109 protein-coding genes, 1 pseudogene and 1 riboswitch (2 of these 111 cut by a window edge) are annotated in these 115343 nt (G+C 44.3%); of the genes and pseudogenes, 94 read left to right on the top strand and 16 right to left on the bottom strand.

Annotated features, from left to right (window positions below; genetic code table 11):
- The 6 genes from PBF_RS05260 to PBF_RS05230 all read left to right on the top strand — a co-directional run.
- On the top strand, positions 1–216 hold the 3' end of the coding sequence (locus tag PBF_RS05260) for a UDP-N-acetylglucosamine 1-carboxyvinyltransferase (protein WP_035327994.1). 1071 nt of this gene lie to the left of the window's left edge; 216 of the gene's 1287 nt are visible here — the last part of the coding sequence; its start codon lies beyond the left edge, outside the window; it ends in the stop codon at positions 214–216.
- 166 nt (positions 217–382) lie between these two features.
- Entirely contained in the window at positions 383–1345 is a 963-nt protein-coding gene (gene glpX, locus PBF_RS05255; protein WP_035327992.1) for a class II fructose-bisphosphatase, read from the top strand.
- Between the two features lie 348 nt (positions 1346–1693).
- Positions 1694–2959 carry a transcription termination factor Rho gene (gene rho / locus PBF_RS05250; protein WP_035327990.1) on the top strand — a complete coding sequence of 422 codons (1266 nt, stop codon included), beginning with the start codon at positions 1694–1696 and terminating at the stop codon, positions 2957–2959.
- 448 nt (positions 2960–3407) lie between these two features.
- A complete protein-coding gene (gene rpmE, locus PBF_RS05240; protein ID WP_009332279.1) occupies positions 3408–3620 on the top strand; it encodes a 50S ribosomal protein L31 in 213 nt (70 codons plus the stop codon).
- 191 nt (positions 3621–3811) lie between these two features.
- Positions 3812–4432, top strand: a complete 621-nt coding sequence (locus tag PBF_RS05235) for a thymidine kinase (protein ID WP_035327985.1) — start codon at positions 3812–3814, stop codon at positions 4430–4432.
- A 342-nt stretch (positions 4433–4774) separates the two neighbouring features.
- Positions 4775–5215 carry a hypothetical protein gene (locus PBF_RS05230; RefSeq protein ID WP_035327983.1) on the top strand — a complete coding sequence of 147 codons (441 nt, stop codon included), beginning with the start codon at positions 4775–4777 and terminating at the stop codon, positions 5213–5215.
- A gap of 26 nt (positions 5216–5241) precedes the next feature.
- Here PBF_RS05230 and PBF_RS05225 read toward each other — a convergent pair whose 3' ends face one another.
- Together PBF_RS05225 and PBF_RS05220 are read right to left on the bottom strand one after the other, a co-directional pair.
- Positions 5242–6204 carry a DMT family transporter gene (locus tag PBF_RS05225; RefSeq protein WP_035327982.1) on the bottom strand — a complete coding sequence of 321 codons (963 nt, stop codon included), beginning with the start codon at positions 6202–6204 and terminating at the stop codon, positions 5242–5244.
- 11 nt (positions 6205–6215) lie between these two features.
- Positions 6216–6869 carry a GntR family transcriptional regulator gene (locus PBF_RS05220; protein WP_035327980.1) on the bottom strand — a complete coding sequence of 218 codons (654 nt, stop codon included), beginning with the start codon at positions 6867–6869 and terminating at the stop codon, positions 6216–6218.
- Positions 6870–7073: 204 nt separating this feature from the next.
- Here PBF_RS05220 and prfA point away from each other — a divergent pair, with 204 nt between their 5' ends.
- The 30 genes from prfA (at position 7074) to ftsZ (ending at position 34357) form a co-directional block, all read left to right on the top strand.
- Positions 7074–8147, top strand: coding sequence for a peptide chain release factor 1 (gene prfA, locus PBF_RS05215; RefSeq protein WP_035327978.1), 1074 nt, complete (start codon positions 7074–7076; stop codon positions 8145–8147).
- A 7-nt stretch (positions 8148–8154) separates the two neighbouring features.
- Positions 8155–9009 carry a peptide chain release factor N(5)-glutamine methyltransferase gene (gene prmC / locus PBF_RS05210; RefSeq protein WP_035328388.1) on the top strand — a complete coding sequence of 285 codons (855 nt, stop codon included), beginning with the start codon at positions 8155–8157 and terminating at the stop codon, positions 9007–9009.
- Positions 9010–9125: 116 nt separating this feature from the next.
- Positions 9126–9800 carry a stage II sporulation protein R gene (gene spoIIR, locus PBF_RS05205; RefSeq protein WP_235192208.1) on the top strand — a complete coding sequence of 225 codons (675 nt, stop codon included), beginning with the start codon at positions 9126–9128 and terminating at the stop codon, positions 9798–9800.
- A 303-nt stretch (positions 9801–10103) separates the two neighbouring features.
- Positions 10104–10484, top strand: a complete 381-nt coding sequence (locus PBF_RS05200; protein WP_035327974.1) for a KGG domain-containing protein — start codon at positions 10104–10106, stop codon at positions 10482–10484.
- 224 nt (positions 10485–10708) lie between these two features.
- On the top strand, positions 10709–11155 hold the full coding sequence (locus tag PBF_RS05195; RefSeq protein ID WP_035327972.1) for a hypothetical protein: 447 nt from the start codon (positions 10709–10711) through the stop codon (positions 11153–11155).
- 176 nt (positions 11156–11331) lie between these two features.
- On the top strand, positions 11332–12375 hold the full coding sequence (locus PBF_RS05190; protein ID WP_035327970.1) for an L-threonylcarbamoyladenylate synthase: 1044 nt from the start codon (positions 11332–11334) through the stop codon (positions 12373–12375).
- A gap of 274 nt (positions 12376–12649) precedes the next feature.
- Complete coding sequence (locus tag PBF_RS05185; RefSeq protein WP_035327968.1) at positions 12650–13201, top strand: manganese efflux pump MntP family protein; 552 nt, start codon at positions 12650–12652, stop codon at positions 13199–13201.
- A gap of 213 nt (positions 13202–13414) precedes the next feature.
- Complete coding sequence (locus PBF_RS05180) at positions 13415–13855, top strand: low molecular weight protein arginine phosphatase (protein WP_035327964.1); 441 nt, start codon at positions 13415–13417, stop codon at positions 13853–13855.
- A 16-nt stretch (positions 13856–13871) separates the two neighbouring features.
- Positions 13872–15167 carry a methyl-accepting chemotaxis protein gene (locus PBF_RS05175; protein ID WP_035327962.1) on the top strand — a complete coding sequence of 432 codons (1296 nt, stop codon included), beginning with the start codon at positions 13872–13874 and terminating at the stop codon, positions 15165–15167.
- Positions 15168–15270: 103 nt separating this feature from the next.
- Positions 15271–15711, top strand: a complete 441-nt coding sequence (gene rpiB / locus PBF_RS05170; RefSeq protein WP_035327960.1) for a ribose 5-phosphate isomerase B — start codon at positions 15271–15273, stop codon at positions 15709–15711.
- A gap of 23 nt (positions 15712–15734) precedes the next feature.
- Positions 15735–16301: a TIGR01440 family protein gene (locus tag PBF_RS05165; RefSeq protein ID WP_035327958.1), complete on the top strand. Its 567-nt coding sequence runs from the start codon at positions 15735–15737 to the stop codon at positions 16299–16301.
- A 158-nt stretch (positions 16302–16459) separates the two neighbouring features.
- Positions 16460–16993 carry a sigma-70 family RNA polymerase sigma factor gene (locus tag PBF_RS05160; RefSeq protein ID WP_051488815.1) on the top strand — a complete coding sequence of 178 codons (534 nt, stop codon included), beginning with the start codon at positions 16460–16462 and terminating at the stop codon, positions 16991–16993.
- On the top strand, positions 16986–17981 hold the full coding sequence (locus PBF_RS05155) for an anti-sigma factor (protein WP_035327956.1): 996 nt from the start codon (positions 16986–16988) through the stop codon (positions 17979–17981). The genes PBF_RS05160 and PBF_RS05155 overlap by 8 nt, the downstream gene beginning before the upstream one ends.
- Positions 17982–18158: 177 nt before the next feature.
- Positions 18159–19400 carry a serine hydroxymethyltransferase gene (gene glyA, locus PBF_RS05150; RefSeq protein WP_035327954.1) on the top strand — a complete coding sequence of 414 codons (1242 nt, stop codon included), beginning with the start codon at positions 18159–18161 and terminating at the stop codon, positions 19398–19400.
- Positions 19401–19628: 228 nt separating this feature from the next.
- Positions 19629–20258: a uracil phosphoribosyltransferase gene (upp, locus tag PBF_RS05145; RefSeq protein ID WP_035327952.1), complete on the top strand. Its 630-nt coding sequence runs from the start codon at positions 19629–19631 to the stop codon at positions 20256–20258.
- 84 nt (positions 20259–20342) lie between these two features.
- Positions 20343–21494 (top strand): non-hydrolyzing UDP-N-acetylglucosamine 2-epimerase, encoded by a 1152-nt coding sequence (gene wecB, locus PBF_RS05140; protein ID WP_035327950.1) that lies wholly within the window; start codon positions 20343–20345, stop codon positions 21492–21494.
- 488 nt (positions 21495–21982) lie between these two features.
- Complete coding sequence (locus tag PBF_RS05135) at positions 21983–22579, top strand: hypothetical protein (RefSeq protein WP_035327949.1); 597 nt, start codon at positions 21983–21985, stop codon at positions 22577–22579.
- Between the two features lie 88 nt (positions 22580–22667).
- Positions 22668–22907, top strand: a complete 240-nt coding sequence (locus tag PBF_RS05130; protein ID WP_035327948.1) for a hypothetical protein — start codon at positions 22668–22670, stop codon at positions 22905–22907.
- 77 nt (positions 22908–22984) lie between these two features.
- On the top strand, positions 22985–25252 hold the full coding sequence (locus PBF_RS05125) for a S8 family serine peptidase (protein WP_035327943.1): 2268 nt from the start codon (positions 22985–22987) through the stop codon (positions 25250–25252).
- A 303-nt stretch (positions 25253–25555) separates the two neighbouring features.
- Positions 25556–25777, top strand: a complete 222-nt coding sequence (locus PBF_RS05120) for an AtpZ/AtpI family protein (protein WP_035327940.1) — start codon at positions 25556–25558, stop codon at positions 25775–25777.
- A gap of 5 nt (positions 25778–25782) precedes the next feature.
- The gene (locus PBF_RS05115; protein ID WP_035327938.1) at positions 25783–26157 is read left to right on the top strand and encodes an ATP synthase subunit I; all 375 of its coding nucleotides are present in this window, start codon (positions 25783–25785) and stop codon (positions 26155–26157) included.
- Between the two features lie 21 nt (positions 26158–26178).
- The gene (gene atpB / locus PBF_RS05110; protein ID WP_035327937.1) at positions 26179–26892 is read left to right on the top strand and encodes a F0F1 ATP synthase subunit A; all 714 of its coding nucleotides are present in this window, start codon (positions 26179–26181) and stop codon (positions 26890–26892) included.
- 75 nt (positions 26893–26967) lie between these two features.
- Positions 26968–27180, top strand: coding sequence for a F0F1 ATP synthase subunit C (gene atpE, locus PBF_RS05105; RefSeq protein WP_009332220.1), 213 nt, complete (start codon positions 26968–26970; stop codon positions 27178–27180).
- 148 nt (positions 27181–27328) lie between these two features.
- A complete protein-coding gene (locus PBF_RS05100; protein WP_035327934.1) occupies positions 27329–27850 on the top strand; it encodes a F0F1 ATP synthase subunit B in 522 nt (173 codons plus the stop codon).
- Positions 27847–28383, top strand: a complete 537-nt coding sequence (locus PBF_RS05095) for a F0F1 ATP synthase subunit delta (protein WP_035327929.1) — start codon at positions 27847–27849, stop codon at positions 28381–28383. The genes PBF_RS05100 and PBF_RS05095 overlap by 4 nt, the downstream gene beginning before the upstream one ends.
- 24 nt (positions 28384–28407) lie before the next feature.
- Positions 28408–29916, top strand: coding sequence for a F0F1 ATP synthase subunit alpha (gene atpA, locus PBF_RS05090; protein ID WP_035327926.1), 1509 nt, complete (start codon positions 28408–28410; stop codon positions 29914–29916).
- A 92-nt stretch (positions 29917–30008) separates the two neighbouring features.
- The gene (locus PBF_RS05085) at positions 30009–30866 is read left to right on the top strand and encodes a F0F1 ATP synthase subunit gamma (protein ID WP_035327924.1); all 858 of its coding nucleotides are present in this window, start codon (positions 30009–30011) and stop codon (positions 30864–30866) included.
- Between the two features lie 259 nt (positions 30867–31125).
- A complete protein-coding gene (atpD, locus tag PBF_RS05080; RefSeq protein WP_035327923.1) occupies positions 31126–32547 on the top strand; it encodes a F0F1 ATP synthase subunit beta in 1422 nt (473 codons plus the stop codon).
- 22 nt (positions 32548–32569) lie between these two features.
- The gene (locus PBF_RS05075) at positions 32570–32977 is read left to right on the top strand and encodes a F0F1 ATP synthase subunit epsilon (RefSeq protein WP_035327916.1); all 408 of its coding nucleotides are present in this window, start codon (positions 32570–32572) and stop codon (positions 32975–32977) included.
- A 213-nt stretch (positions 32978–33190) separates the two neighbouring features.
- Positions 33191–34357 carry a cell division protein FtsZ gene (gene ftsZ / locus PBF_RS05070; protein WP_035327913.1) on the top strand — a complete coding sequence of 389 codons (1167 nt, stop codon included), beginning with the start codon at positions 33191–33193 and terminating at the stop codon, positions 34355–34357.
- A gap of 210 nt (positions 34358–34567) precedes the next feature.
- Here ftsZ and PBF_RS05065 read toward each other — a convergent pair whose 3' ends face one another.
- Positions 34568–34753 (bottom strand): hypothetical protein, encoded by a 186-nt coding sequence (locus PBF_RS05065; RefSeq protein ID WP_035327905.1) that lies wholly within the window; start codon positions 34751–34753, stop codon positions 34568–34570.
- Between the two features lie 221 nt (positions 34754–34974).
- On the opposite strand from PBF_RS05065, the gene PBF_RS05060 reads away from it, so the two are divergent.
- Positions 34975–35211: a hypothetical protein gene (locus PBF_RS05060; RefSeq protein WP_035327904.1), complete on the top strand. Its 237-nt coding sequence runs from the start codon at positions 34975–34977 to the stop codon at positions 35209–35211.
- 51 nt (positions 35212–35262) lie between these two features.
- Here PBF_RS05060 and PBF_RS05055 read toward each other — a convergent pair whose 3' ends face one another.
- A complete protein-coding gene (locus PBF_RS05055; RefSeq protein WP_035327899.1) occupies positions 35263–35985 on the bottom strand; it encodes a 3D domain-containing protein in 723 nt (240 codons plus the stop codon).
- A gap of 530 nt (positions 35986–36515) precedes the next feature.
- Here PBF_RS05055 and PBF_RS05050 point away from each other — a divergent pair.
- From PBF_RS05050 to PBF_RS04955, 20 genes are all read left to right on the top strand, one after another.
- On the top strand, positions 36516–36890 hold the full coding sequence (locus PBF_RS05050) for an NADH-quinone oxidoreductase subunit A (protein ID WP_035327896.1): 375 nt from the start codon (positions 36516–36518) through the stop codon (positions 36888–36890).
- A complete protein-coding gene (locus PBF_RS05045) occupies positions 36881–37393 on the top strand; it encodes a NuoB/complex I 20 kDa subunit family protein (protein ID WP_035327895.1) in 513 nt (170 codons plus the stop codon). The genes PBF_RS05050 and PBF_RS05045 overlap by 10 nt, the downstream gene beginning before the upstream one ends.
- 3 nt (positions 37394–37396) lie before the next feature.
- A complete protein-coding gene (locus PBF_RS05040; protein WP_035327893.1) occupies positions 37397–38788 on the top strand; it encodes an NADH-quinone oxidoreductase subunit C in 1392 nt (463 codons plus the stop codon).
- A gap of 3 nt (positions 38789–38791) precedes the next feature.
- Positions 38792–39892: an NADH-quinone oxidoreductase subunit D gene (locus tag PBF_RS05035; RefSeq protein WP_035327892.1), complete on the top strand. Its 1101-nt coding sequence runs from the start codon at positions 38792–38794 to the stop codon at positions 39890–39892.
- On the top strand, positions 39892–40899 hold the full coding sequence (nuoH, locus tag PBF_RS05030; RefSeq protein ID WP_035327889.1) for an NADH-quinone oxidoreductase subunit NuoH: 1008 nt from the start codon (positions 39892–39894) through the stop codon (positions 40897–40899). Before PBF_RS05035 ends, nuoH begins: the two co-directional genes overlap by 1 nt.
- A gap of 290 nt (positions 40900–41189) precedes the next feature.
- Positions 41190–41609 (top strand): NADH-quinone oxidoreductase subunit NuoI, encoded by a 420-nt coding sequence (gene nuoI / locus PBF_RS05025; RefSeq protein ID WP_035327886.1) that lies wholly within the window; start codon positions 41190–41192, stop codon positions 41607–41609.
- Positions 41606–42127 (top strand): NADH-quinone oxidoreductase subunit J, encoded by a 522-nt coding sequence (locus tag PBF_RS05020; RefSeq protein WP_035327884.1) that lies wholly within the window; start codon positions 41606–41608, stop codon positions 42125–42127. The genes nuoI and PBF_RS05020 overlap by 4 nt, the downstream gene beginning before the upstream one ends.
- A complete protein-coding gene (nuoK, locus tag PBF_RS05015) occupies positions 42124–42438 on the top strand; it encodes an NADH-quinone oxidoreductase subunit NuoK (protein WP_035327883.1) in 315 nt (104 codons plus the stop codon). The genes PBF_RS05020 and nuoK overlap by 4 nt, the downstream gene beginning before the upstream one ends.
- 149 nt (positions 42439–42587) lie before the next feature.
- On the top strand, positions 42588–44456 hold the full coding sequence (gene nuoL / locus PBF_RS05010) for an NADH-quinone oxidoreductase subunit L (RefSeq protein WP_035327882.1): 1869 nt from the start codon (positions 42588–42590) through the stop codon (positions 44454–44456).
- Positions 44453–45970, top strand: a complete 1518-nt coding sequence (locus tag PBF_RS05005; protein WP_035327881.1) for an NADH-quinone oxidoreductase subunit M — start codon at positions 44453–44455, stop codon at positions 45968–45970. The genes nuoL and PBF_RS05005 overlap by 4 nt, the downstream gene beginning before the upstream one ends.
- 6 nt (positions 45971–45976) lie before the next feature.
- The gene (nuoN, locus tag PBF_RS05000) at positions 45977–47491 is read left to right on the top strand and encodes an NADH-quinone oxidoreductase subunit NuoN (RefSeq protein ID WP_035327880.1); all 1515 of its coding nucleotides are present in this window, start codon (positions 45977–45979) and stop codon (positions 47489–47491) included.
- 282 nt (positions 47492–47773) lie between these two features.
- Positions 47774–48025: a DUF1146 family protein gene (locus PBF_RS04995; protein WP_035327878.1), complete on the top strand. Its 252-nt coding sequence runs from the start codon at positions 47774–47776 to the stop codon at positions 48023–48025.
- 553 nt (positions 48026–48578) lie between these two features.
- Complete coding sequence (locus PBF_RS04990; protein WP_035327875.1) at positions 48579–49319, top strand: YwmB family TATA-box binding protein; 741 nt, start codon at positions 48579–48581, stop codon at positions 49317–49319.
- A 33-nt stretch (positions 49320–49352) separates the two neighbouring features.
- Positions 49353–50663, top strand: coding sequence for a UDP-N-acetylglucosamine 1-carboxyvinyltransferase (gene murA, locus PBF_RS04985; RefSeq protein WP_035327874.1), 1311 nt, complete (start codon positions 49353–49355; stop codon positions 50661–50663).
- A 394-nt stretch (positions 50664–51057) separates the two neighbouring features.
- The gene (locus PBF_RS04980; protein ID WP_035327872.1) at positions 51058–52644 is read left to right on the top strand and encodes a sensor histidine kinase; all 1587 of its coding nucleotides are present in this window, start codon (positions 51058–51060) and stop codon (positions 52642–52644) included.
- A gap of 23 nt (positions 52645–52667) precedes the next feature.
- Positions 52668–53354 (top strand): response regulator, encoded by a 687-nt coding sequence (locus PBF_RS04975; RefSeq protein ID WP_035327869.1) that lies wholly within the window; start codon positions 52668–52670, stop codon positions 53352–53354.
- A 180-nt stretch (positions 53355–53534) separates the two neighbouring features.
- Complete coding sequence (locus tag PBF_RS04970; protein WP_035327866.1) at positions 53535–54512, top strand: tripartite tricarboxylate transporter substrate binding protein; 978 nt, start codon at positions 53535–53537, stop codon at positions 54510–54512.
- A gap of 13 nt (positions 54513–54525) precedes the next feature.
- The gene (locus tag PBF_RS04965) at positions 54526–54975 is read left to right on the top strand and encodes a tripartite tricarboxylate transporter TctB family protein (protein ID WP_035328383.1); all 450 of its coding nucleotides are present in this window, start codon (positions 54526–54528) and stop codon (positions 54973–54975) included.
- A 22-nt stretch (positions 54976–54997) separates the two neighbouring features.
- Positions 54998–56503 carry a tripartite tricarboxylate transporter permease gene (locus PBF_RS04960; RefSeq protein ID WP_035327864.1) on the top strand — a complete coding sequence of 502 codons (1506 nt, stop codon included), beginning with the start codon at positions 54998–55000 and terminating at the stop codon, positions 56501–56503.
- 66 nt (positions 56504–56569) lie between these two features.
- Positions 56570–57937 carry an SLC13 family permease gene (locus PBF_RS04955; protein WP_035327863.1) on the top strand — a complete coding sequence of 456 codons (1368 nt, stop codon included), beginning with the start codon at positions 56570–56572 and terminating at the stop codon, positions 57935–57937.
- Between the two features lie 51 nt (positions 57938–57988).
- Here the strand turns inward: PBF_RS04955 and tcuA are convergent, their stop codons facing one another.
- Positions 57989–59488, bottom strand: a complete 1500-nt coding sequence (tcuA, locus tag PBF_RS04950) for an FAD-dependent tricarballylate dehydrogenase TcuA (RefSeq protein ID WP_035327861.1) — start codon at positions 59486–59488, stop codon at positions 57989–57991.
- Between the two features lie 123 nt (positions 59489–59611).
- On the opposite strand from tcuA, the gene PBF_RS04945 reads away from it, so the two are divergent.
- Together PBF_RS04945 and spoIID are read left to right on the top strand one after the other, a co-directional pair.
- Positions 59612–60469 (top strand): LysR family transcriptional regulator, encoded by an 858-nt coding sequence (locus tag PBF_RS04945; RefSeq protein WP_035327858.1) that lies wholly within the window; start codon positions 59612–59614, stop codon positions 60467–60469.
- A gap of 105 nt (positions 60470–60574) precedes the next feature.
- Positions 60575–61606, top strand: coding sequence for a stage II sporulation protein D (gene spoIID, locus PBF_RS04940; protein WP_035327855.1), 1032 nt, complete (start codon positions 60575–60577; stop codon positions 61604–61606).
- A 252-nt stretch (positions 61607–61858) separates the two neighbouring features.
- Here the strand turns inward: spoIID and PBF_RS04930 are convergent, their stop codons facing one another.
- Positions 61859–62275, bottom strand: coding sequence for a VanZ family protein (locus PBF_RS04930; protein WP_035328380.1), 417 nt, complete (start codon positions 62273–62275; stop codon positions 61859–61861).
- 144 nt (positions 62276–62419) lie between these two features.
- Between PBF_RS04930 and PBF_RS04925 the strand changes: the two genes are divergently transcribed.
- The 7 genes from PBF_RS04925 to PBF_RS04895 all read left to right on the top strand — a co-directional run bounded on the left by PBF_RS04925 (position 62420) and on the right by PBF_RS04895 (position 69405).
- On the top strand, positions 62420–63391 hold the full coding sequence (locus tag PBF_RS04925; RefSeq protein WP_035327846.1) for a M23 family metallopeptidase: 972 nt from the start codon (positions 62420–62422) through the stop codon (positions 63389–63391).
- A 143-nt stretch (positions 63392–63534) separates the two neighbouring features.
- Positions 63535–64140, top strand: a complete 606-nt coding sequence (locus PBF_RS04920) for a pyroglutamyl-peptidase I (RefSeq protein ID WP_035327844.1) — start codon at positions 63535–63537, stop codon at positions 64138–64140.
- Positions 64141–64449: 309 nt separating this feature from the next.
- Complete coding sequence (locus PBF_RS04915) at positions 64450–64632, top strand: hypothetical protein (protein ID WP_035327835.1); 183 nt, start codon at positions 64450–64452, stop codon at positions 64630–64632.
- 132 nt (positions 64633–64764) lie between these two features.
- The gene (locus tag PBF_RS04910; RefSeq protein WP_035328377.1) at positions 64765–65067 is read left to right on the top strand and encodes a DUF4212 domain-containing protein; all 303 of its coding nucleotides are present in this window, start codon (positions 64765–64767) and stop codon (positions 65065–65067) included.
- Positions 65068–65162: 95 nt separating this feature from the next.
- Positions 65163–66833: a sodium:solute symporter family protein gene (locus PBF_RS04905; RefSeq protein WP_035327832.1), complete on the top strand. Its 1671-nt coding sequence runs from the start codon at positions 65163–65165 to the stop codon at positions 66831–66833.
- Positions 66811–68721: a DUF294 nucleotidyltransferase-like domain-containing protein gene (locus PBF_RS04900; protein WP_235192200.1), complete on the top strand. Its 1911-nt coding sequence runs from the start codon at positions 66811–66813 to the stop codon at positions 68719–68721. Before PBF_RS04905 ends, PBF_RS04900 begins: the two co-directional genes overlap by 23 nt.
- 18 nt (positions 68722–68739) lie before the next feature.
- Complete coding sequence (locus PBF_RS04895) at positions 68740–69405, top strand: 3'-5' exonuclease (RefSeq protein WP_035327829.1); 666 nt, start codon at positions 68740–68742, stop codon at positions 69403–69405.
- A 90-nt stretch (positions 69406–69495) separates the two neighbouring features.
- Here PBF_RS04895 and PBF_RS04890 read toward each other — a convergent pair whose 3' ends face one another.
- Complete coding sequence (locus PBF_RS04890; RefSeq protein ID WP_035327823.1) at positions 69496–70134, bottom strand: LysM peptidoglycan-binding domain-containing protein; 639 nt, start codon at positions 70132–70134, stop codon at positions 69496–69498.
- Positions 70135–70824: 690 nt separating this feature from the next.
- Here PBF_RS04890 and spoIIID point away from each other — a divergent pair.
- The 7 genes from spoIIID (at position 70825) to PBF_RS04855 (ending at position 75821) form a co-directional block, all read left to right on the top strand.
- Positions 70825–71097 (top strand): sporulation transcriptional regulator SpoIIID, encoded by a 273-nt coding sequence (spoIIID, locus tag PBF_RS04885; protein WP_009332173.1) that lies wholly within the window; start codon positions 70825–70827, stop codon positions 71095–71097.
- A 518-nt stretch (positions 71098–71615) separates the two neighbouring features.
- Positions 71616–72617 carry a rod shape-determining protein gene (locus PBF_RS04880; protein WP_035327819.1) on the top strand — a complete coding sequence of 334 codons (1002 nt, stop codon included), beginning with the start codon at positions 71616–71618 and terminating at the stop codon, positions 72615–72617.
- Positions 72618–72825: 208 nt separating this feature from the next.
- A complete protein-coding gene (locus tag PBF_RS04875) occupies positions 72826–73665 on the top strand; it encodes a flagellar hook-basal body protein (RefSeq protein WP_035327816.1) in 840 nt (279 codons plus the stop codon).
- A gap of 34 nt (positions 73666–73699) precedes the next feature.
- Positions 73700–74527 (top strand): flagellar hook-basal body protein, encoded by an 828-nt coding sequence (locus PBF_RS04870; RefSeq protein WP_035327813.1) that lies wholly within the window; start codon positions 73700–73702, stop codon positions 74525–74527.
- A gap of 17 nt (positions 74528–74544) precedes the next feature.
- A complete protein-coding gene (locus PBF_RS04865) occupies positions 74545–74814 on the top strand; it encodes a DNA-directed RNA polymerase subunit beta (RefSeq protein WP_035327810.1) in 270 nt (89 codons plus the stop codon).
- A 124-nt stretch (positions 74815–74938) separates the two neighbouring features.
- Positions 74939–75367, top strand: a complete 429-nt coding sequence (fabZ, locus tag PBF_RS04860) for a 3-hydroxyacyl-ACP dehydratase FabZ (RefSeq protein WP_035327807.1) — start codon at positions 74939–74941, stop codon at positions 75365–75367.
- A gap of 136 nt (positions 75368–75503) precedes the next feature.
- Entirely contained in the window at positions 75504–75821 is a 318-nt protein-coding gene (locus tag PBF_RS04855; RefSeq protein ID WP_035327803.1) for a hypothetical protein, read from the top strand.
- Positions 75822–75842: 21 nt separating this feature from the next.
- Here the strand turns inward: PBF_RS04855 and PBF_RS04850 are convergent, their stop codons facing one another.
- Complete coding sequence (locus tag PBF_RS04850; RefSeq protein ID WP_035327800.1) at positions 75843–76301, bottom strand: YwpF-like family protein; 459 nt, start codon at positions 76299–76301, stop codon at positions 75843–75845.
- 266 nt (positions 76302–76567) lie between these two features.
- On the opposite strand from PBF_RS04850, the gene ssb reads away from it, so the two are divergent.
- Entirely contained in the window at positions 76568–76936 is a 369-nt protein-coding gene (gene ssb, locus PBF_RS04845; RefSeq protein WP_035327797.1) for a single-stranded DNA-binding protein, read from the top strand.
- Between the two features lie 5 nt (positions 76937–76941).
- Positions 76942–77133 (top strand): hypothetical protein, encoded by a 192-nt coding sequence (locus tag PBF_RS04840; protein WP_235192207.1) that lies wholly within the window; start codon positions 76942–76944, stop codon positions 77131–77133.
- Between the two features lie 144 nt (positions 77134–77277).
- On the opposite strand, the gene PBF_RS24865 is transcribed toward PBF_RS04840, so the two are convergent.
- A complete protein-coding gene (locus tag PBF_RS24865; RefSeq protein ID WP_051488814.1) occupies positions 77278–77676 on the bottom strand; it encodes a helix-turn-helix domain-containing protein in 399 nt (132 codons plus the stop codon).
- A 209-nt stretch (positions 77677–77885) separates the two neighbouring features.
- On the opposite strand from PBF_RS24865, the gene PBF_RS04830 reads away from it, so the two are divergent.
- On the top strand, positions 77886–78272 hold the full coding sequence (locus tag PBF_RS04830) for a hypothetical protein (protein WP_035327791.1): 387 nt from the start codon (positions 77886–77888) through the stop codon (positions 78270–78272).
- Positions 78273–78279: 7 nt separating this feature from the next.
- Here PBF_RS04830 and PBF_RS04825 read toward each other — a convergent pair whose 3' ends face one another.
- Positions 78280–81099 (bottom strand): DEAD/DEAH box helicase, encoded by a 2820-nt coding sequence (locus PBF_RS04825; RefSeq protein WP_035327788.1) that lies wholly within the window; start codon positions 81097–81099, stop codon positions 78280–78282.
- Positions 81092–82708: an SWIM zinc finger family protein gene (locus tag PBF_RS04820; RefSeq protein WP_035327786.1), complete on the bottom strand. Its 1617-nt coding sequence runs from the start codon at positions 82706–82708 to the stop codon at positions 81092–81094. Before PBF_RS04820 ends, PBF_RS04825 begins: the two co-directional genes overlap by 8 nt.
- 259 nt (positions 82709–82967) lie before the next feature.
- On the opposite strand from PBF_RS04820, the gene PBF_RS04815 reads away from it, so the two are divergent.
- On the top strand, positions 82968–84179 hold the full coding sequence (locus PBF_RS04815) for an MFS transporter (protein ID WP_035327783.1): 1212 nt from the start codon (positions 82968–82970) through the stop codon (positions 84177–84179).
- 313 nt (positions 84180–84492) lie between these two features.
- Here the strand turns inward: PBF_RS04815 and PBF_RS04810 are convergent, their stop codons facing one another.
- Positions 84493–86019 (bottom strand): peptide chain release factor 2, encoded by a 1527-nt coding sequence (locus PBF_RS04810; protein ID WP_035327780.1) that lies wholly within the window; start codon positions 86017–86019, stop codon positions 84493–84495.
- Between the two features lie 162 nt (positions 86020–86181).
- Positions 86182–86265, top strand: a riboswitch (cyclic di-GMP riboswitch).
- Positions 86266–86325: 60 nt separating this feature from the next.
- Here PBF_RS04810 and PBF_RS04805 point away from each other — a divergent pair.
- The 5 genes and pseudogenes from PBF_RS04805 (at position 86326) to PBF_RS04790 (ending at position 90373) form a co-directional block, all read left to right on the top strand.
- Entirely contained in the window at positions 86326–87255 is a 930-nt protein-coding gene (locus PBF_RS04805; RefSeq protein ID WP_035327778.1) for a methyl-accepting chemotaxis protein, read from the top strand.
- A gap of 51 nt (positions 87256–87306) precedes the next feature.
- A pseudogene (locus tag PBF_RS24860) lies at positions 87307–87563 on the top strand (ATP-binding protein).
- On the top strand, positions 87532–87858 hold the full coding sequence (locus PBF_RS27180; protein WP_051488812.1) for a hypothetical protein: 327 nt from the start codon (positions 87532–87534) through the stop codon (positions 87856–87858). Before PBF_RS24860 ends, PBF_RS27180 begins: the two are co-directional and overlap by 32 nt.
- A gap of 486 nt (positions 87859–88344) precedes the next feature.
- Positions 88345–88914, top strand: coding sequence for a LysM peptidoglycan-binding domain-containing protein (locus PBF_RS04795; RefSeq protein ID WP_035327776.1), 570 nt, complete (start codon positions 88345–88347; stop codon positions 88912–88914).
- 154 nt (positions 88915–89068) lie between these two features.
- The gene (locus tag PBF_RS04790; RefSeq protein WP_051488811.1) at positions 89069–90373 is read left to right on the top strand and encodes a PD-(D/E)XK nuclease family protein; all 1305 of its coding nucleotides are present in this window, start codon (positions 89069–89071) and stop codon (positions 90371–90373) included.
- 235 nt (positions 90374–90608) lie between these two features.
- Here PBF_RS04790 and PBF_RS04785 read toward each other — a convergent pair whose 3' ends face one another.
- A complete protein-coding gene (locus tag PBF_RS04785; protein ID WP_051488810.1) occupies positions 90609–92729 on the bottom strand; it encodes an EAL domain-containing protein in 2121 nt (706 codons plus the stop codon).
- A 315-nt stretch (positions 92730–93044) separates the two neighbouring features.
- Between PBF_RS04785 and PBF_RS04780 the strand changes: the two genes are divergently transcribed.
- The 3 genes from PBF_RS04780 (at position 93045) to PBF_RS04770 (ending at position 98497) form a co-directional block, all read left to right on the top strand.
- Entirely contained in the window at positions 93045–95825 is a 2781-nt protein-coding gene (locus tag PBF_RS04780) for a DUF6359 domain-containing protein (protein ID WP_035327774.1), read from the top strand.
- Positions 95826–95896: 71 nt separating this feature from the next.
- Positions 95897–97879, top strand: a complete 1983-nt coding sequence (locus tag PBF_RS04775) for a bifunctional metallophosphatase/5'-nucleotidase (RefSeq protein ID WP_035327771.1) — start codon at positions 95897–95899, stop codon at positions 97877–97879.
- 120 nt (positions 97880–97999) lie between these two features.
- Positions 98000–98497 (top strand): hypothetical protein, encoded by a 498-nt coding sequence (locus PBF_RS04770; protein ID WP_035327769.1) that lies wholly within the window; start codon positions 98000–98002, stop codon positions 98495–98497.
- Between the two features lie 334 nt (positions 98498–98831).
- On the opposite strand, the gene PBF_RS04765 is transcribed toward PBF_RS04770, so the two are convergent.
- A complete protein-coding gene (locus PBF_RS04765) occupies positions 98832–100946 on the bottom strand; it encodes an SA1320 family protein (RefSeq protein WP_035327766.1) in 2115 nt (704 codons plus the stop codon).
- Between the two features lie 15 nt (positions 100947–100961).
- Complete coding sequence (locus tag PBF_RS04760; protein WP_035327764.1) at positions 100962–101903, bottom strand: DUF1672 family protein; 942 nt, start codon at positions 101901–101903, stop codon at positions 100962–100964.
- Between the two features lie 311 nt (positions 101904–102214).
- On the opposite strand from PBF_RS04760, the gene PBF_RS04755 reads away from it, so the two are divergent.
- The 7 genes from PBF_RS04755 to PBF_RS04725 all read left to right on the top strand — a co-directional run bounded on the left by PBF_RS04755 (position 102215) and on the right by PBF_RS04725 (position 112557).
- On the top strand, positions 102215–103510 hold the full coding sequence (locus PBF_RS04755) for an amidohydrolase (RefSeq protein WP_035327761.1): 1296 nt from the start codon (positions 102215–102217) through the stop codon (positions 103508–103510).
- 15 nt (positions 103511–103525) lie between these two features.
- A complete protein-coding gene (locus tag PBF_RS04750; RefSeq protein ID WP_035327758.1) occupies positions 103526–104947 on the top strand; it encodes a M20 family metallopeptidase in 1422 nt (473 codons plus the stop codon).
- A 263-nt stretch (positions 104948–105210) separates the two neighbouring features.
- Entirely contained in the window at positions 105211–106758 is a 1548-nt protein-coding gene (locus PBF_RS04745; RefSeq protein ID WP_035328366.1) for an AbgT family transporter, read from the top strand.
- Between the two features lie 20 nt (positions 106759–106778).
- Positions 106779–108053, top strand: coding sequence for a M20 family metallo-hydrolase (locus PBF_RS04740; RefSeq protein ID WP_035327755.1), 1275 nt, complete (start codon positions 106779–106781; stop codon positions 108051–108053).
- A 56-nt stretch (positions 108054–108109) separates the two neighbouring features.
- A complete protein-coding gene (locus PBF_RS04735; RefSeq protein ID WP_035327753.1) occupies positions 108110–109348 on the top strand; it encodes a M20 family metallo-hydrolase in 1239 nt (412 codons plus the stop codon).
- Positions 109349–109369: 21 nt separating this feature from the next.
- Positions 109370–110680 (top strand): hypothetical protein, encoded by a 1311-nt coding sequence (locus PBF_RS04730; protein ID WP_035327750.1) that lies wholly within the window; start codon positions 109370–109372, stop codon positions 110678–110680.
- Between the two features lie 176 nt (positions 110681–110856).
- A complete protein-coding gene (locus tag PBF_RS04725; RefSeq protein ID WP_035327747.1) occupies positions 110857–112557 on the top strand; it encodes a methyl-accepting chemotaxis protein in 1701 nt (566 codons plus the stop codon).
- A gap of 48 nt (positions 112558–112605) precedes the next feature.
- Here PBF_RS04725 and PBF_RS04720 read toward each other — a convergent pair whose 3' ends face one another.
- A complete protein-coding gene (locus tag PBF_RS04720; RefSeq protein WP_035327744.1) occupies positions 112606–113649 on the bottom strand; it encodes a C40 family peptidase in 1044 nt (347 codons plus the stop codon).
- A 304-nt stretch (positions 113650–113953) separates the two neighbouring features.
- On the opposite strand from PBF_RS04720, the gene PBF_RS04715 reads away from it, so the two are divergent.
- Both PBF_RS04715 and PBF_RS04710 read left to right on the top strand, forming a co-directional pair.
- Entirely contained in the window at positions 113954–114844 is an 891-nt protein-coding gene (locus tag PBF_RS04715; protein WP_035327741.1) for an acyl-ACP desaturase, read from the top strand.
- 476 nt (positions 114845–115320) lie between these two features.
- Positions 115321–115343 carry the beginning of an STAS/SEC14 domain-containing protein gene (locus tag PBF_RS04710; protein WP_035327739.1) on the top strand. The gene runs 334 nt beyond the window's last position, so 23 of the gene's 357 nt are visible here — the first part of the coding sequence; its start codon is at positions 115321–115323; its stop codon lies beyond the right edge, outside the window.

Raw genomic sequence — 115343 nt, 5'->3', positions numbered from 1 at the left:
CAGCTTCAGGGTGCTAAAGTTAAGGCGAGCGATTTGCGCGCCGGCGCAGCACTGGTAATTGCCGGCTTAATGGCAGAGGGAGTTACCGAAGTCACAGGCTTAGAGCATATCGACAGAGGCTACAGCCATCTGGTTGAAAAGCTGAATGGACTTGGTGCCACAATCTGGCGCGAAGAAATGAGCAAAGAAGAAATGGAACAGATGAAGAACGCATAAATAGAACACCTTTGAATCTTGACAGCTGACTGATCATTACTTGATGAAAAATCAAAGTAAGATCAGTAGACAAATATAAAGTAAGGCGGGCATTTGCGGTGCCGGGGTAAGAAGCCGGTCCGCATTTGCCATGCTGCCAGCCTTAGAATCCGGGGAGGAAAAATCGATGGAAAGAAGTTTGTCAATGGAATTAGTTCGCGTAACAGAAGGTGCCGCTTTAGCATCAGCACGCTGGATGGGGCGCGGATTAAAAGATGAAGCGGATGATGCCGCTACTTCTGCAATGAGAGATGTATTCGATACGGTGCCAATGAAGGGAACAGTCGTTATCGGGGAAGGCGAAATGGATGAAGCGCCAATGCTTTATATCGGGGAAAAGCTTGGAACAGGCTATGGTCCGCGTGTAGATGTCGCTGTCGATCCGCTTGAAGGCACGAACATCGTAGCATCCGGCGGCTGGAATGCATTAGCTGTTCTTGCGGTAGCTGATCACGGAAATCTTCTGCATGCTCCGGATATGTACATGGACAAAATTGCAGTCGGTCCTGAAGCGGTTGGACAAATTGATATTAACGCTTCTGTTCTGGATAATTTGAAAGCGGTGGCAAAAGCCAAAAACAAGGATATTCAGGATGTTGTGGCGACAGTGCTTAACCGTGAGCGCCATGAACACATCATCAGCCAGCTTCGCGAAGCAGGTGCCAGAATAAAATTAATCAATGATGGCGACGTGGCTGGAGCCATTAATACTGCCTTTGATGAAACGGGTGTCGATATTCTGTTCGGATCCGGCGGAGCACCAGAAGGCGTGCTGGCAGCTGTTGCCCTCAAGTGCCTTGGCGGGGAAATTCAGGGGAAACTTCTTCCGCAAAATGACGCAGAGGCTGAGCGCTGCCTGAAGATGGGCCTTGATATTAATAAAGTCCTGCTTATGGAAGACCTGGTAAAAGGCGATGACGCGATCTTTGCTGCAACAGGCGTAACTGATGGGGAGCTTTTGAAAGGCGTACAGTTTAAAGGCTCATATGGTTCAACCCATTCAATTGTTATGCGTGCCAAATCAGGAACGGTCCGCTTTGTAGAAGGGCGCCATAGCCTGAAGAAAAAGCCTAATCTTGTTATAAAATAAATATATAAACAGATAGAAAATGAGTGCTGGCCGCATTGCGCCAGCCTGCTCATTTTCATTTCCTTCCTGCTATATTTTCCATATCAAATTTTGTTATTGATTAATTTTCATATTAAGGGGTAAAATAGAGATTGTTTTTCATGGAATAGGATACCTCAAAATTTTAACCGAAAACGGACAGCAAACCGTTCCATTCCTCGAAACCTTTAATTAAGAACATAATGATAGATTCTTCAGCTATTTTCAGTGCCTCAAAGTATCTTTCCCTTTCCTTTCATATAAAGTCCAATAATTTGAACAGCTGCATATGGAGGAAATGATTGAAAATTTCAAAAGTGTGGTGTAAAAATGGGTTTAAACATTTCAAGTTTAGAAAATATGAAGCTTAAAGAGCTTTATGAACTTGCCCGTGAATATAAAGTTTCTTATTACAGCAAGTTATCGAAAAAAGAATTAATTTTTGCCATCCTGAAAGCAAGAGCAGAACAGGAAGGCTACTTCTTCATGGAAGGTGTCCTGGAGATCATTCAGTCAGAAGGATTCGGTTTCCTTCGTCCAATCAACTATTCACCAAGCTCTGAGGATATTTATATTTCCGCTTCCCAGATCCGCCGTTTCGATTTGAGAAACGGAGATAAAGTTTCAGGGAAAGTCCGTCCTCCAAAAGAAAATGAGCGTTATTTCGGCCTTCTGCAGGTTGAAGCCGTGAATGGCGATGATCCGGAATCAGCAAAAGAGCGCGTTCACTTTCCTGGTCTGACTCCTTTATATCCAAACCGCCATATGAAATTGGAGACAGGTACAAGACAGCTGTCTACAAGAATTATGGACCTGCTTGCACCGGTTGGATTCGGGCAGCGCGGTCTGATTGTCGCGCCTCCAAAAGCAGGTAAAACCATGCTGTTAAAAGAAATAGCCAACAGCATCACAACCAACCACCCGGAAGCAGAACTGATCGTGCTATTGATTGACGAGCGCCCGGAAGAGGTAACAGACATCGAGCGTTCAGTTGCAGGCGATGTGGTCAGCTCTACGTTTGATGAAGTGCCGGAAAACCATATTAAAGTGGCCGAGCTCGTTCTTGAACGTGCTATGCGCCTTGTTGAGCATAAGCGTGATGTTGTCATTTTAATGGACAGTATTACAAGGCTGGCAAGAGCATATAACCTGGTTATTCCTCCAAGCGGCAGAACCCTTTCCGGCGGTATTGATCCGGCGGCATTCCACCGTCCAAAGCGTTTCTTCGGTGCAGCCCGGAACATTGAAGAGGGCGGAAGCTTAACGATTCTGGCAACGGCACTCGTTGACACGGGTTCGCGCATGGATGATGTTATTTACGAAGAATTCAAGGGGACAGGCAATATGGAGCTGCACCTTGACCGTGCACTGGCTGAAAGAAGAATCTTCCCGGCCATCGACATCCGCCGCTCCGGCACGCGTAAAGAGGAACTTCTTATTCAGAAGGATCACCTGGACAAGCTTTGGGCAATCCGCAAGTCCATGTCAGATTCACCGGACTTCGCCGAAAAACTGCTTCGCAAGCTAAGACAGACAAAATCCAACGAAGAATTTTTCGCTAACCTTGCAGAAGAAATGAAGGCTAAGCGTTCGTAATCACATTTGGATGCAATTGTCGTTTTTTAGGAATGCTGTTTTTGTTAAATTTGGTTTCTGCAGTAATCTAAATTACTCTATTGAGTTGGTTGGAGCGGAGGGCGCTTGATCCTCGAAAATGCTAACGCATTTCCTTCGTGCGGTGTTCATTCGAGGAAGCTTATTCAATGTCCTGCGGGAGGAGAGGGAGCGGGAGACCCCGCAGGCGAAGCCGAGGAGCTCTGTTCCTCCCCGCGGAAAGCAAGTGCCCGCAGCGGAAATCAACGGGCACCAATAAGAAGCAAAAACATTATTTTGGAAATTTCAGGATGCAGAATTCGCTTATTGCAAAAAACACATGGACTTGTTATAATGATGACAGTGTGTTTTTGAAGTTTACGGCAATTCATGATTGCCCGTAATATATAACTCTGTTTCGAATGATTCAGGGCGGAAGGAGATGAAAAGAATGAAATCAGGAATTCATCCTAACTATAAAAAAGCAATGGTGAAATGTGCTTGCGGTAACGAGTTCGAAACCGGTTCTGTTCAAGAAGAGATCCGCGTTGAAACTTGCTCTGAGTGCCATCCATTCTATACTGGACGTCAAAAATTCGCTGAAGCCGGCGGACGTGTTGACCGTTTCAATAAGAAATACGGCATTAAGTCAGAACAAAAATAATAAACAACAAAAACAGGCAAGTTAACTTTCTTGCCTGTTTTTTATTGCAAAATAAGCGGTTATGAAGAATTATTTTTAGGGACCTTTTTGTTTTGAAAGTGCGAGTGCACATTAACAGCTCGACCCCTTTCTTCATAAATTAGTAAAAACAAGCCATTCTATTAGTTAGAACGAGGAAGGAGAGGCCGTTCATGTACGTTATGAATCATCACGGATGGGTGGAAGTCATTTGCGGCAGCATGTTCTCCGGCAAATCAGAAGAACTGATTCGCCGTGTGCGCAGAGCTCAGTTCGCCAAACAGCAAATCGCTGTATTCAAACCGCAGATTGATAACCGATATAGTGATGAAGCTGTCGTTTCACATAATGGAACTTCGGTCATAGCTAAACCCCTGACCCAGTCTACCGATATTTTTAAATACATTACACCTGAAACTGATTTGATTGCTATCGATGAAGTGCAATTTTTTGATGATGAAATTGTCAAAGTCATTCAGCACCTGGCTGACAGCGGACATCGTGTCATCGCTGCCGGACTTGACCAGGATTTCCGCGGGGAGCCGTTTGGCCAAATGCCTGCCATCATGGCGATAGCAGAATTGGTAACAAAGCTTCAAGCCGTCTGTGCCGTCTGCGGATCACCTGCAAGCCGTACACAGCGCCTGATCAATGGAAATCCAGCTTCATATGATGACCCGGTCATTTTAGTTGGCGCCTCAGAAGCATATGAACCGCGTTGCCGCCATCATCATGAAGTCCCCAAATCACCCAATGTTTTGGAAAAACAGAAGACAACCGAGTTTTTATCATAAATTCATACTTAACGATCTCTCTGCCCTGGTGTGTTCCGGGCAGTTTTTTTATTTTGCAAAAAGCGAAAAACCCGGGAATGAGTCCGAACCTGGATCAACTTCAGACACAAAAAGCAAAAATCCGGTAGATTGAGTCCGAATCTGGATCAACTTCAGACACAAAAAGCAAAAATCTCGTGATTTTTGTCTGAACCCGGAGCGACTTCAGACAAAAAACTAAGAAAAATGGTCACCATGGCTTCAGCCTAATCAAACTCAATGCCTTCCCGCCCCAGCTCTGCCTTATTTTGGACCGCACATTCCTCCCTCTAGCGGACATGCTATAAAAAGGAGGTGGAAGAAATGAAGAAGCTGAGTATATTCCTTTTGATGCTCGCATTTACGGCGGGCTGTGCCAATAATAAAGCAACTGAAAGTGAGTATGACCATGAGAGCCGGGATGGCGTATCATTCATCAATAATAATTTGGACCGCACGGAGGACAATGATACATTGGACCGGACGATGAGCGGAGACCAAAATCCAAACTTTATCAATTTTGACGGCAAGCGCGTGGATAACCAGGATGATATCGACCATGCCCGCAAGTTGATTGCTGCACATGAAGGATTTCGGCCTGGAGCTGTCTGGGTTAATGGAGAAGATATGTGGGTGACAGCTTATCGGCGAGGCAATATGACCCATCAGGAAAAAATTGATGCTCAAGCCCAACTGCACAAAATGCTGATCAAGGCTCTTCCCCGTTATCATATTGAAGTAAAGGTTCAGGAAGACCGCACGTAAAATGCCCTGCTTACCAGGGCATTTTTTTACGCAGCTTTTCTTTTCAACAAGACTTTGTTCGAGGTCACATAACTGTGCAGCACCATACCGATGATTACAAGTGCCATCCCTGTCAACGAAATACCGGAAGGCAGCGGGCTTGACAGCAGCAACACTTCCCCAAGAACAGCGAACAGGACCTCGAGAGATTGAGTTGCTTCTACAGCCCCCAGCTTTTGCATGTTGCCCCGGACGAGGTCTGTTGCTGCAAAGAATAATACAGTGGCAAAAACGCCGGAAAAGAGGGCGACTAAACTGGATTGTGTGAATTGGCTGAAACTGGGCACTCCGCTTGTTGCCAGGGCAGCTGCTGAAAGCAGGAACCAGAACGGAAGACTGGCAATTGTCATCCCAAGCACACGCTGATATGCATCCAGCCGGTTCTCACACACATCCATCATTTTGCGGTTGCCTAACGGGTAGGCGAAGGATGCGATAACCAGAGGAATGATGACAAGCATCGTATCCCGCCAAGAAATGGAGGAGGCGTGCTCTGCTTGCATGACAGCAACTCCAAGAAGGATAATCAGACTCATTATCAAACCGCGAATGGGGATTTTTCCTCTAACCCTCGCAGTTCCATCTCCATTTTGAAAGGTAACAAAAAACAGCGGTGCAAGCAGGGAGCCGGAGATAATCGTAATCTGCCAGGTGCCGGCAATCAGCCAGCCGGGACCATAGGCCGCTGCAAAACATAACGGAGCATAAAATAAACCGAAGCCAATAAAGCTCCATAACAGCCATTGGCCCGGAGCCTTTTTCATCTCAGTAAATAATGGCCGTAAATTTCCTCTGAATATCACAATGGCACCCAAGAGGGGAATCATAAAGAAATAGCGGAGCGATGCACTCCATAGCCAGCTCCCGCCATCCATTTCCATTGCCCGGTTTAATACAAAAGTGAAAGCAAAAAAGAAAGCGGAGCATACGCCTAATAGAATAGCTTTCATACGAGTTCACCTCATTTCCCTGTTAAAAGCCCGCCAAGGCTCAGCCAGTTTTCCTCCACCAGTCTGGATGCCAGCTGCTCTTGGCCTTGCCTGCTCGCTTCGATAATCCTCTTGTGCTGCTCAACAGATTCCAGCCCATTCAATGATCCAAATTGAGCAATCTCCAGACGCTGAATTTTGGGCATAATCCTCTTTAAGGAAGAGATAATTTCGGGATTATTTGCAGCAGTAAGATAAATCTCGTGGAAGGTTTCATCTGCTTGTACTGCACTGAGAATATCCTGTTGTTTTATGGACGCCTCCAGCTTTTTATTGGCTGCCTCAAGTCTTTCAAAATCACTTGGCATTAAGCGGGGAACGCCAAGCCTTGCACCTAAAGCATGCAGGGAAGCTGCCACAGGAAAGGCGTGGCTGGCACCCTCTTCATTTAGAGGTGTGACTCGGGTGGATGAACCGGGCGTCGATACAACGAGCCCCTCATCCTCAAGCCGCTTTAGGGCTTCGCGGACAGGAGTGCGGCTGATCCCAAAGTCTTCTGCAAGCTCCTTGTCATGAAGGCGCGAACCTGGTTCAAAAACAAGCTGGATAATATTTTTCTTAAGTGTTTCGTAAACTTCATCTCTAAGGGACAAACGTTTGATAGGTGTAATGTTTTTATTTTTCATAAAACCAATATATCGGATATTGCAAGATCCCGCAATGATTTTTCAGAAAATTCCCGGACGAAAGAAAGCCATGAATCGTTTTGACTGTAACTATCAGCTATACTATAATTAGAATGTTAAGCTGTTACGGCTGTAAAATAAAATTAACTATACCCCGCCGGGAAAGACCAGCGGTTATTGGATAAAAAATTGAGGTGAATGGCTGTGTTTGATCGTCTTCAATCTGTCGAGGACCGTTATGAAAGATTAAATGAGCTTTTGAGCGATCCGGAAATTGTCAATGATCCGAAAAAGCTTCGGGAATATTCAAAAGAACAGTCCGGTATTCAGGAAACTGTTGACACATACCGCGAATATAAAGAAGTGAAAGAGCAGTATCAGGATGCGCGTGCCATGCTTGAAGAGAAGCTGGATGCAGAAATGCGCGAAATGGTAAAAGAAGAGCTGGCTGAGCTTGAAGATAGAAAAGAGGACCTGGAAGCGCGTCTGAAAATCCTCCTCATTCCAAAAGATCCGAATGATGATAAAAACGTTATTATGGAAATCCGCGGTGCAGCCGGCGGCGATGAAGCTGCCTTATTTGCAGGTGACCTATACCGCATGTACAGCCGCTTTGCCGAGACGCAGGGCTGGAAGATCGATGTCATTGAAGCCAGCTCTACGGGTGTAGGCGGCTATAAGGAAATCATCTTCATGATCAACGGAAATGGCGCATATTCCAAGCTTAAGTTTGAAAATGGCGCACATCGTGTTCAGCGTGTACCGGAAACTGAATCCGGCGGGCGCATCCACACTTCTACGGCAACGGTTGCGGTTCTTCCGGAAGCAGAAGAAGTAGAAATCGACATTCATGAGAAAGATATCCGTGTGGATACATTTGCTTCAAGCGGACCGGGCGGACAGAGTGTTAACACGACAATGTCGGCTGTTCGTCTGACTCACTTGCCGACAGGTACGGTTGTATCCTGCCAGGATGAAAAGTCACAGATCAAAAATAAAGAAAAAGCGATGAAGGTTCTTCGTGCCCGTGTTTATGATAAATTCCAGCAGGAAGCACAGGCGGAATATGACCAGCAGCGTAAATCAGCAGTTGGTACCGGAGACCGCTCTGAGCGTATCCGTACGTACAACTTCCCGCAAAACCGTGTAACCGATCACCGCATCGGATTAACGATCCAAAAACTTGATCAGATCCTTCAAGGCAAGCTTGATGAGGTTATTGATGCGCTGATCGTGGAAGAGCAATCTGCCAAGCTGGACAGTGCATCCAATGAGTAATTCAACGATGAAAGTATATGAAGCCCTCAACTGGGCTTCTTCTTTTTTAAAGAAGTCAAATCGTGATGTGAATGCCGGTGAGCTGCTATTGCAGCATTTTATGAAGATGAGCAGGGCAAGCTTTCTGGCTAATCTGCGTGAAGAATTGAATCCGGAAATCCTGTCTGAATTCCAGAGAGCTGTGCAGGCACACGCAGAGGGCAAGCCTGTGCAGTATATCATCGGATCTGAAGAATTTTACGGGCGCACCTTCCAGGTGAATGAAGATGTCCTTATTCCAAGGCCGGAAACAGAAGAACTGGTTTTTAACGCTCTGCAGAAGATAAGCAAGCTGTTTGGCACCGCAACTGGGCTTGAGATGGCGGACATTGGCACCGGAAGCGGAGCGATTGCTGTTACGATGAAGCTCGAAAAACCGGAATTAACTGTCACGGCCACAGATATCTATGGGCCGACCCTTGAGCTTGCTGAAAAAAATGCAGAACAGAATGGCGCGGAGATCGAATTTTTCCAGGGAGATCTTCTCCAGCCCCTCATCTCAAAAGGAAAGAAATTTGATATCATTCTATCAAACCCTCCGTATATACCGGAAAGGGATATCGAGTGGATGTCAGATGTAGTCACCAAGCACGAACCGCATCGTGCCCTCTTTGCAGGAGAAGAAGGACTGGATCTATACAAGCGCTTTATGACAGAGCTGCCAGCCGTCATCAAAGACCGTGCCCTCATCGGCTTCGAGGTAGGAGCCGGACAAAGTGAAGCAGTTTCGGCACTCCTGCAAAAGGCTTTCCCACAGGCCAATATAGAAACCCTCTGCGACATAAACGGCAAAGACCGGATGGTTTTTGCGGAAATCGGGTGACAGGCACCACCCGAATTTTGTCGAATAGTAGAAACTAGAAAAATATTAATTTTAATAGTTTAAGAATCTGCCATCCTGTCCACACTGTGGATAGTGAAGGGATGGTGGCGGAAATGATGAACACAAAAACGATTGTGAAATTATATGTACTGATTTTATCCTTAGGAACCATTTTAAGTTTATATATACCGCAGACAGAAGTGACAGCTGATGAACCGATGGTAATCCCAAATGAGGCCATCAGGCTGCGCATTCTGGCCAATAGCGATAATGAAGAGGACCAGGCGGTTAAAAGAAAAGTAAGGGACGCAGTAAATGCAGAAATCACAGAATGGGTGGCAGAGCTGACTTCAATCGAAGATGCCCGCGAACTGATTCAGTCCAGATTGCCAGAGATTCAGAAGATTGCCGAACAAGTAGCAGCTGAAGAAGGGTCGAACCAGAGTGTAAATGCCGACTTTGGAAAAGTCAGCTTCCCGACGAAATTATATGGACAATTCTTATATCCTGCAGGCGAATACGAAGCAATCTTAATCACTCTTGGCGAAGGAAAAGGGGCGAACTGGTGGTGCGTGCTATTCCCTCCTCTATGCTTCCTTGACTTCTCAAACGGAGTAGCTGTAAGCGAAGGATTTGAAGAAGGAGAAAAGAAGGGAGTAGTACAAGCAGAAGAAGTCGCAGCTGATAAAGTCTCCGAAAAAGAAACCCCTCCTGTTTATACAGAGGAAGATGAAGAACCAGTGGAAGTAAAATTCTTCTTAGTAGAAATATGGGAAAAAATCTTTGGTTAAGCCCTGCTGCAGAGCAGGGTTTTTCTTTTACAGTGAGTTAATGGGTGTGCCTGGAGTCAGCTTCGGACAGTGGTAGCGGGAAAAGGGATTCAGAGTCTGAACCTGGGTAGCGAGAAAAAGCGCCCGCAGAGTCCGAACCCAACCCCAATCACCATTTTTTTTAGAATCATTTTAAAAACTGGAAATCAAATTACAATTAAGACAAGCATATAACATCTTCTTTTCATGCGTTTGATTCTTCCAAAAACGGATATTTAAAGTAGTGTAGCAACAAAACACAAACAAAAAAGGAGATGAAAGATTATGGCTAAAAACAACAATAACAACAACGATAAAATGTCTCGTGAGGAAAGAGGACGCATGGGCGGAGAAGCAACAAGCCGCAACCATGATAAGGAATTCTATCAGGAAATTGGCTCCAAAGGCGGAGAAGCAACAGCTGAAAATCATGACAAGGACTTCTACCAGGAAATAGGCAAAAAGGGTGGAGAAGCGACAGCGGAAAATCATGATAGTGAATTCTATCAGGAGATTGGCCAAAAAGGCGGAGAAGCAACAGCTGAAAATCATGACAAGGAATTCTACCAGGAAATTGGACGTAAAGGCGGAGAAGCAACCAGTGAAAATCATGACCGCGATTTCTATGAAGAAATCGGCCGAAAAGGCGGCAACTCGAACGACTAAACCTGCCGCAGAAAAAATGCAAATGATAGTAATATAAACACGGCAGCCGCATCAGACAGCTGCCGTGTTTTCTGTTTAATCATATTGTATGCCGATAACTTTCCAGCACAAGCAGCCTGCCCTGCGAGATGACGGCAAGGCACTTCCACTTTTCTGAAAATCTAGTTCTACTTTGTCTATTTTTTCATATTCATAGAGTGACAATAAGAAAATGGGGTGAAGAAATGGAAACAGGTGTGGTGAGATGTGCTCATGCTTCAGATGTGGTGAATCTGGCATCTTTTCTGGAATCGGCAAACTTAAGTACGGACGGGATAAAGGAAGCAATTGAATATTTTTTAATTATGGAGAATGATTCCGGGGATATTAAGGCTACCCTGGGAATTGAACCCCATGGCAAGATCGGTCTTTTGAGATCGCTTGTGATGACATCCACAGCAACTGAAAAAGATTTATTTATTTTGTTTGAGCAAATATTAATACTGGCCAGGGATCGGGGCATGGAAGCATTGTATCTCGCATCGAATAAACGAAATTCGCTGGCCTTTTTCAGCCTGCTTGGCTTTAAACAGGAAGAAACAGCGCACTTGCCGGAAGTGTTATTTAAGTCAGAGCATGTAAAACACATCCTGACTGTGGATAACTCTTTCTTTTTGAAATTATCCATGTGAATTGTGGGTATCTTGCCAAAGTTATACACAAATCCGTCTTATTTATACACAAATTGTGGATAAGACTTGAGTTATCCAGCTTCTTCTACTATACTTTCCAAAGGAATGTTCAAAAAAATGTCGAAAACATAGGAATTTTGACGGCAAAAAAACATTTTTTATGAAGGTGGATAACAATGATAACAAAAAGATGGTCGGTGGATAACAGTGTGGATAAAGAAGATAGTTATTCACAGTTTTCACAGGCTGCCGATCTGCTGAAAAATAATGAAGTGGTCGCTTTTCCGACAGAAACCGTATATGGATTAGGCGGGAATGCGAAAAATGATGAAGCGGTCAAAAAAATATTCGAGGCAAAAGGACGTCCAAGTGATAATCCCCTGATTATCCACATTGCTGATAAAGCGCAGCTGAACGCCTTTGTAACGGAAATTCCACAGAAGGCCCAGACACTGATGGAACAATTTTGGCCGGGACCGCTTACGCTCATTTTTAATCTAAAGGAAGGTGTTCTTTCCTATTATGCAACGGCAGGTTTATCCACAGTGGCTGTGAGAATGCCGGATCATCCGGTGGCCCTGTCGCTGCTGAAGAAAACAGGACTGCCCATTGCGGCTCCAAGTGCGAACCGGTCCGGAAGGCCAAGTCCGACAACGGCTGACCATGTCTGGGAAGACCTGAATGGAAGAATTGCCGGATTAGTGGACGGAGGTCCGACTGGTGTAGGCGTGGAATCAACCGTTGTGGATTGTACGGCTGAAGTGCCGGTGATCCTAAGGCCAGGCGGCATAACAAGAGAACAGCTGGAAGAGGTTGTGGGAGAGGTCATTGTGGACCCGGCGTTAGCGGATGAAAGCCAGGCGCCGAAATCTCCGGGCATGAAGTACCGTCACTATGCGCCGGATGCACCTCTTTATTTAGTGGAAGGAACAAGAGAGGATATCCAGCAATTTGTTGAGGATAAGAAGCAGGAAGGTCTTTCAGTTGGCGTTCTGACGACAGTCGAGAACCGGGAATTCTATCGTGCTGACTATGTGTATGCCTGCGGGCAGCGGGAAAAGCTTGAGACCGTGGCAAGCTCCCTCTATGAAGCGTTAAGATATTTCAATACAACAGATGCTGATGTTATTTTCTGTGAGATGTTTCCGGGGGAAGGCGTCGGGCATGCCATCATGAACCGCCTGATGAAAGCAGCTGGACACAGGGTCATTATCAGATAACAAAGAAACCGTTTCGTCATGAAGCGGTTTTTTGTTTTGTAAGATAAGAAAGTATAAAATTTGAACGTCGATAACTGTCTAGCTCGAGCGCCTACCCCCTCGAGGTCACAAGACGAGCCTCCCAAAAAGGCAAAGAACGCCTTTCCGGGAGGCTCGTCTTGTGCTTGTCGGGGGTGGGCAAGGCGCTTGCGCTTTTCTTATAAAAAGGAAATTGCATTCTAAATCCGCCTGGACGTGCATATGCTGAATTAGCAAGTCCAAGGGAGGCGGAAAAATGTCTGCAATGATCGGGGAAATTTTAACACTGGCTTTAATGGCATTCGCATTGGGGATGGATGCCTTTTCAGTAGGTCTTGGCATGGGGATGTACAAACTCCGCCTCAGACAAATAGCTAAAATCGGCATCACCATTGGACTTTTCCATGTATGGATGCCTTTATTGGGAATGATAGCAGGCAGATTCCTTTCAAATACATTTGGAGCCATTGCCGGATATGCTGGCGGGGGGCTGCTCCTTTTATTAGGCGTGCAGATGATTTGGTCAAGCTTCAGGGATGAGGAAGACAGCTTAATTACGCCGGTGGGCATAGGGCTGCTGATTTTTGCACTGAGCGTCAGCCTTGATAGTTTTTCAGTCGGCCTAAGCCTCGGAATCTACGGAGCTAAAACATTCCTGGTGCTCGTCTTCTTCGGAGCAGGTGCTACCATCCTCACATGGGCCGGCCTCCTCACCGGCAGAAAAGTGCAAAGCTGGATCGGCTCCTACAGCGAAGCTCTCGGAGGCGCCATCCTCCTGGCATTTGGGGTAAAGCTTTTAATAGGGTGACAGGCACCGCTCGAATTTTGTCGAATACCAAGTCGGTCATGCAGCAGGTGTTTAAATGTTAATATTTTGTGAAAAATGAAAAGGGTGCGGGCTGCCCTTTTTCTTTTTTTGCATGGGAGCTATAGGTGTTATAGGGAAATTGTCTTATAATGTAAGAAAAGTTTGGATAAAGTTTTATAGTTATAAACCGATATAAAAGGAGGGAGAGTTCCTATGGCAAATGTGTTATTTGTTTGTACGGGAAATACGTGCAGAAGCCCGATGGCAGAAGCCATTTTAAAAAGCAGATCGATTCCCGGTGTAGAAGTGAAGTCGGCTGGCGTATTTGCGGCAGACGGCAGTGATGCGTCCGCGAATACGAAAAGTGTGCTGGAGGAGCACGGAATTCCGCTTCAGCATCAGTCATCCAGTATGAGTGAAGATTTAATTGACTGGGCGACCTATATTTTAACGATGACAGCCGGTCACAGAAATACGGTTCTGTCCATGTTTCCTGGCGCAGAGGGCAAAACCTTCACATTAAAAGAGTTTGCCGGAGCTGCTGGAGATATTATTGATCCATATGGGGGGCCGGTTGAGATATATAGAAGCACATTTAAAGATCTGACAGAAGCGATTGAACAGATTTTGGATCGCGTCAAGAGAGAAGATTAATCAGGGGGACAACATAATGGGGGAGAAAAAGGGCTATAAATTCGGCCTTAGAAAAAAGCTCGTATTATTCATTACATCGCTGGCCATCATTACATACACAACAAGTGCTGTATTTCTTTACTTCTTATTTCCAAGCATTGAAGAGATGCTTCCATTTGGAGAGGTTGTTTTTACTATTCTAACCTTAGGAATGGGGATTTTCTGGTCAGGTGTACTAGCCTTTTTTGCTGCAGGCTTTATCACTAAACCATTGCAGAAGCTTGAAAAAACGGCACTCATGGCTGCCAATGGTGATATCGGCCAGGATGCAGAGCTCTCCAAGTCAGATGATGAGATTCGTTCATTGGGCATTGCATTCAATCATATGCTTTTCAATTTAAGGGATATGGTTCATAAGATTGATGAGAACTTCAAAGAAACGAATGAAAAGGTCATTGCGATGTCTGCCGAGTCTTCAGCAGCTGCAGAGCAGGCAGATGCGATTGCCAGAACCATCAGCGAGATTTCCCAGGGAGCAGATAGTTCTGCTGTATCCATTCAGTTAACAGCTGAATCCATGGAAGATGTCCTGCGCATTGCCCAGGAAGTCCAGGATACAGCAAAAGCATCACAAACTGTTTCCGGTGAAATGGTTCAGGACCTGATGGAATCAAAGAAGGTGATCCATTCGCTTATTTCCGGCATAGAAAAACTTGCCCAGGATAATGAGGAATCACTTCAGACAGTAAAGCGTCTTGAGCAAAATGCCGTAAAGGTAGAGCAGATTATACAGCTTGTCGGTGACATTGCAGCACAGACAAACCTTCTTGCTTTAAATGCCTCCATTGAAGCGGCCCGTGCGGGGGACCATGGCAAAGGATTTGCTGTAGTCGCTGAAGAAGTGCGGAAGCTTGCAGATGAGAGTGCTAAGGCAGTCCAGGGCATCTCAGAACTGATAAAAAACATTCAGGAAGAGGTCCGTAATGTCGTCACGCAAATCTCTTATCAGGTGGAGACTGCTAATAATGAAATGAAAAAAGGCACGAAAACAAATGAAGTGATAGAGGAAATGGCGAAAGTAGTCAATGAAATGGCTGCTTCAGTGTCTGCCATTTCAGGCCTGGTGGATAACCAGATGGAAGGCATCCAGCATACATCCACCCAATCCCAGGAAGTAGCAGCCATTGCTGAGGAGACATCAGCAGGTGCACAGGAGGTTTCAGCTGCCACTCAGCACCAGACAGCTGTAATCGGCAATGTGGAAAAGCTCGCCATCGAGCTAAAAGAGCAGGCGGAAAAATTAAATAGCACCATTACTAAATTTAAATTATAAGGGAGCCCAAAATGCGGCTCCCTTTCTTTATATTTTCAAGGTTTTGTGTCAAAATAAGAGCATAATATCAAAATAAAGCGGCTTCAAACTGGAGGGTTTCATTATGAAAATTGCAATCGCATCAGACCATGGGGGACTTAATCTCCGCGAAGAAATAAAAAACCTGATGGATGAAATGGGCATTGAATATGAAGATTTCGGCTGTGAATGCGAAACTTCAGTAGATTATCCGGATTATGCATTGCCTGTTGCCGAAAAGGTAGCCGGCGGTGAATTCGATAAAGGTATTCTGATCTGCGGAACTGGAATCGGAATGAGCATCTCGGCCAACAAAGTAAAGGGAATCCGCTGTGCACTTGTGCATGATGTATTCAGTGCAAAAGCAACCCGTGAACATAATGACAGCAACATCCTCGCTATGGGTGAACGAGTGATAGGCCCAGGTCTGGCTCGTGAAATTGCAAAAGTATGGCTTTCAACAGACTTTGAAGGCGGCCGCCATGAAAACCGTGTCGGAAAGATTACTGCTTACGAAACGAAGTAAATCTTTCAAAGGGGGGAGCTTTTTTGATTGAACAATGGAAAACAGAACTTGATACAATCATACGTGAATTCAGCGAACAAGTTCCTTTAAGTGAGAAGCACCTTCTTGTAGTGGGCTGCAGCACAAGTGAAGTCGCCGGGAAACGAATAGGCACAGCCGGAACGGAACAAGTGGCTGAAATGATTTTTGAGCGTCTGGACAAGCTCCGCCAGGACACCGGGGCTGCTCTGGCTTTTCAATGCTGCGAACATTTGAACAGGGCATTAGTTGTTGAACGGGCTGTTGCCGAGGCAAGAAACCTGGATGAAGTAGCCGTCATTCCTCACCGCACGGCTGGCGGCGCGATGGCGACATATGCCTATGAACACTTCAAAGATCCCGTCATGGTCGAGTTTATTAAGGCAGATGCCGGCATCGATATCGGAGATACTCTGATCGGCATGCACCTGAAGCATGTAGCTGTTCCTATCAGGACCTCCCAAAAATCAGTCGGCGAGGCGCACGTCACCATGGCCAAAACCAGGCCAAAACTCATTGGCGGGGCCCGCGCGATTTATGAACGAAACGCTGAGAATGAATCCTGCAGATGATATAATTATAATTTTGCGGCCCCAATCACCTGGTGAATGGGGCTTTAATTATCAATTTTGGATTAGGTGCCTGTCACTTTTTTTATATAACATGTAACATTCAAGAAGGAAGAGCGTGTATATAGTGCAGCCTTTAGTGAGAAAGGGGGGAGAAGCCGTTGAAGGAGAGCAGGCGGGATCGGCTGGATGATTTATATCGTCATTATGCCAGACCGCTTTATTACTATTTATATAAGATGTCAGGGTCTAAGGAAACAGCTGAAGATCTAACGCAGGAAACATTCATTAAGGCAACGGTTTCTCTCTCTTTCTACAAACAGGAAGATGTAAGGGCATGGCTTTTTAAGGTAGCCAGGAATGCTTATTTGGATGAATGGCGGAAACGGCAGAGGAGAAATAAGATTCCTTTTGCCGGTTATTTATTTTCAAAGGGAGAAATGACCAGTCCATACGGATTGCCTGAGGATTCAGCATTAAAGAAAGAATCGAAGGAAAAAGTCGCAGACCTAATGAGCTGTCTGCCGGAACAATATCGTTCTATTTTATATTTAAGAGAATTTGAGTCTTTTAGCTATAGTGAGATCCGGGAAACATTGGATCTATCAGAAAATCAAGTCAAGGTGACACTGCATCGGGCCCGGAAAAAGCTTGCTCAGCTTGCCGATGAACAATGGAGGGAAGAACATGACTGACTGGAACAAAGACCGCGAAAAGAAAATCATGGTTAAATACAGATTTACCTTAACATTCAGAGTGGTTAAAGTGCTTGCTGCCTGCTTGTTTCTCTTCTGGGCATATATGATGGCCGTAAATATACTGTCAGACGCTGCCAATAGTGAAAGAAAGCATGCTTTTTACAGTAAGGTGGCACTGGATTGGAAGTACCCAAACATGCATGAGGATTTCGGAGGCATGCTGAATAAAGAAGTAACGCCATTTCTGACACAGAAAATATCCTATCCGATCGCACGGAAAATTGGCCGGGAGTATCAGACAATTGGAGAGGTGAAGGTTGAGAAAAGGTTATTAAATTCATATTCCACCTTGAGTATTCAGGAATTTCAGCCGCAAAATGAAAGCATTTACCGTTTTTCCCTGCCTGAAAATCCGAATAGCGGAAAAAGGCTGGCAGCTGAAGGGGAGCCTGCGGTCTGGACTTCTCTTGAAAAAATACACGAAGGGACAGTGGCGGAACTGGCATTTTCCACCCAGTCATTCATGAAGCCGGAAGAACTGCTGGAGCTTTTAAAGCCATATGACCTGGAAGTCCTTTGGATGCCGCTCTATACAGGAGAACTGAAAGAATTTAAGACGGGTTACGGCAGCGGAGGAAACTCAATCGAATTAACTTCCATTTATGGTTTGGCCGGAGGAAGGAAAGCAGGCGATGATTATAAGTCTGAATCGAAATTAGCCCTTAATGAGGAATTTATGGATGAAAATAAAAAAGTGATGCTGAAACAGATGGAGGGTCTCTTAAAAAATGAATCTCAAAGCTATTATGAGAACTTCCTCGGTCTTGACTATCTGAAAGAACGTCATCAATACCTGAAGAAAAATGGATTCATTGTCTATGGAGCAGTGGTTACCGGCCCGGTGAAAGAACTATTAAAGCTTAAAAGAGAAGAACAAATCCGTGCTCCATACCTCGGGGAGAAGGATTATTGGAACTGGGATTAAAAGGATGGTGACAGGTACCCATACCAATCTGCCAAACTGGTATAGGTGCCTGTCACTTTTTCAGAAAACGTGCTAAAATAAAAAAGAATTTTCACAAAAAGATCGATACATAAAAATGGAGAGCCTTCACAAAGCTTTCTTTTATTAAAAGTGTGTTGGAGAAAAGGGAGGATTCTTATGAAGCATTTAGCACAGCAGGATGAGCAGGTTTTCAAGTCGATTCAAGAAGAATTAGGACGCCAGAGAACAAAAATTGAATTAATCGCTTCTGAAAACTTTGTCAGTGAAGCGGTTATGGAAGCACAGGGTTCTGTTTTAACAAACAAGTATGCTGAAGGCTATCCGGGCCGCCGCTATTATGGCGGATGTGAGCATGTGGATGTAGTCGAAGATTTAGCCCGTGACCGTGCGAAAGAAATTTTTGGTGCAGAGCATGTGAACGTGCAGCCGCATTCAGGTGCACAGGCAAACATGGCCGTATACTTCACTGTCCTGGAGCAGGGAGATACTGTTCTTGGCATGAATCTATCCCATGGCGGACATTTAACTCACGGCAGTCCTGTTAACTTCAGCGGCGTGCAGTACAATTTCGTCGAATATGGTGTGGATAAAGAAACACATCGCATCGATTATGAAGATGTTCTTGAAAAAGCCCGCACGTCTAAGCCAAAATTAATCGTAGCGGGTGCAAGTGCCTATCCGCGTGAAATTGACTTCAAGCGTTTCCGTGAAATTGCAGATGAAGTCGGTGCCATGCTGATGGTTGATATGGCTCACATTGCAGGCCTTGTAGCTGCTGGGCTTCATCAGAATCCGGTTCCGTTTGCGGACTTTGTTACAACTACCACTCACAAGACATTGCGCGGACCGCGCGGCGGCATGATTCTCTGCAAAGAAGAATACGCGAAGAAAATTGATAAATCCATTTTCCCTGGAATCCAGGGCGGTCCTTTAATGCACGTCATTGCGGCAAAAGCGGTTGCCTTTGGCGAAGCGCTTCAGGATGATTTCAAAACCTATGCAGGCAATATCATTGCGAATGCTAAAAAGCTGGCTGAAGCATTGCAGGCTGAAGGAATTGACCTTGTATCACAGGGTACAGACAACCATTTGCTGCTGGTTGACCTACGCTCCCTTAGCCTAACAGGGAAAGTGGCGGAGAAGGTACTTGATGAGGTCGGCATTACTGTCAACAAAAACACCATTCCGTTCGATCCGGAAAGCCCATTCGTCACAAGCGGCATCCGCATCGGCACAGCGGCTGTTACGTCCCGCGGATTTGGAGAAAAAGAAATGCAGGAAATTGCATCCATCATCGCCTTCACACTGAAAAATCATGAAGATGAAGGGAAGCTTCAGGAAGCGGCGCAGCGCGTAGAAGCCTTAACAGGCAGCTTCACTTTATATCCTGAATATTAATCAACAGCCGGTCTCAGCAAGAGGCCGGCTTTTATGTGGTTATTAAAGAAAAGTTTGGACTTCGAGAACTGTCTGGCTCCAGGGGAAGCTAATCCCCGCCATGCCGCCGATAATAATAATGATTTTTCTTTTACAAATACGAATCATAGTTGCCGATGGAATTGTTTTTCTGTAAAATTAGACGAAGTGTGGTTCGACTAATCTGCATAATGAAAAGGAGAGATACTCATGGCAAAGGTTTACGTTTTTGATCATCCATTAATTCAGCATAAGCTTACATACATTCGTGAAAAGAGTACGGGAACAAAGGAATTCCGCGAGCTTGTCGATGAAGTGGCAACATTGATGGCATTTGAAATTACCCGCGATATGCCTTTAGAAGAAATAACAATTGATACACCAGTCAGCACGATGAAGTCCAATGTGCTTGCAGGTAAGAAGATAGGGATCATCCCGATTCTGCGCGCGGGAATTGGAATGGTTGATGGTATCCTGAAGCTGATTCCAGCTGCAAAAGTGGGCCATATCGGCTTATACCGCGACCCGGAAACCCTGCAGCCGGTTGAATACTATGTAAAGCTTCCAAGTGATGTGGAAGAAAGAGATTTCATCGTAGTTGACCCAATGCTTGCAACTGGCGGCTCTGCGGTTGAAGCCATCCATTCTCTTAAAAAGCGCGGAGGCAAAAACATTAAATTCATGTGCCTGATTGCCGCTCCTGAAGGCGTGGAAGCTGTGAAAGAAGCTCACCCTGACGTTGACATCTATATCGCAGCATTAGACGAAAAATTGAACGAAAAAGGCTATATCGTCCCTGGATTGGGCGATGCAGGCGACCGTTTATTCGGGACGAAATAATTCCTTTTTGAAGCACCTTATCCCTTTTTTAATCATAGAAAGATAAGAGGTATTTATCTTTTATGTAAGGGGAAGGTGCTTTAAATGTTTTCCTCAATAAGAGTAATGACGATTTTCGGGACAAGGCCTGAAGCCATTAAAATGGCTCCTCTTGTTCTTGAACTTCAAAAACACCCTGAGCATTTTGAATCGATTGTGACTGTGACGGCACAGCATCGCGAAATGCTCGATCAGGTATTAAATATTTTTAAGGTCACACCAGATTATGACCTGAATATCATGAAAGACCGCCAGACATTGGTGGATGTGACTACACGCGGACTTGAAGGCCTTGATAAAATCATGAAGGAAGTAAAGCCGGATATCGTGCTTGTTCACGGTGATACCACTACAACGTTTATTGCAAGCCTTGCCGCTTTCTATAACAAGATTGTCGTCGGCCATGTGGAAGCGGGACTGCGCACATGGAATAAATACTCTCCATTCCCTGAGGAAATGAACCGCCAGCTTACAGGTGTCATGGCTGATCTGCATTTCTCGCCAACATCGAAGTCAGCGGAAAATCTCTTAAATGAAAATAAAAAGAGCGAAAGTATTTTCATCACCGGAAATACGGCAATTGATGCCCTTAAAACAACGGTTAAAGATACGTATCACCATGAAGTCCTTGAGAAAATCGGCGATGACCGCCTAGTGCTGCTGACTGCACACCGCCGTGAAAACCTGGGCGAGCCGATGCGGAACATGTTCAAGGCTATTAAAAGGCTGGTGGAAGAACAGAAAGATATACAAGTCGTATATCCCGTTCATATGAACCCGGCTGTACGGGAGATCGCATCAGAAATCCTTGGCAGCGATAGCCGTATTCATCTGATTGAGCCGCTTGACGTCATAGATTTCCATAACTTTGCTTCAAGAGCTCATCTGATTCTGACTGATTCGGGCGGAGTTCAGGAAGAAGCACCATCACTGGGTGTGCCTGTCCTTGTTCTGCGTGAAACAACGGAAAGGCCTGAAGGAATTGAAGCAGGCACTCTTAAGCTTGCCGGCATTGAGGAACAGCCAATTTACGAACTGGCAACCGAACTTCTGACAGATGGGTCAGCTTATGAAAAAATGGCGAAAGCCGTAAACCCATATGGAGACGGAAATGCCTCCAGAAGAATTTGCGATGCTATCCGCTACCATTTTAAACAGACGAATGATCGTCCGGATGAATATAAACCGCAAAACTAAAAGAAGTGCACCTCTCATAGATGAGGTGCATTTTTCTGTTCCTCTTTCATAAAGGGGAGGGGAGAAGCGGACCACATTAACCCAAAACAGGATGGTTGATATGTTGGTGGTTGGGTGGTTGATGATGAGCAGGAAAATCTATTTAATTTTTATGTTAAAAGTCTCTTTCCCCGTAAAGCTGGAAAAGTTATGATAGAGTAAAGAAGAAACGGAAGGCAGATTCGAACAGAAATAGTAAGCGGTTAACATGTTGATGGTTGGATGGTTATATGTAAAGTGTTGATATATCAATGTTTCGAAATGATTTAGAGTGATCAAATGGCGTAATCATGGTTGGAGAAATAGTGGCGGAGACAGCATCGTTGAAGGTGCATTTACCGCAAAAAATGACCATGGTGGTTTTGTTGACGGTTAGGTGGTTAGTCATGGGTAATGCCCGGCGAGAGCTGGGTCTATCGGCAAGATACCAAGAAAGGTGCTGAAGGACGTTGGCAAATCAGTATTTGACAATGAAAGAACTTAAAGAGGCACTTCCGGACATACCTGAGAATAGCTTAAAGCGTTATTTGCAGGAGCATGCAGAATACATAAATTATCGGAAGGAACATAATCGCTATAAAATCCAGGTTTCCGAAATTGAAAAGCTGAAATTTATCCGGAAATTATATTCGGATGGGCTGAAAAAAGAGGAAGTCACAGCAAAGCTTGAGGATGCAGGAATTCCGGTCATCATTACAGTGGAGGATGAGGAAGAAAGCAGCTCCACCTCGCTTGTGAATGTGAATTCCGAACTGACAGATATGAAAAAGCTTGTCAGCTTCCTCGTGCAGCAAAACGAGCAATCCCGTCTTACCCAGAATAAAATCAGAGAACAAAACAAACAGCTGATACATGAAGTGCACGAGCTCAAACTCACAATTGAAGATTTAAGAAATGCCCATGCACAAGGCTATGAAAAAGAGAGCGAAAAAGTCACTTCCCTCTATGAAAAACTAATGGCGACACAAAAGTCTGTAGAAGAAGTAGCCGGTGCATTAGAGGCTGAAAAAAGCAAAAGCATCTGGCAGAAGATATTTGGAAAGTAAAGGAATGCCCGAATTGCAAGATTTACGTTTAGACTGCTGTCTGCGGGGTATTGGCATAATGATTTTATATACCCGGGAGGTCGAATAAATGAGAGCATTAGCCGTATTAGAAGGAGCATTGGTTGTCTGGATCATCATGCTGCTGGCTTCATTAATGGGAACCTTAATGTCCGAAGGTCTTATCGCCCTGGTATTTAAGCTGGCAGAAGGAAAAGGAATCCTGCTTACCGTATTACTGATAGCTGCGACCATAACGGATATGTGGAGAGATAAAAAGCGGGACCATTTAATCCGAAAAGGAAAACTGGAACCGAATCAGCTGTTTTAATACATAGAAAAGAATATACACGAATACTAGGCCGTAGTTCAGCCCACCCTAAAACAAAAAGAGGGTGGGTTTTTCTAATGAAAAAATTCTTATTGATTATAACAGTCATATCCTTGTTTTGGAGTCAGAATCCTGTTTCAGCCCGGACAATTTCACACCCTCCTATTCCGGAAGAGTCACCTGATATAGAAAAAGTGGCAATCGTTGTATTAAGTGATGCAAAGAAGGAACAGGAAATAAAACATATGATAGAACAAAACCCTGAGCTGCAAATCAGGCATACATTCAATCAGGCATTAAACGGCTTTTCAGTAAAAGGAAAGCCATCTGCATTGAAAAGCCTGCAAGAGCTGGAATCAGTCTCTTCTGTTTCACAGGTTAATACCTATCATGTCCATTCCAATGACAATATCAAGCTGATTGGCGGCCAGAATGCCAGAGGCTTTTATGATGAAAATAATCAGCGCCTCACAGGCAAGGGTGTGTTAGTTGGCGTGATCGACACCGGCATCGATTATAATCATCCCGACTTACGAAGGAGCTATGGAGGCGGGCGCGATCTGGTGGATAATGATAGAGATCCGATGGAAACAAAGGCTGCCGGGGGACAAGGCACACTGCACGGCACTCACGTCGCAGGTATCATTGCGGCAAATGGCAGGATCCAGGGGGTCGCACCGGAAGCAACCATCATTGCTTACAGAGCTCTCGGACCAGGAGGAAGCGGAACAACAGAACAGGTTATAGCAGCTATCGAACAGGCTATAAAGGATAAAGTGGATGTCTTAAACCTTTCCTTGGGAAATAACGTAAACGGACCTGACCTGCCAATAAGCATTGCCCTGAATAAAGCGGTTGAAAAAGGAATAACTGCTGTTACTTCATCTGGCAATTCGGGACCGAATATCTGGACCGTAGGATCCCCTGGAACAGCGTCGAAGGCCATTTCTGTCGGAGCCTCGACCCCAACAATGAAGGTGCCAATTTTGAGCATAAACGGACGAGGAATCCGCCTTGATTTGCTTCAGGGTTCAAAGGAATGGGAATTTGACCGCTCGTATGAAATGATCGATGGAGGACTCGGGCACCCGGATGAATTGAAGAATGCGGAAGGAAAAATAGTACTAATAGAAAGAGGGGAACTAACGTTTACTGATAAAGCGGTTCATGCAATGGAAGCAGGAGCAGAGGGAATTATTATCTTTAATAATACAAAAGGCAGGTTCTTCGGCAATCTGGACAGCGAGGTTCCCATTCCGGCAGCGGCGCTTTCAAAGGAGGAAGGAGAGGAGCTCAAGAATCTTATGAAGGAAGGACGGCTCCTTGCCCGGACTAATATAATAGAAGAAAGGGACATACTGGCTGACTTCAGCTCCCGCGGGCCTGTTACATCCACATGGGAAATTAAACCGGATGTTGTGGCACCGGGAGTCGCTATAAATAGCACCATTCCAGGCGGATACCTGCCGCTTCAGGGAACAAGCATGGCCGCTCCGCATGTAGCAGGTGCCTGTGCTATCCTCAAACAGGCTCATCCTGAATGGGGACCGGAACAGATTAAGGCAGCACTCATGAATACCGCTAAGCTTATTAGGAACGCGGAAGGACAAACATATAGAACGTATGAGCAGGGAGCCGGCAGAATCCAGCTTGATCAGGCACTGAAAGCAGAAACGCTTGTCTTCCCGGCTTCCATGCAATTCGGGAAATTTCAGATCGCAGACAGGCTGCATGACCACAGCAGTTTTATAACGGTTGAAAATATAAGTGGAAAAACGCAGTCTTATTCTTTTTCTGTACCCTATAAGGAGCAGGGAATTGATTGGGAAATGCCTTTGACGTTTCAATTGAACCCGGGCGAAAAGAAAAAGGCTGAAATTAAAATGTCTGCTGATCCGACCCTTTTAAAGAAAAAGATCCATGACGGGTACCTTCTATTGAAAGCAGGAGCCGAGAGTATCCATATACCATACCTTTATGTGCTTGAAGAGCCGGATTACCCAAGGGTGATGGGATTCGGAATCGGCAAAGGAGATAAGCCTGGTACATATCGTTATGAAGTGTATCTGCCTGGCGGGGCGGAGGAATTCGGAATTGCAATGTTTGATTCGGAAAGTCTCCGGTTCATGGGATTTCTGGATTGGAAAAGAAATGCCGGCAAGGGGCAGCTGCTGCAGGAAATCCCTTCTGATAAGCTGCCTGGGCCGGGACTGTATTTGGCGAAAGTGTTTGCCAAAAAGGCAGGCAGGGAAGACTGGATTGAAACCTATCTATTTGTGAGGCCGGATGGCCAGCTGGGGGACCCGGTGCCTTCAGCAGATCAGAAGAGGTTACTAAGCAAGTGAAAAGGAAAAAAATAAAGCGTTTTCAGGGGCGATGCAGAATATCGCTCCTTTTTCAATAGAAATACAAAAATTAAATGTGATAAATATGTGAACATACCATATTTTTACCTTTTTGTTTGTGAACTTTTTCACTCCAAACGCATTGACATTGACAAAGCCCTATTGTATGCTTACAAAGGGTAAAAGATGATAGGGTTTTCAAAATATTTTTGCAGACATATTTCCCACTTCTGCATGATGTTTATATGATTATTTACGGCCTCAAACCCTCTTACCATTCTCTTTAAGGGAGGATGCGTTTTTATGCGTCAAAAAGACCGCAACCCATTTAAGGCGATGGCCTTAATGTCCGCCATTCTTTCCCAGTTAGTAGGTTCCGCGCTCATTGGCATTTTCGCCGGAAGATGGCTTGACAGCAAGGCAGGAACTGAGCCTTTATTCCTTTTAATCGGCTTGTTCATTGGACTTGGCGCCGGGATTTACGCCATGCTTCGTCTAATCCAACATTTTTTCACAGGAGAATGAACATCATGCCGGAGATCAAAGCAACTTTTCTGAGACAGCGAAAATACATATTCCTTTTGTTGTCTGTTTACGTTCTCGGCTGGGGCTTTACACCATATCAATCTATTTTTCTTGGCTTGATCTTTGGTACATGCTTAAGTTTGTTCAATTTGTGGCTGATTTCCCGAAAGGCGCTGCAATTTGGAGAGGCGGTCGAGAGAGGCGAGAAGGTGCGTTCACTTGGAACGGTATCCAGGATGGCTACAGCAGTATTTGCTGTCATGGTCGCACTGGAATATCCTGAAAAGCTGCATCTGATCAGTGTGGTATTTGGATTAATGACATCCTATATTGTCATTATGATAGATTATTTTCTTCAATCTTTTCATTTACGTAAATAGCGGGAAGAGAGGTGAACACTATTGCATCATGAAGCTCCTATAAAAGAATTTTTAGGATTGAATTTCAACTTATCAAACGTACTGATGATTACAGTGGCAAGTGCTATTGTCTTCATTATTGCTTTGCTTTCAACCCGTCGATTGGCCATGAAACCAACGGGGATGCAAAACTTCTTCGAATGGATTATGGATTTTGTTAAGAATATCATTAACAGTACGATGGACTGGAAGACAGGCGGAAGATTCCATATCCTTGGATTAACCCTGATCATGTATATTTTTGTATCAAACATGCTCGGACTTCCGTTCGCGATCACTTATGATCACACTTTATGGTGGAAATCGCCAACAGCCGATCCTGTTATCACTTTAACATTAGCGGCAATGGTAGTCGGGCTTTCGCATTATTATGGCGTAAAGCTTAAAGGAGTAGGAGAATACGGCCGGGATTTTATCAGGCCAATGCCTTTCTTGTTCCCATTGAAAATCATTGAAGAGTTTGCAAACACTCTGACATTGGGACTTCGTCTTTACGGTAACATCTACGCAGGTGAAATCCTGCTGACATTGCTTGTCGGAGGACTTGCACATGCCGGTGTAGGCGGAATGCTTGCCGCAGTTATACCAACACTTGTATGGCAGGGATTCTCAATCTTTGTCGGATCAATCCAGGCATTCATTTTCTGTATGTTAACAATGGTTTATATGGCACACAAAGTGAGCCACGACCATTAATATATACCTGTTCATTTTATGGACAAAACATTTTAAACAAATAAATTTTCATACAATTTAAGGAGGAACACAATAATGGGTCTTTTAGCAGCAGCAATTGCAATCGGTTTAGCAGCACTAGGTGCCGGTATCGGTAACGGTCTTATCGTATCAAAAACAGTTGAAGGTATGGCTCGCCAGCCAGAAGCTCGCGGTATGCTTCAAACTACAATGTTCATCGGGGTTGCACTAGTTGAGGCCGTTCCGATCATTGGCGTTGTTATCGCGTTCATGGTTATCGGCGGTTAATTAATACTGTACCAATCGTTCAAAAATGGCGAAGATCATTCCATGAACCTTCGCCATTCCTTTATGTTTTTTTATGTAAACTAATTCGGAATCATGCATATGACTCCGTTTCATAAGTGGAACAACTCTTGAAGGGAGTGAATCGAGGGTGTTAACAAACAGTCTAGTTTTAGGCGCTGCAGGCGGCGGTTTTAACGGCGGGGACATTTTGTACCAGCTGATTATGTTCATTATCTTGTTGGCATTGCTGAAAAAATTCGCGTGGGGTCCGTTAATGGGCATTATGCAGCAGCGTGAAGAGCACATTGCCGGGGAAATTCAAGCGGCTGAAGAAAGCCGTACAGAAGCAAAGAAGCTTTTAGAAGAGCAAAGAAATCTTTTAAAAGAAGCACGTACAGAAGCACAGGGCCTTATTGAAAATGCGAAGAAACAAGGCGATGTGCAGCGTGAGGAGATCGTTGCGGCTGCCCGCACTGAGTCTGAGCGCATTAAGGAATCTGCAAAGCTTGAAATCGAGCAGCAGAAAGAACAGGCGGTTGCCGCTATCCGCGAGCAGGTCGCTTCATTATCTGTCCTAATTGCTTCCAAGGTTATCGAGAAGGAACTAAGTGCAGCTGATCAGGAAAAGCTGATCAATGAATACATTCAAGAGGCAGGAGAAAAGCGATGACGGGCTCCACAGTAGCAAAGCGCTACGCGTTGGCTCTTTTCCAGCTTGCGAATGAACACCAGCTTCTTGACCAAATGGAAGAAGAGCTTCGTGCAGTGAAAGAAGTAGTAAACCATAACTCAGATTTAAAGTCTGTTTTGAAATCTCCAAAGCTTTCAATTGAGAAGAAAAAAGAGATTTTAAAAGAAGCATTTGCATCTGTGAACACGTTTGTTCTAAACACGTTAATGATATTAATTGAACGCCACCGCGAAGATCATATCTCTGATGTGGCAGATCATTTTATAAGCCTGGCGAATGACAAAAAAGGAATTGCGGATGCAAAAGTGTACACTGTCCGTCCGCTATCTGAAGCAGAGAAGGAAGCATTATCTGTATCATTTGCAGCTAAGGTTGGAAAAAAATCACTTCGTATTGACAATATTGTTGATACTAACTTGCTCGGCGGCATCAAGCTTCGAATCGGAAACCGGATTTTCGACGGCAGCTTGCGCGGAAAGCTAGAGCGTCTTGAGCGTCAATTGTTAGGCTAAGATTCGTAGATAGGGGTGAAACTCATGAGCATCAATGCTGAAGAAATCAGTGCGCTGATAAAAAAGCAAATCGAAAACTATCAGTCGGAAATTCAAGTGAGTGATGTAGGTACGGTTATCTCTGTTGGTGACGGTATCGCTCGTGCTCATGGCCTCGACAATGTCATGGCTGGAGAACTTGTTGAATTTTCAAACGGCGTTATGGGTATGGCACAAAACCTTGAAGAAAATAACGTCGGTATTATCATTTTAGGACCATTTACAGAAATCCGTGAAGGCGATGAAGTACGCCGTACGGGCCGCATCATGGAGGTACCGGTTGGTGAAGAACTGATCGGCCGCGTCGTAAACCCTCTTGGACAGCCAGTAGATGGCATGGGTCCAATCAACACAACAAAATCACGTCCGATTGAAAGCCCGGCACCAGGTGTTATGGATCGTAAATCCGTACACGAGCCGCTTCAAACAGGAATCAAGGCGATTGACGCACTTGTGCCAATCGGCCGCGGACAGCGTGAGTTAATCATCGGTGACCGTCAGACAGGTAAAACATCCGTTGCAATCGATACAATCCTGAACCAAAAAGATCAGGATATGGTATGTATCTATGTGGCAATCGGACAAAAAGAATCTACAGTTCGTAATGCAGTAGAAACGCTTCGTAAGCAAGGTGCGCTTGATTACACAATCGTTGTAACAGCATCTGCATCACAGCCTGCTCCAATGCTATACCTGGCTCCTTACGCTGGGGTAACAATGGGTGAAGAGTTCATGTACAACGGCAAGCACGTTCTTGTTGTGTATGATGACTTAACAAAGCAAGCTTCTGCTTACCGTGAGCTTTCATTGCTATTGCGCCGTCCTCCAGGCCGTGAAGCATATCCAGGGGACGTATTCTACTTGCACAGCCGCTTATTAGAGCGCGCTGCGAAGCTAAGTGATGCGAAAGGTGCAGGTTCAATCACTGCGCTTCCATTTATCGAAACACAAGCAGGCGATGTTTCTGCTTACATTCCGACAAACGTTATCTCAATCACTGACGGACAAATTTTCCTTCAGTCTGACCTATTCTTCTCCGGTGTGCGTCCGGCGATCAACGCAGGTCTTTCTGTATCACGTGTAGGTGGATCTGCACAGATCAAAGCAATGAAAAAGGTTGCAGGTACACTGCGTCTTGACCTTGCTTCATACCGTGAACTTGAATCATTTGCCCAGTTCGGTTCTGACCTTGATAAAGCAACACAGGCTAAACTTAACCGTGGTGCCCGTACAGTAGAGGTTCTAAAGCAGGATCTTAACAAGCCGTTAAAAGTTGAGAAGCAGGTTGCAATCCTTTACGCTCTAACTCGCGGCTTCTTAGATGACATTCCTGTACAGGATATTCGTCGTTTCGAATCTGAATTCCTTTCATGGTTAGACCATAACCGCAAAGATTTGTTAGACCATATCGTGACTACAAAAGAACTTCCTTCTGATGACGATATGGCATCTGCGATTAACGACTTTAAGAAAACTTTCGCAGTATCCGAATAATAGAGCATGCAATTAAGGTTAGGGGTACAATCCCCTCCCTTTGCTTCTCTTGTTAGGGTCTGACAAACTTTGAAAAAGGGTGGTGAGAACCTGTGGCATCATTACGCGATATAAAAAATCGTATTACTTCTACGAAGAAAACGAGTCAAATTACAAAAGCAATGCAGATGGTATCGGCTGCGAAAATGAATAAGGCGGAAATGAACGCAAGATCATTCGTGCCTTATATGGAGAAAATCCAGGAAGTTACGGCAAGCATCGCTTTGGGAAGCAAAGATGTATCACATCCAATGCTGACCAGCCGCCCAGTCAAGAAAACTGGTTACCTTGTAATCACTTCTGACCGCGGACTTGCGGGAGCTTATAACAGTAACGTTTTGCGAAATGTCTACCAGACAATTCAAAAGCGCCATAAATCACCGGATGAGTATGCAATCATTGCGATCGGACGTGTGGGCCGCGACTTTTTCAGAAAGCGCAATATGAACGTCATTCTGGATATTGTTGCTGTTGCGGACCAGCCTGCATTTGCTGAAATCAAGGATATTGCCAGCAAAACAGTTGGCATGTTCGCTGATGAGACATTTGACGAATTATATATGTACTACAGCCATTATGTCAGCGCGATTCAACAGGATGTAACAGAGAAGAAGCTTCTTCCGCTTACGGATATCTCCAGCTCGAAAAAGCTTACATCTTATGAGTTTGAACCTTCCGCTGAAGAAATTTTAAAAGTATTGCTGCCTCAATACGCTGAAAGCTTAATCTACGGAGCGCTTTTAGACAGTAAGGCAAGTGAACACGCTGCAAGGATGACAGCGATGCAGAATGCAACGGATAACGCTAAAGAACTTATCAACTCGTTAAGCTTAAGCTACAACCGTGCACGTCAGGCAGCCATCACGCAGGAAATTACCGAAATCGTCGGCGGAGCAGCCGCGTTAGAATAAAAACGAAAAGCGGAAGCGCCTATTCAGATGAACGTCAACTAAATGCCGCCACGTCCTGTGGCGAACGTTGACGTCAGCACATCCTGTGCAAGTCCGACAAGCATAAGCCGAGCCCTTCTGGAAGGTGTTCTTTCCTTCCGGAAGGGATTGGCTTATGACCTCGAGGGGCTAGGCGCTGGAGCTAGACACAAACGAAATGCGGAGAACGGGTTGCTGCCTGTACGCTCCCATTACGTGAAATGAAAGAGGAGGGAAAAAGATGAACAAAGGACGCGTTCTTCAAGTTATGGGTCCGGTTGTTGACGTAAAGTTCGAAAGCGGCCAGCTTCCTGAGATCTATAATGCATTGACTGTTACAAACCCAGCGCGTAACGAATCTGAAGTTGACATCAACTTAACCCTTGAAGTTGCCCTTCATTTAGGTGATGATACAGTCCGCACCATTGCAATGTCTTCTACTGACGGCTTACAGCGCGGAAGTGAAGTTGTTGACTCGGGTGCTCCTATCTCTGTACCAGTAGGTGATGTAACACTTGGACGTGTATTTAACGTGCTTGGTGAATCAATCGACTTAGATCCAGCAATCGCTGCAGATGCCCGTCGTGATTCGATCCACAGAGAGGCTCCTAAGTTTGAGCAGCTTTCTACTGAAGTAGAAATTCTTGAAACTGGTATTAAGGTAGTAGACCTTCTTGCTCCATACATTAAAGGTGGTAAGATCGGTCTGTTCGGTGGTGCCGGTGTAGGTAAAACCGTATTAATCCAGGAATTGATCAATAACATCGCTCAGGAGCACGGCGGTATTTCCGTATTCGCCGGTGTTGGTGAGCGTACGCGTGAAGGTAATGACCTTTATCATGAAATGACGGATTCAGGCGTTATCAAGAAAACAGCGATGGTATTCGGTCAGATGAACGAGCCGCCGGGAGCGCGTATGCGTGTTGCCCTGACTGGTTTGACTATGGCTGAATTCTTCCGTGATGATCAGGGACAGGACGTTCTTTTCTTCATGGATAACATTTTCCGTTTTACTCAGGCAGGTTCAGAGGTATCAGCCCTATTAGGCCGTATGCCATCTGCCGTTGGTTACCAGCCGACACTTGCTACTGAAATGGGTAAATTACAGGAACGTATCACATCTACTAACGTAGGTTCTGTTACTTCCATCCAGGCGATTTACGTACCAGCCGATGACTATACGGATCCGGCTCCGGCTACAACTTTCGCCCACTTAGATGCAACAACTAACCTTGAGCGTAAGCTTTCTGAAATGGGTATCTACCCTGCGGTGGATCCACTTGCTTCAACTTCTCGTGCATTGTCACCTGAAATCGTTGGAGAAGAACATTATGCAGTTGCGCGTCAAGTACAGCAAACATTACAGCGTTACAGAGAATTACAGGATATCATCGCAATCCTTGGTATGGACGAGCTTTCTGATGAAGATAAGCTAATCGTAGCACGTGCGCGCCGTATCCAGTTCTTCTTATCTCAAAACTTCCACGTTGCTGAGCAGTTTACTGGCCAGCCAGGTTCATACGTACCTGTTAAAGAAACAGTTAAAGGCTTCAAAGATATTCTTGAAGGCAAGTACGACCACCTGCCAGAAGATGCATTCCGACTTGTCGGCCGAATCGAAGAAGTAATCGAGAGTGCAAAGAAAATGGGCGTAGAGGTCTAATTCTGGACCAGGAGGGTAAAAAATGAAGACGATTAAAGTCAGTGTTGTTACTCCCGATGGCCCGGTGTATGAATCAGATGTGGAAATGGTAAGCACAAAAGCTCAAAGCGGTGAGCTTGGAATTTTACCTGGACACATTCCAATGGTTGCACCGTTACAAATTGGAGCCGTTCGTTTAAAAAACGGCGGAAAAACTGATTTCGTCGCAGTAAGCGGCGGATTCCTTGAAGTCCGTCCGGAGCAGGTAACGATTTTAGCGCAATCTGCTGAACAGGCAGATGAAATTGATGTAGAGCGTGCCGTTCGCGCCAAGCAGCGTGCTGAACAGCGCCTGAATGAGCAGAAGCGTGAAAACATCGATTTCCGCCGTGCAGAGCTTGCACTTCAGCGTGCGATCAACCGTATCGAAGTTTCGGAAAGAAAGTTCTAATAATAATTCACAACACCTCCTGGCCTGGCTGGGGGGTGTTTTTGTTTCAGAAATATTTACCACCCGAATTTTGAGAAAATTGCCCCAAAAAAGAGATATATCACTCGAATTCTTTTATATAGGCCTTTACAATAGAAGAGAGTAAACCTTTAAAGGTTACTCTCTTTTTTAAAGCTATCATGCAAGTCTATTTGAATAAAAGGAGGAGCCGCAATGCTGGAGTTTGATACAAATATAGACCAATACGCTACGATCAAAGTCATCGGAGTCGGCGGCGGGGGGAATAACGCTGTAAATCGGATGATCGAACATGGAGTTGAGGGAGTAGAGTTTATTGCTGTCAATACAGATGGACAAGCTCTAAATCAATCAAAGGCAGAAGTAACCATGCAAATCGGTGCAGCCTTAACAAGGGGCCTGGGTGCAGGGGCTAATCCTGAAGTGGGCAGAAAAGCAGCTGAGGAAAGTGAAAGCCAGCTTCGTGAAGTGCTGAAGGGTGCCGACATGGTATTCGTTACTGCCGGAATGGGCGGCGGAACCGGAACAGGTGCTGCTCCTGCTATTGCACGCATTGCACGTGAAGTGGGTGCACTGACAATCGGTGTGGTAACACGCCCTTTCAAATTTGAAGGACGCAAGCGTGCAGCCAATGCTGATGCAGGCATCGAAGCCATGAAAAAAGCTGTTGATACGCTAATTATTATTCCAAATGATCGCTTATTGGAGATTATTGATAAGAAAACACCTATGCTTGAAGCGTTTATGGAAGCGGATAATGTTCTTCGCCAAGGCGTACAGGGCATTTCTGACCTGATTGCAGTTCCTGGTTTAATTAACCTCGATTTTGCCGATGTTAAAACTGTTATGTCTCACAAAGGAACAGCTTTAATGGGGATCGGAATTGCCACTGGGGAGGACCGTGCGGCTGAAGCTGCCCGTAAAGCCATATCAAGTCCGCTGCTTGAAACGTCCATTAACGGAGCCCGCGGCGTCATCATGAACATTACAGGCGGAGCAAATATCAGCTTATATGAAGTGCAGGAGGCTGCAGATATTGTTGCTTCTGCTTCAGATGAAGAAGTGAATATGATTTTTGGTTCAGTCATAAATGATTCCTTAAAGGAAGAAATTCTTGTTACGGTTATCGCTACCGGCTTCAATGAACAAGAGGAGTTAAGAGCTAAACCGAGTTCAAGACCTCCTGTAGAAAAAGAATATGATCATACATATCATTATGCAGAAGAACCAAGCAATCGCCGTCCGGTTAGAGAGCCTAGAGAATATCGGGAACCGGTTCAGGATAATTATCGTGTGCAGGCTGACCCGCAGGAAGAGTCACTTGATACACCGGCGTTCCTTAGAAACCGCAGAAGACGCTAATGATAGAAACAGGCTGCCATCAAGAGGGCAGCCTGTTTTTTTAGGTGGATTTTATCGCAGTCTAACGGGCAGTAAGACCCCCACTTCAAGACTCGGAGGAAACAATTGAAGTTTCACTTTATTGATGGTTGATATGTTGGTGGTTGAGTGGTTGATGCGGATACATGAAGAAAGGACAGGCAAATGCCTGTCCTTCATTTATTTTTACTTTCACTTTGTCTGGTCATATAAGGTTAACTGGTCCAAATTCTTATGCACGGTCATGAGTTTTTTTAGAAGGCTCATGAACTTTTGTTTATCTTCAAAAGGAGTGACATCCAGCTCCCTTTTTAGCTCATTGCTTTTTTTAACGAGCTCCTCGAATTTTTGAATAGCTGGGCAGTTGTTTTTAGTCATAAGTAATTCTCCTATTTTAGCTCTTAATATAACTTTATCACAAAAATTAATTTCAAAGGAAACAGCTATATTTCATTTATATTAAAAAGGAATGGCTATTTTAACTAATTTATCTATTTTGTTAAAAGTGTCAGATTTTGTTGAAAGCCGTTGAATAGAGTCATATAGTATCAACATGTGCTTAGAAAGACAAGGTTTGAGAAAACCAGGGGGTGATATCCTTGTCTACTGTATTATTTGGAACGATAGAATATTATGAAAGAGAGTTAATCAGCTATTTTACAAATAATCATGTAAGCAATAATGATGATGCCACCATGAAAGTATTCCTTATGCTTGAAGCGGAGATATTCAATGTGTTCTTATTTGACGAAGCGACCCGGATCAGATGTATGCAAAATCTATTAAAAGCTTTTTGCCGGGTATGTGAAACATACTTTACAAAAAGCAGCCTATAAATGAATAAAGCAAATGAACAAAGAGGTCCCTGCAGTGAGAGACCTCTTTGATTAATTTAGGATAGTAACCTTTACATCTTTTCTTCCCCACTGCAGTGCATCCTGTTCTCCAGGAATAAACACATCAATTTCATGTCCGTTAATTCCGCCGCCTATATCTTCGGCAGTTGCATAGCCATATCCTTCTACAAATACTTTAGAACCCAAAGGAATTACGTCCGGATCAACAGCAATTACTTTTTCATCCGGATTATCGATAAGATTGACTCCTGTTTTTGTAATGCCGATACATCCTTCACAGCTCGCTGTATAGGCAGTTGCTGTCACAGTCAGGTTTTTGCCCTCTTTTGCTGCAGGCTTATTGGTGTTAGCAGCTTTTACGACCGTCTTAGGATTAGCGGTATTTTTTTTCATTGATCCATTTTTATAGATGATAAGCTCTAATCCAGGTTTAATAAAATCGGATTTCAGCTGATTCCACTTCTTAAGGTTATGTACACTTACATTGTATGTTTTGGCAATATTCCAGAGAGTATCACCGGATTCTACTATGTATATTTCTTCAGGAGAAACATCAAGTTTATCATTTGGGTGAATCAAATCCTTGGATAGGCCATTCCAGTTTTTAATTTCCTGAACGGACACCTCATGTTTTTGTGCTATGGACCAAAGAGTATCCCCTTTTTTTACAGTTACTTCTTCTGCATATGCGCTTATACCTGCTGTGCTCCAGATAGTTAAGCTCGCGAGCAGATAATAAAAATACTTTTTCATGTTAAACCTCCTATTAACGTTGTTGATAAATTTAATGCTAGCACAGAAAATTCTGAGTAAAAGAACAGAGAAGTTATAATTAAATTACGCACATTTCAGGAAAATAACGAAGAAATGGAAAAACATCATAATGTTCATACTGGATGGACGAAAAGCCTTAGAAATAGTCATATTTGATATATTTAAACCTTAAGATGGTTTAAATAGAAAGTTTTTCCTAGGGGTGTTAAGAAGGAAAATTATTCTGGGGTGTTACATATCTCACTGACAAAGCAGAGAATTTGTTTTTTAATGGCAGATGAATATAAAGAAGAATTTCATGGATATTGACAGGGGGCAAGCTCATATAATCTAAGGAAGGTGTATCAAACTTGGCAATGAAATTCTCTCCCGGAGATCCATTTTTGCGTGCAGCGAGAATTTCCAATAATAGTCTGAGGTTGTGTCGACACATGGGAGAGTAGGGTGTATAATGGTTACGGTTACATGTTTAAATGTTGTGAAAATTTTCAGCATTGGAGGGGAAGGGCATGGAGCTTTGGAATTTATACCAGAATAACTATTTGATAGTTTTCGTGTTTTTGTGCCTGGGCGTTTTGCTGCCTGTGGTGGCTTTGTTTTTGGGAAAGCTTTTGCGGCCCTATAAGCCATATGATACAAAGTATACCACATATGAAAGCGGGATTGAGCCATTCCATGATTCGAGGGTGCAGTTCAATGTCCGCTATTATATTTTTGCCCTGATGTTTGTCATTTTTGATGTGGAAACAGTATTTTTGTACCCGTGGGCAGTGGCATATGAGAAGCTTGGTATTTTTGCATTGATTGAGATGCTGATTTTTGTATTTATGCTAATAATTGGACTTGTTTATGCATGGAAAAAGAAGGTGCTGAAATGGATTTAAAGCTGGATAATATTACACCGGAAGAAATGGAAGAACTGCAGCGCAATGTGTTTATGGCAACTTTGGAACAGATTAAAGCGTGGGCGCGGAGTAATTCATTGTGGCCAATGACCTTCGGGCTTGCTTGCTGTGCCATTGAAATGATGGGTGTAGGTTCATCTCATTACGATTTGGACCGTTTTGGTTCCTTTTTCCGTACATCTCCCCGTCAGTCTGATGTCATGATTGTTTCAGGTACAGTAACAAAGAAAATGGCGCCTATTGTCCGCCGTCTTTATGATCAGATGCCTGAACCAAAATGGGTGATCGCGATGGGCTCCTGTGCAACTGCGGGAGGACCTTATGTGAAATCTTACTCAGTTGTTAAAGGGGTCGATCAGATTGTCCCTGTTGATGTATACATACCAGGATGCCCGCCGAATCCGGCAGCATTGATTTACGGAATTAATAAGTTAAAAGAGAAAATCCGTTATGAGGCTAAGACTGGGAAGAAGGTGATCTAACCTATGAGCGGAGAAAAAAATCTTGAACAGCTGAAAAAAGAAGCTGCCGCAAAAGCGAAGGCAGCGGCCCTGGCTAAAATGAAAGCGAAAGAGCAGGGAGAAATAAAGGAAGAAACACCTGCAGAAGATATGGATCTGGCGAAGCAAAAAGCTGCAGCAGCCGCGAAGGCGAAGGCAGCTGCCCTGGCTAAAATGAAAGCAAAAGAGCAGGGAGAAGAAGAAGCAAAAGCAGAAGCTCCAGCTGAAGATATGGATCTGGCGAAGCAAAAAGCCGCCGCAGCCGCGAAGGCAAAGGCAGCAGCCTTGGCAAAGATGAAAGCAAAAGAGCAGGGAAAAGAAGAAGCAAAAGCAGAAGCTCCAGCTGAAGATATGGATCTGGCGAAGCAAAAAGCCGCCGCAGCCGCGAAGGCAAAGGCAGCAGCCCTGGCGAAGCTGAAAGCGAAAGAGCAGGGAGAAGCTGAGGCAGAAGCTCCAGCTGAAGATATGGATCTGGCGAAGCAAAAAGCCGCCGCAGCCGCGAAGGCAAAGGCAGCGGCCCTGGCAAAGCTGAAAGCGAAAGAGCAGGGAGAAGCTGAGGCGGAAGCTCCAGCCGAAGATATGGATCTGGCGAAGCAAAAGGCTGCTGCAGCCGCCAAAGCAAAAGCCGCCGCCGCAGCAAAAGCGAAAGCCGCAGCTCAAGCAAAACAAGCAGGCGGGGACGATGAAAAGGCAAAAGCGATTGCAGCCGCAAAGGCAAAAGCCGCCGCAGCTGCAAAAGCAAAATTAGCCGCAGCAGGCAAAGCTGACCGATCAGCTGATGACGAAAAGGCTAAGGCAATCGCAGCAGCGAAAGCAAAGGCCGCAGCCGCTGCCGCCGCGAAGGCAAAAGCTGCCGGAAGCAAGGCTGATGCTGAACCAGCTGCAGAAAAAGCTCCATCCGTTAATCAGCCTTACCTTGATAAATATGTAAAGGTAATTGAAAAAAACCTGGGATCTGATGTTCTTGAAGAGTACTATATTAATAATCTCTCCAAGGAAGTGCCGACTTTGGTTGCAAGGGCTGAATCATATTATAAATTAGCAGAATTCCTGAAATATAATGAACAGCTTGGCTTTGATTATTTATCAGAGCTTCATGGCACCGATTTTGAGACCCACATGGAAGTGTATGCTCACTTATACTCATACAAAAACCGCCAATCTGTTGCACTGAAGGTTAAAATTGACCGTGATGAGCCGGTGATTGATTCACTGCAGCCGTTATGGGCAGGAGCGAATTGGCCGGAATGTGAAGCTTATGATTTGCTGGGCATCCAGTTCAAGGGACATCCTAATTTATATCGGATAATGCTGGGGGAAGATTGGATCGGGCATCCGCTGCGCAAAGACTATGAACCGTACGATGTGGAGGTGTAACCATTGCTGCGAACCGAAGAAATGCTATTGAATGTTGGACCTCAGCATCCAAGTACGCACGGTGTTTTTCGTCTTGTTCTGAAAATTGACGGGGAGATCATCAAAGAGGCAAAACCGGTCATCGGCTACCTGCACCGCGGAACGGAGAAATTAGCTGAAAACCTGCAATATACGCAAATTATTCCTTATACTGACCGAATGGACTATCTTGCCGCTATGACGAATAACTATATTCTTGTCCATGCGGTTGAAACGATGATGGATTTAAAAATTCCGGATCGGGCCGAATATCTGAGGATTATTACCATGGAGCTTGGCCGGATTGCCAGCCATCTCGTATGGTGGGGTACATATTTACTGGATATTGGGGCAACAAGCCCCTTCCTGTATGCATTCAGAGAGCGTGAAATGATTATCAATATGCTGAATGAAATATCCGGAGGCCGCTTAACGTTTAACTATATGCGTGTCGGCGGTGTAAAATGGGATGCTCCTGAGGGCTGGATTGATAAAGTAAGAGAGTTTGTTCCATATATGCGTGAACAGCTCAAAGGCTACCATCAGCTGGTAACCGGAAACGAAATTTTCATGAACCGTGTCAAAGGGGTAGGAAAGTATACGAAAGAGGATGCTTTAAACTACTCGCTGAGCGGTGCAAATCTCCGCTGCACAGGCGTGAAATGGGATCTCCGCAAAGATGAGCCATACTCCATCTATGATCGCTTTGATTTCGATGTGGCCGTTCAGGACGGCGGTGATGCATGGGCCAGGTATCATGTGCGTATGCAGGAAATTGAAGAATCATTAAAAATCCTTGAACAAGCGGTGGAGCAATTCCCGTCAGAAGGCGATATTCTGGCAAAAGTGCCGAAAATCATCAAAGCGCCCAAAGGGGAAGCATTTGTCAGAATCGAATCTCCAAGGGGAGAAATCGGCTGCTATATCGCGAGTGATGGAAAGAAGGAGCCATACCGGATGAAATTCCGGAGGCCATCATTCTATAATCTTCAAATTCTCCCAAAATTGCTTGAAGGCGAAAACATTGCGAACTTGATTGCTATTTTAGGGGCAATTGATATTGTCCTTGGGGAGGTGGACGGTTAATGGTAGAAGAACTTCTCTATTCCGAAGCAGGTCTGCTGAATTTCGGTATTTTCTTCTTGCTTGCCACCGTTTTACTATTAGTCGTTTTAGGATTTGTTACTTATGCCATTCTGGCGGAGCGTAAAGTAATGGGATTTATGCAGCTGCGCCAAGGGCCTAATCAGGTCGGCGGACGCTGGGGGCTGCTGCAGACCGTAGCGGACGTATTAAAGCTTCTTTTAAAAGAAGACACCATTCCTAAGCTTGCAGACAGGCCGCTGTTTATTCTTGCACCGGTTATTGCGTTTGCACCGGCATTCATGGTGCTGGCGACAATTCCTTTTACAGATAAACTTCAGTTTGCTGATATTGGAGTTGGATTGCTGTATTACATCGCCATTTCCGGGCTGACAACAGTCGGTATTGTCACAGGTGCATGGGCTTCCAATAATAAATATGCATTGCTCGGCGGAATGCGTGCCGCGGCACAGATGATTTCATATGAAATTCCGCTCGTAATGTCTGTATTAGGCATTATCCTTTTAACAGGCAGTCTAAACCTGAATGAAATCGTAGAAGCGCAAAAAAATGGCTGGTTCATTATTTGGCAGCCTATTGCTTTCATCGTATTCCTGATTGCTTCCACAGCGGAGCTGAACCGTGTTCCATTTGACTTGCCTGAAGCAGAATCAGAGCTGGTCGCCGGTTTCCATGTTGAGTATTCCGGCTTTCGCTGGGCGTTCTTCATGCTTGCGGAATATGTATACTTCTTTGCCATGGCTTCATTGACAACCGTACTATTCCTTGGCGGCTGGCTTCCGCTGCCGTTCCTGGAGTTCATTCCGGGTGCAGTCTGGTTTGCGCTTAAGTTTACGGCTGTCATCTTTATCCTGGTGTGGTTCCGTGTAACATTTCCGCGCCTCCGTGCAGACCAGCTCATGGAGTTTGGCTGGAAGGTGCTGCTGCCGGTAGCGCTTGCGAATATTTTCTTAACAGCTTTGCTGAAAGAATGGCTGAATATATTTTAATGAGGACCGGCAATTTCTGAAATTGTCCAGCTCCAGGCGCCATCGGCTCGAGGTCATAAGCCAATCCGTCTAAAAGGTTAAAGAACAACCTTTCAGCCGGCTCGTCTTATGCTTGTCGCCGATAAGCGGGCGCCTTCCGCATTTCTTAAGTTGTCCAGCTCCAGCGCCTACCCCCTCGAGGTCACAAGCCAATCCCCCCAAAAGGCAAAGAACGCCTTTCCGGAGGCTCGTCTTGTGCTTGTCGGGGGTGGGCAAGGCGCTTCCGCATTTCTATACAAGGGGTGAAAAACATGCTTGGTTTAGCGAAAGGATTATCGTATACCCTTAAAAACCTGACACGCAAAAAGGTAACCTATGACTACCCGAATGAGCCGCTTCCGCTTCCGGACCGGTTCAGGGGAATTCAAAAGTTTTACCCTGAAAAATGCATTGTCTGCAATCAGTGTGCAAATATTTGTCCAACCGATTGTATCGAGCTGACAGGGAAAAAGCATCCGGACCCTGCCAAAAAGGGGAAAATCATTGATACTTATGATATCAACTTCGAAATTTGCATCCTGTGCGACTTGTGTACAGAGGTCTGTCCAACCGAAGCGATTATCATGACCAATAATTTTGAACTGGCGGAATATAGCCGCGATGAGCTGTTTAAAAACCTTGAGTGGCTCGATGAAAATGATGAAAATATACGGAAGGTGAATAAAGCATGACGTTTTCAGGTGAGTTTTTTGCGTTTATGTCTCTAGCTTTAGTTGCGGTCATCGGCGGCGTGCTTTTATTGAACCTTACCAAAGTTGTGCATATGGTTGTCGCCCTTGTATTTACATTTGTAAGCATCGCCGGAATTTACGTGCTGCTTTCAGCTGAATTCCTGGCGGCGGTCCAGATCTTGATTTACTCTGGGGCGATTACCATCATTATGCTGTTTGGAATCATGCTGACACGCCATAACGATACAAGCGAGCCCAAAATCGGCCGCTGGCGTAAGCTGTTATTATTCGCGGGTGTGCTTGGCTTTGCTTTCGCGGTCTACATCGGAATTTATAACCTTGATTTGCCGTCAGCGCCGAATGACCTTCATGTCAATAATACAGAGCAAATCGGAATTGAGCTTTACTCAAAGTTCATTATTCCGTTTGAAGTAACCTCTGTCCTATTATTGGTCGCTTTGATTGGTTCCATTGTTCTGGCTAAAAAAGACGATGAAAAGGAGGCTGAAAAGGAATGAGTACAGTTCCCGTTCAAGCATACCTGGCATTGGCTTTAATCCTCTTCTGCATTGGTTTGTATGGTGCCTTGACTAAGCGCAATACTGTGATTGTCCTGATCTCAATCGAACTGATGCTGAATGCAGTAAATATTAATCTAGTGGCATTCAGCAAATATGGCATCACACCGTCCATTACCGGACAGATTTTTACGCTATTTGTTATTGCGGTTGCCGCAGCAGAAGTGGCAGTAGGCATAGCAATCCTGATTTCACTTTACCGTAACAAAAAGAGTGTCAACATTGATGAAATGGATGCCATGAAGCACTAAAGACACTGTGAAAAATGCAGCCGGACTGGCTGAGAATAGAGAATTGAAAAGGCGGCCATAAGTGGCTCCCGCCTTAAAGGACCTGGTTCATAAGGTCCCAATCTGACACGCCGTGCTATTAGGTGTGTTCAAAAAAGGGGATTGTGATAATGATGGAGAATGCATGGATCATACCGCTTTTCCCGCTTTTATCGTTTTTGTTCCTTATTTTATTCGGCAAACGGCTAAAAGAAGCGAGTGCATATATTGGGATTCTGTTTACCCTGGCTTCGCTTGTCTATTCCTTATTGGTGCTATTTGACCGGTTTTCGGCACCAACTTATAAAGCAGAAGGCGTTTGGCTGACTATAGGGGATGTTCAGTTAACAGCGGGTTTTGAAGTTAATCAGTTAAATGCACTGATGCTGGTGATTGTATCACTTGTCAGTTTCCTGGTACATACGTATTCGAAAGGCTATATGCAGGGAGATGACCGTTTTCCTGTTTTCTATGCCTATTTAGGGTTATTTACATTTGCCATGCTGGGCCTTGTCATCTCGCCTAATCTGCTTCAGACGTATTTCTTCTGGGAGCTTGTCGGACTTGGTTCCTTCCTGCTGATCGGTTTCTATTTTTACAAAGAGGAAGCAAAGGCTGCGGCCAAAAAGGCATTTATCATGACGCGTATTGGAGACGTCGGCCTTTTGATCGGAATGATTCTATTATTCTGGCAGGCTGGCAGCTTTGAGTATGATGAGATTTTTGCAGCAGTTGAAGCGGGTGCCATTTCAGGTACCATGATTACGTTAACAGCGATTCTTATTTTTATAGGAGCTGTCGGAAAATCGGGCCAGTTCCCGCTTCACACCTGGCTTCCTGACGCAATGGAAGGGCCGACGCCTGTCTCCGCATTAATCCATGCAGCGACAATGGTAGCGGCAGGTGTGTATTTAGTGGCAGCGCTGTTCCCGCTTTTTGCAGCAAGTGAAACAGCATTGATGACCGTTGCTGTCATTGGGGCGTTCACAGCTATCTTTGCAGCAAGCATCGGCCTGGTTCAGAAGGATATTAAGCGGGTGCTCGCTTATTCAACCGTCAGCCAGCTTGGCTATATGATGCTGGCATTGGGATCTGCCGGATATGTTGCCGGTGTATTCCACTTAATGACACACGCCTTTTTCAAGGCTTTGCTGTTCCTTGCAGCCGGAAGTGTCATCCATGCCGTTCATACACAGAACATTGAACATATGGGCGGTTTATGGAAAAAGCTGCGCGTGACTGGCCCTCTGTTCCTGATCGGAACACTGGCAATCAGCGGAGTGCCTTTATTTTCAGGGTTCTTCAGTAAAGATGAAATATTAATCGCTGCCTGGGCACATGGGAACACATTGCTGTTCTGGCTTGCAGTGATTGCCGCATTCTTTACGGCATTTTATATGTTCCGCCTGTTCTTTATGGTTTTCACTGGCGAAGCAAGAACCGATATGAAAAATGTCCACGAGTCGCCAAGTGTCATGACGCTGCCGATGGTAGTGCTTGGGGTGCTGGCTGTCGTGGCTGGATATGTGAACACACCATGGTTTGGAACATTTCTCGGTGATTGGCTCGTGGAAGATAACCATGCTCTGGGCCATGGCCATATTGAAGGGCCTGTATGGATAATGATTGTAGCAACAGCTGTATCCCTGCTTGGAATTTTCCTTGCCTGGCTGATGTATGGCAAACGCTCGCTTTCACGCGACTGGCTTACAAGCAGAATGCCGCTTTCATACAGCGTTTTGTACAATAAATACTATATCGATGAATTTTATTCGCTGACTGTAGTGAATGGGGCGAAATTCATTAGCTCATTCCTGCGCTTACTGGAAGTATTCCTGGTTGAAGGCCTTGTAAAGAGTGTAACTGGAATCACATCTGCACTCGGAAGGCTTGGTTCTAAATTTCATAATGGCCAGATTCAGACTTATGGAACAGTGGCGTTTGTCGGCCTGGCTATTTTAGTCGTCATCTATGCGTTTACAGGGGGGTACTTAAAATGAACTTAGCTTATTTTCTATCCATTTTAGTTTTCTCCCCGCTGCTTGGTATTTTAGTATTATCTTTCATGCCGAGAACTCAGGAATCATTGATCAAGACAGTTGGCTTCCTTGCCACGCTTCCTGCACTGGTATTATCACTGATCGCCTATTTTCAATACCGGGCAGGTGCAGGTCTGGAACAGCTGAATGAAAAAGTAAGCTGGATTCAGTTTGGCGATTCCGGCCAGCTAGGAAATCTTTTTTCCATAGATTATGAGCTCGGGCTGGATGGATTCTCCCTGATTATGATTGTCCTGACAGCTGTTCTTTCTACACTTGCAGCGATTGCTTCTATTCATATTAAAAAAGAATGGAAGGGCTACTTCATGCTGTTTCTGCTGCTTGAAGTCGGCATGCTGGGTGTATTTGCCGCTGAAAATCTGATTCTTTTCTTTATTTTCTTTGAAATCACCTTAATTCCGACCTTCTTCCTGATCGGGAAATGGGGCTACTATGAAAAAGAAAATGCGGCATACAGCTTCCTGATCTATAACGGGCTCGGATCTGCTGTTCTGCTGATTGTCATTATGGTGCTGTTTGCCCGTACTGGCACAGCAAATATTGATGCTTTGATGGCCGCAATGAACGCGGATAATCCGCAGCTTGTTGCGCCAATCTCTGAAAATATGAAAATGGGCATGCTGATTGCGCTTTTAATTGCATTTGGTGTGAAGCTTCCAATTTTCCCGCTGCACAGCTGGATGGTGCGGGTCCACGTACAAGCTCCGCCATCAATCGTCATGCTGCATGCCGGAGTGCTTTTGAAAATAGGGGCATTCGGTTTGATCCGCTTCGGAATGGGAATATTTCCTGAGCAATTCCAAAGCCTTGCTGTATGGCTGGCTGTGCTTGGAGTCGTGAATTTACTGTATGGAGCGTTCCTGGCGTTTGTTCAGACCGATTTTAAAATGGTGCTTGCCTACTCCTCTATTTCCCACATGGGAATCGTTTTAATCGGGTTAGGCGCGTTAAATGAGGCAGGAATACAGGGGGCGATTTTCCAGGTGGTTTCTCACGGATTAATCGCAGCACTATTATTCTTCCTTGTGGGTGTCTTTTATGAACGCTTTCAAACCTCCACTATTCAAAATCTTGGCGGTTTGGCAAAAGGAATGCCGATTACGGCAGGCTTCCTGCTTGCAGGGGCAATGGCCTCCCTTGGCCTGCCTGGCATGTCGGGGTTTGTGAGTGAATTTATGGCCTTCCTTGGCCTGTTTAAAGAAATGCCGATTCTCGCGGCAAGCGGTACAATCGGAATCATTATGACAGCTGTTTACCTGCTTCGCGCGGTACTGGGCATCACATACGGCAAAGCGCATCGGGACTTTGCCGGCATAACGGATATGAAAAAGTTTGAGTTCGTGCCTGTCCTGGTCTTAGTCGGCTTAATTGTCCTGATTGGTGTATATCCAAGTGTGCTGAGCGAACCGCTGACATCAACACTTGAAACGATCATGCTTGGGATAGGAGGGTGATGAAGGATGGATCTCGAAACATTATTATCTTATGAATGGGGCATAATGACGCCGGAGTTCATCATCCTTGGTGTTGCGACCGCTCTTTCACTAATGGATTTGTTTATGCCGAAATCCCAAAGCCGGAAAATTCTCGGCTGGGTCGGTTTTGCCGGAATATTCGCGGCTCTCGTTTCCTTACTGGGCCTTATCGGGCATGGTCCGGAATCCATTTTATTTGATACGTTCAGGCTTGATTCCTTTGCAATAGCTTTTAAGCTGCTGCTCTTAATCGGATCTGCGATGGTACTGCTGATTGCCGTTGGCTATGAGCCGAATGAAGGATTGGAAGAATTCAGGGGGGAATTTTTCTATCTGTTCATGGCTGCATTGCTTGGGGCAATGATCATGTCTTCAAGCGGAGACTTAATTACCCTGTTTGTGGGACTTGAGCTTCTTTCCATTTCGTCCTACATTCTGGCAGGCATGAGAAAAAGAAATCTGCATTCAAACGAATCGGCCATGAAATATGTGATCAACGGCAGTATCGCCACAGCGATCACATTGTTCGGAATGAGTTATGTCTACGGTTTAACTGGTACTACGAACTTAAAGGAAATGTCCGGATTTTTGACATCCATCTATAATGAACAGCATATTTACCTGTTAGGTCTTGCATTCTTTATGATTGTGGTGGGACTTTCCTTTAAATTGGCTGCAGCGCCGTTCCATATGTGGGCGCCGGATGTGTACCAGGGGGCACCTACACCTGTTACAGCTTTTTTAAGCGTAGTTTCCAAAACAGCCGGATTCATCATTATTATCCGCATTCTGTTTTCAATCTTTGCGAATGCACCATCCGGTGATGCACAGGGGCTTCCGATGATCCTGGCTCTTCAGGATTACATTGCTTTCCTGGCAGGAGCCACGATGATTATAGGGAACCTGGTTGCGCTAAGACAGCGGAATATCAAGCGTTTATTTGCTTATTCCAGCATCGCTCAGGCCGGTTACCTGCTGGTTGTGATTGCGAGCATGTCACTGTTCATGTTTGATGCGCTTTGGTTTTACCTTGGGGCCTACTTATTCATGAACCTGGGTGCTTTCGCGATCATCCAGCATATAACACATAAATCAGGTTCAGAAGATATCAGCCAATTTGCCGGGCTTTACCGCCGCGCACCATTCCTGGCCATCGCCATGGCTATATTCCTGCTGTCACTTGCAGGTATTCCGGGGACAGCCGGGTTTATTGGCAAACTGAATATTTTCATGGGTGCATTAGTGCCGAATGAGGGTCATTATGTACTGGTATCAATTATGATTGCGACAACCGTCGTTTCCTACTTCTACTACTTCGGCGTCATGGTGCAAATGTTCTTCAGGCCTGCACCAGATACAGGAAAAGTTAAGATTCCAGCTGCATTAACGACAGTTATCGGCATCAGCCTGGCCGCCACCATCCTGTTTGGAATTGCACCAAATATTGCATTTGATTTCCTGCAGGGCAATTTCAATCAGTTTACTGATTTCTTTCAATAAAAGGCTTTTTAAAATGGGGGTTTTAAAAAGCTCTACGAAAAAAGGGGACAAAAGGGGTATAAATAGGAGGGGGAAATTTCCCCTTCTTTTTGTTTGCCTTCATTAAACTTCGTGTTTTTTCGACAATTCGATATAATGGACTTATAAACTGCGAAAAAGAAAGAAACTTAATTTTCAAAAAACATCCAGTCATGAAACTTACCTGATAGTATAAACGTCAAATGGTATTGTAGCGCACAAGGCAGGTAAGCGAAGTGGCATTGAATTGAAGGAGGGAAGAAGATGATATCAGGATTTGGGCAGCAGGCACTCATCAGCATTATGTCTCATCTGGTGTTTATTGCGCTGGCCTGGTGGGCGCTTCAGGCATTGCGGTTTGAAACCCTTTTGCGGGCGAATCATGTTTTTCAGGCACGTGTATTGTATGTTCTGCTTTCAATTGTAATTGGATCTTCCGTCAGCAACTTCTTTCTAGACTATCTTTTATGGTCCCAGCAGCTTCCGCTTATACTGCAGAACATAACCTTCCTATAGGTACTGTATTTGGTGGCTATATTTTTTATAATAATCTGGAACTATTTCTTGGAACTTTGATAGCTGTCTAGCTCCAGCGCCTACCCCCTCGAGGTCATAAGCCAATCCTCCCAGCAAGGCAAAAAACGCCTTACCGTGAGGCTCGTCTTATGCTTGAGGCCCGCAGGACAAGGAAGGCTTCGACAGCATAAACATCGCACGACCAAAAGCGACAGCTTTTGGGAGGATGCGGGTCATGCAGACGTTGCCACAGGACGTGGCGATCTTAGTCTGCGTTCCTTCGTGGGCAGGGCGCTTCCGCTTTTCTTGTAAATATAGGTCTTCATACATGTTTTCAATTTGACAATTATTGAGTAAAATCTTTTTGTTGCTTGTTTTTCTGCATACATACTCTCTTGTGAAATGATTTTCAAAGTATGCATACAAAGGCAGAAAGAGCAACGAAATAAACAGTGATTATGCTGCCTTTTCAGTTTGTCAAAAAGTGACGACAATTCCCAAGTATGCTCACTCTATCCTTGGTAACAATGGTACTAAGGGGAGGAGTTTACAGATGAAAAAATCATTCATTACATTATCTATTATTGCCATTATTGGTTTCATGATGATAAACATTGGGAATAAGACGACTGTAGCCAAAGGGGAGCTTGACCTGTTATCGATGGCCTCGGTTTTACAGGGCGAGAATATTTTAATCAAAGATTGGACTTTGCATGCGAGAGAAAAAATGGAAAGCCAAAACTTTCAGGAAATAAAAGCATTCACCAATGATCTGCAGTCGAAATATCCTGATTGGGAATGGAGCTTTCAAAAAACAGAAAAATCCTGGGAAGCAAAAGCTATTATTAAGCAAACAGATGCTCAGTCAGAAGCAGTAAAAATATTATCAACCCCCACAAAAGGTCAAGTTCAGACGTATGTGATTTATGAGGCCAAAGGTCAGGGGTGGAAACAAGAACAGAGCAAACTGGCTGCAGAACTAAATAGTAAGATTTCTGACATTTTTCGAGGAAATGCCACAATTTTCTCTTGTATCCAAGGCGAATTCAATGATAAGATTAATAAGTCTTTGCCTGATACTGCGACACAATTACTGGACGCTTTTAATGCGACAGAAATAGAGTCATTAAAAGAAGAGCAATTTATTTCAGCATCAGCAAATTCACCGCTTTTTGGTGAATCTATTGAGACAAATGGCAATGAAATGAACATGCAGCTTGGATTACGGACAAATGGAATGGGCGCCAAGACAAACATAGTTATTGGCACACCCATCATAACGATTGAATATTAATATAGAGAAATTGGACGCGGAGGGGAATACACTTTGGATAAAATCATCGTCCGCGGCGGAAATAGGTTAAGCGGTACTGTCAAAGTAGAAGGAGCAAAAAACGCTGTTTTACCGGTTATCGCCGCAACACTGTTAGCAAGTGATGGCAAAAGCGTAATTCGTGATGTCCCAACACTCTCCGATGTATATACTATTAATGAAGTATTACGCTATTTAAACGCCGAAGTGGAGTTTGAAAATAATACAGTAACAGTAAATGCATCTCGAGAGTTGAAGGTAGAAGCACCTTTTGAATATGTACGCAAAATGCGTGCTTCAGTTTTAGTCATGGGATCTTTATTAGCAAGAAATGGCCGTGCCCGTGTGGCATTGCCAGGGGGCTGCGCGATCGGTTCCCGCCCGATCGATCAGCATTTAAAAGGCTTTGAAGCGATGGGTGCGAAAGTAAAGGTTGGTAATGGCTTTATTGAAGCGGAAGCACCGGAAGGCCGCTTGCATGGAGCAAAAATATATCTCGATTTCCCTAGCGTGGGTGCTACGGAGAACATTATGATGGCTGCAACATTGGCTAAAGGCACAACGATTCTGGAAAACGTAGCAAAGGAACCTGAAATTGTGGACCTGGCTAACTTCCTTAATAAAATGGGTGCCAAGGTTAAGGGGGCAGGAACGGGCACGATCCGCATTGAAGGTGTGGACGTACTGTTTGGTGCAGAGCACAACATCATTCCTGACCGCATTGAAGCAGGTACATTCATGGTGGCAGCTGCCATTACAGGCGGAGACGTTCTTGTAAAGGGTGCTGTACTTGAGCATTCTGCTTCACTAATCGCCAAAATGGAAGAAATGGGTGTTACCTTCATTGAAGAAGCTGAAGGCATCCGTGTTATGGGTCCAGACAAGTTGAAGGCCGTTGATATTAAAACAATGCCACATCCTGGATTCCCGACAGACATGCAATCACAAATGATGGCCCTATTGCTTCACGCTCAGGGTACAAGTGTGATTACGGAAACTGTATTCGAAAACCGTTTCATGCATGTGGAGGAATTCCGCCGCATGAACGCTGATATTAAAATTGAAGGCCGTTCTGTAATCATGAACGGACCAAGCAATCTGCAGGGCGCAGAAGTAGCTGCGACAGACCTTCGTGCAGCCGCAGCATTGATCCTGACTGGATTGGTGGCAGAAGGCGTAACACGCGTGACAGAGCTGAAGCATCTTGACCGCGGATACGTGAACTTCCACGAAAAACTTGCTGCACTTGGTGCAGATATTGAACGTGTAACAGAAGTGGAAGAAATGCCTGTTAATAACGGCCTTGTTTCTGACATGAACGCATAAGTAATGCCAATCAAGGCGGCTTTTAAGAGTCGTCAAAATAGTCGCCTTGCGCGCATTTCAAACTGATACCGCAGAATCGAGCTGTCAGAGGACTGACAAATCGATTCTGCGGTTTTTTAATTCATGATGAACGTTGATAATTGTCTAGCACCAAGCCGAGCCTCCCAAAAAAGGAAAAGAAGGCCTTTCCGAGAGGCTCATCTTGTGCTTGTCGGGTGAGCACCTAGGGAAAGCTTTCTTGGATGTTCTTGACAGGAACAAGCGCTTTTGGTTCCGAAGGCGCTCGCGTTTTTCTTATTGGCCGACTAGTAAGAAGGATTCATGGATAATTTTGAATATTTATACTAATATAGTAGAAAAAGATGGGGAATAGTGAACAGCTGATGAAGATATCATGAAAAAATTCCTAAAGGTTTCATTGAAGGTGAAAATTCTGGGACTGGTCCTCATGCTGATTATATTCATCATCACTTCTTTATCAGGCTTATTTATTTATATGAAGCAGGCTGATGATGTGGTAAAAGCCAGGGAAATATCCTTGGAAACGGCCAAGACCCTGTCTTATATGCCTGCCCTGCAAGATTTCTTCCGGCATGGCGGCGAACATGAAAATATCAATATATTGATGGACCAGATTAAATATCAATCCAAGCCCATGACTGTATTTTTTCAGGGCCGTGATGGGAGGCTGATTGCTTCAACAGATGAGCAGGGTTTATATAAAATGCTGAACAATGACAATATTGATAAAGCGCTTACTTATGGGAGCTATTACGTTCTCCAGACAACGGAAAACGGCAGAAAGGTGCTTAAAGCGATTGCCCCGGTTTTGGTGGATTATGGACCATATAAAAAAGTCGAGGGTACAGTCGTTGTTTTATATGAAATGGATGCGATATACCTTTCTATTTGGGATGATATCGCAAAGATTCTTAAGGCCTCCATATTGATCTTAATCATTGGGATTTTTGGAAGCTTCCTTTTGGCCAACAGTATTCGTAAAGATACCCTCAATCTGGAGCCATATGAAATTGCCGCTTTGTTCAGAGAAAGAAATGCGATCCTGCAATCGGTGCGGGAAGGAATTATTGCAGTGGATGAACAAGGAGCTATTACCATGATGAACTCGTCTGCACAGCATATGCTGGATATTGAGGCACAGGCAGAAGGGCGGCCCTTAACTGATGTAATTGGTTCCTCAGAAATGTTAAGGATCCTTTCAAACAATGAAAAACAAATGAATGTTGAAATACAATACAAAGATAAAATTATGATTGTCAGTACTGAGCCGATTATTGAAGAAGAACAAAAGAAAGGGATGGTCGGAAGCTTCCGTGATCGGACAGAGATCAAGCATATGATTGATGCCCTATCAGAGGTTAGGCAGTATTCCGATGACCTGAGAGCTCAAGCTCATGAATTCACCAATAAGCTGTATGCCATTCTCGGCCTTCTTCAGCTGAATAGGAAAGAGGAAGCGATTAAGTTTATTAAAAATGAGGCCCATATCCATTCGATTGAGGAAGATTTGTTATTATCGAAAATAAAGGATGAAAAAGTCCAGGCCATTATATTAGGGAAAATGGCGCAGGCGTCGGAAAAGAAAATAAATTTTGTTATTGATCCAGAAAGCTCGCTGGAATCCCTTCCGGAAAAATTCAAGCTATCTTCCCTGATCATTATTTTGGGGAATCTCATAAATAATGCATTTGATGCCGTTGCAGAAAAAGAAGAAAAGATGGTTCATTTTTTTGTGACAGATATCGGAAATGACATTATTTTTGAAATCAATGACAATGGCAAGGGGATTAAGGAAGAGGATAAGCCATTTATTTTTCAAACCGGTTTTTCTTCCAAGGGAAAACATAGAGGATATGGTCTTGGAAATGTAAACGATGAAGCACGCTCATTAGGCGGAATGATTGAATTTGACAGTAATGAAGAAAATGGTACGGTGTTTTCTGTCTACTTGCCAAAATGATTATCTCTTAATAAAGGGGGAATTTGAGTGGGGTAATCAATGTGCTAATTGCTGAGGATGATTTCCGGATTGCGCAAATCCATGAAGAATTTCTATCAAGGGTTAAGGGCATGAAGCTAATCGGGAAGGCCTTAAATGCAGGGGAAACCATGAATCTATTGAACGTCCATCAAGTGGATTTACTGCTGCTGGATATATATATGCCGGATAAATTAGGAACAGATCTGCTGCTGGAAATCCGTGAAAAGTTTCCCGCACTGGATGTTATTTTGATATCAGCTGCCAGAGAAAAAGAATATTTGCAGAAAGCTATGAAGTTTGGCGTCCATAACTATTTGATTAAGCCGGTAACAATGGAGACGTTTGTCGGAACACTTGAGAAATATAGACATGATAAGCAGATTCTGGACTCAATAGTGGAAGTGAATCAGGATGCCATTGACCGGTTATTTGGAAGCCGCAAGGTGAAAGAAGATAAACTTGATTTGCCTGCGGGAATTGACTATCTTACCTTAAACAAAGTAAGCAAAATACTAAAGAAGGAAACGAAAGGCATGTCCGCTGACAAAGTTGGCGAAAAAATGGGTGCATCCCGGACTACGGCGAGAAGGTATCTGGAATACTTGGTAAGTGCCAATAAAGCGTATGTGGAGCAGGAGTATGGGATAGTAGGACGGCCGGAACGGAATTATTACATAAAGGAAGGATGAGGAAAAGTCCTAATGATCAGGGCTTTTTCTTTTTATAGTTATGTGAACCAATGAACAAATGAACATAATGAACAAAATGCATACAAAGGTTTATATGGACAATTTTTTGTAAACGTTTACATTGATTTGCTTAGAATTTATTATAAATTCAGAATAAATAACTTAAAAGGAGTGGAAACCATGAAAAAAATTGGAATATTACTATTATCTGTATTATTGCTGGCGGCATGTTCATCAGGTAAAGCATCTAACAGTGCAGATTACCCTTCGAAGAACATTGAGATTGTAGCCCCTGCATCTCCGGGTGGCGGATGGGATTTGACTGCCCGATCCGTACAGAAAATCTTAAAAGATAACAAACTAGTTAAGAGTAATGTAAATGTCATTAATAAGCCGGGAGGCGGCGGTGAGGTGGGCTGGAACTACTTGCACAGCAAAGACTCTCATAACCTTGCAGTAAATTCGAGTTTGCTCCTGACGAATAATTTACTGGGACAAAGCAAGCTGACACACAAAGACTTTACTCCGTTAGCAACTCTTGCCACTGAATGGCAGGCAATAGCCGTTTCGGTTGATTCTCCATATAAATCCATCAATGACCTAATGGAACAGATCAAGAAGGATCCAAAGTCTATTAAAATTGGAGTTGGCCCTGGATTAGGAAATGATGACCATCTAGCCTTTGTACAGGTTGCTGACATGAAGGGAATTACCCCTGCAGACTTGAATTTCCTTGTTTATGATGGAGGCGGGGGAGATGTGGTTACCGCTTTGATGGGGAACCATGTAGATGTTGTAACCACATCGTTATCAGAGGTTAAGGATCAGCATTTGGCAGGAAAGCTTAGAATCTTGACTGTATCCTCTGATCAGACATTGGAAGAGCTCGAAGATGTGCCTACACTCCAGGAAGAAGGAATAGACATGGTCTTTCCACACTGGAGAGGAATTATGGGCCCGCCTGACATGACTGAAGAAGAAATTAAATATTGGGATGAGAAGTTAACGGAAATGGTTAAAACGGATGAATGGAAGAAGCTGCTTGAAAATAATGACTGGGATGACTTCTATCAAAATAGTGAAGAAACCAAAGCGTTTTTTGATGAACAGGAGAAGTTATATAAAGATCTGATCAATGATTCCGGATTGGTTAAGTAAAGGAGCGATTGGGATGAAAGCTGTCAAAATAGGAATGCCTTTGTTAATGATCATCATTGCCAGCGTCTTTTTAATCAGCTCATTCGCCATTCCAAGGGCAAATCTCGGAAACCCAAACGGACCTTTGTATTTTCCGATAGGATTAAGTATTTTCATGCTGGTACTTAGCATCATTTATCTCATTAACGAATTAAAAACCCTGCATGAACGTAATGGGAAAATCCAGGGGCTTTTTGAGGGGAGAACATTGAAATTAATAGCAGTAACCATCGCCTTGGGAGTGATTTACGCTTTTATTTTCGAACCTTTTGGATTTCTGATTTCAACCATTCTTTTTCTGGGATGTCTGCTGTTCTATGTGAATGGATGGAAGAAGTGGAAGGCTAATATTATTGTCACGATTTCATTTTCGTTTATAACCTGGTACGGATTTAGTGAATTATTGGGAGTGAGTTTACCATAAATTATGGAGGTGAGAAGTTAGTATGGATGCTTTCTTGCAGGGGTTCCAGATCGTTTTACAGCCAATGAATATCTTTTGGGTAGTAATTGGCGGGTTTTTAGGCACCATCGTCGGCATGCTCCCAGGCCTGGGGCCAGCTACAGCTGTAGCGGTGCTAATACCCATTACTTTTGGGATGGACCCGACAAGTGCGATCATTTTAATGGCAGCCATCTATTATGGTGCCATGTATGGCGGCTCAAGAAGTTCGATTCTCCTCAATACACCGGGCGATGGATCTGCAATCGCGGCCACCTTTGACGGATATCCGATGGCTCAAAAGGGACAGGCAGGAGAGGCAATGGCCATCTCCGCAGTGGCTTCCTTTATCGGCGGTGTACTGGCGGTCTTTGGTTTTATCTTTTTGGCAAAACCGCTGGCAAACTTTGCTTTAAAATTTGGCCCATCAGAATATTTCCTATTAATGCTTTTAACGTTATCGGCAATTGTATCACTTTCAATCGGTAAAATGGTGAAAGGCTTCATTGCCATGGCGCTGGGTCTGCTGATTAGTACTATTGGAATTGATCCCCAGACGGGTGTGCACCGTTTTACAATGGATATTCCTCATTTAAGTGAAGGAATTGAATTCCTTATTGTTATTATCGGTGTTTATGCAGTAGGAGAAGTTTTTTATAACTTTTTAACAATTGATAAGGTAAAAAAAGAAAAGAAAAAGGTCGGCAGAATCTGGTTTACCAAGGAACAATGGAAAAGGTCGAAGTGGCCGATACTCCGCAGTGCTCCATTAGGCTTTATTGTTGGTGTCCTGCCCGGAGCGGGAGGTTCAATTGCTTCCATGATGAGTTATTCCTCCGAAAAGCAGCTATCAAAGAAGCCAGAGGAGTTCGGTGAAGGTGCTGTTGAGGGACTTGCAGCTCCGGAATCATCCAATAATGCTGCTTCTGTTGGGGCAATGATTCCGCTTTTGACCATGGGAATTCCGGGTTCAGGCACGACTGCGGTTATGCTGGGAGCTCTTATCATGCTGGGAGTGAGGCCGGGGCCATTGCTTTTTGAAAATGATCCTGGAATGGTATGGGCCCTGATCAACAGCATGTTTATTGGAAATATCGCACTGGTCATCATCAATATTCTCCTTGTCGGCTTATTGGTGAAAATCCTGGATACACCAGCTAAGGTCCTGTATCCGCTTATCATCATGCTGGCGTTTATAGGCACATACACACTCAGCTACAGCACCGTTGACTATTTCCTTCTGCTTCTTTTTGGCGTAATTGGGCTTTTCATGAAAATAATGGACTTCCCAATTGCCCCGCTGGTGCTGGCAATTATTGTAGGCGGGGATATGGAGCAGAATTTCCGGATGGCCCTGACTTCATCTAACGGCAGCTTAAGTATTTTCTTCTCTTCTGGCATATCGATTACACTGATCGTACTGACTGTACTATCTTTGTTCTATCCAATTGTGATCAATAGGTTCAAGAAGAGAAGCAGAAATGGTGATAAAGAAGCTATCTCCGCTTAATATGAGTCCAGGAAAATCCACCAAAACAATGGTGGATTTTCCTGTTTACCCCGAAGGAGTAACATTATGAACAAAAAAATTCTAATGTTGATAGCAATCGCGCTGTATCTTTTCTTTTTTATCCTTCCGATGCAATGGGATATAAAAGTACAGTCTCTCATAGCGCTTGTGATCATCCAGCTATTATGGGTCGGAAACGTATTTCCCCTGGCCTACAGTTCACTATTAGTCATGCTGATGTTTTCCTTTCATTTTTTTACTTATGAAGAGGTGCTGGCCTATATCGCCTCTGATGTGGTCTGGCTGCTGGTTTCGACATTTATCATCTCAAGGGCCTTTATCGATACTGGTTTAGCCGACAGGCTTTCCTTAATGATTTTGAAATGCTCTCGCGGTGCGGGCAAGGTGCTTGTCTTCATCTCGTTTTTCCTTGTCTTTATTTTATCGGTCCTTGTACCATCTAATGTTGGCAAAGCAAGCTTAATTTCCTCCGTATTTGATAGTCTGATCAGAAGCTTAAAGTCAATGGACGAATCGAGCAATCTGGCGAAAGCCTTGTTCATCGGCATCACCTATCTGATTCCGATTACAGGGGCTTTTGTTGCAACAGGAGCAAGTTCAACGATCTATGCTTACAGTCTTTTGTCCGATAGCGGCAATCATATTGATTATCTGCAATGGACTCTTACTTTTGGAGTGCCAATTGCGATTTTTGCCGTGCTGCTCGGTCTTGCATTCATCATCATGTTTCCGCCGGAAAAAATAAACAAAGAACATTTGCTGTGTCTGCTTGAAGCCAAAATCAGTGAACTGGGAAAGATCAGTGCAAGAGAAAAGAAAATGCTTGCGATTATGGGCGTTACACTTGCTCTATGGATCACACAAAGTATGCATGGATACTCAATTCCCCTCATTGGACTTTTGGGCGCTTGTTTGACCATATTCCCGGGAATCGGAGTCTGGGAATGGGAGCGGGCAAGAATATCGATTAATTGGGATATCGTTCTGTTCTTTGCTTCTACGCTCATGGTATCAGGCATGCTGTTAAGTACAGGCACCATCGATTTGCTGGTAAAGTATCTTACCCAAATCCTTGCCCTGAAGACTCCGTTTATGACTGCTTTGATCCTAATTCTATTAACTTCATTGATGAGGATTATGTTTGTGAATGTCTTAGGTTTCCTGGCCATTATGCTCCCTTTAGTTATTTCTCTGGGGGATGTATTAACCGGCTTCCCTGCCATGAACCTGGTGAAGGCAGTGCTTTTGGCAGGTATTCCAGGCTTCTTCTTTATCACACAATCACCTGTCCATTTAATCAGTTATTCATATGGCCATTTTAGTGAGAGAGATTTGCTTAAAGCAGGTGCTGTTTCTTTCTTGATTTGGATCGGGGTTATTTTAGGAGCGTTCGCATTTTATTGGCAGGGATGAGGCAGGTTGAAAAATAAATGGCGTGCTCATAACCTGAGCACGCCATGTTGTTTATTTAATTGAAGCCCTGGATTGATTCACTGCGAAGGATGCAGCCTGAGATCCGGCGACTTTGCCATAAACGGCACCGGACATTAAACCTGATCCGCCTGGATAGTTTTTATAAAAGATTCCGCCAACCATCTCTCCTGCTGCAAAAAGCCCTGGAATGGGGGTCTGTTCTTTATTTAGTACCTCTCCATCTGTATTTACATGTAGTCCGCCAAATGCAAAGGTAATTCCGCATGTAACCGGGAAGGCATAGAAGGGTCCTTTCTCAGCCCGCAGTGCCCAGTTTGTTTTTTCAGGAGTGATGCCTGATGTTGATTTTCCATCTTTGACAGACGGATTATAATCACCATCTTGAACAGCATCATTATACTCGTGAATCGTCTTTAGAAACTGTTCTTTTTCAACAGGGATCAGTTCAGCTAATTCCTCAAGTGTGTCTGCCTGGTAAACAGTTGCTTCCTCCAGATTATATTCTTTGCGCAGAAGAGGTCTCACTTGGCTATCAAAGATCTGGTAAGCAACATGTCCAGGCTGTTTTAAAATTTCCCGTCCATATTTCGCATAGGTATAGTTCCTGAAATCGGCCCCTTCATCCACAAAGCGGTATCCTTCTTTATTTAACATGATTCCCAGCGGGTATGAATGCTTCTTGAAGATATCGCCTGGCTTTGTGAAATCCCCGACCTTTGGAACATTATAGTCTGTACCAATGGAGTGGCATCCTGACCATTCTCCAAATGTTTCGGCTCCAGCCTCAATCGCCATATTGATTCCGTCACCTGTATTGAATTCTGTGCCCCGGACAGCAGCTGCTTCCCACTCAGATCCTAAATTCCTGGAGCGCATTTCTTTATTGGCTTCAAAGCTTCCACATGCAAGCACGACACTGTTTGCCTCTACGGTAAGTTCTTTCTCTCTTTGCTTAACAACTGCGCCAGTGATTCTGCTGTCTTCCGTCAATAGCTTTGTTGCCTGAGCCTCATACCATATATCAATGCCTGCTTCCTTGGCACGCTGGAAAAGTGCCTTCATTAAGCCAATTCCTTTTTCCTTCGTTTTAACAGGAAGGCCGCCCCAGAAGTGAATTTTATCATCCTTTTTAAATGATTGATTATCATAATTCAGTTCAAATTCAACACCCTGCTCCTTCATCCAGACGATTGTTTCATAAGACTTTGAAACAAGCTGATTTGCCAGCTCCTTATGGCTCTGGCCTTCCGTCACCCTCATTAAATCATTATAATAGTCAGAATCACTGTACTCCGGCATAACAATGTTACCGGCTTCTTCATCTGTCAATGATGGCATGATTCTTCTGATATCGCTTAAATCGTTATAAGCAAAACGGATGGCCCCATCTGTAAAATAAGAATTGCCTCCGCGCTTATGTTCAGGACCTTTTTCAAGAACCAGGACGCTTGCACCATACTCCTTTGCCGAAATTGCCGCACATAGTGCCGCATTGCCGGCTCCCACCACTACTACATCATATTTAGCCATTTTAAGTTCCTCCCGACGGATGTTTACTATTTATAACTTTATTGTAGGGGGAATGGTAAAATAAATGAAATATTGATATTTTATTGTTAACGATAAAAAATTTCTATTTCAATGGAGGCTGAAATGGACGAAAAAGATTGGCTCATCCTGCAGACGATCCATAAAGAACGAAATATTACGAAAGCTGCGGAACAGTTGTATATCTCGCAGCCTTCCTTAACATATAGGATTCAACAGCTGGAAAAAGAATTTGCTGTAAAAATCCTATCACGCAGAAAGAGAGGAGTGGATTTTACATCCGAAGGGGAATATTTAGTGGAATATGCCAATAGGATGATTCATCAGCTAAGAGAAACGAAGGATTTTCTCAGCAGCATGGAAGGGGAAGTAAGAGGAACATTAAGGCTTGGCGTCTCGCAAACGTATGCCAGATATAGATTGCCTGAAATACTGGCTGCATTTCTAATTCAATATCCACAGGTAGACTTGAAGTTAAAAACCGGCTTCAGCTATGAGGTCATCCAAATGATTCATAAAGAAAAGGCGAATATTGGCATTGTCCGTGACCCTTATGATTGGAAGGGGCCAAAAATGTTAATAGATGAAGAGAGAATTTTCCTTGTTTCAAAGGATAAAGTCAATTTAGAACAGCTTCCATTTCTGCCAAGAATAGAGTATAACACGGACCCATCCTTAAAAAATATAATCGATCTTTGGTGGAAGGAAAACTTCAACCTTCCTCCGGCTATTACAATGGAAGTAGATATTATTGATACATGCCGTGAAATGGTTCTGAATGGGCTGGGTTATGGAATTCTGCCGGAAATTTGCCTTAAAGGCTGCAAAGATTTAAACACATGGGAATTGAGCTATAAGGGTGAAAAGCTTTACCGGAAAACATGGCTTGTATTTAATGAAAGTTCAATGGATCTCTCAGTTTCAAAAGCTTTTATCGAATTTATCCGGGGCAGTAAAGCTTAGATTGCATAATTCACATTCCTGTTCATTAAGTTGTCATATTAGCTTGTCCATAGCCATAAACATGAATTGAGTTCGAATTATTTATTTGCTATGGAGGCTTAAAACATGACAAAATTCAAACCTTTCATCGTACTAGCCGCACTGTTGTTTGCCGTCACGCTCATCGTTCCTTCCCTGCTTGTAATTCCTTTTACAGAAGGAAATGTCAGCGGAAAGCTTGGTGAGGAGCTCAAGACTGATGCCAAGAAAGAGACGGCGGCAGAAATTCCTCAAGGGCCAGCCATAGAGGTAGGGGTCTACCGCCTTGCACAGAAAAAGCTGGAGACGGTACCGCTTGAAGATTATATTGTCGGAGTGGTAGCATCGGAAATGCCGGCCGAATTTGAAGAAGAAGCTTTAAAGGCGCAGGCATTGGCAGCAAGAACATTTATTGTGAAACAAATGATGAACAAAGATAGCGTGGAACTTCCTGAAGGGGCATTAGTGTATGATACCGTAACCCACCAGGTTTATAAAAGTGAAAGTGAACTTAAGCAAATTTGGGGACCTGATTACAAATGGAAAATTCAAAAGGTTAAAGAGGCAGTGAACTCAACAAGAGGCCAGATTCTCACCTTTGACGGCTCACCGATAACAGCCTCCTTCTTTTCAACAAGCAATGGCTTTACCGAAAATTCCGAAGCCATCTGGCCAAATTCCGTTCCTTATTTAAAAAGTGTAGAAAGCAAATGGGACCTTCAGTCTCCTAAGTTTAACGGCAGAGAGGTATTCACTGTTCAGGATTTTGAAAGGAAATTGGGTGTAAAGCTTCCAAATGACAGCACCATCGGCACAGTGACTGAGCGAACAGCCGGCCAGAGGGTTTCAAAAGTGGATATTAACGGGAAAGTAGTCAGCGGAAAAGACATCAGAGAGAAACTGGGCCTTAAATCAACAGACTTTACCTGGGAACGCAAAGGTGACAACATCATTATCAACACCCAGGGCTACGGCCATGGGGTCGGTATGAGCCAATACGGCGCAAATGGCATGGCAGCTGAAGGAAAAAGCTACAAAGAAATCGTTGCCCACTATTATAAAGGGGTGGAAATTGCAGCGTCTGACCAATTGCTGACGAAAGTAACGGCTAAAAAATAAATGAAAGAGCTGATTGTTGGAATCAGCTCTTTCTGTATGTTTTGGCTGGTATGATCTACTGAGTTGATTTGGAGCGGAGGGCACTTGATCCTCGAAAATGCTAACGCATTTCCTTCGTGCGGTGTTCATTCGAGGAAGCATATACAATGTCCTGCGGGAGGAGAGGGAGCGGGAGACCTCACAAGCGAAGCCGAGAGCTCTGTTCCTCCCCGCGGAAAGCAAGTGCCCGCAGCGGAAATCAACGGGCACAATTCAAAGACGCCTTAATAATAACAAGGAATCTCCAAGCCGTTTAAATCGCCCATAAAAAAGAGCCCTGCTGATAAAATACCAGCACACCGCCACACCGGTAATATCCTTAACAGCGTCAATCACAGTTGCAGACCGGTACGGTACAAATGATTGGTGGATCTCATCGAGGATTCCGTAGAAGCACGCAAAACTAGCCAAAAGAATATTCACTCCCGGCGTCAGCTTACCTGCAGTCAGCGCTGCCAGAACCAGAAGAACATATAAAATACCAAACTCAATCAGATGCATAGATTCTTTTATAAACCGGTCCACCGCCAAATCAGGCAGCTCCACCACAGCATCAGCAGGCATGCTGGACAGGCCCCAAATTAGCGCCATATACAGGAATGGCAGTACACGTAGTAACCACTTAACCATCATTCAGTAACTCCTTTTAAAAATTTTTTCTCAGATCATGCATAATCCAAAAACGTTTGTCGAAAAATAAGACCAAAAAATTTTTTTTGAGAAATGTATATAATCCTCTCAATCTGTTCAGACTGATTGCTGAGGTGATGATAAATGAGAGAGGAAGAAAAGAAACGATCTTCTCAAGATTCCAGCTTTAAACGCTTTATGAAAAAGCGGTGGGCATTCCCAGCAATCTACATTGCAAGTGCAGCAATCATTCTAACCGGTGTACTTTGGTACCAGACTAGCGACAACGCTACAGATACTGACAGCTATGATTATGAAGCCACTGATATTACCGGCAAAAAGTACGACGAGCCAGCATTGGAAGTTAACCGGGCAATGGAAAACTTCGTAATGCCTGTCAAAGACCCAGACTCAGCTGTCATTCAAAAACAATTCTACGACTATGACGGCAAGGCTGAAGAACAGGAAGCTGCTCTAGTATTTTACAATAACACATACCATCCGAACACAGGTATTGATATTGCCACTAAGGATGGGGAAACATTTGATGTCCTTGCTGCATTAAGCGGAAAAATTACCAAGGTAGAAGAAGATTCACTGTTGGGCAATGTCATTGAAGTTGAGCATGACAAAGGAATTGTAACACAATATCAATCTGTTACAGAGATGAATGTTGAGGTTGGCGACGAGGTAGAACAAGGTGATGTCCTTGCAAAGGCAGGCGAAAGCTTGTTTAATGAAGAAGCAGGCGTACATGTACACTTTGAAATCCGCAAAGATGGAACGCCGGTCAATCCGCTTGATTTCTTCAATAAACCGTTAAGCTCTTTACAGGAGCTGGACACAGCTGACAAAGCAGATGCTGAAGAAAACAGCGGTGCAACTGAAGAAAACGATGAAACAGCTCCTTCTGAGGACAAGTCCGCTGAAGAGTCCGGTGCAAGTGAAGGCGAAGGTTCTTCTGAAGAATCTGGTGCTGAAGATGAAAATGCCGGAAATACAGAAGAAGACGAGTCTGCTGATACAGAAGAAGACCCAGCTGGATCTTCTGAAGATGAAGGTCAAACTGACGACCAGATTGAAGAAGACACTGCAACTGAATCAACTGACGCATAATCATAGAGAGTCTGCCGAAATGGCAGGCTCTTTTTTGGTGACAGGCACCACCCGAATTTTGTCGAATCACTATTTTTTCGACAATTCCGTCATTATCCTGTATAATATTTCGAAAAACGAAGTGTTATGCAGGGGGAGAAGACATGAAGAAGCTGCTGTTAACCGGATTTGAACCTTTTCTTGATTTTCCAATTAATCCGACGGAAAAGATTGTGAATGCATTAGATGGCAAAACGGTTGGAAACTATGAAATCATAGGGCATCTGCTGCCGGTTGATTTTAATCTTGCACCAAAGAAAATAGTAAAGGAAGTAGCCGGGAAAAGGCCGGACGCAGTGATTTCTCTCGGGTTGGCTGCCGGACGGACAGCCATCACTCCTGAGAGAATCGCGATCAATTGCCAGGATGGCGAGCCGGATAATAGCGGAGTCGCACCTGAAGACAAATTGATAGAAGAAAATGGTCCCGATGGCTATTTCTCCACCCTGCCGATCCGGCGGATGGTTAATAGACTTAAGGAAGCGGGATATCCTGCAGCAATCTCAAACACAGCGGGGACTTATCTATGCAACAATGTTATGTATTCCGTGCTTCACCTGCTAAAATCGACAAACACTGAATTACCGGCTGGTTTTGTGCACATACCTGCATCCCATGCACTGGCGGCTGCCAGTAAAAAAGGCATGGCAAGCTGGTCAGATGCAGATCTGCAGGAGGCAATTACGCTGATCATAAAAGAATTGGACTAAAGGAGCCGGATAGGCTCTTTTTTTCTGGCAGTTTTCATTATTACTATAGTGTTTTCCTCTAATGCCCTAAAGTTTCCTCCATCCAATTTTGCTGACTAAAACCCTTATATATTAAGGAATTGACTAAATTCTTCAAAAAAATTTATAGATTTTCCCAGCATGTACTTGACCTGGAAATGATTTTTGTACATAATGAAGTATGAATTTTCTTAAAATTAAATGAAATCAGAAAACGAATTAATTGCCCATCTTGAAACATAAACGGAAAGCGGAGAAATGACAGCGCTTTCTAAAAAGGGGGAAACCAAATTGCTTCCGTTACTGTCCATGATGATCATTACAGGGATATGTCTCTTTCTTGCTCTAAGGAAGAAAAGGCCAATCTTCCTGGCAGTCCCATTTCTATCAATCTTTGCTTACTTCCTCGTTCAAATCATTCTTGTTCCCGCACCTTTCATGGATACAGTCAAATTTATTTTCAGTTTAAGGTAATGGTTTTGTCCGGATAATGGATCCGGTAAAATAGCAGCGATTCAGCTGCACATATCAGAATTAAGGAGTGATTCCGGGCCAATAAAATCTGTTCATCAAAATTTGATTATCATTTTTACCGGGGGTGGAGTTTTGAAGAAAATCGATAAAAAAGTAGCGGACAGTTATTTCCGCGAAAAGACTCGGAATATGATCATTTATTTTGCTATTGGCTTTCTTGCCTCTTTTGGAGTGGTCTTTTTTGCAGAACCATTGAGCGATATTACTATTAACGGATTCCCATTCCATTACTTTATGGGCGCACAGGGGGCTGTACTGACGTTTATCATTCTGCTGTTTGTTAATGCAAAAATGGGAGATGCGATTGACCGGAAATATGGTATTGATGAAAACAAAAATGAACAAATCAGTTCAGGGAAAGTTCTTGATCATTAATTAACGAAGAATGAGCGGCTGTTTTTAAGCTTCCGCTATACAGAGAGATAAAAGGGGCGTCATAAAAAAATCGATCGAAAAAAAGGGGGATGTTCTTGGATACACAGTTTTTGGTCTCATTATCTATCATTTTAGCTACATTTGCTTTGTATATTGGCATAGCTATTTACAATAAGGCCAAAGAAACTTCTGAGTTCTATGTTGCCGGCCGCGGAGTGCCGCCGATCTTCAATGGAATGGCAATTGGTGCTGACTGGATGAGTGCCGCTTCCTTTATCGGGATGGCAGGAACGATCATGCTTCTGGGCTATGACGGTCTTGCCTATATTATGGGCTGGACGGGAGGATACCTGCTCTTAACCTTCCTGCTGGCACCACAGCTGCGAAAATACGGCCGCTACACGGTTCCGGAATTCATCGGTGACCGGTTTGACAGCCACACAGCACGGGTGATTGCAGCCCTTTGTACAATCATCATCAGCTTCACCTATTCGATTGGCCAGCTTTCCGGTTCAGGAGTGGTAATCGGCCGCCTGTTTGAAATTGATGCAAAGCTTGGAACCATGATTGGTGTCGTTCTCATTGCCTTTTATGCAGCATTCGGAGGCATGAAGGGGATTACCTGGACTCAGGTTGCTCAGTATGTCATTTTGATTATCGCTTACTTAATTCCTGTCATTTTCATGGCACTGCAATTAACAGGAAACCCTATGCCATGGATTTCCTACGGTGAACTTGTCGGAAAAATGGGTGAGCTCGACCGCGAATTGGGAATCTCTGAATACTTTGCGCCATTTACCAATGGAACGAAGTGGCAGTTCCTTGCACTTATGTTTACACTGATGGCTGGTACAGCAGGACTTCCGCACGTAATTGTCCGTTTCTATACAGTGTCAACGATGAAGGCAGCGCGCTGGTCAGGAGCATGGGCATTGCTGTTCATCGGCTTGCTTTATCTTTCTGCACCTGCATACGCAGCATTCTCCCGTTTCATTTTAATGACGCAGGTTGCCGGCAGCAAAATTACGGAGCTGCCTGCCTGGACGAAGACATGGGTTGACACAGGCAAGCTCCAGGTAGCGGATGGCAATGGCGACGGAGTTCTTCAATGGAAGGAACTCATTATCTCGAATGATATTGTCGTTATGGCGACCCCGGAGATTGCCAACCTTGGCATGTTTGTTATCGGCCTGGTGGCAGCAGGGGCAATGGCTGCTGCGTTATCAACGGCCGGAGGTTTGATGATTGCGATTTCTTCCGCATTTGCTCACGATATTTTTTACCGGGTGCTAAAACCGGATTCAACGGAAAAAACTCGTCTTTCTGTTGCCCGCTGGTCCATTGTCATCGCCACTCTTCTGGCCGGCGTAATCGCGCTTAACCCGCCAGGAGCTATTACGCAAATTGTTGCCTGGGCATTTGCGCTAGCGACAGGGACATTCTTCCCGGCGCTCGTTCTGGGTGTCTGGTGGAAGCGTTCAAACTCCCAGGGAGTTATTGCCGGCCTGCTGGTCGGGTTAGGTGTGACGTTGGCGTACATCTTTGCAGCTAAATATGGAGGATTTACAATCCTGGGAATCATTGATACAGGTGCCGGCGTGTTTGGTGCCACAGCTGCATTTGCAGCTAATATCATTGTTTCTTTAATGACAGCTGCTCCTTCGCAAAAAATCCAGGAGGAAGTTATGGATCTTCGCTATCCGGAGCAAATGGTATATAAAGATGGTGAAGTATGGATGAACGATGATGGATCAAAATCTGTATAACCTATACAATCTGGAGGCTGTGCGGTTCCACCCCTTTTTTCATGAGGTGGAATCTGACACAGCCCTTTCACTTCTGTCCATGTGCGAAGTACGCCACTATAACAAAAATGACATGATCCTGAAAAAAAATAAACCGCGTGAAGGCCTTCTGCTCCTTTTAGAAGGTCTTTCAGAGGTATTCGTGAAAAACGACCACAGCGGGAGGGAGGAAGTGCTTGAAGTAGTCCAAACAGGAGAGCTGATTGGATTTTCCAGCCTAGCCGATTTCCTGGGTGTTTCCAAACAGATCACTAAAGAACTGGTCGAAGTCAAAGCGTCCAGTGAGGTTAGAGCGATGCTCATTCCGTTTGAAGTGGTGAGAAAAAGATGGGATGATCCTGCAGTTCATGATTACCTGCTGACTCAGGTATCCGTCAGATTGAAGGATGTATACACATCACTTGCAGAACAGGTCAAGCTTGCGACAGATTATGGGGAAAATGATGCATTCATGATCAGGGTTCAGGATGTCATGAGCAGTGAGCCAGCCGCAGTCAGCCCGGCTGCAACCATCCAGGAAGCTGCCCGGCTCATGCTAAAAAGAAAGATTAGTTCGGTCCTCGTAACAGAAAAGGATAGCTTAAAAGGAATTATTACGGAAAGAGATATTGTGGAATGGGTTGCTGCTGAAGGGGCAGATATTACGGCTCCAGCAAGCACCATTATGACAGCGGGTCCAGTCACGGTATCAAGGACAGCTTATTATTATGAGGCCCTTTCACTGATTCTGTTCAAGGGAATCAAACACCTGCCTGTAATGGAAGATTCAAAGATCGCAGGGATTGTGACACTATCAGATTTGCTGAGAAAGAAAAATGAGAATGTGATAAAGACGGTTCAAAGTATCGAAAAAGCCGATCGTGACAGCCTTCCGCAAATAAAAACCGGCATCTATGAGATAATTGATTCTTTAATAAGAGATCGTGTTCCTATTTTAAAAACGCTTGAGATCATTACAAAGCTATACGATCGCATGAGCGGCAGAATTATAGAACTATCTATTTCTGAACTGAGGGAAAAAGGGCTGCAGCAGCCATGCGAATTTGCTTTCTATCACATGGGCGCAAGCGGCCGTGGAGAACAGTTCATGCTCACAGATCAGGACCATTTCCTGGTTTATGAAAGCCAATCGGAGGAAGCTGGCGATTTTTTTGAAGAGCTGGGAAAAAGGATCACTTCTAACATGGAGAGTGCCGGTTATGCACGGTGCAAAGGGCTCATGATGTGCAGTGAGGAGAAATGGCGGGGTTCACTGTCGGTATGGGAGGAGCGGCTGCGAACCTGGATGCTTCAATCCACTAATGACAATTTATTGTTAGCGCAAAACTTTTTCTCCTATCGGCTCATTGCGGGAAGTGAAGGGCTGCATGCAAAATTTGAAGCACTGGCTCGGGAGCATATGAAAAGGTCCAGAATTTTTTTATACCGGCTGGCACACCTTGAAAGGGAACATCCCATTCCTACGCTGGATCAGCCGCTCCGGTCCTTATTTAAGCTGCAGCGCAAGAGCATGGATATGAAAAAAGAAGTTTTATTTCCCTATCACCATAGCCTGCAGATACTGTCACTCATGCATGGGAAACTATCAGGGACACCACTTGAAAAAATAGATTTCCTGCAGGAAAGGCAGGTATTCTCAAAGGAGTTTGCACACGATTTGAGAGGGTCTGTAAGCACTATACTGACGCTGTATGTCACCCAGCGCTGGCAGCAGAAAAAAAACGGTGCCGCTCCATCTTCCGTTGTCTCATTTTCCAGAATGTCTACCCGTGAAAAAGAAGAATTGATTCTAAGCTTAAAGACATTAAAAGAGCTTCAGAGCCTGGCAATTGCAAGATTCTCATTATAGCTTTAAAAGGAGGCTGGTATGTTTTTTCTCAGAAAAAATGTGACATGTTCGTTAAGATATGAAACTATTCCATTATCCACTCCCCTTGAAGATCTGAATTTTATTGTTTTTGATACGGAAACAACAGGATTTCAGGTTTCTGCGGCAGACCGGATCATTGAGATTGGCGCCGTTCCGGTAAAAGGATTTCAAGTGCAGGAAAAGGACCTTTTTCAGACATATGTTAACCCAAAACGACAAATTTCTCGGGAAATAAAAGAATTAACCTCTATTTCCGATGAGCTGGTAAAAGATGCCCCGCAGGCCTTGGAAGCTATTCAGAGCTTTTTTGAGTATGTCGAATCGAGGGAGGCAGTATGCCTGATTGGGCATTATGTAAGCTTCGATGCTTTGGCTATAAAGAGTGAATGTAAGCGCGCAAAGCTTGCATTAAAAAATTTCCTGACCATTGACACGCTGGATCTGATTGGATTTATTGCTCCGTCTTACGATATGCGTGACCTTGAAAGGTATGCCATGGCATTCGGCACCCGCATATATGACCGCCATCGTGCAGCGGGGGATGCTTTAACGACCGCTTACCTGTTTGTTGAGCTGCTTTTTCAATTACAGCAGAGAGGCCATAAAACCTGGGGGGAGTTGATTAAAGCAACTGACAGTCAAATGAGATCACTGCATTATTAAGCGTCAGACATATGTGGTTGGAATGTTGATGAGCGGGTGGGTGATATGGTTTAACGAGGAAAAGCCGGCTGAATCCGGCTTTCCATCCCTTTATTGAATATTGATCAGAGCATCGTCCTTGTAAACCACAAGGATTTCTTTTCCTGACATGTTCTGATAAGATGTTGCTGTCCCATACGGTACCTTTAATGTGAAATAATCATCCCCGTTTTTAAATTCCACAGTAAAATTGTCGGCAGCACCGGTGATGACTGCCTTTGTTCTGGAAATATCCCCTTTAATGATTAATTTTTGATTGATGAGGACCATGTCCCTTTTTAACTTGTTCAATGTTTTCAACTCATTGACATTCATACGGTAGCGCTTTGCGATTCCCCAAAGTGTGTCGCCCGGCACCACGGTATAAATAGCTGTTTCATTATTGAAGGGTTCTTCTGTATGTCGCTCAGTCCTAACCTCCAATGTCTGCCCTGGATGGATTGTGTCAGACTTAAGCCGGTTAACCGCTTTCAATTCTTTAACAGTCATATCATGTTCCATGGAGATTTTATATAAAGTATCTCCCTGCTTCACTTTATAGAATCCTGTCAAAGCATGAGTTTCTTTTGCTGAAGTGCTAAAACCGGCTGACGCAATTACTGCCGCAAAAACGGTGCTGGCTGCGGTCATTCCTCTAGCTTTCATCTTCTTTCTTTTATCATTTTGAATTCTTTCCTTGCGAGTTTGCATTTTATATTCATCCTATTCTTTGGAATATTATGGTTTTAAAACCAATTAAATGAATTGTTTACCGAAAAAAATAGTACGGGATAATGATCCGCTTCACAATAGGGAGGAGTTCCTGGCTCTTTTCCCTTGTTTCCGAAAATCCATATAGTTCAATTCGCTCTGTAATTCCTAGATATATGCAATTACCTGATGCTGATGAAATGGTTTGTTGTCTTCTAAGTGAATTAACCGGCAATGGGGGATTTTGTCGAATCTGCGGGAAAAGTCCTGAATATTATCCGTGGAACTATAGAAATTAGGAAAGTTGCCGCCGGTCTAAAGACTGCTTAATTTTCAATTACCCCAAAGGATTTTTTGAAAACATTTCTTATATTGACTTTCAGATGTCCTATATTCAAAAAATTTACACAAAACCTTGTCCTTATTGCGTTTTTCGTGCATATTCCCTCAACCAAGCTAATAAACTGTTACAAACCTTACAAAGAGAATGTATGAGGTGAGGGATCGTTTTATTAAACTAATGAATATGTTGAGGACATGTTTAATTATCGCAAACTGAAAGCAAGCTTTCAGGCGCATGTACGATTAACTTCAATTAATCAGGAATCCATGCGGAATACAGTTAAAAACCAGACAGAAAGCGAGTCTCATTTCACACTTCTCACATCCAAATTGGGGAGGGCGAGTGGTGTGCACGATTACATCAAAGAGAGAACTATCAAGATTGGAAAGTATATCGTGGAGACGAAAAAAACGGTTCGCGTAATTGCGAAGGAGTTTGGCGTATCCAAAAGTACAGTCCATAAAGACTTGACGGAAAGACTGCCTGAAATCAATCCTGAACTGGCAAACGAAGTAAAGGAAATCCTGGATTATCATAAATCGATCCGCCATCTGCGCGGCGGTGAAGCCACTAAAATGAAGTATAAGAAAGAAGAAATGGAAGAAGAGCCAGTTAAATGAAAAGAAACAAATGGCGCCGATAAGGGTGTCAAAGGTTAAAGACTGCCATTTTAAACACAGTCACGGCTAATTTTCAAAGCTGTACATGAACCTCAATTGCGGCTCCGGGGGCTAAAAGCTCATAAGCTGTTTCCATAGCCTGAACCCAGGCTTTGCTCTATGGATTTAAGCCCCTTCTTAAGTCGCCTGCATCCTTTTCCCCATTTCGACAAAAACCCTCAAAAAGTCTCACAAAATCTGTCAAAATGTTACTGCTTTCACAAGGAATGTGTTAAAATATAAAATTAGGATAGAAACTTGGTTCGTAAAGACTAGGACTCCTAAAGAGACGCCGGGCAAAATCATTTCTTTTATTAAAGAACTGATTTTTTTGCGTGGCTTGAACTGCTGTTGCGAATAATGATTTGATCATCTAACTAAAAAATTTATAAGCGAAGTTCGCTTTAAGAATGCCTAAATAGAGAGAGCCTTCAAAGGTGCGGACAGAAGCTGGCCATGTTGCAAGGAGGAAAAAAGAAATGTTTGCTAGGGATATTGGGATTGATTTAGGAACAGCCAACGTGCTAATCCACGTTAAAGGCCGCGGTATTGTGCTTAATGAACCATCGGTAGTGGCAATTGACCGAAATACAAACAAGGTGCTGGCCGTAGGAGAAGAGGCACGCCGCATGGTCGGCCGTACGCCGGGGAACATCGTGGCAATCCGCCCGCTAAAAGATGGGGTTATTGCCGACTTTGATGTAACAGAAGCGATGCTGAAGCATTTTATCAACAAATTGAATGTTAAAGGCTTCTTATCAAAGCCGCGCATTCTGATCTGCTGCCCGACAAATGTAACAGGTGTTGAACAGAAAGCAATCAGGGAAGCCGCTGAAAAAAGCGGAGGCAAAAAGATTTATCTTGAAGAAGAGCCAAAGGTTGCAGCCATCGGAGCAGGCATGGACATCTTCCAGCCGAGCGGCAACATGGTCGTCGACATCGGCGGAGGTACAACAGATGTCGCGGTTTTATCCATGGGAGACATTGTGACGTCTTCATCCATAAAGATGGCCGGAGATAAATTTGACAACGAAATTCTTCAATACATCAAAAAAGAGTACAAGCTTTTAATCGGTGAAAGAACAGCTGAAAACATTAAAGTAACGATTGGGACTGTATTCCCTGGCGGCAAAAACGAAGAAATGGAAATTCGCGGCCGCGACATGGTATCAGGTCTTCCAAGAACCATTACAGTTCGTTCCGAGGAAGTTCAAGGGGCTTTGGCAGAATCCGTTGAAGTCATCGTCCAGGCTGCTAAAAGCGTACTGGAACGCACACCGCCTGAATTGTCTGCAGACATCATTGACCGCGGGGTAATTTTAACAGGAGGCGGCGCACTTCTTCACGGAATCGACCAGCTTCTGGCTGAAGAGCTGAAAGTCCCTGTTTTAATAGCAGAGAATCCGATGGATTGCGTAGCTGTTGGAACTGGCATCATGCTTGATAATATTGACAAGCTTCCGAAAAAGAAGCTTGTATAACTTAGGGACCTGCCACTTTGGCGGGTTTTTCTATTAGGGTCATACGAAAGAATTTGTTTGTAAACATTTTTCCATTTCGGCCGATGAAAGTAAGGTACAGCTTTTTGCAAAATCTGACTAAATTCTTCAAATTTTTAATGTTTATTGTCGGAAAGTTTCTTATAATAGAGCTAGAATATATTGTTCGGAATAAGTAGAGGTGAAACAGATGTTTAGAGGTTTCTACACAGCTGCTTCCGGAATGCTTGCACAGCAGCGGAGAACGGAAGTACTGACAAATAATATGGCGAATGCCAATACACCCGGCTTTAAAGCAGACCAGACGAGCCTGAGGGCTTTTCCGGAGATGCTTCTGCAGCAAATTGGCCGGCAGACCGTGCCGACTGAAAATGGACTGAACCTTCCTTTTAATAATGAAGTCGGCAGACTGACTACGGGGGTTTATATGCAGGAGACACTTCCGTCCTTCATGCAGGGAGATATGAAGGAAACAGGCCTCGGGACAGACCTGGCATTGCTCGATCTTAATTTGCCGGTGAATCCGGATACAGGCTTAAGAGGGACTGTCTTTTATACCGCAGCTGGAAACGATGGCGAACCGCGCTATACGAGGAATGGCAATTTTACCATCGATGCCGGGGGCTATTTAACGACAGCAAGCGGATTATATATTTTAGATGATGCGGGTGAGCGGATTCAGCTCTCCAGTGACCGTTTTACAGTAAGTGAAGATGGTGTGATTACCGGTGAAGCGGGTGAAACAGCCAGACTCGGCATCACTTTTGCCCAAAATCCCGAAAGCCTGCGAAAAGAAGGGGATGGCCTTTTTGCAGCGACAGAAGAGAGTGTCCTCGAAAATGCCTATAATGCACAAAATGTCCAATTCAAGCTGCAGCAGGGTTTTTTGGAGCGTTCCAATGTGGATGCTTCCCGTACAATGACGGATATGATGGCAGCCTATCGCTCTTTTGAAGCAAATCAAAAGGTTCTGCAGGCATATGATCGCAGTATGGAGAAAGCCGCAAATGAAATCGGGCGGATCGGGTAATGTCCATCGGCATACCCGCTAAGGGGGAAAAACAATGAATCGAACTATGATCACAGCAACAAATACTCTCGCCCAGCTGCAAAAGCAGATGGATATTGTCAGCAATAATGTGGCCAACATTGATACAGCGGGCTTTAAAAGACGGGAAGCCAATTTTACTGATTTGCTTTTTCAGCAGTTCAATAATCAGCGGAATCCGGCTGCCGAGGCAGGAAGACTGACACCGGCAGGCATCAGGCAGGGCGTGGGCGCAAAGCTGGCGCAGTCCCAAATCGTCATGAAGCAGGGTTCATTAAAGGCAACAGACCGTCCGCTTGACTTTGCTTTCACAAAGGAAGGCCAGTATTTCCGTGTCCTGGAGCAGACGGAGGACGGAGCAGCAGTGCGTTTTACCAGAGCAGGCGCATTTTATTTAACACCGGTTTCAGATAATGAGACCATGCTTGTGACAGCTGACGGACTACCGGTTCTTGATGAAAATAATAATTCGATTATAATAAATGGACAGGCGAATAATTTTAAAGTGACTGAAACAGGAAGTTTTTTGGCTGAATCCGCTAATGGGAATATCCAGGAATTCAATCTTGGAGTGGTTCAGATCAACAAGCCTCAATTCCTGGAGCAAAAAGGCGATAATCTTCTTGGTCTGCCAGATGGAATAGACGGCGAGGGGATTTTTACAGAGCTGAACGGTGCGCTCCGCGGACAGATTGGAATGGCCCAGGGTTCTCTGGAACAGTCCAATGTGGATTTGTCCAAGGAAATGACAGAATTGATCAACCTCCAGCGGGCATATCAGTTTCAGTCCAGATCCGTCTCCATGGCTGATCAAATGATGGGACTGGTCAACGGAATACGTTAGATAAAAGGGGAAATAAAATGTCAGTAAACAACAGTAATCAAGAAGCAGTCAAGACGCGTGAACAATTGAAAAAAGAACGCAGCAAAGATGAGTCACCGCGTAAAGGGCGGGTTCGCATCCGTCTCATTCCGATCTGGCTTCGGATTATTATTGTCTTGCTTTTAATTTTCCTGAGCGTAACGGCAGGAGCCGCGGTCGGGTATGGTGTCATTGGCGGCGGCGAAGTAAAGGATATTTTTTCAAAGTCCACCTGGATGCATATTGTTGAACTGGTGGAAAAAGAATAGAAATGAAAAGGAGGGCGGCAAACCCTTCTTTTTTTGTTGGCACTTTGCGTATCATCATTTTTTTAGTAAAATAAATATAAGCTATTAGTATCTGGTACTAAAAAATGCATGGGGAGCGATACATATGAAATTAAATGTAGAAGAAATCAAAGAAATAATCCCTCACCGATATCCATTCCTGTTCGTGGATTCCATTGAAGAGCTTGAGCCTGGAAAAAGAGCTGTCGGCAAAAAAAATGTAAGTGCCAACGAGGAAGTGTTTAATGGGCATTTCCCTAATTACAATGTATTCCCGGGATGCCTGACGCTTGAAGCCTGTGCGCAGACAGGTGCTGTGGCACTGCTGTCACTGGATGAATATAAAGGAAAACTCGCCTTTTTTGCCGGTGTGGAGAAATGCCGCTGGAAACGCCAGGTGAGGCCAGGCGATACACTCATCATGGAGGTCGAACTACTCTCCGTCCGCAGAGGAATCGGAAAAGGCAAAGCCCGTGCAACCGTTGATGGCGAAGTCGCGATGGAAGCCGAAATTATGTTTGCGATTGAAAGATAATGATATAAGAAATCCCGTACTGTGCGTGCGGGATTTTTTCTGTAAAAAAATATGCAAGTTGTTTCGGTTTTTGGGAAATATAAAGGAAGACCAATGCAGCAGGTCAACAATACACCTTATGAAAGGAGCTTTTACGATGAATAAAAAGCTTTTGACACTTATTGGAGGAACCGCACTTTCCGCCATGCTACTGGCAGGCTGTGCTACTGACAACCAGGAGCCGCCGCCGGAAGATGATACAATCACTGAAGAAAATGGTGATGTAAATGATGGCGGTATGAACGGTGAAAATGGCAACAACGGCGATATGACGAATGATCTGAATGAAAACACAGATGACAACGACATCAACACAGATGATGACGGCGACATGATGGAAGACAACAACGAGCCGGGCGAAGATGCTGTGGAAGATAATATGGATATGCAGGATGAGGATAATAAGGATAAGTAATAGTTATAAGAAAAACTCCCGTCATGACTGAGCGGGAGTTTCTTTATTTTCTTTTTTAGCGGCAGTCAGACGCGGCTTGCTTTGCATTTTTTCCTTGAATTCGCCGAGCAGGCTTTCACCGATGTAGCCTTTGTCCAATAGGTCCTGAAGCAGCAATTCGGCGTAATCATTTTTCGTTCTTTTTAGTGATCCCTCAAAAAGGATGCTGATATGGTTTTCCAGTTCGCTGATAGAGGTAATTTTAGTTTGGAATGCGGCTGGATCGTTTTCTTTTTTGGTAATAACAACTTGGATGGTCAGCTCGTCCTTATTATCAGCGCGCTTTTTGAAGTACTCAAGATAGGATTTATCAATAAATGCCTCCAAAAGCCAGTTGCTCTTTTCGTCTTCTTTATTGATAATCAATCCATCATCCAGTTCAATATCAATCAGGCCATTTTCTTCCACCAATTGCAGAGAAACAAGTTTAAATGTTTTCATAGCTTACCTCCATCTCTAAAATAAGTTGTCTATAAAAAATTATAACACAGCCCAAACTGAAAGCGAATTTGACGGTTTGTCGAATTTTCTTTTTTCTAATGTTGAAAATCGTATTTTCGAGACTGTTTTTTGCTGAAAAAGAGCCGAAAATTGAATTTTAGGGGTGTTTTTGCCGAAAAAGCACTGTGAAAAACACATTTTGGCTTTTTTACACAGTGGAGAAGTTCCGGCTATGATAAGGCTATCAAAGAGAGGAGATGAAAACCATGATCAATCAAGTGACCCTGGTGGGAAGGCTGACAAGGGATCCTGAGCTGAAAAGGACACAGGAAGGGATCCCGGTGACGAATGTGACGCTGGCAGTAAACCGCCAGTACCGCAACCAGAAGGGTGATATCGATGCGGATTTTGTGCAGTGCACATTATGGAAAAAAACGGCGGAAAACACATCGCAGTATTGCCGGAAAGGCACCCTGATTGGGATAACTGGAAGAATTCAGACGCGGCATTATGATAATCAGGAAAAGAAACGGATTTATGTAACAGAGGTGGTAGCGGAAACCGTCCGCTTTCTTGACAAGAAGAAGACTGAGGAAATGCCGGTGACCGTGACCAAGGAGGAGCTTCCGTTTTGAATGAAGTGTCTGAAAGAGAAAAGGCATTGGAATATATGCTCGAAAGCCTCATCAAGATGCTCGGAAAATCAAACCAGAGAGTCGATGATCTGAACAAACGAGTCCTCCAGCTTGAATCGCTCATCCGTGAAACAGTCATGCAAAACAGCCATACACAAGAGCGGCCAACACCTAAACGCTTCTCCATCATGAACTGACAGCATCCCCATCCAGCTGTCCACACATATTCCTTCCATATAGAAAATCAAATACATCCCCAAAACTTCCCCAAATTGGAACCCGGTACTCGTGTGCCGGGTTATTTTATAGTGACAGGCACCACCCGGATATTGTCGAATACTTTAAAATTCCTTCAATGCCTGAATGTTATTCCTAATCACTCTCACAGCGAGGGCTTTTTTCTTTTCGTTAAAGGTGTATATGTCCAGGAGGGCTTTTTTCAGGTCTGGATAATGGCTTATGATTTCCCGGATCATCTCCATATCCTTATCATCCGGGTTTTCTTTTAAAATGGACTTGTCCGCTGAGTAGGAGGACGGGTTCTCCAATTCATCAGTCAATAAGGTTTTGTCCACTTTATATACTTCTGCCATTTGGACGAGGGTTTGGTAAGTGGGGGTGACCTTGCCTGTTTCGTATTTGCTGATGGTTGAGCGATCCACTTTCAGCATTTCAGCAGCAAAATCCTGAGTCCACTTTCGATCTGTTCTTAACTTTTTCAGTATTTCAGGTAAAGACATCCTATTCACCGCCATTTACTTGCTTTCTTTCTTTTAACTTAGCGGGAATAGCAGCTGAAATGGCCGGTTGTGAACCTAAGTCACACGATATAAAGTGATTATTATTCACTAATGAAGAATTATGCGATTTGGGTAAAAAGAACCAGGGAGGATTTTCACGGAATACGTCGAATATATTTTTTGAAAATAATAAAAGGAGGTTCAATTTAGTGGATAATGGAGAAGAAACCGGGTACCTGTATTTTCAAACAGAAAATGAAAGTTTAAACACCAAACATCAGCCAAGCTTTTTTGATGCACTTCAGCTCATTAAGCTCCAAAATAACAAATCCTATCAAAGAATTCCTCTTAGAAGCCAAACTTCAATTATGATCAACGATACGGAAAGAATTCTTCACTACAAGTTTAACTTCTTATTAAGCCAGGTGGCAATTAAAGCCGGGAACAAGAATCCTACATACCAGCTGCTATCCTGTTTTATTATAAAGGAAGGCAGTAAAGTCACTTTTCTGACGCAAAAACCTAATAAGCCGGAATATGCAAAAATAAAAGAACAGCCTTCAAGCCTTTATGCATATCAAGGACTTGAAGACTGAACCAGCTCTATGTCAGGTGGACCAGATCCCGCAATTCATCTGTTGAAAGCTCGGTAATCCAGTTCTCGCTTGTAATGATCTGATCATTAAGGGACTGCTTTTTTTCAAGCATAGCATCAATTTTTTCCTCGAGTGTGCCGGTAGCAATCATTTTATGCACATGAACAAAGCGTTTTTGTCCAATCCGGTAGGCTCGGTCAGTTGCCTGGTTTTCAACGGCCGGATTCCACCAGCGGTCATAATGGATAACATGGTTTGCTGCCGTCAGATTCAAACCGGTTCCGCCCGCTTTTAGCGATAGCAGGAATACAGGGAATTCGTGATTTTGAAAACGGCTGATCATATGATCCCGTTCCTGCTTTGGCACGCTGCCATTTAAAAACGGCACGTCGAATCCGAATTGTTTTTTCAGCAGGCGGGCGATCATGTTCCCCATTTCGATATATTGGGTGAAAATCAGGCAGCTTTCTCCCTGCTCATGAACAGCGCCGACAAGTTCGCTTAACTTTTCAAGCTTTACAGAACGCTCAAGGACAAGCTTAGGCATCTCTTCTTTTAAATAAAGGGCCGGATGGTTGCACAGCTGCTTTAAGCGGCTTAATAACTGCAGAATCAGGCCTTTGCGCTCAAAACCTGACAGCTTTTCGATCTGTGCGAATGTATCCTGGACAAGCTGTTCGTATAGGGAAGCCTGCTCAGCAGTCAGCGGGCAATATTCCTTCTGTTCAAGCTTATCGGGCAGGTTCAGGGCCACATCCTCATCCTTTTTCGTGCGGCGGAGCAGGAAGGGGCGGATATAGGCCTGCAGCTGCTTAACTTTATTTTTGTCGTCATCCTTCTCAATTGGCAGAACATAGCGCTTCTGGAACTGCCCGAGACTGCCGAGATAGCCGTGGTTCGTAAAGTCAAAAATGGACCAGAGCTCGGTCAAGCGGTTTTCCATCGGCGTACCGGTGAGAGCAATATGGTGCTTGCCCTTTAACTTTCGGACAGCCCGTGACTGCTTTGTCTGGGCATTTTTAATGTTCTGGGCTTCATCAATCGTAATGGAGCTCCACTCGATTGTTTCAAAATCCTCCAGATCCATATGGGTTAGGCCGTAGGAGGTCAGTACAATATCAGACTCCATTACTTTTTCAGAAAAGCTTTCTCCCTTCAGGCGGTTTGATCCGTAATGGAGATATACGCTCATGTCAGGGGCAAAGCGCTCGATCTCCTTTTGCCAGTTGCCGAGGACAGATGTAGGGCACACGATGAGAGATGGGCCGCTGTCTTCATCTTTTTTAACTTTTAGAAGATAGGAGATCAGCTGAATCGTTTTTCCAAGTCCCATATCATCTGCCAGAACGGCACCGAAACCATAGCGGCGCAAAAACAGCAGCCAGCTCATCCCGAGCTTCTGGTAAGGGCGGAGATCTCCCTTGAAGCTTGCAGGGACCTCTTCAAGCGGAAGGTTTTTAATATCGCGGAGCTGCTTGACCATCTGTTTCCATTGGCGGTTAAGCTCAATCTGAATCCGGGCAAATGTTTTAGGATTATCCAGCTCATCTTCCTGCGGGCTCCCGTCAGCCATAAGCTCCTGCTCGATCAAATCACGGACATGCAGACCTTCTTTTTCTGCTTTCTTCATTAAATCCTGGATATGGCGGACAAAATGGGGATCCAGCTTTATCCAGCGGCCGCGAACGTAGACGAGCCGTCTTTTTTCCTCTACCATGCCCCGGAATTCTTCCTCTGTTAAGTCAACGCCATTCATGCTGAAGCGCCAATCATAATCAAGCATCGACTGCAGCCCGACAAACGAAGGACGGTGGCTGCCGGTTCCTTTCACTTTTGCTTTTACCTTGAGGCTTGCGTTCTTCATAGCCTGCCACCACGATGGAAGCAGGATTTCCACGCCAAGTGCCAGCATGGTTTCGCTAGCCTCTGTCAGAAAAGTCCAGGCTTCATCTTCCGTCAGCATAGTCGATATCTCGCCGGGCTTGCCTTCAAGCCATGGGAAAAGCTCCAGCCAGCGCTGGATCTCTTTTTCAATTGAATCCTCATAATCATGCCAGTCATGCGGATAATTCGAATAATCCTTGTAATCGACAAATACATCAGGGTTCTTTTTTCCGCGCAGAAATATCGTCAAATCCCAGCTGGTATCGATATCTCCGGGCTCTTCCAGCTTAAGTCCGATCGAGAAAGGAGCATCATTTGCTTTGACCCCGATCCATTCCTGCCAGCTTTGTTCATCAAAATAAGCTGCAAGATCGCGCGGTGAGAGGTGTTCACTCCTCAAGGCTTCAAGCTTCTCACCGAACTGCGCTTTCGCTTCATGGTTTTGATTCATATAGCCATCAAGGGAGCGGTGAAATAAATCCCCGATAAATTCCCTGACTGGAGAGTCTTCTACTGTCTGCTCCCAAAAGTTTGCGCCAAATTCGGTGATCACACTTTCCGGCAATGCCCAGCGGAATTGATCCTGTTCCCAGGCGGCAAAGTCCGGCATCCATTCCTGGTCCACGATCGAATCATAAAGAGCATGAGAGGAGGCCAGCAGAATTTCGGCCGTTTCATCCCAGCTCCAATCAATCAAACGGTTGAATTGCTCCGCCGCAAACAGGGTGACAAGCTGCCATCCGCTTACAGAAATCCCTTTGATCCCGTCTGCCTCTGCAGCCTCAAGCATGGTGCCGAAAAAGCTTTCCCTGTGATGGTTAAAAAGAAGAGGCTTCCATTCCTTCGGAGAAAGCAGGCGACCCTCTTCATTAACAGCAAAAATCAGGTAGCGGTCATTGTTTATTGGTTTCACTTTCACATGGAGAAATCTCGTTTTAAGCATCGATTAGCTTACCCCTTTTGCATTCTTCCTGAAAGGCGCGGAGACGTTTCGTCTTTTCAAGCAGCAATTCAAGAAAAAGATGCCAGTCTTCCTGGCGTTTCAGCTTGTTGTACAGCGTGCGAAGCTTTTTCATTTTCCGGACGGCCTCGCGGTAATGATCTCTGTTTTTCATATTGATATGGCCAGTGATGGACTGATGATAAAGCGGCAGGAGGATGGAGGGCTCCTTTTTGCTGATTTCCCTGATCCGGTCCTTGCCAAGAGAATCAAGATCAAAGCCAATGAACGCCTGCAGATCCGCCCATTTCATGAATTCGCCTTTTTCAAAAAGCAAATATTCATAGTCACTATAGCTGTACGGCAGCGTCTCCATCAAGGCTTTCTCGTACAAATCCATTTTGCTGCTCTCCAGGCAATATGGAGAAATCGCCTTGATGGCCATCCGGGTAAAATCCATGCAGGCGTAATAGTCATCAATTTCTTTCAGATAATCGCGTAATTTATGGATAAATGCTTCTGCATACGGGCCCATCCGATTCCAATCCTTATTGACTGAAAAGTAATCGAGCCAGTAAAGCATATAAGGTGTCATTAAGATATTTGGCACATTTAGAACACTAAGTGCCTGTTCATCATTGCGTTCAAGAATCTGAAGATGCACATAGCCAGCCAATAACGGCAGGTTAGGCTCCTCTTCTATGGAGGGTTTCAGCTTCTCGATCTCCGCTTCACGCCACTCTTTCTTTTTGAAAAAATGTGTCCATAACAGCCGGTATAAATGGGTTCGTTCATACTCCATCCCAAAAGAACCGGTGATCAGTCCGCTGGAATCATCCTTCAGCTTCTCGATAAATTGATCGAACGCGAAGGGGAGGGAGTGCACCGACAATTTATTCATGATCTCTAAGGAATCTTCCATCAGGGACTGATAGAGGTGGCGGTAATAGCGGTCAATCAATTCCTCGCCATGGCCGTACTTCCTGCTCAGCGCCATCAGCTTTTTAAAAGAAAAAACATAGCCGATCAAAAGATAAAGAAGCTTCCATTCCTGCTCCACCGGCGCTCCCGCTTTCATGCGGCGCAGATACACATGGAAAAGCTCAGGCAGGACATAAGGACGGGGTTCTCCCTGTTTTTCCATCAGCTCGGTAAAGCTTTCGTCGAATGCAGAAGTCCAGCGATCATAATCCGCCTTCATCTGGCCGGAGGATTTCAAAAGATCCTTCGCTTTTTGAAGCCCCCAATTCTTGGCGGTCTGCTTTTCCTTGATCGGCTTCCGCCATTCTTCAATCCACATGGACACACTTCTGGCCTTGGAAAGAAGCTGCAGAAAGACCGCGGTCTGATGGCGGCAAAAACCTTCGGCCGGGCAGGAACACTGACTCAAGTGAATGAATTCAAGGTCCAGCTCAACCTTTGCCGGAGTTACATCCTGAACCGTGGCCAAAACCGTATCACCCTCAAAACGAAGCTGATACACAAGCCCCTGCCGATAAAGCATCAGACCCTTCTGCACCAGGCGTGCATCCTCCTCATTCTCAGCCCGCAGCAGCCCCTTCAGCTCATTCGCTGCAAACTCCAAAGGCTCCAAAAACCGCTCCGGAATCATGTTTATACCTCCTTATTGGTGACAGGCACCACCCGAATTTTGTCGAATCTATTTAGAAAAAGGCTCCCGTAAAACGGATTAGTCGGCCCTGTAAAGTACATTCCTTTATTATAACATTTAGGACAGCTGGAATGAAGGTGCCTGCTGTTTCAAAAATAGCAGAAGGAACATCATATGATATGAATAATCAGAGTTTTTCGATTCCTTCTAAATAAAATGGTATGATAGATTTAACGCTTTAGTGGAACAGGGTGGGGAAATGAATGCTGTAAATGCTCAACAAGAGGAATCAAATAAATATTCGCTGCAGGATGCAGGCTTCAAAAAAATTATGATTGCGATGACGAGTGCATCCATTTTAGTATTCGCAAATTTATACTTTGTGCAGCCGATTATGCCGCTGCTGGCGAATTCATTTGACATCACATCTGCAGCAGCCGGTTTATCATTGTCTGCTGCTGTAGTTTCGATGATTTTCGGATTGCTATTCTTCGGATTTCTGTCTGATCGAATCGGGCGGGTTTCCATAATGAATTTCACGCTTGTCTGCACCATTATTCCGCTGGTGCTATTGCCGATCGCGCCTAATTTTGAAACCTTTCTGGTGCTTCGCTTCCTGCAGGGCTTTTGTATAGCGGGCCTGCCTGCAGCTGCCATCGCGTATTTAGGGGAGGAGCTGGCTCCGGGGGGCATCAGTCTCGGCATTACGATGTATATTGCAGCCAATGCCATTGGCGGAATGGCCGGCCGCATCTTCGTCGGATACATTGCTGATATGGCCAGCTGGCAGACTTCTGTCTACTTCTTATTTGGATTTTCCATTTTGCTGTTCATCATTTATTTTAGGGCTCTGCCAAAATCTCATTATTTTAAGCCCAGTAAAAGATCTGTACAAAAAGACTTGACAGGCATGGGATCACATCTGAAAAATACGAAGCTTTTCCCTGCATTTGCGATGGGAATCCTCCTCCAGTTCTCGTTTACAGGAGTATGGACATACCTGCCTTTTTATCTCGAACAGGACCCTTTTAATCTCTCTGTAAAAAATATTTCTTTTACCTACCTGGCATACAGCTTCGGTATTGTTGGCTCCATTCTGGGCGGAAGGCTGTCTGCTTATTTCAGGCAAACCACACTGGTCTCGGCAGGAACCGTCATTTTAATAGGTGGGACCATGTTTACCAATGTGCACTCCTTATCGGTAATTGTAATAGGCCTATGCCTGACCTGTCTGGGGTTCTTTGTGGCGCATTCACTCATGGCAGCTATTGTAAATGAGCGTGCCGTCCATCACAAAGCCGGTGCCTCGAGCATCTATCTCGTAAGCTATTACCTTGGAGTCGCAACTGGAGGGACGCTTGCCGGCCTGGTATGGCAGAATGGAGGCTGGACGGGGATTACCGTGGTTTCCTTTGGACTGCTTCCCGTAGTGATGTGGCTGATGGCGGGCAGCCGGAAGGTTCTTCGCTGAAATGATAGGGGTGTTCCGAGAGGGATGAGCGGATTTATCTGGGGTAACTTCGGACCGAATGAGCAGAAATAATGTAGTTTGAGTCTGAACTTGGAGCAGCTTCAGACAGAGAAAGCAGAAATTATCCACTTTGAGTCTGAAGCCCAGGGGACTTCAGACAGAGAGAAGGTGAAACCACCAATTTGTGTCCGAACCCGAGGGTAACCTTCGCTGAGAGCGACCGCTAATTTGTCCTCCAGAGTCAGAACCCGTGCCCGAAAGCACTCAAAAACCCCAATCAATAACAATTGGGGCAGCAATTTGATAGGTTATTTTAACGGGGATCCCGTTCCTGCCCAGTTTTCAAGTCAATGACCTTAACCGGGTTCTCCGGTGCATCAACCGTCTTGCTCGCTGGGGCGGCATGTCCGTTTTCCACCCAGTCAACCAGCAGGTCAAATGATTGATGAGCATAAGGCAGCAGAGGCTGAAGTTCTTGATCCGGATCGGTGCCTGGGTTCCAGACAAGGCTGTCTACATGGTTGCCGTTCTCAATCGTATACATCCGGTGCAGATCCTGCTTTCCGGCTTTCTTGACCAGCTTTTGATATCCCTTTGCATGGATCTCCGGGAAAATCAGCGCGTCCAGTGATCCCGTGAAAGAGATGAGCGGCACATCTATATCACCTGTATTGGCCACTTCCTTAATATTTTCTTTCACTTCCTTCGGCCGGGTCACATACTTATAATCTTCAAAAATATGATCATAGGAACGGTCTCTCATGCCATTAACGAAGTTCAGGTAATTGCTCCAATCCGTCCGGCCTGGTGCTTCCGGATCGAAATGGTCCCGATAGATATTCAGCGAGACAAACCAGTATACCTGATCATGGTAGGCCCAAAGTTTTTCCGACCCTTTTGGCAAACCCGCTTTGTATAGCTCTTTAACCGCTTTTTTCTGTTCTTTGCCGCTGCCATACAAAGCTTCCTCAGCATTATTCACAACAGTGGTCAGGGAACTGATCAAGTTTTCTTTTTTCTCCGTCCAGAGAACACCTTCCCAGTCAACTCCTCCATCAAAAAGCCGCGGTTCTCCGGTTTTCTCCGGTGCATCATTTTCAAGAGCATAACGCACGACGTAGCCGCCATTGGAAATTCCCATTGCATATGTAGGAATCTTATGCTCTGCTGATACTAAATCACTCGCAGGATCAGAAGAGTCTGCTGGATCGATCAGCCCATCTGAATGATGGATGGCTAAGTACTGCTGAGCGGCTTTCGTAACCTGGCGGAACCGCTGATGCCATTCTGCTACACTATCATCCTCATCGGCTAAGGCATTTTTTACTTTTGCCAATGGATCAGCCGAATCAGCCTCACCCTGGGTCCCTTTATCGATTGCAGCAAAAGCATATCCTTTTTCCAGTACATAATCGCTGAAAAGAAGATCAGTCGACGTTTCATTCCTTGTCGCGGGGATTCCCGAAACTGCCAGCCGGCCATTCCAGTGATCCGGAACCCTTATGACAAACTGGGCATCTTCAAAACGGCCATTTACCTGAGTCCCTGTTACAGAAGCAGGCTTGTACATTTGATGCCATCCGGTTCTCTCAGCGGCATTTCCCCAAAGATAAGGGACAAGCCCGATATTGCCGTAAAGGGTCGCCTGCTGATATTGGAGGGGATTTTTAGTGGTCAGCCAGTTGTTGCCGGCACCGTCAAAGTATTGTTCTGTTACTTTATGCGCGCCAGGTATGATCGCCTGGTTTTCCAGAGCGGTCTGCTCGGCAAAACTTCTTTCCGGAATAAGTGACAAGCTTAAAACAGAAGCCAAAGATAACGCGATCAATTTGTTTTTCAGATAAATCCATCCTTTCTTCGTAATTTCTTACATTACCATTCTACTTTTACTAAATATGGAAATCATGGGTCATAGTGATTAAATAATTGAATTTTCAGCATAATACAAGAGCATTAAAGATTGTGATAACAAATCGATACTAGTACTATAGACTTATGAACGGAACATGTTGGAAGCAATGAGAATTCAAGGGGAATTGGGCGCTTGAATGAATTCGAGCTAGTAGCGCAACCGGCCAGCACTTACAGGGGATCCGTCCTTTTGTAAGGATATGTTCTTACAAACTTTTTTGAAAAGAGGAAGAGCATGCTTACAACATATCAGCCTAATCATGTTAAAAGCACACAGGTTCTGGAAAAAGAAGCTGTTTTGGCTGCAATTGAAAATTCTCTGGCTATGATTGAATTTGATGGGAACGGGAAAGTGCTCTGGGCAAATGAGAATTTTGCCCGCACCGTGAAATATCGGGCAGAAGAGATGCCAAATATGATCCATAAGCAATTTTGCACCCCTGAATTTGCCGCCAGCAGGGAATATCAGGAGCTTTGGAGAAATCTGCGCAAGGGCAAAAGCTTTCAGGAAAAAATCCAGCGTGTGACCAAACAAGGAGATCTTATCTGGCTGGAAGCAACATACACACCGGTATTCGGCGATGACGGCAAGGTCGCTGGTGTCGTGAAAATTGCTACGGATATAACTGAGCGGGAATCGAATACGGCACAGGTGGCATCCCAGCTGCAGGAAATGTCAGAAGCCCTTAGTGAAAAAGCAAAAGCTGGAATTGAAAGAAGCGAAGAGGCCGCTCAGGCAATAGGCAAGCTTGTTCACGAATCCAAAGGAAACCTGGAAATCCTCCATTCTCTCAAATCGCAGGCACAATCTATCAGAAGCATCGTAAAAACAATCCGGGAAATAGCGGCGCAAACCAACCTGCTCGCCTTAAATGCAGCCATAGAAGCCGCGCGTGCCGGCGAACATGGCAGGGGTTTCAACGTCGTTGCCGGAGAAGTGCGAAAGCTTGCAAACCGGGTGCAGGACTCCATCCAGGAAGTCAACGCCCATATCGAAGGAATATCAGCTGAAATCAACAAAGTCAGTGACGCCACCCTGCTATCGCAGTCAGGCATCTCTGCAAATCAGGTTCTTAATGAACAGGCGGTATCCGCATTTAAAGATATCGGGGAAGCAGCAAGAAAGCTGGATGCGCAGGCGAAGGGCTTTAAGAGTATTTTATAAATGAATGAATAAACGATATATGGGGCTGCTTTTAATGCAGCTCTTTTTTTGATGAAATGGCAGAAAAAAACATTAGACATGCTTCGGCAGCCTCTCGAAACAGGTAAAGTGACGATTAACCGTGTGCATTCAACTGTCACTTACCTGCGTTTTTTATTCTTATTGGAGCCATTATCCCCTGTCCTTGCGGCTGCCGTGGATCCCCACATTATTGCACCTGTACCAAAAAGCAAATTCGATCCTGCATAAATCGGATTAGATCCTGTTCTGGATCGTATGGATATTCTGCTTTCTCTAAATTCAGTTGATCTGGAGCTAAAGAGTCGAGATACGGATTCTTCTGAAATTATTCTTAGTCGCGTTATTCGCGCCCGCGAGCTTCAATCTGAGAGGAATAAAGGGCTGACTAATGCAACCGTTCCGGTTGTAACCCTTATTCGGACAAGTTTTCTAACGGAAAAACAGCGTACATTTATTAAGCAAATGTCAATGAATCACGAATGGAGTAATAGGGAAGAAATCAAAATTATTCACATGGCTCGAACTATATCAGACTTGGCTGGTGAGACCCGTATCACAGACGAGTCTATTGGAAAGCCGTAAAGTTTAGGAGGGAATTTCTTATTTTTCACAATATTTAGGAGTTGTTTTCGGCGTTCTCGACCTATCCCTCTGTCCCGTTCTAGAAATTAAGCCAATTGATCGAGTTTTCAAACTTATCTTATGGGGAAACAGACAAAGGTTAACGTTATTACTTTTTTAAAAGGAGGACAGTCTGGCTCTACGAAAAAGCATTTTACATAACGAGGAGAGTCCAAATGAATTACATCAAATGGATTACGGCCGCTGCCGCAATGGTATTTGTGCGGCAGTCACAATTTTGCCTATTAAAATGGGACACCTAACCTGCATAAGCGGGAAGAGGTGCTTTATTTGATTCGGCTGGAAAATTCAAATGAAAAACTGGTAATTTATATTACAAAACTATTAAAACCTATTTTATTTGTAACAAAAAAAGAGTTTTACTGAAATCTATCTGTTATCTTCCGGTGTTAATATGTTCCTATCAAGGGACATAAAGGAGATAACATGAAGAAATTAGTAATCTATTTGGTAACAGCTGTTTTTCTATCGTTTGGATTTTCCAATGTCGCTTCAGCCGCCGGAAATACGCATACAGTGAAACAAGGAGATACGCTTTGGGCTATCTCTAAAAAATATAGCGTAACAGTACAGCAAATTAAATCATGGAATAAATTAACTTCAGATAAAATCAAACCTAAGCAAGTTCTAAAGGTTACGGGAGCTTCAGCAAAAGCTGCAGCACCTAAAAAGACAGCTGTAAAGGCTGCATTATCGACGAAAGCTTATAAAGAAATTAAAGTGAAAGCGACGGCCTATACTGCCAGCTGCAAGGGCTGCAGCGGCATAACCTATACAGGAATCAATCTGAAAAAGAACCCGAACGCCAAGGTTATTTCAGTCGATCCAAAAATCATTCCTCTGGGATCTAAAGTATTTGTTCCTGGTTATGGAGAAGCAATTGCAGGGGACAAAGGCTCTGCTGTAAGAGGAAATAAAATTGATGTCTTTATTCCAAATAAACAGCGTGCATTGCAGTGGGGAAGTAAGACAATTACGATTAAAGTATATAAATAATAGAGTGAGAGAATCTTCCTGGTGGAGGTTCTCTTTTTGAATACGAATATAGTCATAATTACCTAAAGATATTATACTAGAGTGTAAAAATAAGATTAAAATTTTGGCTCTTTTTCCGCGGCTCATTCGTTTAGAAGACAAAGGGGAGATGAATGTGAAGACAAAGGAATGCCCGCGCTGCGGAAGTGCGCTTATAGAAGATGCATGGGAAAGCCTCGCAGAGACAGAAGATGGCGGATTGATTCTTGATGGATTTCCCGCATATGTGTGCCGCGGGAAGTGCGGCTATGTGAAGAGGATTGAAGACATACCCGCAGCTATTGCACAGCAGGGGAACGATCGGCTTTTATTGCTTTACCCTAATGAGCAAGGCAGAATTTTAGATATCGGGGAGTCTATCATTTGGCCGCCGATGCACTATCAATCTATCCTTGGAAGAGGATATTGGGAGGATTATATGGGAAATCACGATGTAGAGATGTTGCTTGATAATGCCCGTGACAGCCGGGCTGCGTTTAAGGATGTCCCGAATATATTTGATTATGCCACCAGTGAGCTTTCACAGGATGCTTTTTTATGCTGGCTTATGGCCTGGAGTGAATCGCCATATCGATCACTGGACAGTTCCTTATATGAAGCTGCCAATCAGTTTTTGGCGGCTATTTTTCATCTGCATGGGCTGCCAGCTCCGGTGATTGATTCGATAGAGATCAAACGCCAGTTTAAATCTCTCGACATTTTGACAGTCGTTAATGATACATACGCTATTTTAATAGAGGATAAAACATTTTCGAAAAACCATTCCGATCAGCTTAATCGGTACCGTAAGTCGGTTGAGAACGAATATCCTCATCTGATCCAATTGCCGATCTATTATAAAATTGCTGACCAAAGCCATTATCGATCCATTGATCAAGCAGGCTATAAACCATTCAAACGGACCATGATGCTGAAGGTTCTGCAGGAGGGGAAAGACAATGGTGTGCAAAATCCGCTATTTATTGATTATCTGAACCATCTGCAAAAGATAGAAGATAGTGTGGCATCTTTTAAAACAAAGGCTTTAGCAGAATGGGACCATTATGCCTGGCAGGGATTTTATCAGGAACTGCAAAAAGAAATTAACGGAGATTGGGGCTATGTTTCAAATCCGGCTGGCGGGTTTTGGGCATTCTGGTGGGCATCTGCAGCCAATAAACCGTATTTCCTGCAGCTCGAACAGCATCGCCTTTGCGTTAAAATTAGCCCTGAAGAAGGCGAAGATAAGCGCAGTGTCCGAAAAGAAGCTATGGATGCGATTCTTCTGGAATCAGACAAGCACGGCCTTAATCTGCAAAAGCCTGCAAGAACAAGGATTGGAAAGGTCATGACAATTGCGCAGCGGCTGGATTACATTCAATTGAATAGTGACGGAACTGTTGATTTGAAACGAACCATTGATCTATTAAAGAAATATTAACTTGTCTGAGTTTGGGAGAATCTCCTGGGTGGAGGTTCTCCTTTTTTGGGGGGAGGAAACTGAATTTGTGAACGCTGCAAATAGCCCAGGAAACTTGCAAATAGCCCAGAAAATTTGCAAATAGACTCAAAATCCTGCAAATAGACCCATCAATTCACAAAATAGAATTCTCTCTCCCCGCGCCATTCCCAATAAAAAGCCCATCCCTATCAAGGAATGGGCCAAAATGAGAGATCTACTCCAGTAAACAAATAAATTCCTCAACGGGCAGGGGTTTGCTGAATACATATCCCTGCACATACTTGCATTGTGTGGCTTTGAGGAATTCGAGCTGTTTTTGTGTTTCGACTCCCTCCGCAATGACGTCAATACCCAGCCGGTCGGATAAGAAAATAAGAGATTCGACAAGGATGGCATGGTTTTTATTTGTTTCAATCTCTTTTATAAAGGATCGATCTATTTTAAGAGTATCAATCTGGAAGTCTTTTATATGTGTTAAAGACGAAAATCCTGTTCCAAAGTCATCGAGAGCAATCCGGATCCCGATATTTCTTAGTTCCTGGATGATGGAATTCACTTTTTCTTCATTATAAAGAAAATGTGTTTCGGTGATTTCCAATTCAAGCAAAGCGGGCGGGATCTGAAAAATATCCAGAGTACGCGTAATATAGTTGATCAAATCATATTTCATAAACCGCTGCGGAGATATATTAATGGATATTGGCACAACCGGAAGGCCTTCATTCATCCATAATTTCAGCTGGACGCATGCCTGCTTGATGACCCAGTCGCCGATATCGAGGATTAATCCCGTTTTTTCAGCTACAGAAATAAATTCTCCTGGCGACATCAGCCCCAGTTCCGGATGCTGCCAGCGGATGAGGGCCTCCGCGCCGACAATCCTGCTGCTTTCAATATCCATTTTGGGCTGGTAATGCAGAATGAATTCTTCGTTCTTTAAAGCTTTTTGCAGGCCGCTTTCAATTAAAAATACCTTTTCCGTTTTAACATTAATATTTTTGGTATAAACCTCAATGCTGCGGCCGCCTTTTTCTCTGCCGCGGTGGAGAGCCGCATGGGCATTTTTAATCAAGTCAATATGGGAGTCCCCGTCTTCCGGGAACATGCTGATTCCGATAGAAGCCTGAAGGGGCAGCTCGTAAGCATCAATATGAATTGGTTCGCTCAGTGTGCTGAATATTTGCTCAGCACACTGAATCGCTTCCTCTCTTGAGTGAACCGGATAATGGATAATCACAAACTCATCCCCGCTCATTCGCGATACAAAGCAGCCTTTTTCCTGAAAAGCCCTCAGCCGGAGCGCCACTTGCAGGAGCACCTCATCCGCAAGCGTATGTCCGAGAATATCATTAATATATTTAAAGCGATCAAGGTCCAGATATAACACCGCAAATTTCTCATGCTGAGCCTGTATCAATGTCTCAAGTCTATTTTCCAGCAGTCTTCTTTTCGGAAGATTGGTCAGTGAATCATGATAGCTGATATGCTGAACCTTTTGCAGCAGAAGCTTATGTTCAGTAATATCTGTTATGATTCCATTAAGCCATATCAGGTTCTGATCATCATCCAGCCTTGGAATCGTTTGATCACTTACCCACCTTATAGAACCATCTGGACGGCAGATGCGGTATTCATGCCGGATCTGTTTTCCTTCTGAAAGCAGTGACTGGGTCTGTTCATACTTTTCCAAGTCTTCCTTGTATACGATGTCCTTCCAAATCACTTTATTTGTCAAAAAGTCAACAGGATCTCTGCCTGTTATTTTTCTGTTGCCTTCAGAACATATCATGAATCTATTTGCTTTTACATCATAAGCCCATATCCCCGCGTCAATGCTTTCTAATATCATGTTTTTCCGATCTTCCACCTCTGCCAGTTTGCGCTGAATTTCTTCATACTGGAATTTCTTTAAGGCAGTCTGCTGTTCAGGAACATGAAGAATAAGACTGGCTCCCGCCATAATCCCATTAAAGTAAAAAGGAGAAAAAATGGATAAAATCTCCACAATTTTACCTGCTTGAATGCCAAAGTAACTGCCCCGCTGTGCTTTCCCGTCAATAATGGCCTGCTGGAAAAGCGTTTTAGCGGAGCCTCTGTCATTATGAATAAAGTACCTGGTAAAGTCCTCTTCCGTATCTTCCGTATAGCCGAATAAGAGCTGGGAAGCATCATTGCCATAAAGTATACTTCCCTCTTTATCTATAAAAAAAGCCGCGTCTGGATAATCATGATACATGGCTTTAAAGGATCCTAAGTGATCTTGATGAGTTTGGCCGGGATCTTTCGAAGGAACGAAAGGAAAGAAGCGTGAACTTTTCCTCTTTCTGATTTCCATATATTATCTCCTTATTTCGTATTTCTCCCTATTTATAGTAAAAGGATACTACTAATACCCATTATTTTCAATTTTTGTTTTCCTGTTCCTTAAAGATAAGGAGTCTGAGAAAAGTTCATAGAGAATAGGTCTAATAGAATGGTGTTCCGTTCGCTTAAAGGTCTTTATACCTTATTATACAGTGAGATAATTTTCCCGTTTTTACTTATTTACTCAATTTTTACAAATATCAGATTGTACGCTAAAAAGAAGAGTGATTTACTAGAGTGGTAGTGCGTGTAAACGCTTAAAAATAAGGATATAGGAGAGGATCGCATGATAGAAAAGCAGCGCATAAAGTTAATCAGCTTTATAAGTGTTTTCGCTTTAATTCTTAGTCTATTCAGTCCCTTTGCCGCGGCGAGTGCAGAAGAAGTGAAGTCTGTGGCAGAAGCGATTGCGGATAATAACGGCACAGCAACGGTTGAAGGATATATTGTGGGAACGACCGCAAATGGACCGAAATATACCCATACTGGCCCATTTTCTGTGAATACAAATTTGGCCATTGCCGATTCCCCAAGTGAAACAGACCCCAGTAAAATACTGCCGGTTCAATTGCCGAATAATTCCATCAGGACAGAGCTGAATTTAAAGGACAACCCGAATTACCTCGGGAAAAAAGTCCAGATTACAGGCTCACTTGAAGCATACTTTACAGTCCCGGGGTTAAAGAGCCCAATAGCTTACACTTTTGTAGAAGATACAGGCACACCACAGGTTACAGCGGTTACAGCTACCCCTGGGGCGGGCCCTGTTAAAGCTGGAACAGCAGTAGAACTATCGACCTCCACTGATGGCGCTGTAATCCATTATACAGTTGATGGGTCAGAACCCACTGCTGAAAGCACAGTATTCTCTGATCCAATCATTATTAATGAAGAAACGACGATTAAAGCGATAGCTGTTAAAGAAGGCTTAACAGACAGCAAGGTATCTGTATTTCAGTACATGATTGGGCTGGAAGATTTGCGCATTCATGATATTCAAGGTGCAGGCCACTATTCCCAATATGTGAACCAGCAGGTTTCAGATGTTGAAGGAATTGTCACTAAGGTGGTAGACAGCAGTAATTTCTACATGCAGGATCAGCATCCGGATAGTGATGAAAATACATCTGAAGGAATCCTCGTTTATAAAAAGGGCCACGGAGCATCTGCAGGAGATGTAGTATCCGCTTCAGGACAGGTGAAAGAGTGGGTGCTTGATGGCTATTCAGACAAGCTGAAAACAGACCTTCCTGTAACAGAAATCAATGCAGCATCGATCGAAATCATTGCTTCCGGTCAGAAACTTCCTGCTCCGGTCGTTATTAACAAAGAAAATCTTCCGGCTGAAATTATTGATAATGATGAATTAAAAGAATTTGATCCAAAACAGGATGGAATCGATTTTTACGAAAGTCTGGAAGGCATGTTTGTTCAGGTGGATAACGTTAAAGTAGTTGCCCCGCAGAAATACGGTGAGCTAGTAGTGGTGCCAGGAGATGTGGATACGAACACAGCGGCAGGCGGACTGCGCATTTCAGAAAACGATTTTAACCCGGAGAGAATCACCCTTGATATTAATGATGAAGATTTTGTTGCAAAAATGGGCGACAGCTTCAAAGGCAGCATCCAGGGCGTTGTCAGCTACGGCTTCAGTAACTATAAAGTGTTAAGTGACACAGACACATTGCCGGAATTCGTGGAAGGCTCTGCGGCTAGAGAAGAAACAAACCTTGTACCTGAAGGGGATCAATTAACCATCGCGTCTTATAATGTTGAAAACTTCTCAACCAAAACAGATGCGGAAAAGGTTACGAGATTAGCAGAAGCCATCGTCCAGAATATGAAGCAGCCGGACATCATTGGCCTGACAGAAGTACAGGACAATGACGGACCAACAGATAGCGGCACAACAGCAGCGGACCAAAGTGCAGCATTGCTGATTGAAAAAATTAAAGAGCTTGGCGGACCAGCCTACACATACACAGATATTGCACCGGAAGATAAACAGGATGGCGGCCAGCCGGGAGGAAACATCCGTGTCGGCTTCCTGTATAACGCTGAAAGGGTAACTTTAACCCAAGGCGAAAAAGGATCAGCAACAGATGCAGTTGATTTTGAAAGCGGCAAACTGACGCTAAACCCAGGACGTATTGACCCAACAAACGAAGCCTTTGAAGATAGCCGCAAAGCATTGGCAGCCCAATTCGAATTTCAGGGCGAAAGCGTCATTGTCGTAGCCAACCATTTTAACTCGAAAGGCGGAGATCTTCCGCTGTTTGGAAAAGTGCAGCCGCCAGTCTTAAACAGCGAAATCCAGCGCATGAAAATCGCTAACGTTGTGAACGGTTTTGTAAAGAATATCAAAGCGGAAGACCCTGATGCCAATATCGTCCTGCTTGGCGACTTTAACGATTTTGAGTTCTCCAATCCTTTACAGGCTCTAAAGGGCGAAGAACTGACTAATATGATTGAAAAAGTTCCGGCAGAAGAGCGATACACCTATACTTATCAGGGAAATGCACAGGTGCTGGATCATATTTTAGTATCCAACAATCTAGCAAAGAAAACAGAAGTGGATATTCTTCATATCAACTCGGGCTTCATGGAAGAGCACGGCCGTGCAAGTGACCATGACCCAGTCATGATCCAGACAAGCTTAAAGCCGGCAGCAAAACCGGAAGAGCCTAAATATGACCATGTTTTCAATCTGATAAACTACCATGCGAAGAAATTCGTGGCTGGACCACATAATGCATTAGTTGTGATGGATGGCACTTCAAGCCTCTCGCAGGGTCTATGGCTGAAGAAATCAGCAGCAGTTAAAGGCGAAGGCCTGAAACATACAAAAGTGGTCATCAGCTCGGCCAGCAAAGGGGCAGTTGTTGACCTGACAGGATCAGAAACTAAAGAAGTGATGATTGAAAGTGACAAAGTCGTGGAAATCCGCGGTGCTGAAAATGTGCAGAAATGGACACTTGGGAAAAAAGCAGATCCATCTCATATCATTTTCAAAGATTCGGATGGGGAGATAATGGAGTCTCCTTATGAGGAAGAGGAAGCGGCATAACAGTGAAAGCCGGAGTGCAGCAGCTCCGGCTTTCACTCCCTTTGAGTAAAAATTGAAAGGAGCATTTTTTTATGAAATTACCTATTAAAGTATTATCAGCAGCAGCCTTATCAGCAGCATTAACCATCTCAACAGCAGTTCCGGCAGGCCTGGTTTCAGCAAATGAGACTTCAGCTTCAGATTTCACGCTTTCGTTAATGCATACCAATGACTCACACGCTAATATGGACAGCGCCGCAAAAAAAGTGACGGCTGTAAAGGAAGTAAGAGAAGCGAAACCGGATGCCCTTCTTGTTGATGCAGGAGATGTTTTTTCCGGTACTTTATATTTTAATAAATTCCTTGGACAGGCTGACCTTGAATTTATGAATCTCATGGGCTATGACATTATGACTTTCGGAAATCATGAGTTCGATTTGGGTTCAAGTGCGGAAGGCCATCAAGCACTGGCTGACTTTGTAAAAGGAGCACAATTCTCATTCGTCAGTTCAAACGTAGATTTTTCTGAGGATGCCAACCTGCAGGGATTGTTCAGTGACCTTATATCGAGCGAACCAGCTGATGGAAAAATATATAATGGCATCATTAAAGAAGTTAATGGAGAAAAAGTAGGATTCTTTGGCTTGACTACAGCTGAAACAGCCAGCATTTCCAGTCCGGGTAATGTTGCGTTTGAAGATTATCTTGAAGAAGCAGAAAAAGCAGTAAAAGCTTTCGAGGGCATGGGTGTTAACAAAATAGTGGCTGTAACTCATATTGGCTATGATGATAACCCAAATGTGGATAATGATTTAAACCTGGCTGCTCAAGTAGATGGAATTGATGTGATTGTGGGCGGGCACAGCCATACGCAATTAAATGCTCCAGTGGTTGTGGAAGCTGACGAAACAGGAGCGGCAAAGGATCCGACTGTTATTGTACAAGCCGGCCAGTACAATAATTACCTCGGAACGCTGGATGTACAATTTGACGAGGCAGGAAAAGTAGTCGGGCATGCCGGCCAGCTTATTAAAATAGCGGATAAAGCAGAGGACCCTGAGGCAGCAGTGCTGCTTGAAAAATACTCCTCACAGATAGAAGAATTAAAGAACACGGAAATTGGAGCAGCAACGCTGGCTGCCCTTGAGAATCCGCGGACAAGCGGAGACAGCACAGGACCAAGTGTACGGAAAAATGAAACAGCGCTGGGCAACCTGATTACAGACGGCATGCTGGCAAAAGCAAAGCAGTATAACAGCAATGTCATCATGGCGCTCCAAAATGGAGGCGGCATTCGTGCAGGAATTGACGCTGGGCCAATCACAGTTGGCGAAGTAATCACGGTTCTTCCATTTGGCAATACATTAGCCACTATGGAGGTAACGGGTGCTGAATTAAAAGAGGCATTTGAAATCAGCGTAGGACAATATCCTGCAGAAAATGGCGGCTTCCTGCACGTGTCCGGTGCAAAAGTAAAATTCGATTCCACTAAACCTGCCGGAGAGCGGATTGTTTCGATTGAATATAAAAATGAACAGGGCACTTACACTGAAATCCAGGACAATCAAACCTACACAATCGCTACGAATGCTTTTACAGCTAAAGGCGGAGATGGATATACAGTGTTCGCAAAAGCTTACCAGGAGGGCATGGTGACAGATTTGGGGCTTTCTGACTGGGAAAACTTTGCGGATCACCTATCCAGCCTGGGCACAATCAAACCGGCAGTAGAAGGGCGTATTATAGACGTTGACAGCCTGCCTCCGGTAACAGAGCTGGATTTTGAAAAGGAATATAATCTTACGGATGATAAAAAGAAGAAATTAGTATTGAACAAAGTTTCATTTATTAATGTAGAAGAAACAGCTGAGATTAAAAATGGCATCTGGCTCAAAAACTCTGCTGTATTGCAGGGTGATGGCCTTAAAAATGTGAGTGTCCGTGTAACACCAAAGAAAGAGCCAATCATCGTGGACTTTAGCGGTGCAGAAGTGAAAGAAGTCATTATTGAGAAAAGTGATTTAGTGGAGCTTCGAGGGGAAGAGAATATTAAAAAGATTAGTTATCGAAAGTAATGAAGATCAGAATAAACTGCATACCATGTCTGGTGTGCAGTTTTCTTTTGAGGAATGATTCCGCCCTTTTGCTGCTCTTTTTGATATGATGGATTTAAGAAAAAATTTGGAGGAGCAGGTATGGCTGGTATAAAATCAATAAACCTGGATGGGGAAGAAATCTATGTGTTTAACAGTGCCATCTATATTTTTGAATCGTCTTCCGGAAGTACGCTGGAAGTAGACATGATTGTAAGCGAAGTTACTCTAAGAAAATATCAGGAAAGGGACAGTCTGATCACGGAAATTGAATTGGAAGACGGCGGGCAGATCAGCTCCTTTATGTTTCTAAAGGCCGTGCCGGGAAAGCTGCCGCGGCTGAGCTTATTTTGCGAAATAGATCCGGAAGAGTCATATGAAGGGCTCTTAAGAATACAAGAGGACCATCCGGACTTTCCCGATATTGAAGCTGGCATTACGCTGGAAGATATCCGAAAAGTAGAGATGCCGAATGAAAAAATCACACTTAAATTAAACCTGCCCATAAACCAGGTGGAGTGGCTGAAGGAGCGGAAAAACAAGGAATTGACTGAGCTTTTTAGAGGGCTGTTAGAGGAGTATCTGGAAAGGATAGAATAATCATTTGATTGAATAAAGCTTCTGTATGGGACACGTTGCAGCGGCTGCATAAAGAGCAGGCTTTGGGCGGTAAGGTGAACCTGCAAATAGCGGCCGGAAACCTGCAAATAGCGCAATTAAATTTGCAAATAGACAATTAAGTTTTGCAAATAGACCATCGAAACCTGCACATAGTCAATGAACCTGCAAATAGCGGCTGGAAACCTGCAAATTGAGCAATCAAACCTGCAAATAGCGGCCGGAAATTTGCAAATAGACCATCAAATTCTGCAAATAGCCAAACTTTTAGAATAGGAAAACCGAGCTGCCACTCAGCTCGGTTTATTTATTCCTATTAATTAATCGTCCCGCGATCCACCTGTTCATACAATATCCCCATATTACCCTTCACTTTTTTAGAAACCTCACACAATGCCTCGATCGCTTCAGCTTTATGATGCCCCAGCTGATACACCACATCATCAAACAGCATTTCCATTTCTCTTAAAATAGCAATGGATGCAAGGTTATAGAGGTGGACATTATAGTAGCCGCTGTTATTGAATATGGCTGTCTCGACATAAGGCCTGAAATTCTCTAATAGAGTAGGGTACTCCGCCATTAATCGGTCTAAGCCCTTCCGAATGCCTTCAATCGTGCCGGCGAATTCGTCCAATGGCTCCATCGCGTTGTTGACGCTGTTTCGGATTTTATCGTCAAAGTCCGAAAACAGGCCGAATAACTTGCCGGGGATGGTGTAGTCCAAGGCGAATTTGGTTGCGCCTTTGATAGTGCTCGACAGCAGCTCTAATGCATTTTCAATGTTCAGGGTGATCACCCAGCCCTTATGCAATATAGGAATGAGGAGTGCCTGGGTTGAGGCAGTGAAGGCAGAATAAGACGTATCCATCTGAAACTCCTTAATTTTCATCCTCAGCTCCATGTAGGGGGAATCTTCCAGCTTATACGTATTCGTTCCCTGTACGGATATGGAATTGGAAAGGGTGGATTTGCTTCTAATCGACTGTCCCAGGGAAAGGTCCCGGTCATGAAAATTAGCGGCGACATCCTGAACTTGTTTCTGATATTCGCTGATATGGGAAAGAAGCTTATCCCTGTTATTGTTCACGATTCCATAATGGGCTTTTAACTCACTGACTACAGCATCATACCAGAGTTCTTTTCCGCCCTCAAACAGCTCGGGGATTTTATTGGAAATAATCCGGATAAGGCTTTTGGAAAGATCCTGAACATCACTTTTCAAATCATATAAAAAGCTGCGGATTTCATTAAAGATGCTTTCCACACTGACGTTTGTCCGGAAAATATGTTCAAGCAGCTCAGCAGGCGGGGAATTCAGTATATAGTTCAGTGATTTCGCATGACTTTCGGCCACATTTAACAAAGAAACCAAATGATCAATTTCGGCCGTTAATCGATTGCTGATGGAGGTAATCCCCATAAACAGCGGCTCACTGATCAGATTTTCAAACATCTCCTCGAAAATCTTCTGCAGGCGGCTGAGCCGTTCATAATAACGGTTGGCCTCATCATCTACAATGGCAACCGAATTTCCCAGGTACTCGTGAGCAAGGTTCAATCTTTCCATCACATGATTTTGCAGGGAGGAAGCCAGAAGATTCAGGTTCTCCTTGTTGATCTCGATGCGGTCTGAGTGCCCGCCATAGAGCGGTACTCCCGTCCAGATGCTGGATACGATATGGGCATCTGCATCCACATAGATTTTTCCATAACCCGGCTTGCCGACTTCTCCGATAACATAAAACTGAGTGCCATCTTCATTCCTCAGATAGCCTGTATGGTTTGTAGCAAGCTTTGAGAATTCTGGAATCCCATTGAAGATTTCATACTGTTTTCCCGGAATCCTGCCGTGCAGATCCAATGCAATTAAAGTCTGGGTCAGCACATCGTAGCTGCTGAAGTAGTTTGTAATGTTATCGTAGGTTTTATCAGGGTCCATCATTCCCTCGGGAAGGAGGGCAGGGTTAAGTGTAACGGCCTTAACTTCTGGATTTTCAATAGCGACTGCACCTGTCAGACCGCCTCCGAGAGAATTTCCTGCAACATTTTTAACACCGCCAATATCCTTATACGTTTCATTCATCTGTTTGTAGTATTCTCGTGCAGCTGTAATTTGTTCTGGGGTCAGGTCACTTAATAGCTGAGCATCTGTAATGATGTCCTCATTTCCATATTTCGCTTTAGCATCTGTACCCACATAAATGATGGATATTTCTTTTGTTTCCGTATTCATGACTGTCATGGCATCAAGGCCCGTTGGGTCTTCATAACGAGTATTAAGTACACGATATTCATTATTATTTACATAAAATTTAGTGAATTTTGCGGGGTGTGTATAAGCACGGTATCCTGCGAGTTCGACTAAATCTTTATCATTATTTACGGTGATATTTTGATTTATTGGGGGAGGGCTCTCCAGTTTATCCATTATATACACCTTCTTTTATTCTTTTACAATTGGGTTAGGGTAATCTCTTTCTAAGGAATTTTCTTTAAAGCCCTCAGAAGTTTCCCTATGGATTAAGTTATCATTAAGGACTATCCCATAAGAGCCTCTTGGAATATTTTTCATTTCTTCCAGATTTTTTACAACCTGATTAAAGATTTTTTCACTTGGTTTAGCATCCTTGTCTTTCATAAATAGCTGAATCCCAATTGTTAAATTTTCTGCTGAAAATTTACTTTCATCAAATGCAGCTTTTAGTTTTTCAACACTTTCCTTAGGATTACTTAGGTATAACTCATATACTGGAATAATTGATTCATCGTTCTTGGATGTTGATATTAGATAGTAAGGTGTCATAAAGCCATACCCGCCAACATTTTGAAGGGCTTGTTTTGTTTTACCTGTTATTTCACCTTCAGCAGCGAGGGAATCGAAGTACTTATCAAGATGTTGGAACTCTTCCTTGAAAATCATATAATAGAGTCCGCCTTTGATGGCATTCTGTACTTGAAAATCATCCGCCCAAATCTTGTCTATATCTACTTTATTCTCTTTTTCAATAATCGGTACTACTGCATAAGTATAGAAATGCGGATCTCCAACAGATTCGACAAATACTGTTGCACCATCTTTGGCACCAACCACATTATGGACCTTTACTTCCGTTTTATATTTTTCCTGGAAAAACTTTTTAGCAGCTTCATCAATCTGAGCTCTGTTTGCTTCAGCAATTTCATCCGTTTCTTTTCCATTCGCAAGAGAATAACCTTCTCCGGTATAATCCTGTACACTGATAAACGTATCACCAGAAGGCAAGGTTTTTACGTCTTTTGCTTTTCCACTGTCATGATTGGTATTTGTACTATTCATACCTGAACATCCTCCAAGCATTAATGATATTCCAACACTGCATAGTAAAATTTTTGTTTTTTTGCGCATTAGTTAAATGTCCTCCCTAAAGGAATATGCCATTCAGAGTATATCCCTTATTTTAGCGGATGGAGTTAGATTTTTACAGTTTTAACGTGGAAAATTACACTTTTTAGGTAAAAATAGGGATAAAGTCAGGGGATGAATAGGGAGGATTATACTAAAGATTTGCTAAATTCGTCTCAAATTGTATAAAAATTCATCAAATCACATTTTAATAGTTAAAAGTTTACTTTGAATTTTCTAATAACATGTGTATAATACATTTAAGGTAATGAAACGGAAAATGTCCGAAATAATTTTCAACAAGGGGGATCATGATGGACAGCAGCTTTTTAAAAGAAATAACTCCCCAGCTGATCAAATGGCGGCGCACTTTGCATGCTCTGCCTGAATTGGGGTTCATGGAGTACATCACTACATACAGAATCGGAAAAGAACTGGAAAAGATGGGTTTCAAGCTTTATTTAGGGAAAGACGCGCTTGACGAGAATTCCCGTATGGGGCTTCCTGCACAAGCTGATCTTGAAGCTCAAGAGAAGAAGGCGAGGGATTGGGGTGTTGAAGAGTCCTGGCTCGATCAAATGCGCGGCGGGAATACCGGACTTGTGGCAGTCTGGGATACTGGCAGAAAAGGAGACCATGTTGGTTTCCGCTTTGATATTGACGCCCTGCCGATCAACGAATCTGCAGATCCCGCCCATCGTCCAGCTCAATACGAATTTGTTTCAAAAGAAGAGAATGTGATGCATTCATGTGGACATGACGGACATACTGCAATCGGCCTGGGGGTAGCTCAGTATATCTCTACACAAAGTGATCAACTTAAGGGCCGTTTTACCTTTTTGTTTCAGCCGGCTGAAGAAGGTGGACGAGGTGCTCGGGCCATGACTGATAAAGGCTGGCTTGATGATGTGGATTATTTTTATTCAGGGCACATTGGCATTAAGTCCCTGCCCGTTGGAACAATTGCAGCCACTACGCCGGGATTCCTGGCTTCAACTAAGTACAATGCTTATTTTAAAGGTGTTTCCTCACATGCCGGCATTAATCCGGAGCTCGGGAAAAATGCTTTATTGGCGGCGACAACGGCTGCTAACAACCTCTATGGCATTCCACGCCATCATGATGGCGTCACCAGGGTGAATGTTGGGAAGCTGGCTGCAGGCAGCGGCCGGAACATCATCCCGGGAGACAGTTATATGGAAATAGAAGTGCGGGGTGAGACACCGGAAATTGCTCAATATATGGCTGAAAAAGCGACCCGGATTCTTCATGCGGCAGCAGATATGCACGATGTGTCCTGCACACTTGAAGCAGTCGGAGTTACGGAAGTGGTTGTCTGTGACGAAGAGCTGATTCCGAAAATTACCGAATGGTGTGCATCAAGTGAGCTTGTGAAAGAAGTGCTGCCTTCTGTCCCTGTCTCCGGATCGGAAGATGTCAGCTTTATGATGAACCGGGTCCGGAAGCATGGCGGCAAAGCAACGTTTATGCTGTTCGGGACGAAGCTTGATTATCCTCACCACCATCCTCAATTCGATTTTGACGAAGATGCTTTACTGGTTGCGGTCGACGCTTATATTCATATCATAAATGGCGGTTCGGCCATTTAAAATAAGGAGGAAATCATGAACTTTGCGAAAGCCTTTTTGGCAGAAAACAAAGAGACATTTGAAAAAATCAGCGAGTATATCTATCACCATCCTGAAACTAGATTTGAAGAGTATGCATCAGCAGAATTCCTGGCATCTGAATGCGAAAAAGCAGGTTTTCAGGTGGAACGCAAATCCGGCAACATTGAAACCGCGTTTGTAGCCACCTATGGAAGCGGTTCTCCTGTTATTGGCTTTCTTGGTGAATTTGATGCCCTGTCTGGATTGGGGCAGGTCCCAAATAAAACTTCGTATGAGCCAACCGGGCTGAATGTCGGTCATGGCTGCGGCCATAACCTGCTGGGGACCGGCGCCTTTGCGGCAGCCTGTGCTGCAAAAAAATATTTAGAAGAAAATAATCTGCCTGGGACTGTTAAGTTTTTTGGTTGTCCTGGCGAAGAGGGCGGCTCCGGAAAAACCTTCATGGTCCGCGAAGGAGTATTTGAAGGGGTGGACGCAGCCTTAACATGGCATCCATCTCCGGCAAACAGCATCATGAGCCTATCGAGTCTCGCAAACTATCAGGTTTATTTTCGATTTAAAGGCTTATCCTCACATGCGGCGAACTCACCTCATCTTGGACGAAGTGCCCTCGATGCGGTTGAGCTGATGAACGTGGGTGTGAATTACCTACGCGAGCATGTCGTGCCGGAAGCCAGAATGCATTATGCCATCACCAACACAGGGGGCATCTCGCCAAATGTCGTACAGGCAGACGCTGAAGTACTGTATCTGATCCGGGCGCCAAAGGTTCAGCAGGTGGATGAAATCTACAAACGGGTTTGCAAAATTGCGGAGGGCGCGGCCCTGATGACGGAAACAGAGCTTACCATTGAGTTTGACAAGGCCTGTTCCAATTATATTCCAAACCGCAGCCTTGAAAAAATTCTTTATCAAAGCCTTCAGGAAGCCGGCATCGAAAAGCCGGATGAAGAAGAAAAGGCATTCGCAGAAAAGCTTTGGACAACCCTATCAGATGGTGAAAAAGAAAGCTATTTAGCTATTTTAAGAGGGTTTGGCTATGTAGGGGACGGCAGTGAGTTTGAAGGGAAATACCTGGCTGAAACCATCTCAGCCTATGAACCTTCCAAAGAAGTCCTTGCCGGCTCTACGGATGTCTCAGATGTTAGCTGGGTCGTTCCAACCGCGCAGCTGACAGCATCCACATCAGCACTGGGGACACCGCTGCATACCTGGCAGATGACCACTCAAGGCATCAGCAGCTATGCCCACAAAGGCATGCTCCGGGCAGCAGAAGCCATGGCGTTAACCGCTGTAAAACTGCTGACCGACCAGGAAGAATTGGAAGCTGTTAAACAGGAATTCAAAGAGTTTAAGGAAGCTAACCCATACACATGTCCAATTCCTGCAGAGGTTAAGCCATCTACTTTAAAGTAGGCTCCTATTTTGACGGGAGAGGCAGAAATCCGAGCGATTGAGTCTGAGCTGGAGCACCTTCGGACAGAGAAAGCCGAAATGCAGGGTTTAAAGTCCGAACCGGGATTGCCTGGATTCCCTTCAAACAAAAGATTCCCGAACCCGAGGGGTGAATCTAAATCCTGCAAGTTTACCACAAAGTGATAGCAAGCATCCGCATTGAAAATCAACGCGGATTCATTCATAAGGAACAAAAACCAAAAACAGAAAAGCGAGGGGAGTATATGAAAACAGAAAAACAAGGAAAGAAAGTGGTAACAGAAAATAAGAAACCAGGGATTGCCCAGAGATTCCTCAACGGAGTCGAGAAGGTCGGCAACAAGCTCCCGGATCCATTTATATTATTTGCCGGGCTCGCAGTGTTAGTTATTATTGTTTCTGCAATATTTAGCGCCTTTGGTGCTACTGTTGTCCATCCGGGGTCTGGAGAGGAACTGGAAGTTAAGAACCTGGCATCTGGAGAAGGCCTGAATTTTATTCTGACATCCATGCTTGATAACTTCACTGGATTTGCGCCGCTTGGACTGGTTCTGTCCATGATGCTCGGTATCGGTCTTGCCGAGAAAGTCGGCATGCTGGATTATGCCATTAAGAAAACAATTTTAAAATCACCTCCTGCATTAATTACGTACACCGTTGTATTTGTCGGGATCATGGGGAATATCGCATCAGATGCTGCTATGGTACTGGTGCCGCCGCTTGCCGCAATGGTCTTCTACAAAATCGGCCGTAACCCGATTGCCGGTTTGGCTGCAGGGTATGCATCAGCCGGTGCCGGTTTTACTGCAAACCTGCTGATTGCAGGAACAGACGCACTTTTGGCAGGGATTTCAACAGAAGCTGCAAAGATTATTGATGAAAACATGGTCGTTACACCAATTGATAACTGGTATTTTAATATTGTTTCCGTATTTGTTTTAACCATTGTCGGTGGACTTGTAACGACTAAGTTCATTGAACCGCGTCTTGGAGAATACAAAGGCGAAGAGGTTAAAGAAGCGATCAAGGAAGATCCGCCTAATGCAGGGAAGGCTTTGCGAAATGCAGCCATTGCCGGGTTCGCCTATATTGCCCTTATTGCGGGAGCGATCCTTATACCAAATAGCCCGTTAACCAATGAAGATGGCGGACTTGTTCCATCTCCATTCCTGGATGGCATTATTCCAATCATTCTCTTCTTCTTCATTATTATCGGTACTGTATATGGAGTAACAGTAGGCAACATTAAGAGCAGTAAAGATGTGGCTAATTTCATGGCAGAGGCTATGAAGGATTTAGCATCCTATATTGTCTTAATCTTCGCAATCGCCCAATTTATCGCATACTTCAGCTGGTCTAATATCGCCACATGGGTAGCGGTTAATGGAGCAGAGTTCCTGAAGGATGTGGAGTTTACCGGAATTGGCCTGATTATCGGCTATATCATTTTTACAGCTTCCCTGAACTTCCTGATCACTTCGGGTTCAGCGAAGTGGGCGCTTGAAGCACCAGTCTTCGTTCCAATGTTTATGCAGCTTGGCTATCACCCTGCATTTACGCAAGTGGCTTACCGTGTAGCAGATTCATCTACGAATATTGTGACACCGATGATGCCATATATGGTTATCGCCCTGTCGTTTATGCAGAAGTATGACAAAAAAGCGGGAATTGGAACATTCATTTCATTAATGCTTCCGTACTCAATTACGTTCCTGATCACGTGGATCATTATGCTTTTAGTGTTCGTCTTCTTTGGAATCCCGTTTGGTCCGGGAATCGGTCCTTATCTATAAGAATAGGATGTGGTTAAAAAGTGAGTAATCTTGAAATTCAATTAAAAGAGTGGCGCCGTGATTTTCACCGTTATCCAGAGGGAGGCTTCCTGGAAATGCGGACAGCCTCCATTGTCGCATCGATCCTGGATGAACTAGGCTTCAGGCTGGAAATGGGCAGGGAGGTAATGGCCGCTGATTATTTTATGGGTAAGCCTAATCAGGAGGAAACAGCCGCACATTATCAATGGGCTCTCGAAAATGGCGCGAAAAATGATTATATTGAACCCTTCATAGACGGCTATACAGGCATTGTCGCGACAATGGATACGCAAAAGGAAGGGCCGACCATCGCCTTTCGTGTGGATATGGATGCATTGCCGATCCATGAATCAGAGGCAGACAGCCATTTTCCGCAAAGAGAAGGATTCAGGTCTGCAGTTCCAAACACGATGCATGCCTGCGGACATGATGCCCATACAACGATTGGGCTTGGCCTGGCAACATTGATTGCGGAAAATAAAGACAGCCTTAAGGGGAAAATCAAGTTGATTTTTCAGCCTGCCGAAGAAGGCACCCGCGGGGCTCGTTCAATGGCCGAAGCAGGAGTTGTTGATGATGTGGATTATTTAATTGCCTCACATGTCGGCACAGGAGTTCCAGATGGACATTTTGTGGCATCAAAAAATGGATTCCTCGCGACTTCAAAGCTTGATGTAACGTTTAAAGGAGTTTCATCCCATGCAGGCGGAAATCCGGAAGAGGGGAAAAACGCCCTGCTGGCCGCTGCTTCTGCCGCTCTGAATATTTACGCTATTCCGCGTCACTCTGAAGGGGCAACCCGCATCAATGTTGGTGAATTGCATGCAGGCTCTGGCCGCAATATTATTGCAGATAAAGCGGTGCTGAAAATTGAAACACGCGGGGAAACGACAAAAATTAACGAATTTGTCAAAGCACAGGCCGAAGCTGTTATCGCAGGATCAGCCCAAATGTATGGAGTGGAATACGAGATTCAGACTGTGGGCGAGGCCATTAATGCTCAAGGCTCAAAAGAGCTGGCTTCCGTCCTGCATGCCTGTGCACAAGAAGCTTCCTATATAAAAGAAAGCCTTCTTGAAGACAATTCACCTGCAGGCTCTGAGGACGCAACCTTCTTCATGGAGCGTATTCAGCAAAATGGGGGACAGGCGACATACTGTATTTTCGGCACAGAACTGGCGGCAGGCCATCATAACGAGAAGTTTGATATTAATGAAGATACGATGATGAATGCCGTCCAGCTGCTGTTTGAAGCTATAAAAAAATTAAATTAAGGAATGGATGAGGCAGAGCAATCTGCCTCATTTTAGATTAGGGAGGAGTGCTGAAAATGAAAGAATGGCTGGATAAGCATCTGAAAGCGTTAAATTTAACAGACAGCATGGTTCAGGCGGAAGGGTTCTGCCGGTTAGGCTACACGGAAGCAGAATGGCGGGCCATTGATGTATTTGTTTCCATTGCTGAGGATATCGGTTTGAAGGTTCGAAGAGATGAGGCGGGGAATGCGATTGCCCGCTGGGAAGCTGTAGATTCCTCACCTGCTGTTGCTGTAGGTTCTCATGTAGACACGGTGAAAGGCGGAGGAGGCTATGATGGAGTGGCGGGCGTCCTTTGTGGTCTGGCTGCCGTGAAAGTTTTGAAGGAAGAAGGGTTCCAGCCTGCTTCACCAATAGAAATCATTTGTTTTGCTTCTGAAGAATCATCCCGTTTTGGCGTATCAACCATTGGCAGCAAGGCAATGAGCGGCCTTCTTAATAAGAATGAAGTGGAAGGTGTAACGGATGAGGATGGCATCACCATCCGCCAGGCAATCGAGGACATGGGACTGTCATGGGATGCAATTGAAGAAGCTGAACGGCCGGAGTCAGCTATAAAAAGTTTTATCGAGCTTCACATTGAGCAGGGAACCAGAGTGGAAGAGGCCGGTGCAGACTTTGGAGCAGTGACGGCAGTTGCCTGTCCAATCCGCTTAAAGGTAATCATCAATGGACAAATGGGGCACACAGGAACAACCCCAATGGGCAAACGAAAGGATGCCTTTGTTGCGGCTGCACCTCTCGTTCCATTCATATCAGAGACAGCTCTTGCTTTATCGGATTCCAATGCGGTGCCGATTGTGGCAACAGCAAGCACTTTTGAACTAAAGCCGAACGCCATGAATGTGATTCCCGGAACGGCTGAGCTTGGAGTCGATATCCGCAGTGTGGACGATTCACTGAAAAAAGAAATGGAGAAGCTTATCCGTGAAAAATGTCATCAGCTTTCTGAGGATTTTGGTGTTAAAATAGAAGTAAAAACGCTTGTTCATAATCCATCCATTCTGCTGGATGAGACAGTGATGGGGAAACTGCAGCAATCAGGAGAAGCGTTAGGATACAAAGCGTTGGTGCTTGAAAGCGGTGCTGGCCATGATGTCATGAATATGGCGGCCAAATGGCCTTCAGGGCTTTTATTCATTCCCTGCAAAAATGGGCTCAGCCACCATCCTGAGGAGTTTGCCTCTATTGAAGACCTGGAAATGGGAACAGAGATTATCGCTCACTATTTAAAAAATGAAACAAGCATATAAAGAAGAAGCAGGTGGGAAAGAATGAAGATTCGCGTTGGGGTAGTGGGGCCGGGAGACTCCGTTGGACACATTCTTGCCTTGTCGCGTGAATACAGCGAGCTTGAGATGATTCCATACATTTATAAGGAAACAAAAGAAACGGAAAAGATTATCAGGGAACATAAAACGGAAATCGATTTATGGTTTTTCTCCGGACAGGCTCCTTATTATTACGCGCGTTCAAAAGGGCTGATTGGAGAAGAAAACGCCCATTATCCCCCTCTATATGGCTCCAGCCTTCTGGGAACACTCCTTGAAGCACATATCAGGGAAGGTGGATTTCAGCAGGCAAGCCTGGACACCATTCAGGAATCGGAGCTTGATATACTAAAGAATACATACTTTTTAGGGGACTTAAACATCCATACTTTTTCCTACAATGAATACGAGCCGGCAGAGGAAATCATCCGTTTTCATAAGAAGCTTTTTGAGGAAGGGAAGACGGAGGTTGCATTGACTTGTGTCCAGGAGGTGCATGACCGGCTGAGGGAGCAGGGAATTCCATGCTATCGGGTGGTTCCGTCACCTGTCGCCATAAAACTTGTACTCCGCTATCTAAGGGAAAGAGGCCAATCCAACTGGTATAAACGCTCCCAGATAGCGATTATGGGAATGGAAGTCGTTCACTCTCCAAGCTCACTCGAAGAGCAGCATTTTACCTATGAAATGAAGCGGCATGAGCTGGAAATCAAACAGGTCATGCTTGACTATGCCGAAAAAGTCCAGGGCTCCTTTGTGCAAATCGGGGATGGTCTATTCTTTATTTATACAACCCGGGGCGAGATGGATATACACTTTCAGGAAGCGTCCATGTACTCTCTTATAGAAGAAGCGAAAATCCACAGCAAGCTGAAGGTCAGAATCGGTGTGGGGTACGGGCTGACAGCTTATGATGCAGAGCAGAATGTAAGGCTAGCCCTCCAATATGCACGTGACGAGAAAGCTTCTCCTGTGATTAGTGTCGATGAAAACAAGGAAATTAAAGAACACCTTTCCGAAAGCGGCGAAGAGGCAATTTCTTATCAGCAGCGCATTTGGGGAGAGGAATGGGAAGAACGCTTTAAGGGCGCCAAAATCAACCCGGCAATCGTATCCAAAATCGAGTACCTTTCGAGGCACTACCAAAAAAAGATTGTCACGGCACAGGAAGTCTCAAGGTGGCTGAAAAACACCGAACGCAACTCAAGAAGGATTATGGCGGAGCTCGAGCGGCTGGGGCTAGCCAAAGTAACGGGTGAAGAACAGCCCGGGCAGCGCGGGCGGCCGCGGAAGGTTTATGAGTTGAAGTTTTAATAAAGATGTGCTTAATAATAACTGTATTTAATCAAACTTTGATTGAAAAATAGAAACCTGGCTGGTACATTCAGCCGGGTTTTTATTTGGTTAATAGGAGAAAAGACCTGGAAAAAGCCTGCAAGTTGCCGATAAATAATTTGTACATATATTGATCACGAGGAGAGGGCAGCATCATGAAAAAGCTTAGAGATATTAAAATTGGCTGGAAATACGGGGGCACCCTGCTGATCGTATTTATCCTTTTCGGCATTGCAACAGCTGTTGTATTAGGATTGGTAAAGAATATTGGCGATAATGTAAGTGCCCTGGAGCGGCGTGGAGAACGGGCGGTACATATTGCTGAAATGGGCTCGCTTACCCGTGCGAAAGCAATGAGAGTGTTTGAGTATTTATACAAGCCTGAAGCAAAGTTTATTGATGAATTCCAGGATCGGCGGGAACAATTTAATGAGCTGGAAGCAATAATAAGAGAGAAGATGGATACGGAAGAGAAGCTGGCCATTTTTGATCAAATTGTCGCCAAGGATCAACAGTTAAACGATCTTTTTTATAAAAAACTCGTACCTGCAATGGACAAGGGCGACATGGAAGCAAGTGAGCAATTTGCCGGTGAGGCCAGTGAAATCCAGCTTGAAACTGTCCAATTACTAGACGAACTGCAAGTAATTGTGAATGAAGAGCGGGCGCAGGCGGTTAAAGCTGCAAAGGAAAGCCAAATTAAAACCTTTAATACGCTTATCATTTCTATGCTGACCGCAGTTATCCTCGGGGCGCTAATCACATTCTTCATCAGCCGGATGGTATCGCGTAATCTGAATGAAGTTGTTGGAATAACCAATCGCATCGCCAAAGGAGAACTGGACGTTCAGGAAATCCAATACAGGGGAAAAGATGAGATCGGGCGTCTGGCAGAGGCTGTAAATATTATGGGCCATAATCTGAGAACGACGATCCAGCAGGTTTACGAGGTATCACAGACGGTCAGCAGCCAAAGCGAAGAGCTGTCACAGTCAGCAGAGGAAGTAAAGGCCGGGTCCCAGCAGGTTGCTTCTACTATGCAGGAGCTCGCATCGGGATCTGAAGCACAGGCGACACATGCTTCTAATCTCTCTGCTTTTATGGAGACATTCACCGAAAACATGCAGGAAGCCAGTTCAAGTGGAGAAGCTGTGTTTGAATCTTCCAGGAAGGTCATAGATATGACCGCAAACGGCAGCAGGTTAATGGACGCTTCGATTCAGCAGATGGGCATTATTGATCAGATTGTCCAGGATGGTGTTGGAAAGATGAAAAGCCTGGATGCCCAGTCACAGGAAATTTCGAAGCTCGTATCCGTCATTAAGGATATTGCAGATCAGACCAATTTATTGGCACTTAATGCGGCAATTGAAGCCGCGCGTGCGGGTGAACAGGGTCGCGGGTTTGCTGTTGTGGCAGATGAAGTGAGGAAACTGGCGGAAGAAGTCACGGTCTCGGTAACAGATATTACGGGCATCGTTTCCAGTATCCAGACTGAATCAGCCAATGTCGCAGAATCCTTGCAGGGCGGTTATCAGGAAGTTGAAAAAGGCACAAGACAAATTAAAACAACCGGAGAGACATTTACAGAAATCAGCACTGCTATTAAAGAGATGGCGGACAGCATTCAATCCATCACTGAAAAAATGGAAACCATGGCAGGTAAAAGTCAGCAAATGGGGGCATCCATTGAGGAAATTGCTTCTGTTTCAGAAGAAGCAGCTGCAGGAATTGAACAAACATCCGCTTCATCCCAGCAGACAAGCAGCAGCATGGAGGAAGTATCGCGGAGTTCTGAGGAGCTTTCGCAAATGGCAGAAGAGCTTAATAAGCTTGTTGGCCGATTCAAACTATAAGAGGAAACCGCCGGTGTTTTGCACCGGCGGTTTTTTCATTACAGGTGTCTAATAAAATCTCTTAAATCCATCGAAGTGTTTCTTATAATAAGAATTTTCGAGGCTTGTAATCTCCACGCCATTGGAGCTTGCATGGATGAACTGGTTATTTCCTATGTAAAAGCCCATATGAGAAATGCCCTGTCTGTATGTATTCTCGAAAAATACTAAATCACCTGGCTGAGGCTGGCTAATATAATATGAGCGGCTGTAGTAGCCGTCGGTTGAATACCTTCCAAGCGTTGATCCGCTTTTATTTAATACATAATAGATAAATCCGCTGCAGTCAAACCCATCAGGCGCAGTGCCTGCCCACTTGTACGGAACACCGATATATTTCTGGGCCTCCGCCAAAACAGCGGCTGCAGAACCGCTTTCTTCTTTCACTTCTTCAGCCGGTTTTTCTGTTGCCGACTTTTGACCTGCTGCGCTTAATATGAGCTTTTGTCCTATGAAAATCAAGTCTGAGCTGAGTTTGTTCCAATCTTTTATCTGCTGAACTGTTATGTTATTTCTGCTGGCAATCAGGCTTAGTGTATCACCTTTAACCACTATATAATTGCCGGAACTTCCAGAAGGAGCAGCGGCTGGCGGAGGCGCCGGGGCAGCAGAAGGCTTTTTAGTATTATTGCCTGAAGCCGTTTTTGATACCTTTAATACTTGTCCAGGATGAATAATATGATGAGTAAGCTGATTCCAGCTCATTAAATCTTTTAAATTGATTTTATGATTCAGAGCAATTTTAGACAAAGAATCGCCTGATTTGACTATATATGTATTGGCTGCACTTGGAATAGCAGGAGCCGGAGCTGGCGGTCTAACAGATGGAGCACTGATTACAGTGCCAGGCACTTGAAGTGATTGATTAATATAAAGGGAATCTGAACTTAATTTGTTAATAGATTTAAGCTCTGTCACAGTGGTTTTGTACTTTACGGCTAACTGATATAGAGTGTCCCCCTTTTTCACCACATGTGTATCAGCCGAAGCCTTAGCGGCAAAACCTGAAGATAGCATAGCAGCGGCTGCTAGTGTGACAATCTGTTTTTTCACTTTTCCGATCCTCTCCCGTCGACATATTTTAGATAATTTTACCACAATCATTGTCCGAAAGAATTATATTTTCACATTATTATACAATAAATTTACTGAAATCAATGACTGTCGACCTATGTCGAAACGAATGCTGTCACCCGCTGGAGATTGACGTCGAAAGGAAGCGGAAATTTGCGTGTTTAAAGAACTAATTTCCTGAAAATTCGATTTTCCTATTAGTTAGTTAACGTACAAATATGATATAGTTAAATTAGTAACAGGTCATAATAGTTAGCTATAAAATCGCAATGGAGGTCTACACTTGTTAACAAATCATCTCGATTTTCGTCTGGAGCCGAAGGTAAGAGAGTTGTATGAGGAGCACAAAAAGCGGGCTGAAAAAATAGACTGGGGCTATCACGAATTTCTCCCATGGGATAAAGCGCAGGATTTCCGCCGTGTTCCCTGGGATGAGAGCCAGGTGACACTTCCGGAGTCCGTCATTACGGCTGTGGAGACAGCTCTCCTGACAGAAGTAAATCTCCCATGGTTCACCTCTTATTTGGACCAGACATTTAAAGGTTCATTGAGTGTTATCAAGGAGTTTGTCCATACCTGGACAGCGGAAGAGGATCAGCACTCCAACCTGCTTGAAACCTATCTGTTAATCACCCGGAATGTCCATCCGGGAAGGCTTCACCAGCTTCACAAGCAAACAGTGGAAAACGGCTGGAATCCTGATTTCCATACGCCATTTGAAACGATGGTTTATACCTCCATGCAGGAGCTGGCCACCATGGTGTTTTATTATAATGTGGCGAAGGTAGCGGGCCCTCATGACAAGGATTTGTCCAGCCTGCTGAGGCGTTTGGCTAAGGATGAGACCCTGCATTATACTTTTTACAGAGACGTTATAAAACATCACCTGCAATTAGAACCTAACTATTGCTACTACTTGGCGAATGTCATCATGAACTTTAAAATGCCGGGTGCGGTCATGCCGGATTTTGAAAACCGTATGGCTATCATCGCTAAAGAGGCCAACTACGGCCCGCTTGAATACTTTGATCAGGTATTGGATGTCATTATAGACTACTGGGAAATTGAAAAGCTTCGGCCGATTGCACCTGAAGCAGAGAAAGCAAGACTTGATATCTTAAACTATCATGCCCGCCTGAAAAAGGTTCGGGATCGATTTTACAGTAAGAAATAATCTATAGAACCGGCGTGATGGCTGGTTCTATTTTTTGTTGGAAACGAATTCCGAATTGTCAACGGTGCAAATAGAATTTGGATTTTTGCAAATAGAATGTTGAACTTGCAAATAGAATCTGGATTTCTGCAAATAGAATCGCAAACATGCAAATAGAGTATTTGAATCTGCAAATAGAATCGCAAACATGCAAATAGAGTTTTTCATTCTGCAAATAGAATCGCAAACATGCAAATAGAGTTTTTCATTCTGCAAATAGAATCGCAAACATGCAAATAGAGTTTTTCATTCTGCAAATAGAATCGCAAACATGCAAATAGAGTTTTTCATTCTGCAAAAAGTAGCGCTAAACTTGCAAATAGAATCACAAACCTGCAACTAGCACACTCCATTTCACTAAAAAACTCCCCACTGCTAGTTTCGCAGCCCGCTTAATCGGGAATTTACCTCAATAAAACCATTTGGAGGTAATCATTATGCTTCAATTCATAGAATCCCG

The organism is Cytobacillus firmus DS1 (assembly GCF_000565285.1).
Classification (GTDB): Bacteria; Bacillota; Bacilli; order Bacillales; family Cytobacillaceae; genus Cytobacillus; species Cytobacillus firmus_A.
The sequence above is the reverse complement of the archived record's forward strand: the minus strand, read 5'-3'. Positions and strand labels throughout refer to the sequence as shown.

What these genes read in the sequence shown, in the direction of transcription:
- glpX (WP_035327992.1), top strand. Translation starts at nt 383, where the DNA reads ATGGAAAGAAGTTTGTCAATGGAATTAGTTCGCGTAACAGAAGGTGCC.
- rho (WP_035327990.1), top strand. Translation starts at nt 1,694, where the DNA reads ATGGGTTTAAACATTTCAAGTTTAGAAAATATGAAGCTTAAAGAGCTT.
- rpmE (WP_009332279.1), top strand. Translation starts at nt 3,408, where the DNA reads ATGAAATCAGGAATTCATCCTAACTATAAAAAAGCAATGGTGAAATGT.
- PBF_RS05235 (WP_035327985.1), top strand. Translation starts at nt 3,812, where the DNA reads ATGTACGTTATGAATCATCACGGATGGGTGGAAGTCATTTGCGGCAGC.
- PBF_RS05230 (WP_035327983.1), top strand. Translation starts at nt 4,775, where the DNA reads ATGAAGAAGCTGAGTATATTCCTTTTGATGCTCGCATTTACGGCGGGC.
- PBF_RS05225 (WP_035327982.1), bottom strand. Translation starts at nt 6,204, where the DNA reads ATGAAAGCTATTCTATTAGGCGTATGCTCCGCTTTCTTTTTTGCTTTC.
- PBF_RS05220 (WP_035327980.1), bottom strand. Translation starts at nt 6,869, where the DNA reads ATGAAAAATAAAAACATTACACCTATCAAACGTTTGTCCCTTAGAGAT.
- prmC (WP_035328388.1), top strand. Translation starts at nt 8,155, where the DNA reads ATGAAAGTATATGAAGCCCTCAACTGGGCTTCTTCTTTTTTAAAGAAG.
- spoIIR (WP_235192208.1), top strand. Translation starts at nt 9,126, where the DNA reads ATGAACACAAAAACGATTGTGAAATTATATGTACTGATTTTATCCTTA.
- PBF_RS05200 (WP_035327974.1), top strand. Translation starts at nt 10,104, where the DNA reads ATGGCTAAAAACAACAATAACAACAACGATAAAATGTCTCGTGAGGAA.
- PBF_RS05195 (WP_035327972.1), top strand. Translation starts at nt 10,709, where the DNA reads ATGGAAACAGGTGTGGTGAGATGTGCTCATGCTTCAGATGTGGTGAAT.
- PBF_RS05190 (WP_035327970.1), top strand. Translation starts at nt 11,332, where the DNA reads ATGATAACAAAAAGATGGTCGGTGGATAACAGTGTGGATAAAGAAGAT.
- PBF_RS05185 (WP_035327968.1), top strand. Translation starts at nt 12,650, where the DNA reads ATGTCTGCAATGATCGGGGAAATTTTAACACTGGCTTTAATGGCATTC.
- PBF_RS05180 (WP_035327964.1), top strand. Translation starts at nt 13,415, where the DNA reads ATGGCAAATGTGTTATTTGTTTGTACGGGAAATACGTGCAGAAGCCCG.
- PBF_RS05175 (WP_035327962.1), top strand. Translation starts at nt 13,872, where the DNA reads ATGGGGGAGAAAAAGGGCTATAAATTCGGCCTTAGAAAAAAGCTCGTA.
- rpiB (WP_035327960.1), top strand. Translation starts at nt 15,271, where the DNA reads ATGAAAATTGCAATCGCATCAGACCATGGGGGACTTAATCTCCGCGAA.
- PBF_RS05155 (WP_035327956.1), top strand. Translation starts at nt 16,986, where the DNA reads ATGACTGACTGGAACAAAGACCGCGAAAAGAAAATCATGGTTAAATAC.
- glyA (WP_035327954.1), top strand. Translation starts at nt 18,159, where the DNA reads ATGAAGCATTTAGCACAGCAGGATGAGCAGGTTTTCAAGTCGATTCAA.
- upp (WP_035327952.1), top strand. Translation starts at nt 19,629, where the DNA reads ATGGCAAAGGTTTACGTTTTTGATCATCCATTAATTCAGCATAAGCTT.
- wecB (WP_035327950.1), top strand. Translation starts at nt 20,343, where the DNA reads ATGTTTTCCTCAATAAGAGTAATGACGATTTTCGGGACAAGGCCTGAA.
- PBF_RS05130 (WP_035327948.1), top strand. Translation starts at nt 22,668, where the DNA reads ATGAGAGCATTAGCCGTATTAGAAGGAGCATTGGTTGTCTGGATCATC.
- PBF_RS05125 (WP_035327943.1), top strand. Translation starts at nt 22,985, where the DNA reads ATGAAAAAATTCTTATTGATTATAACAGTCATATCCTTGTTTTGGAGT.
- PBF_RS05120 (WP_035327940.1), top strand. Translation starts at nt 25,556, where the DNA reads ATGCGTCAAAAAGACCGCAACCCATTTAAGGCGATGGCCTTAATGTCC.
- PBF_RS05115 (WP_035327938.1), top strand. Translation starts at nt 25,783, where the DNA reads ATGCCGGAGATCAAAGCAACTTTTCTGAGACAGCGAAAATACATATTC.
- atpE (WP_009332220.1), top strand. Translation starts at nt 26,968, where the DNA reads ATGGGTCTTTTAGCAGCAGCAATTGCAATCGGTTTAGCAGCACTAGGT.
- PBF_RS05095 (WP_035327929.1), top strand. Translation starts at nt 27,847, where the DNA reads ATGACGGGCTCCACAGTAGCAAAGCGCTACGCGTTGGCTCTTTTCCAG.
- atpA (WP_035327926.1), top strand. Translation starts at nt 28,408, where the DNA reads ATGAGCATCAATGCTGAAGAAATCAGTGCGCTGATAAAAAAGCAAATC.
- atpD (WP_035327923.1), top strand. Translation starts at nt 31,126, where the DNA reads ATGAACAAAGGACGCGTTCTTCAAGTTATGGGTCCGGTTGTTGACGTA.
- PBF_RS05075 (WP_035327916.1), top strand. Translation starts at nt 32,570, where the DNA reads ATGAAGACGATTAAAGTCAGTGTTGTTACTCCCGATGGCCCGGTGTAT.
- ftsZ (WP_035327913.1), top strand. Translation starts at nt 33,191, where the DNA reads ATGCTGGAGTTTGATACAAATATAGACCAATACGCTACGATCAAAGTC.
- PBF_RS05065 (WP_035327905.1), bottom strand. Translation starts at nt 34,753, where the DNA reads ATGACTAAAAACAACTGCCCAGCTATTCAAAAATTCGAGGAGCTCGTT.
- PBF_RS05055 (WP_035327899.1), bottom strand. Translation starts at nt 35,985, where the DNA reads ATGAAAAAGTATTTTTATTATCTGCTCGCGAGCTTAACTATCTGGAGC.
- PBF_RS05050 (WP_035327896.1), top strand. Translation starts at nt 36,516, where the DNA reads ATGGAGCTTTGGAATTTATACCAGAATAACTATTTGATAGTTTTCGTG.
- PBF_RS05045 (WP_035327895.1), top strand. Translation starts at nt 36,881, where the DNA reads ATGGATTTAAAGCTGGATAATATTACACCGGAAGAAATGGAAGAACTG.
- PBF_RS05040 (WP_035327893.1), top strand. Translation starts at nt 37,397, where the DNA reads ATGAGCGGAGAAAAAAATCTTGAACAGCTGAAAAAAGAAGCTGCCGCA.
- nuoH (WP_035327889.1), top strand. Translation starts at nt 39,892, where the DNA reads ATGGTAGAAGAACTTCTCTATTCCGAAGCAGGTCTGCTGAATTTCGGT.
- nuoI (WP_035327886.1), top strand. Translation starts at nt 41,190, where the DNA reads ATGCTTGGTTTAGCGAAAGGATTATCGTATACCCTTAAAAACCTGACA.
- PBF_RS05020 (WP_035327884.1), top strand. Translation starts at nt 41,606, where the DNA reads ATGACGTTTTCAGGTGAGTTTTTTGCGTTTATGTCTCTAGCTTTAGTT.
- nuoK (WP_035327883.1), top strand. Translation starts at nt 42,124, where the DNA reads ATGAGTACAGTTCCCGTTCAAGCATACCTGGCATTGGCTTTAATCCTC.
- nuoL (WP_035327882.1), top strand. Translation starts at nt 42,588, where the DNA reads ATGATGGAGAATGCATGGATCATACCGCTTTTCCCGCTTTTATCGTTT.
- PBF_RS05005 (WP_035327881.1), top strand. Translation starts at nt 44,453, where the DNA reads ATGAACTTAGCTTATTTTCTATCCATTTTAGTTTTCTCCCCGCTGCTT.
- nuoN (WP_035327880.1), top strand. Translation starts at nt 45,977, where the DNA reads ATGGATCTCGAAACATTATTATCTTATGAATGGGGCATAATGACGCCG.
- PBF_RS04995 (WP_035327878.1), top strand. Translation starts at nt 47,774, where the DNA reads ATGATATCAGGATTTGGGCAGCAGGCACTCATCAGCATTATGTCTCAT.
- PBF_RS04990 (WP_035327875.1), top strand. Translation starts at nt 48,579, where the DNA reads ATGAAAAAATCATTCATTACATTATCTATTATTGCCATTATTGGTTTC.
- PBF_RS04980 (WP_035327872.1), top strand. Translation starts at nt 51,058, where the DNA reads ATGAAAAAATTCCTAAAGGTTTCATTGAAGGTGAAAATTCTGGGACTG.
- PBF_RS04970 (WP_035327866.1), top strand. Translation starts at nt 53,535, where the DNA reads ATGAAAAAAATTGGAATATTACTATTATCTGTATTATTGCTGGCGGCA.
- PBF_RS04965 (WP_035328383.1), top strand. Translation starts at nt 54,526, where the DNA reads ATGAAAGCTGTCAAAATAGGAATGCCTTTGTTAATGATCATCATTGCC.
- PBF_RS04960 (WP_035327864.1), top strand. Translation starts at nt 54,998, where the DNA reads ATGGATGCTTTCTTGCAGGGGTTCCAGATCGTTTTACAGCCAATGAAT.
- PBF_RS04955 (WP_035327863.1), top strand. Translation starts at nt 56,570, where the DNA reads ATGAACAAAAAAATTCTAATGTTGATAGCAATCGCGCTGTATCTTTTC.
- tcuA (WP_035327861.1), bottom strand. Translation starts at nt 59,488, where the DNA reads ATGGCTAAATATGATGTAGTAGTGGTGGGAGCCGGCAATGCGGCACTA.
- PBF_RS04945 (WP_035327858.1), top strand. Translation starts at nt 59,612, where the DNA reads ATGGACGAAAAAGATTGGCTCATCCTGCAGACGATCCATAAAGAACGA.
- spoIID (WP_035327855.1), top strand. Translation starts at nt 60,575, where the DNA reads ATGACAAAATTCAAACCTTTCATCGTACTAGCCGCACTGTTGTTTGCC.
- PBF_RS04930 (WP_035328380.1), bottom strand. Translation starts at nt 62,275, where the DNA reads ATGGTTAAGTGGTTACTACGTGTACTGCCATTCCTGTATATGGCGCTA.
- PBF_RS04925 (WP_035327846.1), top strand. Translation starts at nt 62,420, where the DNA reads ATGAGAGAGGAAGAAAAGAAACGATCTTCTCAAGATTCCAGCTTTAAA.
- PBF_RS04920 (WP_035327844.1), top strand. Translation starts at nt 63,535, where the DNA reads ATGAAGAAGCTGCTGTTAACCGGATTTGAACCTTTTCTTGATTTTCCA.
- PBF_RS04900 (WP_235192200.1), top strand. Translation starts at nt 66,811, where the DNA reads ATGATGGATCAAAATCTGTATAACCTATACAATCTGGAGGCTGTGCGG.
- PBF_RS04895 (WP_035327829.1), top strand. Translation starts at nt 68,740, where the DNA reads ATGTTTTTTCTCAGAAAAAATGTGACATGTTCGTTAAGATATGAAACT.
- PBF_RS04890 (WP_035327823.1), bottom strand. Translation starts at nt 70,134, where the DNA reads ATGCAAACTCGCAAGGAAAGAATTCAAAATGATAAAAGAAAGAAGATG.
- PBF_RS04880 (WP_035327819.1), top strand. Translation starts at nt 71,616, where the DNA reads ATGTTTGCTAGGGATATTGGGATTGATTTAGGAACAGCCAACGTGCTA.
- PBF_RS04875 (WP_035327816.1), top strand. Translation starts at nt 72,826, where the DNA reads ATGTTTAGAGGTTTCTACACAGCTGCTTCCGGAATGCTTGCACAGCAG.
- PBF_RS04870 (WP_035327813.1), top strand. Translation starts at nt 73,700, where the DNA reads ATGAATCGAACTATGATCACAGCAACAAATACTCTCGCCCAGCTGCAA.
- PBF_RS04865 (WP_035327810.1), top strand. Translation starts at nt 74,545, where the DNA reads ATGTCAGTAAACAACAGTAATCAAGAAGCAGTCAAGACGCGTGAACAA.
- fabZ (WP_035327807.1), top strand. Translation starts at nt 74,939, where the DNA reads ATGAAATTAAATGTAGAAGAAATCAAAGAAATAATCCCTCACCGATAT.
- PBF_RS04855 (WP_035327803.1), top strand. Translation starts at nt 75,504, where the DNA reads ATGAATAAAAAGCTTTTGACACTTATTGGAGGAACCGCACTTTCCGCC.
- PBF_RS04850 (WP_035327800.1), bottom strand. Translation starts at nt 76,301, where the DNA reads ATGAAAACATTTAAACTTGTTTCTCTGCAATTGGTGGAAGAAAATGGC.
- ssb (WP_035327797.1), top strand. Translation starts at nt 76,568, where the DNA reads ATGATCAATCAAGTGACCCTGGTGGGAAGGCTGACAAGGGATCCTGAG.
- PBF_RS24865 (WP_051488814.1), bottom strand. Translation starts at nt 77,676, where the DNA reads ATGTCTTTACCTGAAATACTGAAAAAGTTAAGAACAGATCGAAAGTGG.
- PBF_RS04825 (WP_035327788.1), bottom strand. Translation starts at nt 81,099, where the DNA reads ATGCTTAAAACGAGATTTCTCCATGTGAAAGTGAAACCAATAAACAAT.
- PBF_RS04820 (WP_035327786.1), bottom strand. Translation starts at nt 82,708, where the DNA reads ATGATTCCGGAGCGGTTTTTGGAGCCTTTGGAGTTTGCAGCGAATGAG.
- PBF_RS04815 (WP_035327783.1), top strand. Translation starts at nt 82,968, where the DNA reads ATGAATGCTGTAAATGCTCAACAAGAGGAATCAAATAAATATTCGCTG.
- PBF_RS04805 (WP_035327778.1), top strand. Translation starts at nt 86,326, where the DNA reads ATGCTTACAACATATCAGCCTAATCATGTTAAAAGCACACAGGTTCTG.
- PBF_RS27180 (WP_051488812.1), top strand. Translation starts at nt 87,532, where the DNA reads ATGGATATTCTGCTTTCTCTAAATTCAGTTGATCTGGAGCTAAAGAGT.
- PBF_RS04795 (WP_035327776.1), top strand. Translation starts at nt 88,345, where the DNA reads ATGAAGAAATTAGTAATCTATTTGGTAACAGCTGTTTTTCTATCGTTT.
- PBF_RS04785 (WP_051488810.1), bottom strand. Translation starts at nt 92,729, where the DNA reads ATGGAAATCAGAAAGAGGAAAAGTTCACGCTTCTTTCCTTTCGTTCCT.
- PBF_RS04780 (WP_035327774.1), top strand. Translation starts at nt 93,045, where the DNA reads ATGATAGAAAAGCAGCGCATAAAGTTAATCAGCTTTATAAGTGTTTTC.
- PBF_RS04775 (WP_035327771.1), top strand. Translation starts at nt 95,897, where the DNA reads ATGAAATTACCTATTAAAGTATTATCAGCAGCAGCCTTATCAGCAGCA.
- PBF_RS04770 (WP_035327769.1), top strand. Translation starts at nt 98,000, where the DNA reads ATGGCTGGTATAAAATCAATAAACCTGGATGGGGAAGAAATCTATGTG.
- PBF_RS04765 (WP_035327766.1), bottom strand. Translation starts at nt 100,946, where the DNA reads ATGGATAAACTGGAGAGCCCTCCCCCAATAAATCAAAATATCACCGTA.
- PBF_RS04760 (WP_035327764.1), bottom strand. Translation starts at nt 101,903, where the DNA reads ATGCGCAAAAAAACAAAAATTTTACTATGCAGTGTTGGAATATCATTA.
- PBF_RS04755 (WP_035327761.1), top strand. Translation starts at nt 102,215, where the DNA reads ATGGACAGCAGCTTTTTAAAAGAAATAACTCCCCAGCTGATCAAATGG.
- PBF_RS04750 (WP_035327758.1), top strand. Translation starts at nt 103,526, where the DNA reads ATGAACTTTGCGAAAGCCTTTTTGGCAGAAAACAAAGAGACATTTGAA.
- PBF_RS04745 (WP_035328366.1), top strand. Translation starts at nt 105,211, where the DNA reads ATGAAAACAGAAAAACAAGGAAAGAAAGTGGTAACAGAAAATAAGAAA.
- PBF_RS04735 (WP_035327753.1), top strand. Translation starts at nt 108,110, where the DNA reads ATGAAAGAATGGCTGGATAAGCATCTGAAAGCGTTAAATTTAACAGAC.
- PBF_RS04730 (WP_035327750.1), top strand. Translation starts at nt 109,370, where the DNA reads ATGAAGATTCGCGTTGGGGTAGTGGGGCCGGGAGACTCCGTTGGACAC.
- PBF_RS04725 (WP_035327747.1), top strand. Translation starts at nt 110,857, where the DNA reads ATGAAAAAGCTTAGAGATATTAAAATTGGCTGGAAATACGGGGGCACC.